The sequence below is a fragment of the Thermococcus atlanticus genome (genome assembly GCF_054657855.1).
This window is the reverse complement of the sequence record NZ_BAAHXX010000001.1, coordinates 2,116,348-2,223,452: the sequence shown is the minus strand read 5'-3', so window position 1 is coordinate 2,223,452 and position 107,105 is coordinate 2,116,348. Positions and strand designations below refer to the sequence as shown.

Below are 107,105 nucleotides of genomic sequence, written 5' to 3'. Positions count from 1 at the left end.
ACATTCCCCTGGGAATCACAACCACCACAGTTGGGGCGATGATAATTGGAATGGGAATAGATTACGGAGTCCACCTGACAAACAGATACTACGAGGAGCGGAGGAAAGGTATGAGCATAGAGGACTCCGCTGAGGAGGCAATAGCCGAGACAGGAAAAGCCCTTCTCGGTGCGGCGCTAACAACGATAGCCGGCTTCGCTGCCCTGAGCTTCTCCGTCCTGCCGGCCCTCCAGAGGCTCGGCCTTGTCCTGGTGATGGGGCTCACGCTCGCCGCTCTAAACGCAGTGATTGTCACACCCGCGGTTATAATGCTTGAGGAGGACCTCATGAGGCTCCTGCGGGGACACTACGAAGTGCCTGAAATAAGGGCACATTCCGGGGTTCTTGCTGCGATATTCAGCACCCTCGGGAGGTCAATCAAACGCCATCCCAGGACATACCTGCTTCTTGTTGTGCTTTTAACCCTGATCTTCACCTATGGAGTCACGCAGGTCACGACCGAGGTCAGAATGGATAAGATGCTGCCCCAGGGGATACCCGAGATTCAGGCCATAAATGACGTGAACAACGAATTCGGGGGAATGGATGAGGTTGATGTGATAATTCAGGCGGATGATGTGAGGAATCCTCTCCTCGTGAGGGACATCTACCGCTTTGAGAAGTCTGTTCTGGCGGATTCCTACTACAACAACGTCTTTGAAGGGCAGAGCATTGCGGATACCGTTGTCAGGGAATATGGATACATACCTGACGACAGGGAAAGGATAAGCCAGGCATTGGAAAATTCAAGCCTCGTGACCGATGATTACTCAATGACCCTCCTGAAGTTCAAGGGCAACTTTATGGGCACAACCCAGGGCGATTTCAACAGAATAATGCGTTACTTCGAGCAGGAGGTCAGAAATGCGGATTTTCCGCCGGGTGTGAGCGTCAGGGTAACGGGGGACAGCTACATCAACTATATCCTCAATGAGCTCACCAACAGGGATATACCGAGAATATCAACTTACGGCACGTTTTTTGTGGTTTTAATCGTCCTGCTCCTCTTCAGAAGTCCGAAAACCTCACTCGCGATGATACTGCCGATGTTTCTGGGCGCCCTCTGGACTGTCGGGTTTATGGGGCTCGTGAAGATACCCTTTGACCAGACACTGGCCGGTGTCATCTCAATGATTGTGGGTCTGGGTGTTGACTATGGCATGCACCTGACCCACAGGTTCAGGGAGGAACTCGATAACGGCAATCCCCATCCCATAGTAACCGCCGTTGAGAATGTCGGGCCCGGGATTTTAATCGGAGCCCTCACAACGGCGGGGGGATTTCTGGCCCTGCTGTTCGGAGCCCTTACGCCGATTCACAACTTCGGCAAGGCCCTGGCTTTTGGAATATTCGCATCAATGACCGCCGCATACCTCGTGACGCCCTCACTGTTACAGTTATTTTATGGAAAGGAGATAGGAGGTGGTGAGGAATGAAAAAGCTCACGGGAATTTTTATCGGATTGCTGCTCCTCTTAAGTTTGGTGAGCCATGCAAACGCTGCTGATAACGTCCTCCTTTTTGAGGGCTACATTGACAGGGGCGACGCCATCCTCGTGGGGCCCCTCGTGATTTCCCTGGTGGACACCCAGAGGGACTACCTTCACGATGAGTACTACGCCTTCATTGCCATCGTTAAGGACGGAAAGGTTCTCAACGCTGAATACAAAACGATATATGTGCCCAATCCGGATAAAATGCAGCAGCTTCTCTCGGATCCAGTATTCCTGATGGCGATGGCGGATACACTGGGCTACAATCTAAGCAGATGCACCCAGTATGAGAACAACACCCTTGAATTCCTGAACTGCGTGTCATCAACGCAGGCCGCTTTTTACCAGTGGCTCCAGAACGCACCCCCCGAGGAGCTCGGGGAGGCTGTCATGAAGACGATAGAGGAGCATCCGAGGCTCGGCATCAGCAAGCAGGATGTGTTGATGCCCATCACGTATCCGAATCTAACCCCCGTAAGGGAAAACGAGACAATAAGGGTAAATGTGGATGACCAGATTGTTGAGCTGACGGTGCTTCAGGTTTATCCAAACGGGGCAAAAATCAGCATAAGCGGGCCTGTGGCATGGAGGGCTTCGACGGCTCCGGCACTGATAACGAGCAACGTTACCGTCCCGGAAACTGTGAACCCTGGGGATACGGTCACGATAAAGGTGCATCTTAAAAATGAGGGGGCATTAAAAGCACGCTACATAAACGTCTTTGTATCTCCGGCGCCCCTAACCGTTAATCAGAGCAGCTCAGTAGGAACTGCGCTCTCCCAGCTTCTGAGCCAGAGCGGAATTTCGCAGGGTGTGTGGTATCCTGAGGGCAGTGCGATTCAGTACGTGGAGTATCTCGATGGAAAGGAAGGGAAGACCCTCGAATTCAAAATCAGGGTGAATGAAAACGCCCAGCCCGGGATTTACCCGCTCTACGTTAGCATTGTGTATTTTGCCCCTGTGGGCATCTCAGGGGAGATAAGGATGATTCAGAGCTTCAACTACGTCGGGATAACCGTCGCCCGGGAGAACGATGCAACCTTCGTTGTGAAGGATGTGGAGAAGCCGGGGGTTGTGCACCCCGGAGACGACTTCAATCTTTCGCTAACCCTGGAGAATTCCGGGGGAGAGGTTGCGAAGGACGTTCTGGTTCAGATTCAGCCATCTCTGGAAGCTCCGAACGACCTCAGCGCCGAAGAGCTGAAGAACCTCGGGGGGACCGTTAAATCCCCGATACTTGTGGAGAGCGGCTCCAGCGAAGTGTATTTTCCGTTAGTAAATCCGCATACCTCTGAAAAGGTCACATTCAGCCTCCATGTGAGTGAGGACGCAAAAACGGGGAGCTATCCCGTGAAGGTGAAGGTGACATATTACAGCGGGGATGCAAAGAAAGGGAAGGAGCAGACTTTTGTGCTTTCCATTAAGGTTGTGGAGAGAAGGGAGGGCTTCATAGAGGTCGAAAAGGTGGAGATAATTCCGAAGAAGATAAGCCCCGGAGACAGCTTTACTGCAAAATTTGTGATAAGGAATGCGGGGGAGGAGCCCGTAAAAGCACTCAGCTTCAAGATACTCTCCTACAAGGTTCCGGTTCAGGGGGAGGTCAAGAAGGTTGACCTGTCTGCCCTCTCGCAGCTTCCGATACAGGGGAGCAGTCAGCTTGCCCAGAATCTCCAGACCGCCCTCAATCAGATCATGCAGGAGCTGGCAAGGCAGAATGTGGATGCATTTCTTCCCGTCGGGGAGGACAACGTCAGGTATCTGGGAGAACTGGAGCCCGGACAGAACGCCACCCTTGAATTCCGCATCAGGGCAAACAGCCAGCTTGAAACAGGGATATACCCCCTGAGGATTGAAATCAGCTATCTCACCTCACCGGATGACCGTCAGGTTAATGACGAAAGGCTCGTGGGGATAGACGTTACGGGAAAGGAAAAGCTCATAATTTCCAAGATTTCAACGTCTCCTGAGAGGGTTCTCCCGGGAACGAGCAACGTTGAGGTGAGCCTTGAGGTTGAAAACATAGGGACGGGCGTTGCTCAGATGGTGCTGCTCAAGCCCCTGCCGGAGTATCCCTTCAAGCTCAGCGGAACCAGCGAGCAGATAATCAACCTCGGCAGTCTGGGGAAGGGGGAGTCTGCAAGGGCCAGCTTCAGGGTGGACGTTGCTGACAATGCGACGAGCGGGAGATATGAGCTCCCTGTGGAGCTAACCTATACCGATGGCGTTGGAAATGAGATGAGGACAAACCTGAGCGTTCCGATAATAGTCTCCTCCAAGCCGGATATCCGGATAGTGCGCGTCAGTTTTTCCCCCGAGCCCCTTCAGGGGCAGGATATAAAGGTCTACCTAACCCTCAAGAACACCGGCGGCGAGAAAGCGGAGAGCGTCATAGTTGAGGGTGTCATAAAGGCAAGCCAGCCCTTCACACTGACGAAGAGAACTGACTATGTTGGAACCCTTGAGCCCGGGAAGGAGGGACAGGGTGTTATAGAGATGAGCATAGACAGCGATGCCATACCCAAGGACTACAGGGTTATTGTGCGCATAAGGGCGGTAGGCGATAAAGCCCAGGGGGATGACAACGTCTATGTTTTCGAGCGCACCATTGACATACCCGTGAAGGAGAACACAAGAACTAAGACCAACCTGAAGCTGCTCGGGGTCATCGTGGGCATTATAACGGTTATTGCGGTGCTCTACACCTACAGAAAGAGGACATGAGTTTCGAAATCTTTAAACACATCAAAGACCAAATTAAAGACAGAGGTGGTAACATGGCTCTGAAATACGTGGCAGCTTTCATAGTGATTGTCCTCCTGGCTTACTTCGGATACGTGGGCTACACCGTCATGACGCTCCAGCCTCAGGGGCGGGCGGAGTGGGGGTATGTGGATGAGAACACCACCGAGGTGTGGATTACGGTCGACCTCGGGAAGCCCCTTCTGGTTCCCCTCAGCGTGGAAAAGCTGGATGCGAGCCTTGAGGGCATAAAGTTCATCCGGGTTGAGCGCTTTGACTACAGCGCCACGGGAAAAACCGCGAAGATGGCTGTTGCCATAGACAACAAAAAGCTGATTAAAGCCCTTGTGGAGTATCTGAACCGCGGAAGCAGGGGCGATATAACACTCGATTTCAGGGGAAAGGTTCTGGGGTTCATCCCGCTCAGCTATTCACTGAAAAAACCTGTTGATGTCGACCCCCTGAGCTATATAAACCTGACAGCAAAGAGCGAGGATATCGGCCCGCTCAAGACCCCGGAGGTTCTTGGAAGCAGAAATGAATGGGGTGGTGTCGAGGGGAACACCGCGATTATCTACACCTACCTGAAGCTCTACAACCCCAACCCGATTCCGCTTCCCGTGACAGGCCTCTCCGCCAGGATTTACATGGACGGAATAACCCTCGGGGAGGGAAAAATAGCGAAGACAGTTGTCATCCCCGCCAAGGGCTACGGAACGGCGAAAATCAGGCTCACCGTAAATCTGGACTCCCTGCCGGAGGTCTGGGTGAGGCATATAAAGCAGGGCGAGGTTAGCACGCTCAGGGCAGACCTCTACCTCGACATAAGCGTCGGCGGCTTCAGATACACCCACGAGGTGAAGGCCATAGAAAAGCAGATCAGGACGAACATAATGGGAGACCTTAATGATATCCTTTCCTCCCTTAGACCTTAGACCTGAATTAGATGAACCTTTTTATACCCTTTTTGTTTTTCCATTTCTGGTGAGGCGAATGAACATCCGGGAGATGCACGATTTTCTGAACTATCTGTGGGAAGGCACATTCATGCTCAACGGTGAGCTCAGGGGCGTGCTGAAGGAGAGGGGTTTTACCGTGGAGCCGGTGGAGGAGGCATTCAACGGGTACATATACATCGACGGTGAATGGAGGCTGATGAAGTATCCCTATCCGGTATTTGAGGTGAAGCCCCACGGGGAGATTGGGGCCACACTTCAGGGCTTCTACTTTGTCTTTGCCGTTCCGAGGGAAAAACTGACCCCTGAATTTGTCCGGGAGTTCACGGAGAGCTTCGAGGAGGCCTTCATCTACGGAGGCAGGGACTTCCTCAGGGACTTCTACAACCCCGATACCGGGGGAGGGGCTGAGGAAATCCTTGAGAGAATAAACTCAAGCTCTGAGGAGATAGTCCAGTTTGAGGTGGAGGCGAAGACTCCGGAGGAGCTGAAGGACGCACTCTTCAGGTTCATTGAAATAGGAGCAAAGCACGGCATTCTGGAGGATTAATATGTGTATGTATCTTGAGGCATTTCCGGAGGAGCTTCGGGAATATTACAGAAGGCTCTTCGGGAGCGAAGCCGGGCTGTTGATGGAAAAACTGAGGGAGCCCGTGGAGAAGTACTACATCAGGGTTAACACGCTCAAAACGAGCCGCTCGAAGCTCATGCAGATTCTGAGGAGGGAGGGACTCAGACCGAAAAGAAGCCCCCACCTGAAGGAGGGGATATACTTCGAGAGGGAGGGGCCGAACTTCCCCGATGACTTTGAGCCCAACCTGCCCGTTGTGAGGGCAAACAAATTTGCGGCTGAGAGCGTATATCAGGGAGCCATGCTCTACGCCCCGGGTGTCCTTCAGGCCGATAGGAGGATAAAGCCGGGCGACGAGGTTGAGATAAGGGATCCAAAAGGCCTCCTCGTGGGAATCGGAAGGGCGAGGATGAGCGCGAAGGAGATGATACTCTCAAAGAGGGGCATTGCTGTCGAGGTCACACTGCCAAAATTCAGGCTTCCCAGTTTAAGCGAGCTTGAGAGCTTTAGAGAGGGGCTTTTCTACGCCCAAAGCCTGCCGTCCATGGTGGTCGCTCATGTTTTGGAGCCTGAGGAGGGGGAGCTAATAATCGATATGGCGGCAGCTCCGGGAGGCAAAACATCCCATCTGGCCCAGATCATGCAGAACCGGGGGGAGATAATGGCCCTTGACAAGTCGAAAAACCGGCTCAGGAAGATGGAGGGGGAGCTGAAGAGGCTCGGCGTGAAGAACGTCAGGCTGATGCACATGGATTCACGGAAGCTGCCGGAGCTCGGAGTTGAGGCTGACAAGATACTTCTGGATGCCCCGTGCACCGCCCTCGGAATAAGGCCCAGGCTATGGGAAAGCAGGACTCCAAAGGATATTGAAGCAACCGCGAGATATCAGAGGCACTTCATAAACGCCGCCATAAAATCCCTGAGAAAGGACGGCATCCTCGTTTATTCAACATGCACCCTGAGCTATGAGGAGAATGAGGGAAACGTTAAATACATGCTCAAAAAAGGTTTAAAGCTGGAGGAGCAGGAAATCTTCATAGGCTCGGGCGGCATCGGGATTGAGGGGGTTCAGAGGTTTTATCCGCACAGGCACCTCACCCAGGGATTCTTCATAGCAAAGCTCAGGAAGGTGTGAACATGGCCGGGAAGGTGAAAAAAGCCGGTGCAGCCGGCCTGACGGCGCTTCTGATTCTGGCCCTCATATGGGTGGCTGGGGTGAGGGAGACGGTTGAAATCCTGAAGAGGGCTAATCCCTCCCTCTTCCTGCTCGCCATCATCGTATTCATCGCCACCATTATCCTGTGGGCGCTGAGGTGGGACGTATTCCTCAAAGGGGTGGGGGTGAATGCCCGCTTCAGGGATGTTCTGAGGGGGATACTCATAGGAATGTTCGTGAACAACGTCACTCCGGGTGCGAGGGGTGGAGGGGAGCCAGTTAGGATGTATTTTATTGCAAAGCGTTCTGAAGGTGACTACGGGCCGATATTTGCAACGATAATGGCCGACAGGCTGCTTGATTTGATTCCCGTCTTCACGATGCTGATTCTCTCCAGCTGGTATGCCTTCTCCATTGGGGCGAGGAAAATGACGTGGATTCTCCTGATTCTGACGTTTTTCCTCTTCCTGCTCCTCACGATAGGGGCGCTTATAATGCTCAGCAGGAAAAGGATGGAAAGGCTGATCAGCAGGGCCCTTGCGTTTGCCGTTAGGCTCTCCCCCGGGCGGGTGAAGAGATGGGAGGGGAAGGTTAGCGACATGATAGAAAACGGCATTCCCCAGTTCCAGATAACTGTGAGGATGATTTTGAGGAGAAAGAAGGATTTCGCAATAGCCCTCCTGCTCTCCTACATCTTCTGGGCACTTGTGATACTGCGCTCCTACCTCGTTTTCCTCAGCATAAACTATTCCATAGATATTGAGAAGGTGATGGTTGTTCAGATGGCGGCGATAGTCATAGGTCTCGTTAGCATAATCCCGGGAGGTGCCGGCATAACCGAGACCATAAACTCCGGCCTCTACCTCGCCCTGGGGATTGACAAGAGCATCGCCATTACGGCGACCCTTCTGGAGAGGCTGATATCATACTGGGGCCCGACGGTGGTCGGGGGTGTTCTAACAACGCATTTTGGCATTGGAATAAAGTCAGGAAGATAGAAGAGAGGGGCATTCAGACGAAGTCAATAGCAGTCGTTGGATGGGTTTTAACAACGCATTCTGGAATGGGCCGGGTATGGTGGTGGTTGGGCCTTAACATGGCGCAAACCCTGAAGGTGTTCAGGACACCAGAGCCTTCGCAGAACACCCAGAAAGACTTAAAATGTCCTGCGCAAAAAGGAGCCATAATGAAGATGAAGGGAAAAAAGAGCCTGACAGTAGTCGCGGGACTTCTCCTGGTTGTGCTCCTGATAGCATGGAGCGGCGTCAGTGAGACGGTAAAGCTGCTGAGCCAGACGAGGCTGAGGTATCTCGCCCTTGCCTGCCTGTTCTCCGCTCTTGAAACGTTTCTGTGGTCTCTCAGGTGGCAGATTCTGCTGAATCAGAGCGATATCCGCATTCCCTTCAAACGGGTTCTTGAGGCCACCCTCATAGGGATATTCGTGAACAACGTCACTCCGGGTGCGAGGGGTGGAGGGGAGCCCGTGAGGATGTATCTGATAAAAAAACGCTCCGAGAGCAGTTACGGCAAAATCTTCGCCACAATAGCCACGGACAGGATGCTGGATGCAATTCCCATAGTGATTTTTACCATAATCGCCTTCTGGTATGCCCTTGATCTCGGAACCCACCTCGTGCTGGTGGTTCTCCTCGTGTCCGTCATCATAGTCGTCTCGGTCATCCTGCTCAGCATCCTCTTCTCGCTGAATGAGAGACTTGCGATGGGGCTTCTGATGAGGATATTCCGGCTTATCAGGAGGATATTCCCGAGGAAGTTTGAGGACAAGGAGGAGAAGGCCGAGGAAATCATCAAAACCCACGTCATGGACTTCAAAAAAACCTTTGTCATGCTCTCAAAAAACAAACTCGCCCTCTTCGGCAGCACAACAATCTCTTTCATGATATGGATTTCCGCCCTCCTGAGAACATATCTCGTTTTTCTCAGCCTCAACTATCCCCTTGCACTCCACAAGGTTCTCATGGTTCAGATGGCCGGGATGGCCGTGGGCCTGATAAGCATAATTCCCGGCGGGATAGGGATTACCGAGGCCATTTTTTCCGCCCTCTATCTGAGCCTCGCCATAGATAAAACCCTCGCTGTCACCGCAACGATGGTCGATAGAACGCTCTCCTTCTGGATTCCGACGCTGGTGGGGGCGCTCATAGCCACTCACCTCGGCGTCAGGCTCACGGAGGAAGGTTAGAAAAGTATTTAATCACGGAAAGGCTATTATATATGCTCGCAGGTGAACGCAATGAAATTTGGAATCGTTGCCAGGAGGGACAGGGAGGCCGCTTTGAAGCTGGCCTACAGGGTTTACGACTTCCTCAAGGTCAGCGGATACGAGGTCTTTGTCGACAGGGAGACCCAGAGACACCTCCCTGAATTCGGCGAGGAGGATGTTGTGCCTCTTGAGGAGATGGATGTGGATTTCATAATCGCCATCGGCGGTGATGGCACCATTCTGAGGGTCGAGCACAGGACAAAGAGGGACATCCCGATACTCGGCATAAACATGGGGACTTTGGGATTCCTCACCGAAGTCGAGCCAAATGAGGCATTTTTTGCAATTAACAAGCTCATCGAGGGGGACTATCATATCGATGAGAGGATGAAGCTCAGGACGCGCCTCAAAGGGGACGTATCCATACCCGATGCCCTCAACGAGGTTGCAATCCTGACGGGAATTCCCGGCAAGATCATCCACCTAAAATACTACGTGGATAACGGTCTGGCGGATGAGCTGAGGAGCGACGGCCTCATAGTCTCAACACCGACCGGCTCAACGGGATACTCCCTCTCCGCGGGAGGCCCCTTTGTCGACCCGAGGCTGGACGTTGTCGTCATAACCCCCATAACCCCCATAGCGCTCAGCTCAAGGCCGATGATAGTGCCGGCGAGCTCAAGGATAGATGTCAGGATACTGACGGTGCACCGTGAGGCCATCCTCTCCGTGGACGGGCAGTACTACACTTACATCTCCCCTGATACCGAAATCTCGATCAAAAAGTCGCCGAGGAGAACCCGCTTTGTGCGCTTCTCCAGCAGCATATACCCGAAATACACCCTGAAAATTAAAAAGAAGTTCTGAGCTTATCTGACTTCCTCTCCTCCCTGAAGGGCGAGGCTTTCAAAATTTGAGCTTACTCCTGACTCGACTCAGGCTCCAGCCGCCTTACCTTCTCAAGAACCTCAGCGGGGTCTCTGCCCAGAATCAGGAGTGAGGATTTTCCGCATATTAAATCCGGTGTTTTTTCCTCCCGCAAGTCATGCTCCAGAACGGTGAAACCCATATTCCGTGCTCTCTCTATGAGCTCCTCACTGTACTCAAGCTCGGCGGCACTCCTGAGCTCGGGATAGGTCTTCATTACCTCCAGGAGGGCTGCCGCACTTTCCGGGGCTCCAAACTCAACGGTTCCCCTGCCGGTCAACACGGCAACGTCATCCCTGCTCCTCGCGTAGAGTGCGGGCAGGGCATAGAGGAATACTCTAGGCCTTACTCCATCCAGCCCCGCCGCCACATTCCTGAGCTCGCTGAGCACCCTCCACCTCTCGGCGGGAATCTCAATCCAGGCGTTCTGGTTGACCGGACAGTGTCCCCTGCCAATCCTTGCCCCGTACTTTATGCCCGTCGTTATGAACTCCTTGGCGATCCCTACGGCCTCCTCAAGGGAATATCCCTTTGCGAGGTTGGCTGTTATTGCCGCCGAGAAGGAACAGCCGGTTCCGTGCGTGCAGCCTTCAACGAACGGCGCCCTGTACTCCCTGAACCTGCCGTCGTGGTAGAGGACATCAACGGCCTCGCTGAGCCCCATATGACCTCCCTTCACGATTGCAGCCTCGGCTCCAAGCTCCTCAGCTATCAGCCTCGCCGCCCTTCTGGCATCCTCAAGGCTTTCTATCCCTATGCCGCTGAGCTTTTCCGCCTCATACCTGTTGGGTGTCACGAGCTTTGCAAGTGGGATTATATGCTTGATCAGCGCATCGACAGCCTCTTCCCTCAAAAGCTGGGCGCCGCTCTTTGCTATCATCACCGGGTCGACAACGAGGGGAAAACCGTGCTTCTTCACGGCCTTCGAAACCGCCCTTATTATTCTGGAATTGCTCAGCATCCCTGTTTTGGCAGCATCGACCCCGATATCGCAGGCAACGGCTTCAATCTGCTCCCTGACGACCTCCGGAGGAATGTCGTGAATCGCACTTACCCCCATGGTGTTCTGGGCTGTAACGCTCGTTATCGCCACCAGCCCGTGGACGCCGAAGGCCGAGAACGTCTTTAAATCGGCCTCTATTCCAGCCCCACCCCCGCTGTCGCTTCCGGCTATTGTCAGGGCAGTCCTCAGCTCAATCACCCCCTCCCGAAGAACCCATCGATTATGGCCTTCAGCTCTCCGGTGGCCCTTCTTACATCGGGAGCCCCCACCACGGCGGATATAACGGCTATGCCGTCCACACCGGTCTCAAGGACATCCCTGACGTTTTCTCTGGTTATGCCCCCTATCGCCACCACCGGTATATCCACAGCTCTCACCACCCTTCTGAGGCCCTCCAGTCCGAGAACCCTCGCTTCCCGTTTCGTGGCCGTGGGAAAAACAGCCCCTGCTCCGAGATAGTGAGCTCCCTCCTTTTCAGCCCTCAGAGCCTCCTCAAGGCTGTAGACCGAGGCACCTATGATCAGGCCGGGTGCGAGCTCCCTCGCCCTTGAAACCGGCATATCCTCCGGCCCGAGCTGAACACCATCCGCATCAACGGCAAGGGCAACGTCGAGCCTGTCATCGACGAAGAGGAGGGCTCCATATTCATCCGTCAGCCTTCTGAGCTTATCTCCAACCATGAGCATCTCCCGTGTTGGTGCATTCTTCAGCCTGAGCTGTATCGCCGTGGCGCCTCCTTCAAGGGCGGCCTCGGCGGTCTCCAGCTCATCCCTAAGCCTTCTGTCGGTTATGACGTAAAGCCTGAGCCGTTTTCTAAGGTTCAACCTTCCTCACCCTCGCCATTTTTCTGATGAGCTCTCCATCTATCCTGTAGAGCCAGTCGTAGAGCCTGACGTGGAAGCTCCCGGGATACTCTGCATCTTCGTGCGCTTTCTCTGCGGCTATCCCAAAGACCGCGAGGGCAGATACGGCCGCATTCAGCGGTTCTTCAACCGCCGCAAACGCTCCAGTCACTGCCGTAACCATGCAGCCCGTTCCGGTGACCCTGCCGAGCATTGGGGTACCGTTTTCAACCGCGTAGATTCTTTTCCCATCGCTCACATAGTCTGTTGCACCCGTAACGGCTGCCACAAGCCCGAACTCCTCCGCAGCCCTGAGAGCAAGCCTTTTTGCAGCGTCCCGTTCATAGACCATCGAATCAACCCCCCTCGTCCTTCCGTGCTCGCCGAGCAGTGCGGATATCTCGCCGAAGTTGCCCCGCAGAACTGAAACATTTCCGCTTTCAAGGAGTTTCAGTGCGATCCCTGTTCTGAGGGATGTTGCCCCTGCACCGACGGGATCAAGAACCAGCGGTTTTCCGAGCTCACCGGCGATTCCAGCGGCCTTTTCCATCGAGGATATCCAGTGCCTGTCGAGGGTGCCTATGTTTATAACAACGGCATCCGCTATTTTTATCATCTCCTCCAGCTCCTCCTCCGCATGTGCCATGACTGGAGATGCCCCGATTGCGAGCAGGGCATTGGCCGTGGTGTTCATCACGACGAAGTTTGTTATGCTGTGCACCAGCGGCCTTCTCCTTCTGAGCTTTTCAAGGGCCTCGGCTACGGTTAGGGCATCAATTTTCATCATATCACCTCCCCAGCAGCCAGTAAAGAATGCTCACAAGGACAAATGTCGGGATGCTGGAGCCGAGCCTGGCTCCGAGAGCGCTCAAAAGCGGAATGTGAATTCCAAACAGCCCTTCAACGGCCAGAAGCATGTAGAACAGGAAGCCCGCCAGCCATATGATCAGGGCTCTGATATTGTAGCCCGCAAATCTGCCCTCCTCATCCAGCAGCTCATCGGGATCATAGCCCTTCTTTACGATGAAGTAGTCCGTGAGCATTATTGCAGCGAGCGAGACAAAAGCTCCCCCTATCAGCAGGAGGAAGCCTTCATACCTGTCGACCGGGAACACGAGGGCAAGGGCGGTTCCGAGCATCCCTATGAGGAGAACCTGCTTTCTGGCATCGGCTTCCGGTAAAATGTTCTTGTATGTTATTGCGGCTGAATAAACATCGAGAAATGTTGTCGTTACCGTTGAGAAGATTATTACCAGCATTGCAGGTATTCCAAGGCCATAGGCGGCTATTATCTTAATCGGGTCGCTCTCACCGACGGCCATGTTTGTCAGCGCCCCGACGAAGTAGAACAGGGATGAGGAGATGAAATAGCCGAGGTATGTTCCCCAGAACGCTCCCTCCCTACCCCTGACAAATCTTGAGTAGTCCGCTATGAGCGGGGCCCACGAGAGCGGCATGGCTATTACAAGGTCGAGTGCGAGCATTGTGCCCATTCCTCCCGTCCCATGCTTCGACAGCAGGGCGGTGAGGGAGAACTGCTCCAGCGTCGTGTATGTGAGCCAGACTGCCAGAAGCAGGAGAAGGGCTGCGGCGGCTTTCTCAATCTTTTCCCAGTTCCTCGGGCCGATGTATGTCCATGCTGTAACCAGAATTCCGAGGACGAGCACCCACACGCTGTAACCCTTTCCGAAAACCGCATTCATGGCGTTTGCCCCGACTATGAGCATTATGGCGGTCCATCCTATGAGCTGAAGGTAGTTAAGGGCCGAGGGAAGAAGCGACCCCCTGATTCCGAGGGCGGCTCTTGAGAGAACCATGGTGGGGAGACCTGTTTCCTCTCCTTCCACGGCTATTAGGCCCATGACGGTGTTTCCAATCAGATGTCCGAGCAGTATAACCCCGAGGGCAGCCCATAGCGAAAGAGCGGGGGTGAGCAAAGCCCCTGCCCAGAACTCGGCGATGCTTATCCCTGCACCGAACCAGATCGCTGAGAGCGTTAAAAGCGTGTATTGCCTTTTTGATTTTGGAATGGGTTTTATGTCGTAGCCTGCCTCCATACTCCCACCCGGCTAAAGCTCTCCGGCATCTTTTATAACTTTTTTGTGAAAATTTATAATCTGGTTATATAATCACAAATACCGCAGAATCTTTAAGCTTGGGCTTCCCTGAGCACCTCATCCCTCAATTGTTAGCTCCTTAATCAGCCGGAATTCCCTCTCAAGAATCGTCAGCTCACGCTCCGATAGCGTGCCTCTTTTAACAGCCACGACGAGGGTGGAGTCCATAACCATCACATAATCCTTCAGGGAGGTCAGGAACTTGAAGACAGTCTCGAAATCGTTGTATAGAATCAGATACTCCACGCAGTCGATGATGACTATGCCCCTGCCGGCATCCTTCAGAAACCTTATCACTGCATCCTGCATCACGTGAAGCTTTGTCGGCGGCACGGCGGTTTCGACGGCCATGCTAACCCATATCTTTTTCACCCTGTCTCCAAACTCGGTGTATAATCCGGGATTTCTGGTAACAGCAAGTATTGCGGCTTCAGTGCCCTTCAGGAGACTTAGAATCTCCTCCTGTGTTCCAAAAGGGAATAAATATGCCCCAGTGCTAACCCGGAGTTCACGCAGCTTCTCTGAAGCAGCGATTGGGATATAATACCTCTCAAGGGTCAGAATCATGGATATAAACACCCACACGAGTCCTCCAATTGAAACCACATGGACCACCGCATGAATCTGTGAATGATGAGGTATCCGTTTGAAGAGTGCAATAATATCCACAAATCTCCCCAAGCTTCCAATGGCTGCGAATACTGTCGCCATGGTCATGAGCTTCCGGAGGTTTTTCGGGTATCTGCGTATCCTAACAGCCAGAAAAACAGTAAATGAGAGTATTAACCCGAAAAGAATTATGCAGTAAATGAGGGGTTCGATGCTCACCATACTACCTCCACCTCATCGGTTCTGAACTTCTGCTTAACCACGGTATCCTCTATATCAAATCTGACGCCTCCGCGGTACATCCTCAGCCCTGTGTATGCTATCATCGCCCCGTTGTCCCTGCAGAGGTCGTAGGGCGGAACGAAGAACTCAACACCCCTGTCCTCGGTCATTATTTTGAGCATCTCCCTGAGCCGGTTGTTCGCTGCAACACCCCCGACGAGGACAACCTCCTCCTTGCCCGTGTGGGCCAGAGCCCTTTCCGTAACCTCAACCAGGGCTGAAAAGGCCGTCTCCTGGAAGGAATAGGCAAGGTCTTCAATCCGGTACTTTCCGGTGCGGTACTTCCTTACAGCCTCGGTCAGAATTCCGGAAAAGCTCAAATCCATGCCCTTGACCGCGTAGGGGAGCTCAATGTATCTCGCACCATTTCGGGCGAGCCTCTCTATCTTCGGTCCGCCGGGGAAGCCTATCCCGATTTCCCTCGCAAACGTATCTATGGCGTTTCCTATGCCTATGTCAAGGGTCTCGCCGAAAACCCTGTATCTGCCTCCCTCAAGGGCAAGAACCTGAGTGTTGCCGCCGCTCACATATAAACCCACGGGGTCTTTAACGCCGAACAGCTTGGTAATCTCAACGTGGGCGATGCAGTGGTTGACGCCGATTATGGGTTTGCTGTGCTTTATGGCAATGGCCCTTGCGGCAGTGGCGACGACCCTCAGGCATGGCCCAAGACCTGGCCCCTGGGAGAACGCAACGGCGTCAATCTCCTCTATGCCTACATGCGCATCTTCAAGGGCTTTCTTCAGAAGCACCTTCAGGAGCTTTGCGTGGTGCTCAGCGGCTTCCTTCGGATGAATGCCCCCTTTCTCTGTGGTAAGTGTGTGAAATACGTTGGCAAGAACTTCCTTCTCGGTCACAATCCCCACACCGAGCGTATGCGCGGTTCCCTCTATACCCAGAACAATCATGAATAAAAGGTTGAATAAAAAGTTTAAAAATCTATTCCCTCCGGTTTATACCATTTTCATTCCGATTTGTGCACTCTTTTCTCAAAGGTTACGAACTCTGTCCACGCGGAATGGGCAAGGAAGTTTGCTTTTCTGACATCCGGAATGCCGCCGGGAAATGCCTCCTCCCTGTACGATGCTCCAACCACCTCACCCACGAACCACGTGTGGTCGCCGTAGTCCCTCGCATCCACGACCCTGCACTCTATGTTTGCAAGTGCCTCCTTTATGCTCGGGGTTTTTATTTTCGTCGATGGAATGAGGGTTATGCCAGTCTCTTCGAGTTTGGCCGGCCCGCTCTTCGTCCCCGCAATCCACACATCGGGGAGCATTTCAAGGCTCGGAACGCTTATTACGAACTCACCGTATCTGCTTATGAGCCTGTGGGTGTATCTCCTTGGAGAGACTGCAACCCCTACCATGGTGGGCCTGTGGGAGAGCACCGTCACCCAGTCAGCTGCCATGACATCGGCCTCCTCTCCATGGCCTGAAACAATCAGGTATGTCCTCAGGGGATAGAGAAGGTGATACATCGCCACCACCGGGAAAGGGTTGGGACGGGATGTTAAAAGATTTATTCATACAATCAGTGAACCCGGATGAACAAACTGAAAAGCGAAAAAACAAACATATAAATACCTCTGCTGATTATTTATATTGGTGATAGCATGGATCCGCTGAGCGGCTTCTTCGGCTCGCTGATCTGGTGGCTTTTCTTCATGTACATCCTGCTGTGGCCCCAGATGCAGTACCGCAGTTTGCAGGTGGCGAGGGCCAGGCTGCTGAAGGGTCTATCCGAGAAAAGGGGCTCGACAGTGATAACGATGATTCACAGGCAGGAGAGCATAGGGCTCTTCGGCATACCCTTCTACAAGTTCATCAGTGTCGAGGACAGCGAGGAGGTGCTCAGGGCGATAAGGGCAGCACCCAAGGACAGGCCGATAGACCTCATAATCCACACGCCCGGCGGCCTCGTTCTGGCGGCAGCACAGATAGCCAAAGCCCTCCACGACCACCCGGCCGAGACAAGGGTGATAGTCCCGCACTATGCCATGAGCGGCGGGACGCTGATCGCTTTGGCCGCTGACAGGATCATCATGGATCCTCACGCAGTTCTCGGACCGGTCGACCCCCAGCTCGGCCAGTACCCGGGCCCGAGCATAGTGAGGGCCGTGGAGAGAAAGGGAGTTGACAAAGTTGATGACCAGACCCTCATCCTGGCAGACGTGGCTGAAAAGGCAATCAAACAGGTAAGGGACTTCCTCTACGGGATGCTCAGGGACAGGTACGGGGAGGAGAAGGCTAAAGAGCTGGCAAGGGTTCTCACGGAGGGCAGATGGACGCATGACTACCCGATTACATATGAACATGCGAGGGATCTGGGTCTTCACGTTGAAACAGGGGTTCCTGAGGAAGTTTATACACTCATGCAGCTCTACAAGCAGCCGATGAAGCAGAGGGGAACCGTTGAATTCATACCCTACCCTGTAAAGCAGGAGAAGGCATGATTGGTGTGTATCCCTTTTACTTTTTTCATTCTTTGGCCAAAAAGTTTTTATTTAGTTTTAACTTTCACATAGCTGAGGCTTTAATCTGATTGGGAACTATTCTAAAATGAGGGAAGGGGAAGAGACCATGCAAGTGAAAGTGGATCCAGAAGAAATTAAGAGGATAAAGGCAGAGATTGAGACGCTTGAAAAAGAAAAGAAGGAGATTCAGGCGAAGCTGGATGAACTCCAGAAGGAACTGAATATATGGATACAGAAAAGGGATGAGAAGAACAACGAGGTAAAGCAGCTCCGCCAGAAGGCCAGGGAGTTCAAGGCAAAACGGGATGAAATTAACGAGCAGATTCAGGAGCTCAAAAAGAACAGGGAGGAGATAAATGCCAAGCTGGACCTTCTCTATCAGGAAATCCTTGAGTACAGAACCAAGAGGGACGAGTACAACCAGCTCCGCCGTCTGAAAATGCCGGGCGAAAAAATACAGGAGAGAATAGAGAAGCTCGAATGGGAGCTGCAGACGAATCCAACAATAACCCCCGAGAGAGAGAAGCAGATAGTTGATCAAATCCAGGTTCTGGCGACCGAGCTTGAAATAATACAGCAGGCTGAGAGGTTCCACCAGAAACTTCAGGAAGCGAGGAAGAAGGTTGAAAGTCTGAAGAAGGCCAGAAGGGCTATAAGCATGGAGATACAGAAGCTGGCAAACCAGAGCCAGCAGTTCCACGAGCAGATGATTAAGGCCTTCAACCAGGCTGACGAGATAAAGAAGGAAGCCGACGAGTATCACGCCAAGGTCATCGAGCTCAGGGACAAGATGAAGGAGGTCAGGAGAAAGCTCAGGGAAGTCGAGAAGAAGATCATGGAGTTTGACGAGAAGCACAAGGAGCTGATAGCATACAAGATGGTCGCGAGGATGAGGGCGAGAAAGGACAGCAGCTTCGAGAAGGCTGTTGAGGCACTGGAGAAGTTCAAACGCGGAGAAAAGCTAACTCTGGATGAGCTGCTCCTGCTGCAGAGATACAATCTGGTGTAAATCCCATGGAAATCCTCAGACATGAAGGTCCCGGAAGGCTTGGGTTAGTTCGGTTAGAAGAGAAATCATTCAGAACTCCTGCTCTGGCAGGGTTAGATTTTACCCTATCCCCCTTTAACTCCTACTTCCATCCGAAGGATTTTTCGGGTTATGACTTTAATCTTGCCCCTTCAATTCCCATAAGCTTCTACACCCCTCCGGAGGTCATTGAAAAAGCCTTCGGGAGGCTTTACGGGGCTGATTACTCTGGATTCAACACACTCTACGTGCCGATGCTGAGGCATGTTGAATACCTGAAGGAGTTCATTGAAAACGTTCTGGAGACGAATAAGTTTGATGCGGTTTATCTGGGCAACTCCAAGGTTGCGGTCAAAGATTACAGGAGGTTTCTGCAGAACCTCCGCCTGATACGTGAGGTCAACCCCAACATCATGATAATAACCGATCTCGAACCATTTTTTTACCCGCTGGCAGTTTACCTTGGCGTAGATGCATTCGACACCCGCTCCCTGAAGCTCTACGATTTTCATAAAAAGGGCTTCACCCCCTACTCCCCTCTTCTGTGGGAGGAAAAAGCCAATTCCATTGAATATGCTCAAAAAACCATCGCTCTCGTGAGAAAAGCCCTTGAGACGGGAAAACTCCGCTATCTTGTGGAGAACTTTTTCCACACCCAGAGCCATGCGGGAATTCTCAGGATAGCCGACAGGGAGCACTGGGATTACCTCGAAAAATACACCCCCATCCAGAAGGAGACGGTGTATTTCATAAGCGATGCCTCGATTAACAGGCCGGAGGTGCGGAGATGGCATTCCCGTGTTGGGGAACGTTTCATTCCCCCCGGGAACACGGAACTCCTTCTCCTCCTCCCCTGCTCTGCCAAAAAGCCCTACTCATTCTCTCGCTCCCACATCCTCTACAGAAAAGCTGCGAAGGAGGCGCTGGGCTCCGGAATTTACAGGGTTCATGAGCTGATTCTGACCTCTCCCTTCGGCGTGGTTCCGAGGGAGTGGGAATGGCTGGCGAAGTACGATATAGTTGTAACGGGCCACTGGAGCGAGGAGGAGATAAATTCCGCGGCGGAGCTTCTTGCCAAGAGCCTTGAGAAGTATCCTCCGGACACTCCGATAATAGCCCACCTCGACGAGGCATACGTTGAAATTGCGGAGAGGGCGGCTGAGATGAGCGGAAGGGAGATAGTTTTCACCCGTGTTGAGAACGGAACCACGAGCAGAGAAAGCCTGAAATCGCTCACGGAGATGCTGAGGGAGTTCGAGCTTGAGGGAAGTAAGGAGGACAGAACCTACCGCTTCATGGAGAACATCAGGAAGGTCTTTGACTTCTATTTTGGGGCAGGTGCCGGAGAGGCGGTTCTGCCCGGGGACGGCCAGGTGAGGGGAAGCAGGATGCTCAGAATTTTCGTGAATGGCAGGCAGACCGGAACATTCAGGGAGGGCGTGATAAGCGTGACCCCCTTCGGGATGCAGAGGATTTACGAAGCGACCGGAGCTTACTGGGTGAAGGTGGACTTCGAGCTCCGCGGTGATGTTTTTGCTGTCGGTGTTGACGAGGCCGACGAAAGGATAAGGCCGGGCGATATCGTTGGAATTGTGCGTGATGGTGAGGTTGTGGGTGTTGGAAGGGCCCTCCTGAGCGGTGAGGAGATGGTCAGGGCGAGAAGGGGCGTTGCCGTCAAGGTGAGGAAGCGGGCTTAACCGGTACATTTTCAGGGTTTTAAATGGTTATGCTAGAGCATGATTAATCCGAAACCTTTTTACATTCATGTCCAGTAAATTCTACGGTGGTTGGATGAGAAAGTTTTTCCCTGCAATCATGATGCTCATCCTCACGGCGGCGCCGGTCTCGGCCGATGGCTTCGGCTACACCTATTCCTCCATAACCGGCAGCGGGAATGATGTCGTAATACTCATTGACTGGACGCCAACGATGATAGACCCCCTGTGCGCACCCCGGCCGTGCTGCTACAATGAGATTCCAGCTGACTGCTGCCATTACGTTGTTTTCTATGCCAATTCCAGCGGCGTCTATTACCTTGGCTATGTCTATTCTCCGGCGGCGTTTTCATCGGAGAACGGCACGTACCTTTTAATCGGAAACGCTGTCTATAGGGCCCATAACGGATGCTTTCAAAGGCTGGGAGGGGTGACAGGAAAGGCAAAGCTCGTTTTCCCATACCTCGTCGCCAGAACGGCTGATAAGCTCAGCATTTACCACCTTGGCAGCAACATGAGCAGAATAGGCTCGATAAAGATGGCTCAGGAATGCACATTTGACCTGGGCTCCAGAAACCTTATTGTGAGCTGTCCGAACGGCACGAGGAGGTTCAACCTGACCCCATCAGGGCTCTTTGAAGTTTCCTCTATAGACAGATGGGAATTTATGGAGAGCAAACGCCCTTCAATGGCTGAGGGGAAACTGGAAAACGGCACCCTCATCTTTTCAAACGGCAGCAGGACCTACAGGATTTCCGCGAATGAGTTCCTTCCCTATCTCTACGACAGGAGGGAGCTGAAGCTGCTGGTGGGTGTTTTCATGAAGGACTACCTCCTCATCCTGCCGCCGGTGATGGACTATGCATACTGCGTTGAGAACGGGACATTTGGGAGCAGTTTGGGCATTTCCTCGTTCATATCCGGGTCGGGATTTGTTCTGTACGATATAAAACCCGAGGAGTTCAGGCCGGTGTATGCGTTCATATATGGCGGAACACTTAAGCCCGTTCCCCTCTTCCTTCCGACGGGCAGCTACTTCAGACCGCTTGCGATGAATGTAACCATCAGGAAAAGCTGCCCCCTGCCGGCGGAGGTTGAGAAACCCTCACATACGGAAACCTCCCCGGCCGGTGCAGAGACGGAGAATAGAATCTGCGGCCCGGGCATGGTGGTTCTCCTGAGTCTATCTGTTCTGTTTATAAGGGGGGTCTGTCCGTTGTGAGTTTTTTGGGAGGGTTTGTGAGTGAAAACTCTCCCGTTCAAGTCTACACTCACGACGGACTTGGGTTTCATCAGCTTCAACTCCCCTCCGGGTTCATTGGGAAGCAAATCATCAGCCTCACCCCCGCTCAGGGCGACCCCGAGTCCCCGCATCCAGATGTTGAAAGCCCCAACAAACTGCCTATCAGCCTTAAACCTACAGTTAGGACACTCCACCAGCCCGTTTCGGGACTCTAACTTACTCCCACACTTTGGGCAGGTGGTTGAAGTGAAGGCAGGATTAACTAACCCAATTGGAGCACGATAAGAAAGTTTTTGAACGATTTTACCCCAAGTCGAGCGGGAAAGTTTGCGGTTGAACTTTCTCGAACCGTTCTTCATCAATATTGAACTTATTCAAATCCTCGAAGACGAAGACTGTATTTGGGAATTCCCTCGACAACTGGACTGCGAGTTTGTTCAAAAAGTCTTCAATCCTATTTCTCCTCCTTGTCCAATACTTTTTCAACAACTTCCCAAATCTCTTTGGAGCCTTCCGCTGGATGCTCTTGAGTTTGTCAATAATCCTGTCGTAGGTTTCTGCAATTCTGTGGAGTTCGCTCAAATCAACCTTAATCCAACCCCACTCTGGATGATAAACATCAAGGCTCATCAAATTGCAGTCAATCCCAATTTTAATCCTCCCAGAAAACTCGACTTCTTTTGAGAAGGTTAAAAGAACATCGTTCTCCCTGATTATCAGTTCTCCAACCTTCCAACCCTTAATCCTCTCGTAAAACCACTCGTTAGAATAGTCGAGTTTAAGGTATTCTTCACGCGGTTTGACGGTTATTCTGATTTTAGAGCCTTCAACCTTCATCAGGGTTGTTTTCACTCGAACGAACTTTCTCTTCACGACTGGTTTCTTTCTCTTCCGCCTTCCCTTTAGATAATTCTGACGCCAGCTCTCAAGGATTGAGTAGGCTGTCTTTATGGCCGAATCAACGTAGTGTTTTGCGAAAGGCCAGTTTTCGAGGAGCTGGTTCCTCAACGCCCTCTTAAACTCGCTGGATTTGGGAAAGTATGGGATTAGTCGGATTGTTTCGTAATACTTGTATCTTCCTTTTCCGAGGGAGTAGCGGTGTTTTACTTTCTTCTCCTTCCAAGTCGTATTTTCCCAAATCTCGTCAATAGTCTGCTGGAGGAGTTTTTGATAGGCCGTGAGAAGTTCCTGAACGTCCCAATCGTGATTCGTCTTGTAGGTGAGGACGACCTTCAATCCTCAACCTCCTCTATTAGTTTTTTAACTCCCTCCTTGAGTTTTTTGTATTTGTGGGAACGCATTCCATAAAGCTTCCCTGCAAAGTGGCTGATTATGGTTATCAAGTCCTTGATTAGCTCTTCTCTTGGCGATTTTTCTTTCTCATTAAGGATTATTATCTCTGTACCGTGCTGTTGAAAGAAGAATTCGAGGGTTTTGAAGCCGAAACGAGTGAGTCTGTCGGGATAAGTGATGATGACCTTTGAGACTTCACCTTTTACAACTAGTTCAAGCAATTTACGGTAGTTCTTGCGGTTCTCGTTTAATCCAGAGCCAATGTCTTTGAGAATTTTGACTTCCCAACCCTTCTCTCTTGCGTATTCTATTATCGCTTCAATTTGGGTTTGCAAGTCGTCTTTTTGAGCCTGATTGGAGACCCTTGCGTAACCGATGATTAAACCGTTTTCAGTTGTTTCTCCGAGCAATCTTCTGATTTCGCTCTCCGGTATTCTTCTCCTCCCACCGGGAGTTCTAACTACTCTGATTTTTCCTTCTCTGTCCCATTTCTGGATTGTTTTTGGGTGCACTCCGAGAATTTCACTCGCCTGCTTAACTGTGTAAAGTCTCTCTTTCACTACCATACACTCACAATTAATCATAAAAATATTTAAAGATTTCGATTAAAAAGAACAGTTAGTGAAGGCGTTTTCTCATGAACAGTGCATGTCTAAAGTGAGTGTCATGCTTAAGGTTTTTTGCATCGTTGGAGTGCATTTTCCGAAGACTTTACTCTTTCACCATACAAACATCAACAATCCTAAACACGCTAAAAAGCCGGCGGTGAAATTCCTCACATGCCCAGGCATTTCAGGAAAGGACTCAAGAGGGAGCACCACTTCCTCAAGGGGCTGGAGAGGCCGCTTGAGATGATAGCCGCAATTCCGGGCGTGAAAAAGGTCATTCCCGGGAGAATCTATGCCAGCGACTCAAGAGGCTTTGAGATAAAGGTCTCAAGGGAAACGCTAACCGGTCTGAAGCTTATAGCCAAGAGCGATGGCAGTGTTCAGGATGTTTTTCTGGTGGTGGACAGGGCGGAGAGGGAGAGGGTCAGGGAGGCTATACTGAAGCTGGTGAGGGAGTGGGAGAAGGGTTGACCTTTCCCGCTATCGGCTCAAAATTTACGGTTATCCAGTGCTACCATCGAAGCCGGGCGAAATTTTTATATATGCGTCGCTTTCTAACCTATGGTGGTGATATCCATGAACGGGAAGCTTAAGAGGATTCTACGCGGCACCGTGAGGATTCATGCGGGCTTTGCAGTCGTGAGAATCCGCTCCCTCGGCAGGGTCTGGCCAAAAAAGATGGATGTCGACCTCCTCGACTCCGCTGAAAAGCGCCTGAGGAGGTGAATCCGATACGCTCCGGCTTGCGGATGCTCAAAACTCATCAGGTTCCCCGTCGCTGATATCTTCCTCATAGCCAAGCTCCCTTTTCTGGAGCTCTATCAGCCCAGGTGTGAGCAAAAGCCTCCCGTTCAGCTTTGGGACGGCATAGTGCAGCGTTATCTCGCTGAACTCGTCGAGTTTGATCGTGGGATTCTCCTCATACTCGATCTCCGCCAGCCTCCTTCCCTCACTTATCAGCTTTGCCACTATTGCGGCGCCGTCGATGGAGTACTGCGGCCTTCCGATGTGCCTCACCTTCACCCCCTCCATCTTCGAGGTGATGAACTCCCTTGTTCTGCCCCTCGGCACGGCATCCCCCAGGATTCCGCCGACAACTATAACCGTGTCCTCCCCTATCTCCTCTGGCCTGAGCTCCTCCTCAGCCTGTAAATCGAGGACGATTATTTTTGACCTGTCGAAGGGAAACTCTGTAACGCTTTCCGTTAGAACGCTTCCCAGCTCCGCGAGCCTTTCCCTCTCCTCAGGCAGGACATTGGTGAATATCAGCTTATCTTTCCACCACTCGCTCACATGCCTGTATTCAAGCCAGAGCCACTCGCTTATATCCTCAAGGTGTTCTATAACCAGATACGCCACTGTTCCACCCCCTACATAACGCAGCACTCATAGATTATCTCAACGTCCCTCACGGTTTTTGCCCATTCGATAATTTTCCTCGGTGGATTTGTGAGCCTGTCAATTCCGGCCATAACGGCCCCCCTGTCGAACTCCAGCCGCCATTTCCCGAGGGGCCTCATGCACCCTATGCTCAGCTCCCCGTTGAATTTTTCCCTCGCATACCTTACGACTTCAAGGCTTTCCTCAACACCCGGCCTTTCAACATTCTCCATCTCGGTTCCCTTCGTTGGAATCAGGACGTCGAGAACGAGGACATCTATGGGATATTCAACGAGCATGTCTATTGCTCTGTACTCCCACCATATCTTCCCGAAGTCGAGGCCTATGGTTATGTGGGGTGCGATTTTAACCCCCGCCTCCGTCAGGATGTCGAGGATTTTGAGGTAGTCCTCAACGGTTCTGTTTATTTTATAAACACGCCTGATTACTTCATCATCACCCACAAAGTCGAGGGAAACCGCATCAACGTATTTAACCCATTCAATGTCGCTCTCGTCAATAAAACCCACATGGGCGTTGAGCTTGAGGCGGGTGTTTTCCTTTATGGCTTTGATTTCACCGGCAAACCTGTCGAGAGGAACCTTCAGCCGGCTGTCGAGACCTCCACTCAGGAGGCAGCCGCTGTAGCCTTCCTTTTCGAGGCTTTTGCAGTACTCAATCAGGGATGAGCGGGTTAATTTGAGCATGCCTTCGAGATAGTGCCTCCCGCAGTGGGCGCAGTTCAGGGAGCAGTAGCTGCCTGTCAGGGAGATTGAGGGGAATTTGATGCCGGGAATGTAGATTTTGAGCTTTTTAGTCATTTAATTCCCTCCATGGGGGGGTTGTAGGGGGCTTTGTCCCCTCCGGTGTTTAAAGGAGAAGGAAGGGTCTGGGAAACGTAGTTTCCCGGTTTATGTGGAGCGAAGCCCCACCTTCGGGGGGAGGAAGCTGGCAAGGACGTGGGGGGTGAAACCCCCCGGTCCCGCGAGGGGAATTTGATGCCGGGAATGTAGATTTTGAGCTTTTTAGTCATTTAATTTCCTCCATGGGGGGTTGTAGGGTGCAGAGTCCCTATGTGTTCGGAGAAAATGAAAAGAGGGCGGTTCGGTTTAGGGGTCAGAGGAAGGGGTTGTGGAACTTCCTTCCGGGGTAGTGCGCGACTCCCTCAAGCTCTTCCTCTATCCTTATGAGCTGGTTGTACTTGGCGTTTCTGTCCATTCTGGCCGGGGCACCCGTCTTTATCTGGCCGGCGTTGATGGCGACGGAGAGGTCTGCTATAAACGGATCATCTGTTTCTCCCGAGCGGTGCGAGACGACAACGCCCCATCCCGCCCTGTAGGCGGTGTAGGCTGCGTCAATGGCTTCGCTGAGGCTTCCAATCTGGTTGACCTTGAGGAGGAGTGCGTTCGCCGCACCCATCTCAATGGCCTTTCTTATCCTCTTGGGGTTCGTGACGAATATATCATCGCCGACTATCTGTATCTTGCCTCCGAGTTCCTTCGTTATCATTGCAAAGCCTTCCCAGTCCTCCTCGTGGAACGGGTCTTCGAGTGAGACAACCGGATATGTGCTTATGAGCTCCCTGTAGAGCTCCATGAGCTCACCGTTTGTGTACTCCTTCCCGTTGACGACGTACTTGCCTATGTCGGGGTGGTAGAACTCGCTTGAGGCGGGATCCATCGCGAAGGCTATCTCATCTCCCGACTTGTAGCCTGCCTCCTCTATGGCCTGTATGAGGAGCTCAAGCGGCTCATGGGGCTCCTTCAGCGGTGGGGCAAAGCCGCCTTCGTCACCGACGTTGACGGCATCTTTGCCGTATTTGTTTGCTATGACGCTCTTCAGCACGTGGTAGGTCTCGCTCACCCATCTTATGCCCTCTCTAAAGCTCTCCGCTCCCACGGGCATGATCATGAACTCCTGGAAATCGAGCTCGTTGCCCGCATGAACACCTCCGTTGATGACGTTGCTCATAGGAACGGGCATGATGTATGCGTTGGTTCCGCCGATGTACTGGTAGAGCGGCAGGCCGAGTGTGTTGGCGGCTGCCTTTGCAACGGCCAGAGAAACTCCCAGAATTGCGTTTGCGCCGAGGTTGCTCTTGTTCTCAGTGCCGTCGAGTTCGAGCATCAGCATGTCGATGTCCCTCTGAAGTGTAACATCCATCCCGATTATCTCGGGTGCGATTATCTTGTTGACGTTTTCAACGGCCCTTCTCACGCCCTTTCCGTGGTATCTCCTGCCGCCGTCCCTGAGCTCCAGTGCTTCGTGGGTTCCTGTTGATGCACCGCTCGGAACCGCAGCCCTGCCCATTGCCACGGGGGTGTAAACTTCGACCTCAATCGTTGGGTTTCCCCTGGAGTCCAGAATCTCCCTTGCAAGTACAGCGGTAATTTCAAACGGGTCTTCCATATTATTCACCTCGACTGGTGTTGGTTTTTATCTCTTAAAGCTTTTCATCCGCGTGTCTGGTCTGCAGAATGTTGTTTGGATGCTGGCCTCGCAGATCACTTTGCCGGTTTGCATGCTCCAGTGGAAATGAAGCCCTACCCGGGGCTCTCATTCGGCCATGGAGGTGTCACAGGCATAATAAAAAATTCCCCATAACTGAGGGCACAGCTTGGATTAGTTCCCATATCCTCAAATTTTCCTGAAAGCTGCACATTTTTGAGGGAAAAGGCCTAAATATTTCCCATGCATAATAGAGTCTGGTGGTTGGGATGAAAAGGAATATTGCCGGATACATAGATCACACGAACCTGAAGGCATACGCCACTGGGGAGGATATAATCAAACTCTGCAGGGAGGCCATGGAGTACGGCTTCTATGCAGTATGCGTTAATCCCTACCGGGTGAAGCTTGCGAAGGAAACGCTGAAGGGCAGCGGTGTTAAGGTCGCCACCGTCATCGGCTTTCCCCTCGGGGCTACGCCGACTGAGGTGAAGGTCTTTGAGGCGAAGAAGGCACTGGAGGGCGGAGCTGATGAGCTGGACATGGTCATCAACATCGGGGCGCTCAAGGATAAAGACTACGACTACGTTAGGAATGACATAGCCGAGGTTGTAAAGGTCGCCCACGAGAAAAACGCTAAGGTCAAGGTCATCATCGAGACATGCTACCTCACAGAGGAGGAGAAGGTAAAGGCATGCGAGCTGGCGAAGGAAGCCGGAGCGGACTTCGTGAAGACCTCAACGGGCTTCGGAACCGGAGGGGCAACTGTTGAGGACGTCAGGCTTATGAGGAAGGTCGTCGGTGAGGGGATGGGCGTTAAGGCGGCAGGAGGAATCAGGACATACGAGCAGGCATTGGCCATGATTGAGGCCGGTGCGACCAGACTCGGAACATCGAGCGGCGTAAAAATAGTGGAGGGTGCGGGGGATGGATGAGGGCCTGGGCATGAGGGAGGAAGTCGAGGAGCTGCTCAGATCCGCCATAAACGAGCTAACTAAGGAGGGCCTGAATCCCGACATAATGCTCGCAGGCCCGAAGTTTATTTCATACGCGGGGGACTTTCTGTCGGAATATGCCCTCTCCGTCTATAAGGTCGATGAGCTTGAATACGATGCGGTTATAGCTGACTCCCAGTATCTCGGACAGATGAGGAAGGCATCGAGGAGGGTTTCCATAGAGCCTCTCCTAAAAGAGAAAGCAATGTGGGAGGAGTTCCGGAGCATAGATGTTTAAACGAGGTCTTCGACCTCGGGGTATATTCTTTTTATCATATATGCCAGACCGCCGCCCACGATGACACCCGTCACGGCCTGCGTTATGTTGACCGGAACCTCCACCTTTGCATTTCCCAGCCCAACGAGGTATATCTCCGCCACGAAGTAGCCGAGTATCATGACGGTTCCGCCTATTATTGTCGCCAGCATTGTCATCGAGAAGTCATTCCTGCCTTTTGATGCAATGTATCCGACGAGGAGGCCCTCAAGCCCCTTGACCACGAGGGTTATCGGTGCCCATCCAGCATAGCCGCCGACGATATCACCGAGGGCAGAGCCCACACCGCCTGCAAATGCCCCTACGGCCGGGCCGAAGAGAACAGCGGCAAACATGACCATGGTGTCCCCGAAGTTGAGGTAGCCTCCGGTCTGGGCTACGTTGATTTTTATCAGGTTTGTTGCAACCGTGACGAGGGCCGCCATAATGCCGGATATGGCCACCGTGTTTGCCTGTTTGAATTTGTTCTTATTTGCATAGACATAGGTAAGGTAGAGGAGAGTAATCCCCATGAGAATCCATTTTGCATACGGGACGAGGGCTTCGGTGGGATCGCCCATGCTATCACCTCCATTTTCAAGTTTTAGCTTGAGTTTTTTTATTTAAAAGTCTTTGCATATCTGAATGTGCAAGAAAAGCCAAAAATTGCCAAAAATATAGGGGAAGGAGAATCAGCCGAGGGCAGCCTTGAGGCTCTCCTCGAATATCTCCATCGCTACATCTATTTCCTCTTTCTGGACAATGAGCGGCGGGATGAAGCGTATGCTGTTGTCGCCGCAGCCGAGGAGTATGAGGCCCCTCTTGACGGCTTCCTTCACAATCCTGTTCCTGAGCTCCGGAGCTTTCTCCCTGGTGTCCTTGCTCTTGACGATCTCGACGGCCTGAGCCAATCCGAGACCTCTGGCGTCTCCTATGACCTCGTACTTCTCCATTAGCTCTTCGAGGCGTTTGTGGAGGTAGTCTCCGACCTCCTGGACGTGCGGGAGGAGCTCCCTGGCTATCTCGACGACCTCAAGGCCGGCGGCTATGGCAACGGGGTTGCCGCCGAAGGTCGAGGCGTGCCTGCCCGGCTTGTCGAAGGCTATCTCAGCCCTGTGGACGACACCAGCTAGGGGTATTCCTCCACCTATGGCCTTGCCGAACTGGATGGTGTCTGGGGCTATGCCAAAGTGCTCGATGGCCCAGAACCTTCCTGTCCTGCCGACGCCCATCTGAACCTCGTCGTCAGCCAGGAGTATGCCGTAGCTGTCCGCCAGCTTCTTGAGCTCCTTGAAGAAGTTCTTCGGCGGGACGACGTAGCCGCCCTCACCCTGTATCGGCTCGAAGACTATCGCTCCAACCTCCTCGGGCGGGACGTGTCTAAACACGTACTCCTCGATGAACTCTATGACCCTGTTGACGAGCTCGTCCGGTTCGGCGTAGCCGTCTATGTGCCAGGGGTTCCTGTATGGGTTCGGGTAGGGTATGTGCTCGACGCCCGGCATTGTCGGGAAGAACCTGTCCTGCTGAACCCACTTGCTTGCCGTCAGGCTGAGAACGGCCTGACTTCTCCCGTGGAATGCGTGATAAAACGCGATGAACCTCTTCCTGCCGGTGCCGTACTTGACGAGCTTCATCATGGCCTCGTTTGCCTCTGCCCCGCTGTTCTGGTAGACGACCTTCTTCGGGAAGTCGCCCGGTGAAAGCTCCGCCAGCTTCTGGGCGAGTGTTATTGCGTTCTCGTAGAAGAAGTCGTTCAGGGCGAAGTGGGTAAATCTTTCAGCCTGCTTCTTTATTGCCTCGACGACCCTCGGGTGGACGTGGCCGACGTTCAAAACTCCAACGCCGCTTCCGAAGTCGTAGAATGCGTTTCCATCGATATCATAAACGAATATACCTTCTCCGTGGTCTATGACTATCGGAAGGGTTTCCGGATCCTGCGTTGTCGTTGCAAGGAGTTCAAAATTCTTCTCTATAACCTCCCTGGCCTTCGGCCCCGGGAGTTTCTTAACCTCGGGTCTCTTCACCATGACAATCACCGGAGAAACTACACGTGAAACTATATAACTCTATGTTCATCAATGCACATGTTTGACCGAAGAATTTTCGATAAACGTCCGATAAGAGTGAGTTTGCAAAAGATAGCTGTTCATGAGGGCGCAAAGTTAATAAACTTTCAATGGTGTTGTTTTTCGGTGGTTAGGTAGTGAATATGGGTAAGCTCGATGGGATTGAACTTGAAAAGGCTTCACCGTTTGAGGAGCCCCGCGGAAATCGGGTTTATCGTTCTCTGATGGCCATGATGGTCGCTCTTATTTTTGGCGTTGTGTTTTCATATCTCTTTGACGAAAAAATTGGGGTATTCATCTTCATTCAGGCTCTTTTTACTGGGATGGTTTCATTTACGAAGCAGGAAACTCCCAGGAGTGAGCCGTACATAATAGGCAACTCCAGTGGAATAGTGTATTTGACAAAAGAGGAGCTTAGAGAAAGGCTTAAAAAGAAGGAAACCTCACTCAACAACCTTTGAGTTCCACTCCTCCAGCAGTTCCTTCGCTGAGTTTGCAGCGATAGCTCCCTGACCCACCGCCACAGCAATCTGCTTGAAGACGTTGGTTATGTCGCCGGCAGCGAAGATGCCCTTTACTTTGGTGCGCATGTACATATCCACCGGGATGTAGCCGTACTCATCGGTTATGCCGAGGTGCCTGACGAAATCGGTCTTCGGCTCGTAGCCGATGAAGATGAAGACCCCATCAACGGCCATCTCGCTCTCCTCGCCTGTAACGCGGTTCCTCAGCTTAACGGCCTCGACCCTGTTTTTGCCGATTATCTCCGTGACAACCGTGTTCAGTATCGCCGGAATTCCTGCCTCCTTAAACCTGTCCTGAAGTATCTTGTCCGCTCTGAACTTATCCCGCCTGTGGACGAGCGTCACATTAACCCCTATACTCTTGAGGTAGAGGGCTTCCTGTAAGGCCGTGTTGCCGCCGCCAACCACTATTACCTTCTTCCCCTTGAAGAGCGGGCCGTCACAGGTGGCGCAGTAGGAAACACCCCTTCCGGTCAGCTCCTCCTCTCCCGGGATGTTGAGCTTTCTCGGGGAGGCACCGACCGCTATTATTATGGTCTTGGTCTTATACTCCCTGCCGTTCTTCGTCTTCACCACGAACTTGCACGGCCCCTCGTAGTACGCGCACTCGGTCGGGTCTATTCTCTCCACATCGTCGAAGACCACATCAACGCCGAGCTTCTTGGCCTGCTCGTGCATCCTCGCGGTGAGCTCAGAACCGCTTATGCCATCGGGAAATCCCGGATAGTTCTCTATGATGTCGGTCAGCGCCATGTTTCCTCCCAGATCCCTGCTCACTATCCTCGTCTCAAGGCCGAAGCGGGCGGCGTATATGGCTGCCGTGAATCCCGCGGGCCCGGCCCCTATGATAAGGACATCCCAGACTTTACCTTCGTCCTCTTTAGAGCGTGAAAATCCTGTCAAACTGAACATTTTCTCACCTCCAGATTCAGCTGATTTGAGTCATTTAAAAGCATTATGGAACATTTATGGTTAATGAATGGGAGCTCATACAATGGCCACGTCCCTGTCGAGGATTAGATGAAGGGTGTAGCCGCTGAATGCAGCGAAGCCAACCATGAGGGCCTCCCCGTAGCTGATTCCAATTCCAAAATGGGCGAGGGCAAACGCCGTCCCCCCGTATATCAGGGCAAAAAGGAGGGAATGGACTATGCCCCGGTGCTTCGGCATAACCGCTGTGAATGCATACCATGAAGCGAAGGCTGCCGCTGCCGCTATCAGCCAGCTGATTGTCAGGTTCACCCAGCTCCAGGAGGAGACGCTGATATATGGATAACTCCTGATGAAAACCGCACTCCCGACCGCGACGGCAACCAGAGGCTTCGTTCCGCGGTGTATCAGTGCATCTGGATGATCCATGTCCGGCAAATCGCTCCCGAGAACGTAGAATGCATAGCCCAGGATGAGGGCAATTGAAGTGAGCCTGAAGGGGACTCCTGCAGCCGACAGAACGCCGGCAACAGCCACGGCTGCAGGGTAACTGATTATGCCGCTGAGCACGTGGACGTCGTAGTTCGGCATGTGCATCACACTTCTTCCGTCCCTGTCTCCTCCCTTTCGAGGAACTTTCTGACGTACTCCGGAACCTTGTAGTTGCCCTTCGGATCGCCGACGAGGAAGCCGAGCCTTATTAACTCCTCAAGCTGGTCATAGACCTGTATCCCCGGCTTCTTTGCCTCCTTTGCAACCTGAATGTAGCTGACCGGCCCCCCTCTGAACTTGTGCACTATGATCTCCACGAGATCCTTGTACTCCTTCGGAATCCTCGTCAGATACTCCTCAAGGCTCTTGGGCTCCTCAAGGATCGTCGTAACAACGTAGTCGTCTATCGGGTCGAACTTGTGCTTTGCAGATTCGCTGAGCACGTAGTGGAGAAGCCTTAAAATCTGCCTCGGGTTCCCGTGTCCGAGCTCGTGGATGAGCTTTATCGCCTCCTCTGTGAATGGATAGAGCGGGTCGGCAGTGTCCCGGATTCTGACCCTGTTGAGCCTTTTCTTCACGAGCTCATATGCCTCATCAATGCTCATCGGCCTTAACCTGAACTCGTAGTGGAGGCGCATGAAGAATGCGGGGAATATCTTCGAGTATTCCTCGTAGGCCTCGGGGATGCAGGCAAATGCCACGATGCACCCCTGCGGCATGTTGCTTATGAAGTGCCTGAGCATCTCAAAAAACTGGATTTTATCCTGCTCCCTCGCCGTCTGCATGTTCTCCAGCTCATCGAGGAGGAGGGCACAGTAGGGGTATTTTCCCATCTGCTCCGTCAGGAGTTCTGCTATGTCCCTCGATTTGTACTCCTGGGTCGAGCTCAGCATCTTCTCAAGCCTGTCTATGAAGCCCAGCTTTCTGCTGAGGTTCTCAAGGAATATGTTCGTCCTGCTCCTCGGCGGCTTTAGTGCGTAGAAGATGTCCCTCGTGAGTTTGAGTATGTCGTTCGTGTCGACCTTCACGTATATGGCCTTTCCCCTGCTGTCGCTTATGGCCTTTGCGATGCTCTTGAGCCTCTGGGTCTTCCCCATCCCGAGGGGACCGATTATGGACAGTGCGATTGAGCTTCTGTTCCCTATGACCTCCGAAATTATCATGGAGAGGCGCATGTCAATTTCCTGATAAACATGAATGCTCTCAACGTCGCTTATTCCCTCACTCGCGAGCTGCTCGAAGGGATTCCTTGATAACCCATAGATTTCATAACCTTCAATGGGATAAAGTTTAAGGCCTCTTGGCTCCATTTTACCCACCAAGTTTAAATTTAAAGCCACAGACATATAAAAGCTTGTCCATTGGAGGTGTTCTGATGACACTTCTGCTCGTTACTGTTCCGACAGGGAGGGAGGGGGATGCATCCCTTGAGCTTGAGTGGGCTCTGGGTGAAGTCCTGATCAGAAGGACGGAGTGGAAGGGGGTTCTGATAGTCGAAACCCCCCTTTTGAGGGAGGAGGCATTGAGGAGGATTGAGGAATTTGAAACCCAGTCGATTTTCAGGGTCATCCCCATAGATGAGTTCGTGAGGAGCGAGGAAAATGAGATCATTGAAAGGGCTTTTGAGATAGCGGTGGCCAGAATAAAACCGGGCGAGAGCTTCGCGGTAAGGTGCAGGAGGCGGGGGAGCAGAATAAAATCCTGCAGGCGGGTCGAGGTCGAGCTGGGGGCGAGGATAAAGGCCGAGACAGGAGCGGTCGTCGACCTGGGCTCGCCCGTGTGGTACGTTCTCGTGGAGGTTCTGGGCAGGAAGGCAGGGATAGGTGTCGTCAGGGCCGAGGAGCTGGTAAAGAAGGCGGTTGAAGAGTAGGTATGTGCTGGGCCGTTTTCGGGGCATTGCCCGGCTTAACGGCGCACAGCCCTAAAGGCAAATCTAAAATAGGTGAAGGCCGATATATAAATTATGAACTACAGACAGCTTTCCTATGCGGTCGTCCTTCTGGTGTTTGCTTCCTCCCTTCTGATAGTCATCAAGCCGTATCTTGAGATTGAAAGCGGGGGTGGTATCATTTCAGGTGAGGTCATAAAACTCCCGGAGCCCAGACTCCAGGGGAGTATGAGCCTTGAGGAGGCCATAGCGAGGAGGAAGAGCATACGCTCATACAGGAATGAACCCCTGACGCTGGAACAGCTTTCCCAGCTGCTCTGGGCCGCCCAGGGGGTAACGCATGAGAAAAAACGGAGCGCGCCGAGTGCGGGGGCAACGTATCCCTTTGAGATTTACGTCGTGGTCGGAAATGTGAGGGGGCTGAAGCCGGGTATCTATCGCTACGACCCATTTGAACACGCCATAGCTCTGGTCAGGGAGGGGGACTACAGGAAGGCCCTTCAGAAGGCTGCCCTTGATCAGGCATGGGTTGGAAATGCCGCCATAGACATAGTTCTCGTGGCATTTTACGAAAGGACCACCGGCTACTACGGTGACAGGGGAATCAGATACGTGCATATGGAGGCGGGGCACATAGGGGAGAACATATACCTGCAGGCAACTGCGCTCGGCCTCGGAACCGTGGCCGTGGGGGCTTTTCACGATGACAGGGTCGCGGAGGTAATAGGGACGGACGGAGACCCGATATACATCTTCCCGGTGGGGGTGCCGAGATGATAGACCACCACACGCTGGGCTACGCCGTCTTCGTGCTTATGAGCATCACAATGCTCAGCGGGGCCCTTATATTCATTGAGAAGAGGATGAACCGGCTGTGGATTGCACTTCACGTCATCCTGGGTGTTGTGACCTACATCCTGATGGTTCTCCTGATATGGCTGGTCAGGTAGGGGGGTTATTTATGGGAATTGACATGACTGCAATTGTGGAGAAACTCGCTGGTCTCAGCGAAAAAGAGGCATTATCCTACTGGATAAAAGGAGAATACGAAGAGGCCCATCTTTACTGGGGGCTAGCTGAGAGAGCAAAAGAGCTTGGATTGGATGATGAATTAGTAGAAACTTTTGCTATTCTGGCGAAAGAGTCCAAAGGGCATGGAGACAGACTTTTTGAGATATACAGACGGCGTTATGGGGAGCAGCTTGAGAAGGTTGATATTCCCCCGGTTGAGGTGCTTCCTTTGATTGAAAAGTTCAAAAAAGCATCGGATGTGATATCCGTCCTCTATGAAGCCATGAAGAGCGAGCTTTTGGCTAAGGCTATCTATGAGGAGCTGATGAAAAAAGAGGAAAATGGGGACGTTGGAAAGGTGTATGAATACCTCGCACTGATGGAGCAGGATCATTATAACCAGCTCAAGAAGGAATATGAGATTTGCTTGAGGAAATATTCCAGTGGGATTGAGATATCTTCCCAAACATCAATGGAAGAGGAAATTATGATTCATAGATAACTCTGTTTTTGAAAACTCCTTTTACGTACCTGTTCATCCATTAAAAATCTTTCTTAGACGTTTATACCACAAAAAAGATAAAAAGAAAGCCCTATGCTTCACCGGTGGTTGAAATGGAGGATTTTGACGGACTGCTGCTCCAGCTGAAAGAGCTGGATTTGAGGGAGCTCCTGAGCTACTGGATTTTAAATGAGAGAAAGAAGGCCGAGCTATATGAGATGCTCGCCCGGAAGGCCAGGGAGCTCGGGCTCGACGATTCCGCATACGACATCTTCAAGCTGCTTTCACTGGAGGCCATCCGGCATGATAGAAAGCTCATGTCGGTCTATGAGCGGACATTCAATACAAAAGAACTCCTTCCTGTAACGCTGCCTTCCGTGTCGCTGGCTGAGAAGCTTGAGGAGAGCGGCGATGTTTTCAGGGTTCTTGAGGCCGCTCTCCGGCTTGAAGCACTGGCCGAGGAGGTTTATAAAATACTCGCTGGAACGGCAACCGATGAGTACATGAAAGCGGTTTTCAGCTACCTTGGTTCGACGGAGAGGCTTCACAGGAGAACGATTGAGAGCCTGATCAAGGAATACAGGTACGGCCATGCATAGCACTGGCACGCAAAGGCCAGAACAGAATAAAATTAGATGGAATGGGCTGTTTCATAGGTGATAATTTTCGTGACTTTTGTAAGGTTTTTGTTTTGCGTAATTTTTAAATAGTTCTGGAGTTTATTTTTGAATGGTGTGGCGGTCTCCGATATGTGGGGTGCTTAAGCCCGAATGGGGACTGTCAAAGCTTCCGGAGATGTGGGGAGTAACCGTTCCCCCCGAAAGCCCTCCCATGAAGATGGGAGGAGGGAAGGTTAGCCGTAACGACGTTTACAAACCTTACACAAGTTACGGCTAACCAGAACGGCTAAACTCCCCCTTCCTTTGCCTCGGGCGGCTCCTCTATGAGGTTGTCGCTGTACTTGTCGTAGTCAGCCAGCAGGAAGTCCTCGCTCATCCTGAGGGCTTTGACGTTTTTCTTTTCCCCCGGGAACTTCTTGCCCGGGCAGATGTCGACGCAGAGGGCGCAGAACATGCATCTTGAGACGTAGTGCCTTATCTTCCTCAGCTCTGGAATCCACTCCATCGCATCGGCGGGGCACACCTTTATGCACAGCTGGCAGCCTATGCACCTCTCAGGGTCGTAGACCAGCTTCCCCCTGAAGCCCTCCGGAACCGGGACCGGCGGGTTTATCTTCACCTCTCCCCTCTGAACCTTCTCTATAAGCTCGGTTACGTTTTTTGGTGCATGCTTGACCGGGAACGGGTTTGTGGCGGGCTTTTTGACGAGCTGCTTCAGCAGTACGAACATCATCTTGTTGACCATGCTTCACACCCCCATCCACACGAGAGCCAGCCCGACGAGCGCTATGATGTTCACGTAGACCCAGAACACCCTTGATGCCTGCTCTATTCTGAACCTTGCGAATGACGTCCTGACAAGCGTTATTGCCAGCAGGTAGACCACGAGCACCTTGAAGAGGAACCAGAGTCCTTCCACGATGTAGAGGGCCGGGCCGGTAAGGCTCAGGTTGAATATAGAGCTCAGCGTGAAAGGTATGAAGAGCACAACCTCTATTGCCGCCATTGCGAAGCCCCTGACCGCATCCGAGAGGTAGAACAGGGCCAGGTTCCTTCCGCTGTATTCTGCCAGCATACCTTCGGCTATTTCCGTTTCAGCCTCAGCTATGTCGAAGGGGAGCTTTGCGAGCTCTGCAGGTGTTACTATCAGGAGCGCCACGAGGAGGAGCAGAATTCCTATGCCGGCTAAAGGCCCGACCATGTTCCAGACGGGCGTCGTGGCGATGGTCGTCAGCGAAAAGCTCCTGTATACAAGGGCGAAGCCCACTATGACCGTTGCAAGGGGCATCTCGTAGCTCATCATGAGAACCATTTCTCTCTGGGCCCCAACCGATGAGAACGGACTTCCCGAGGCAAAGCCGCCTATGGCCATTGCGAGGGACTGGAGCGTCAGCAGGTAGAGTATGACGACCAGGTCACCGTATCCCTCAAGGGGGGCCTTCAGAATGCCGAAGGGTATGTAGAGCAGCAGCGTCATCGAGGAGGCGAATGCCACAAGGGGCATGGCGTTGAAGAGCCACGCCACAGCATTCTCCGGGACTATCGTTTCCTTGAGGAGGAGCTTTCCTACGTCCCAGAAGGGCTGCCTTATGGGCGGCCCTATCCTCGACGTTAGCCTCGCGGATACACGCCTGTCGATACCCTTGTACACAAGTCCGAGGAAGACCCCGAGGATGGGGAAGGCAAATGCATAGGTTATGAACTCAGGGGTCATTCTCTCACCCCCTCAGCCCCTGCCGCCGGAATTCTGTCTTCAAGACTGGTCTTTCCGGTAGTGGGTGCCTGCTTATTATTGTAATTCCTCATTCTCTCACCCCCAGCTCCCTCTTGAGCCTCATTGTTTTTTCGACCGCCTTCCTGTGTATGAGCGAGTAGTCCATGATCCTGCCATCCCTGTCCCTCACGACAGCGACCCTGTCGTTGCAGCACATGCACGGGTCAATGTATGCCACGACTATCGGGATATCCGCAACCTCCGCCCCGAGGAGCAGGGGCGCCCAGCTGTTGATGTTGTTGTAGCTCGGGGCAACGACCTTCCACACGGCCGGACCGTCCCGGGTTCCGTCGTATTTGAAGTAGTGCACGACCTCCCCTCTCGGTGCCTCGTGCATCCCGATGGCCTCCCCCTTCGTCTTCTTTATTTTGCTCAGCAGGACGACGTAGTTCGGAATCGCCATTATCTTTCCTTCAGGCATGTTCTCGATGCAGAACTCGATTATGTCAAGGCTCTGCTCTATCTCGTAGAGCCTCACGAGGGTTATGTCGTATGCGTCTCCCCTTGCCTCTCCAACTATATCCTGGGGAACTATCGCCCTGACCTCTATGTCGGCATATGCATCGTAGGGGTTGTCCTGTCTGACGTCCATTCTCAGCCCTGCAGCCCTCGCCACCGGGCCGCACACGTTCAGCTTGAGCGCCATCTCCCTTGACAGCTGTGCGACCCCCCTTGTTCTGGCCTTGTAGACCGGGTCGGAGAGGAACACGTTCTTCATTTCCTCTGTGAATATCCTGTAGAAGTCAATCGCCTCCTTTATCGCCTTTATCTGCGACTCCTTGATGTCCCTCCTCACACCGCCTATCATGAAGACCGAGTAGTTGATTCTGTTGCCCGTGAGCAGCTCCAGCAGGTCGAGAACCTTCTCCCTTCCCTTCCATGTCCAGAAGAGGAGGGAGTCAAAGCCCATCTCGTGGGCAACGACGCCGAGCCACAGGATGTGGCTGTGAATTCTCTCAAGCTCCGCTATTATGGGCCTTATGTACTGCGCCCTCGGCGGGGCCTCAATTCCAAGCGCCTTCTCGCTGCCTATGACGAATGCATATGGATGGGAGATGGAGCAGATGCCGCAGATTCTCTCGGACAGGTAGAGCGTCTGTATGGCGTTCCTTTTCATGCCCATGTATTCTATTCCCCTGTGGGCGAATCCCCTCTTGACATCCACCCTGACTATCCTCTCTCCCTCCACCTCGGCCTCGACCCTTATGGGCTCCTTCAGTGCGGGATGAATCGGGCCGACCGGAACATAGTACTGGGTTTTCGCCATCATTCACCCCTCCCCTTCCTTATCTCTTTGACGCTCTTGTGGGTGTGCTTCACCATGTCCTCAACTCCGTACTCATCCCTTCTCCACGGATACTTGCCCTCAGGCCAGTCGTCCGGAAGGAACAGGTGTCTCTTGTTCTTCAGCCCCTCGAACTCAATGCCGAGCATCTCCCTGATTTCCCTCTCGTTGGTCTCAGCTCCGGGCATTAAATCGGTGATTGTCGGCAGAACGAGCTCGCTTTTCGGCAGGTTAAACTTCAGCACGATGCTAACCTGCTCCCACGGGAGGCCGTGGTAAAGCGCAAATCCGTATATCATCTTTATCGTATCTCCGCCGCTGTCCTCCCCCATTATGAAGTGCAGGTGGGGATAGTCGAGCCTGAAAATCTCCTCCACCGCCTTTCTGAATGCCTTTCGGTCTATCTCCATCCATATCTCCCTGTAGGACCTCTTTTTTGCAATTCCCACGGTGTATTCCTTCATTCCATGTGAGAGGATAGCCTCTCCAAGGGCCTCCTGCAGCTTTTCAATGACCTTTTCAGGTGTTAGCGGTTTTCCTCTCATTCCTTACCCTCCAGCTGTTTTTCTAGCTTCTCTATCTTGAGCCACGCCTTGACGACTCCGTCTATGATGGCCTCAGGTCTCGGAGGACAGCCGGGAATGTAAACGTCAACGGGGATTATCTCGTCTATCGGCCCGGCTATGTTGTAGGAGTCGTAGAAGACCCCTCCGCTCGTTCCGCAGCATCCTATGACCACCACTGCCTTGGGATCGGGCATCTGCTCGTATATCCTCTTCAGCTTGTCGGCGAAGTCCCTCGGGATTGCTCCCGTGACGAGGAGGACATCCGCATGCCTCGGGCTGCCGACGAGCCTGATTCCAAAGCGTTCAGCATCATAGCGCGGTGTCAGTGCTGCGATGATTTCGATATCGCAGGCGTTACAGCTTCCTCCTGAGGCATGGAAAACCCAGAGGGAGCGCTTAAAGCTGTAAAGCTTTCCCATCTTACACACCTCCCACGAGGATAAAGAGTATCACGGCCCCTATCCCAAGGTACCAGAGTATGTAGTCCCTCAGGTCTCCCGTGTGCATTCTTCTGAGCACATCATAGTACTCCTTCATGGCCTCTATGAATCCCCAGTAGATGTCCCCTGCCCTGACCATTATCTTCTCCTTTGAGGGCTCCGCATTTCCGCTGAGGTAGGGCTTTACCTGCTCGGTGTTTGGCTTGTAGCCCGGGTTGCCCCTTGAGTAGATGATGTATCCTATGATTCCGAAGAGGATCAGGAATATCAGCCAGAGCACGGGATCCCAGAATCCCGAAGGTGAAAGCAGAGTGAAGTTCATGCCAGACCACCCCATGACTGGTATTGTGCCAGCTTGAGCAGAGCATCAACGGCCGGATAAATCAGATTCTTGAGCACCACATTCGGGAACAGACCGAAGAGTATGCACAGCACTGCGAGGATTATCATTGCTGCCACCATCGGTTTCGGAACCTCCCTGACCTCGTTATACTTCTCAAGCGGCGGGCCTAGGAATGCCGATGCAAATACCTTGACGAACGATGCAAGCGTTAAAACGCTCGTTACCATTGCTATAACCGCAAGGAGCGGATTGAGCTGGTAGGAGGTCTCGTAGATGAGGAACTTGCTGGCGAATCCGTTGAATGGCGGGATTCCGGATATTGCAGCGGCTCCAACTATGAAGGCTATCGTGGTGTAGGGCATCCTTCTCGCCAGTCCGCCCATCTCGTTTAGGTTCCTCGTGCCTGTCACGTAGAACAGAGCTCCCGCGGTCATTAGGAGGAGGCTCTTGTAGATTATGTGGTTTATGATGTGGAATATTCCTCCCGCCATTGCGGTTCTTCCAAATGCAGAAAGCTTGGCCGGGTCGTTGAGAACCGTTAAACCGACGCCAACACCGAGGAGCATGTAGCCCGTCTGCGAGATGGCGTGGTAGCTCATGAGCCTCTTGACATCCTTCTGAACTAATGCCATGGTAACTCCTATGAACATCGTAAGCACTCCGAGGATGCTCATTATCCAGCCCACTCTTGCCATGTTCCATGTGATTGCCCCGAAGAGGCTGAAGCTAACCCTGAACAGGGCGTAGAGGCTTGCATACGTGGCCACCAGCAGCGTCGGGTTTATGCCCGCCGGAACCTCCGTGTATGCATCCGGCACCCAGTAGTGCATCGGAACCGAACCGCACTTCATAGCGAACGAGACGAAGAGCAGTCCGAGGGCTATCATATCGACGGTATCAAAGTGTATCTGCGTGCTCAGGTATGCTATGTTGAGGTTGCCGTACTGGCCGTAGAGGAGGCCTATCGAGAACAGCACCATGAGCGAAGCGACCGCGCTCACGATGAGGTACTTTATTCCCGCTTCGCTTGCCTCCCCCCTGTAGTTCCTGAAGCCCACTAAGGCGGAACCTGCTATTCCCGCTATCTCAAGGAACACGAAGAGGTTGAACAGGTCTCCTGTCAGAACCATGCCGAGGATTCCCACCTCGAGCAGGAGGAGCAGCGCGTAGTACTTCTCAAGGCCGCTCTCCATTCTAACGTGGCTGTATGAATACAGCGCCCCGATGAAGCTCATGAGTGTTGCCGAAAGTGCCATGAACGCCCCTATGGCGTCAATTTCAAATATGATTCTAACGGGAACCCTGTATCCTGAGGGAAGCACCAGCGAGGGGTTCTTTGCACCGAAGACATAGACGATGATTCCCTTGCTGAGAACCTCCTGAACGAGGAGGAGCGACAGACCAAGGGTTGCGGCCGTGATTATTATCGCCCACATTGATGCCAGGCTGTAGCGCTTCTTGAGCAGGGGTGTTGTGAATGCTCCGAAGAGAGGAACGGCTATCATCAAAGCCGGTAGGTGCTCCATCATCCCCTCAGCCTCCTAATCTTTGTAACATCAAGGGTTCCGTAATGCCTGTATATGTTGACGGCAAAGGCCAGCATGAGCGCTGAGACCGCGACACCGATAACGATGCTCGTGAGGGTGAGCGCTTGGGGTGTCGGCAGAACCATGTTCCCAACGGCCTTTTTCGGTGCCAGTGTGTATATAGGCGCATAGCCGCCTTTGACGTATCCCAGTGCAATCAGGAAGAGGTTTACGGCCCCTTCGAGGATTTCAACTCCGATGACGACCTTTATCAGGTTTCGCTTGAAGCCTATCGTGTAAAAGCCCAGTGCAAGCAGGAGAGCCACCACGATGAAGGGGAAGTTTATTGCTATTATATCACCATTCATCTTTTTTCCCTCCCAAGAGCAGGAAGAATATCAGCACTATGCTTGTGAGGCCTGCCAGTACCTTCATTCCGACGAATATGTTCATGTATGCCAGTGTTCCACCCGTGTTCAGGAAGCCCGGGTTTATCCCTATGGGTGTCCTTCCTCCAAATATGAACCCGCTGTTTGCTATGACGTTCCTGAAGAAGGTGTAACCCATCAGGCCGAGAAGCGCCATTCCGAGGAAGCCGAGGGCACCTATGCTCTCAAGCGGGCTTAAGGGAACTTTATCAAACCTCTTTTTGACGACATCGGTTTCGCACGCCACTATCAGCAGGGCCAGTCCGCTTGCAAAGACCGCGCCTCCCTGAAAGCCACCGCCGGGTGTCAGATGCCCGTGGAGGATGATGTATGCACCGAAGACGAGTATCAGCGGTGCCAGTATCCTCGTCGTTGTTTTGATGATTGTGGTTGTCATGAGCTCACCCCCCTCTTGCGGAGGGCCATGAGGACACCCGCAACCGCCGTGAAGAGAACCGTGGCCTCACCGAGGGTATCGAAACCTCTGTAATCGAAGACTATGCTCGTCACAACGTTGTTTGCCGATGCCTGCTCCTGTGCATGGGTTATGAAGTAGTGATCCATCTCGGCGTGAGGAGGAGCACCAAATGGCCTCAGGCTCATTGATGCGGCCAGCAGGAACAGCGTGAATCCAAGGAAAGCAAACAATCCCAGAGCTTTTCTCATTCTATCACCTCCTCATCTGTGGTGTTCTTTATTGCGAGCAGATACATCGCTGTCGTCAGACATGCCCCAACTCCTGCCTCTGCTATCGCAACATCCGGCGCCTGGAGGACGTAGAATTCCAGCGAGAGAATCAGGCTGAAGACCGCCATTGCGATGACCGCGGATATCAGGTTCTTGAACCTCACGGCCGCTATTGCGCTTATGAGGAGCCCCAGCCCGACCAGCACCTGCAGTACCCAGAACAGCTCACCGAAGTTCATAGCCTCCCCTCCAGTTCGTCTATTACCGCTCCATAAGGTCTTATTCCGGATTTTCTTGCCGCCCTTCCCAGGGCATGAGCTCCCACCGGATTCGTCAGGACGAGGAATATAACCACCAGCGCTGAATGTATGCCTATCGTTATCCATGCGGGATCCCTTGCGACCCAGTAGTAGGAGTAGATGGAATAGGTAACCGTGGCGAGCACGATGAATATCGTTCCGAATGTGGTGCACTTCGTTGCGGCGTGGATTCTCGTATACACGTCAGGGAATCTGAGGATTCCTATGCTTGCAAGGAAGTTGAATGCAACTCCTATCCCCAGGAAAAGTCCTATGATGGCCTCTATCATGAGCCTTCCCTCCCGTAGATGACCCCCACTCTTTTCTTCACGAGATACCTCGCTATGTAGAGCGTGGCTATGTAGCTCAGAACCGCATAGACAAGGGCAACATCAATGAAAACCGCCTGCTTTGTTATTACTCCGTAGAGAACCATTGCGCCTGCAGTTGTGGTGGTCATTGAGTCGAGGGCTACAGCCCTGTCGGGAATCGTTGGGCCGAGCAGCAGCCTGATGAGGGTTAGCATGGCCGAAAACATCAGGAGTATCAGCGCCCACATGAATATGCCTATAACCGTCATTCCGCAATCCTCCTTGCCCATTTTGGAAGGTAGCCGCAGAGCTCCTCAGGAGTGGGTTTCTCCTTTCCGGGCGGGACGTTTATCCAGTGAACGTAGAAGTTACCCTCATCGTCAATCTCAAGTGTAAACGTCCCCGGTGTCAGGGTTATTGAGTTGGCGAGCAGTGTTTTGCTCTCATCCCTCGTGAGTCCCGGGGAGATTTTGACTATTCCCGGTCTGATCTTGCCTGTGATGACCCTGTAGGCGACGTCGAGGTTTGCCTTTGCCATTGCAAAGAAGAACGGACCGAGTGCATACACTATGAACAGTATCCACCTCTTGGGATTGAAGAAGTAATCGAGCTTTTCGCTCATGATGTTCCTTGTTGCATAGCCTATGATCGCTGCTATCACCACTCCGGCTATCAGCTCTGCCGGGCTCCATGCTATTATGCTTCCTGAGCCTGCTGTTAGTATTAGGTAGACGATCAGAGACCATATGAACGATGTGGCAAATCCCATTTTCCCACCTCAACTTTAAGTTTTAAACCGATAGAGGGCGTATTTTCCCCAAATCTCACTCATAGGTTGTCAGAGACTTTATAAATACGTTTCTAAAACAAAAGGTTGAAAACCTGAAATTTGACAAATATAAAGAGTTCTGAGCTTTACATACCTCCAAAAAAGGGTTCTCCAATGCATAAATCGGAATCTGAATGTACAGAAACGTTCTTCAATGATTCGGGGCGCGTCGGGGGTGAAAAACAGTGGGGGAAGAGGGACAAAATGGAAGAAAGGAAATCACTTCTTCTGAGCTTTCTTCTTCTCCTCGATCATCTTCTCAATCTCCTCTTCCCTGAACCATCTGAGGTTGTCGTCGTACTTGTCATACGTTGCAAGGAGGAACTCATCGCTCATCTCAAGGGCACTGACGGGGCACACATCCACGCACTGCTTGCAGAAGACACACCTGCCAAGCCACAGCGTGACCTTCCTGACCTCTGGTATGTACTCAAAGACACCTGCCGGACAGACGGTAACGCAGAGCCTGCACCCAACGCATTTGTCCACGTGGTAGACGAGCTTTCCCCTGAAGCCCTCAGGAACAGGAACGGGCTCGCTCTCCGGGAACGGGTTCGTCGCTGGTTTCCTGAAGAGGTTTCCGAGGACGGCTGACAGGGTAGGCGGAACCCTCATGCTATCACCTCCATGAGGTCTATCACTATAAGCAGCACCCCTATGACAGCCGCTGGCAGCATTCTGAACCAGAACACCTGAACCGCCTGTGTGATCCTCAGCCTCCCGGTTATGGCCCTGAAGACGCTCATGCTCACGAAGAGCACCGCATAGACCTTGAGCGTGTGGAAGAGCAAGTCCGCCACTACCGCCCCGGCCCCCGTAAGTCCGAGCACACCGCTTATGCCCCACGGGAAGAATATTGCCACGACGAGGCTTGCGCTTATGAACTCCTTCAAAGCGTTGCTGAGCTTGAACAGGGCCAGATGCCTCCCGCTGTACTCCGCCATCGGGCCTTCGGCTATCTCCTCCTCCGCTTCCGGAATGTTGAAGTAGCCGACCTCAATCTCGCTCGCAAGCCATGCGAGGAAGACGAACAGGAGTATTACAGCACCCATGAAGGTCAGGGGAGTTCCAATTTCCCATATGTTGTGCTCGTAAAATGTCCCAAGGCTGAAGGGCTTGCTGACGCCGAGCTTGCTCAGGCGCCAGAGTATTGCGAAGAGGGCAAGCATCATGGGCACTTCCCTTGAGACGAGGATTATGATCTCCCTCTGGGCACCTATCTGGGCGTAGGGTGAGCCCGAATTTACCGCCCCGAGCACCCTGATGAAGGCTATCAGGGTGAGAAGGTAGATGAAGGCTATGACATCGCCCCTGGTGTTGAAGAGGGGCGCAAATCCGAAGGGCGTGTATGCCAGGAGGGCTATTGAGACCGCCAGGGCAAAGACGGGTGCGAGCTCAAACATCCTGCCCGCGTGCCTCGGGATTATTGACTCCTTGCTCACAAGCTTCAGGAAGTCATAGAAGGGCTGCAGGAGCGGTGGACCAATGCGGCGCTGCATTCTCGCCACGAGCTTTCTGTCAAGGCCCTCCCACAGGAGGGAGGCCAATGAGACGTAGATGTAAAGCCCGATTAAGCCGAGTGTGGCGTAAATGAGGTTCATAGCAGATCACCCCTTGGGCAGCTAACCCCAACCACCTCCGGCCTTGCACTAACCTTTGGGTTGATCTCCCTCGTCTTCTCGATTGAAGCCCTGAGGAGGTCTTTCTCGGTCAAAATCTTCCTCTTTCCGGTTCTTGCATCCACAACCGCCACCCTGTCCGTACAGCTCAAACACGGGTCAATTGAGGCTATTGCAACCGGCACATCGGCTAATTGTTCGCCGACCAGAGCCCTTGCAACCGCGAAGAGGTTTGGAAACGTCGGCTCCCTCGCCTTCCACTTTGAGGGTATGTCCTTCCCCGGGTTTGCCCTCACGTAGTGTATGACCTCACCCCTCGGGGCCTCATAACGCCCTATTCCCTCTCCATCCGCCTTCTTCAGCTTGAGGAGAATCAGGTTGTCCTTGGCAAAGGTCTTTATCTTGCCCCCGGGCATCTGGTCAAAGGCCCTCTCTATGAGCTCCATGCTCTGCCAGAGCTCGCCAACCCTGACGACCATCCTGTCGAAAACGTCCCCCTTTATGACGCCCGTGAATTCTTTGGGGGTTACCGGCTTGACGCCGAGGTCGGGATAAACGCCGAGCCTCTCGTTGTAGCGCACGTCCTTTTTGACGCCGCTTCCCCTTGCCGTGGGCCCCTGGGCGCTGTACTCAATCGCTATCCTCTTCGGGATAACACCCGCATCCCTCAAACGGGCCTCGACCGTTGGATCGTACAGGAATATCTCCTCGATCTTCGGCATAATCTCGTTTTTATAATAGGCTATCATGTCGAGGATGGCCCTCTTGTGCTTCTCCTCGATCTCCCTCCTGACACCTCCAATCGTGTTCATGGCATAGTTGACCCTGTTCCCGCCTATGGCCTCAAGGATGTCCATGACCCTCTCCCTCGCAAGCCAGCTCAGGTGGAGAACCGTATCGTAACCTATGGCGTGGCCGATGACCCCAAGGTTGAGCAGGTGGGAGTGAATCCTCTCAAGCTCACCCACGATTACCCTTATGTATTCCGCCCTCTCCGGCACCTCTATGCCGGCCATCTCCTCAACGGCCCTCGTGTAGGTGTGGTTGTGTGAGAAGCTGCATATCCCACATATCCTCTCCGCCAGATACATGAGCTGTATGTAGTTCCTCCTCATCGCAATCCATTCAAGGCCCCTCAGGTTGTATCCGAGCTTCACGTCAACGTTGATTATACGCTCTCCATCGAGGGTTATTATGAACTTCTCGGGCTCCTCAAGTGCTGGGTGAATGGGGCCTATGGGTATTTTAACCCAGTACTCAATCCTGCTGTTCATTTTGAGCCCTCCCTTTTCATTTTGTACGGATGACCCGCGTTCTTCACCATCTCTGGCTTGATGCCTGTATCGTCAAGCCTGAGCGGATAGACTCCCTCCGGGAAGTCGTCCGGGAGGAAGAGCCTTCTCGGGTCGGGGATTCCTTCAAACTCGATTCCAAGGAATTCCCTGTTTTCACGCTCGTAGGGCACTGAGCTCGGGAATACATCACCCAGGCTCGGTATTTTTGGGTCGTCTTTGGGGCATGAAGTCGCGACTATCACGGACAGGCTTGGCTCCTCCTCATAGAACAGCTCCAGGTGGTATTCCGCGCTTAGATACTCTCCCCGGTCCTCGCCTATTATGATTGAGAACTGTGCGTGAGGGTCAACCTCCTTTATGAACCTCATAAGGTCTTTGAACTTTCTCCTGTCCACGTTTATCCAGGCCCTCTTCCTCGGGTGGGGCTGTTTGTTCTCGGAAATGTGAGCGTCAACCTCAAACTTCTCCTTTATTCTCTCAATGAATTCCTCGGGAGTCATTCCTTCTCACCTTCACCGTTTATCTTTTTTATAAGCTTCTCCAGAGCCAGAACAACCCCATGCAGGATCGCCTCCGGTCTTGGAGGACACCCGGGGATGAAGACATCCACGGGGATGTGCCTGTCCAGGGGTGCGTTGGTGAAGGGGCTCTCAAAGAAGACACTGCCGCCTGTGGGACAGGCCCCAATTGCCATCACGACCTTTGGCTCCGGTGTCTGCTCGTAAACCAGCTTAACCCTCTCCAGACTCTGATTGGTGATCGGCCCTGTCACCAGCAGGATATCCGCGTGCCTTGGGGTTCCAACCAGCTTCACACCAAAGCGCTCGGCGTCATACCTTGGAGTCAGCGCCGCGATAATCTCGATATCACATCCGTTGCATGACCCGCTGTTAACGTGAAACACCCAGGGTGATCTCCCTATGTATTTGCACAGCTTTGCAATTCTCTTTTCCAGTTCTCTCCTCTCTTCACTCATCCGCTCACCCCCATATTACCAGAGCGCCCAGCACCAAGGCCGTTGTTATCATCAAATATGCCACATAGTCGGTCAGCAATCCCGTGTGCTCTCTCCTGAATATGAGGAACATCCTGTGTATTCCCCTGATCAGGCCCCACATTGTGTGTCTTCCCGTGTAATAACCGCGAAAGTGCTCGAACTGCGGTATGACCTTCTCCTCGTCCTCACCGCTGATGAAAATCTTTGTGCCGTCGCCCGTTCTCCTCGTCCCCATACTGGACTTTTCGGCCCACCTGAGGAGCATGTAAGCAATGATCATGCCTATCGCCAAAACATAGATGAAGTAAAGGGCATCCCAGTATCCAAACATCTCATGCACCCCCTATAACCGCCACGACGTAGTTGAGCTGGTCCTTCAGCATATCAACGGCTGGAAGCATTATCCTGTCGTTTATCTGCCACGGGAAGAGCCCCATTATGATTATTGCCAGTATTAATATCAGCATCGGGAGTATCATGGCCTTTCCTGGCTCCTTTGCATTCGCAACGACTTCGCTTGGCCTTCCAAAGAACGTGAAGAGGATCCTGATGTAAGCTGCAGTACAGAACGCAGTTCCTATTACTGCCACGGCAGCAAGGAACGGGTTGTACAGAGCAGAGCTCTCGTAGATGAGCCATTTGCTCGCAAAGCCGTTCATGGGCGGGAGGCCAATTATTGCAGCGGCTCCAATCAGGAAGGCAAAGCCTGTGAGGGGCATTTTCTTGGCAAGCCCGCTGAGCTCGTTGAGGTTCTTTGTGCCGAGCTGGTGGAGCACCGCACCGGCGACGAGGAAGAGGAGGGCCTTAATCAGGGCGTGGTTTACTATGTGGTATACCGCACCCGCCATTGCTATGTCTCCAACCTTCGTGCCATATGCGGCGAGTCCGATGCCTATCCCTAGGAGGATGTAGCCTATCTGGCCCACACTTGAGAATGCAAAGAGCCTTTTCATATCCGTCTGAATGACCGCCATGGCGTTTCCAACTACGAGCGTCGCGCATCCGAAGAGGATTATTATCCACCCGACAGTCTTTATGCTCACGCTGGTCGCATAGATGCTGAAGGCAATCCTGGCCAAAGCGTAAACTCCACCCACCTTTATGACCAGACCGGAGAGCATGGCGCTGATTGAGCTCGGTGCTGCGGGGTGGGCATCTGCCAGCCACATGTGAACCGGGACAGCACCGCTCTTAAAGAGGAGCCCTCCTATGAAGAACCCCAACGCCACCCTGCTCACGAGGGTTGGGTTCTGGGCTATCTTCACCGCGAGGTAGCTCATTGTCAGTGTCCCGTACTGGCCGTAGAGGAGGGCTATCGCGAGGAGTATGAAGGAGCTCGCCAGGGAACCGACGAACATGTACTTAATGCCCGCTTCAATGCCCTCCCATGTGTCGTTCCTGAAGGCAACGAGGGCGTAGCTCGCTATGCTCATTATCTCAAGGAACACGTAGAAGTTGAACATGTCCCCCGTGATCACTATACCGAGCATTCCGAGCTCAAGGACGAGGATCAGCGTGTAGTACTTCTCAAGCCCGGTGTCGTGCCTCATGTACTCAACGGAGTAGATTATGGCCATGAAAGCTATGAAGGCCACTATAAGTGCCAGCAGCGCTCCGAACAGGTCAACCTCCCAGAGGATTCTTATCGGGAAGTTCACGCCTTTCCCCAGCGGCGTCTTATCGCCGAGTGTGTAGACAATGAGCTGCCGGGTACTCCACACGTCATAGAACACCTTGGAGGCAACGCCTAGGGTTAATGCACTCACCAGCAGGGCCCATGCATTTCTCGCCTTCTCCCCCAGCAGGCTGATGAGGGGCATTGAGAACGCTCCCAGGAGAGGGATGATAATCAAGAACGGAAGCATCATCCTCTCAACCTCCTTAACTTGTTGATGTCAAGGCTTCCATAGTGCCTGTAAGCGTTAATCGTCAGTGCCATGGCCAGAGCGAGGATGCACACTCCAATGACAATTGACGTGAGCACCAGAGCCTGGGGAATCGGGCCCACCATGGGCGTCCCCTTCAGCGTCTCATAGCCCGTGTATATGGGCGCTGTGGGAAGTGTTCCATCCTCAAGGCGGTAGCCAAAGCTTATTAAAAGCAGGTGTATTCCCGCGTCGATGATGTTCAGGGCCAAGATGAGCTTAATCAGATTGCGCTTGTAGAGGAAAGCGTAGAGCCCCATGAATATTAAGAGGAACGCGGTGATGAACTGAAATGGAATCATTCTTTCCACCTCCTGTACGTTGCAACGGCCATCATGGCGCTTATTAGGCCGGCAAAGACCTTCAGCCCGACGGCGAGGTTCATAATCGGCAGATATCCCGCTGAGAGCAGGGTTCCGGGTTTGCCGTTGAGAAACGGTCCGCTGTGCCACAGCATGTTGTAGAAGAACGCCACGCTGAAGCCGAGCATAGCGATGCCAAGAAATACCAGACCTCCGAGGCTCTCTAAGGCGGAGTAAACGTGATGATCATAGCGCTTCCTGGCCTCGCTCAACCCGAAGGCGATTAAAAAGAGCACGCCCGCTCCCGCTATTGTTGCGCCTCCCTGGAAGCCTCCTCCCGGTGTCAGGTGTCCGTGGGATACCACGTATGCCCCAAAAATCCCTATGAGGGGAATCGTGGCTCTCGCGGTGGTTTTGACTATCAATCCCATGTCCTCACTCATCCTCATCCCTCCTCCAGGGTCTGAGAAGAGCAACGGCTCCTGCTATCGCCGTAAAGAGAACAGTGGCCTCTCCGATGGTATCGTATCCCCTGTAGTCGAAGACTATATCCGTAACAATATTGGTTCCTCCCACTTCCTCAACTCCGTGCTCGATGTAGTACTGGTCTGTGTAGCGGTGGGCCTGCCAGTCCTTTCCGCCGAGGCCGAACTTTAAGCCGTAATTCGGACTGGCAACTATTAGCAGGACTCCAAGTATGAACAGGAGTGACAGGGCTCCGAGGGTTCTCTTCATGGTGCCTCACGCTCCCATCTCTCTGTTTTGGCAATACCGTACACCACTATGGCGGTAACGACGCCGGCACCAACAGCGGCTTCGGCTATTGCAACGTCCGGAGCATGGAGCAAATAGAACTCCAGGCTCAGGAGAAGGCTCATTGCCGCCGAGGCCAGAGCAGCACTTAATAGGTCCCTGAAGGTTATTGTGAGGTAAGCTGAAAGTAGCACTCCGAGCAGAACGCCGAACTGGATGATGGCATCAACGCTCAGAACGTTCATCGGGCTTCACCCCTTTTTATGAGCTTTTCTTCATATGCGTCGATAACCGCTTTGGCCGGCTTTACACCGCTCAAATGAGCCGCTTTTGCTATCGCATGAGCTCCCGTCGGGTTTGTAAGGAGCAAAGCGACCAGAGCAACCACGCTGTGAAGGGCCATCTGGAGGTATTTCGGGTCGCCGGTAATCCTGAGCTGGTTGATCGCGTGAACGACAACCGCCAGAACCGCAAATATTGTCCCGAACGTGGTGCACTTCGTCGCGCCGTGAAGCCTTGTATAGACGTCCGGGAAGCGGTGAAGGGAAAAGCTCCCCAGAAGGTTGAAGATTATGTTAATCGCCAGGAAAGCATAGATTATGTACTCTATCACTCCAATCCCCCCTGCAGGTATCTCGCTATTGCCAGGGTGCCTATGTAGCTGAGCAGAGCGTAAACTATGGCAATGTCAATGTAAATCGTCCTGTCATATGCTGCTCCAAGAAGCACCATTCCCGCAACGATGAGGGTGTTAAGCGTGTCAACACCAACCACCCTGTCGGGCACCGTGGGGCCAAAGAGCACCCTGAGCACGGACAAAAATGCTCCAATCATGACTATCAGCGCTGAATAGAAGAACACGGGTGCGATCATTTTCCTAACCTCCTTGCCCACTTTTCAAATGAGCCCGAAATTGGTTCTGAGCTCTTCGGGTGTTCGTCCCGCACATAAATCCAGTGCACGTAGAGGGCTTTCTCCTCGGGGCACGCGTCGATGGTGAGGGTTCCGGGTGTCAGGGTAATTGAGTTGCTCAAAATGGTGTACTGGGCGTCGTTCTCAAGATCCACCGGAACTCTAACAATTCCGGGCTTTATCTTGCCCGTTATGACCCTGTAGGCGACGTCAAGGTTTGCTTTCACCATGCCCCAGAAGAGGGGACCCAGTGAATAGACTATGAAGCCCACCCATTTTGAAGGACTGAGAAATCGCCCCGCTTTCTCCCCTATGACATTCCTTGTGGCGTATCCCACAATCAGGGAGAACACAACGCCCGCGGCTAACTCTTCCGCGCTCCACACCATTCCCTTGGTGCCCGCGGTGAGGGCTAACCAGAGCACGAATGACCACATGAATACAACGATGAAACTCATTGTTCCTCCCTCCGATGTCCATTTTAAGGGTAATTTAATCTTTTTTCATTAATTGTCGGTGTAAATTTCGTCTGTTATTTATAAAAGGGTTTTGTAAAGCTTAGAATTAGAAACGGAAGTTTTTAACCATGGGTTGTGGATTTTAAAGCTCTCTAACAGCTTTTCTTTTACATCAATGAACCCCATGCATGTACGATGTATGTTAATATACATTGAACCGGAGAATGCAAAGCTTTATAAAGGCCATGAACAAGTAAGAACAGCGCTCTTTTAAGAGTGCTTAAAGTTTGGAAAGTTGGTGTTGGATATGTATGGAGATAGATATGGATTTGGTGAAAGGAGCTATGAGGCTCCGGTTAAGGTTGGAGAAAGATACACGGTTAAGATCGAGAGCATTGGTAAAGGCGGAGATGGCATTGCCAGGGTAAAGGGGTTTGTTATTTTCGTCCCGAACACCCAGGTTGGCCAGGAAGTTGAAATCGTTATCAACTCGGTCAAGAGAAAGTTTGCCTTCGCTGAAGTTATCTGATTTCCCATTTCCTCTTATTCTTCTCTTAGAATGTTTTTAAGTGGTGCCTTATGAACGAATATTCCGCTATGATAGAGCTGCTGCAGGTTCTCCTCATGCTCTACTGGACGATTAGCTTCTTCTTGTGCATCCATAAATTTCGATGTGTATCCTCGTCACAGGTCGCTTTGATGAGGCATTTAAAAAGTTAATTGGACTAAAATTCATGCATCAGATTTTTCTCCGGCTGTCCATCACAAGCAGGAAAAGCCCAAAAAGCACAAGCACACCAAAGGCTATCAATGCGCCGGACATTGGATTTCCTGTTCTCACATAAAACGTCACTATAATGAATTTAATTATCAATGCAACGAGGAATATACCGAGTATTAAAAACAGAATGCTGAACTCCTCTGGGATTAATCCCAACTTTTTCATGAATGAAAATTCTCATGTAGGTTTAATCAATTTATCTTCACAAAAGAAAAGGATTGAAGCCCCTAAGGGCAATGAATGCATGAGTTGAAGCTTCGTGCTGTCCGCGATAATTCCAATCTACGTTCTTACAATTTGGTCGAGGCACTACATCAGGCTACCAGTGGATAAAGAAATGGCTAACTTGTTTTTAATAGATATATTAGAATTATCATGGTCATCAAATAATCTTTATTTATCGAAATCTTTTTATATCATTTGTTTATAATCATTTTGAGGTGAGATTATGCGACCAAGTTGGAGTTATCTGCTCGGAGTTTTTTTTTTGTTAGCCTTTTGGTTAGTAGCTTCGTGGTAGCTTCTGAAAGCAGTGTGAGCAGGGCCGCAGTTCCTCCTGTTAAACATCCCGGTTTGGAGCCAATGTCTTCAACACCTGTCGTATGGGATGCACTGGTAAAAATTTATGTCAAGGGAATATTCCATAAAACCGTGTACTTTACAGCTCATTCCCGCTCAAGAACAAAAGATGGGGATCCCTTTAATATTGACCACATAGGTTTTGAAAGCACCATCAAAGCTTACGACAACCTCGGGTGGCATGTCATACATAGAGGACGCTCTGAGCAGTGGAATGGATGGTATGTAACGGAGAGCTGGAGTGATGGGGCTCACTATGAGAGATATATCGCTACTACCAACCACTGGTTTGAAGATGCTAGGTTCCAAAACTGGTATCCAACCCTAACAGCGAGTGCTGAACGGTGAGGAGGATGCATAACCGACGGTATCTTTTAGCATCTGTTTCTATTTTTTTGATAGTTTTATTGATTGGCGTATTGGAACTTAAACATCAGGATGTGGATAGAGATATCTCAAACTTGGATACTGGATCGGAGATGAAATCTTACAAGTCTCTTCAAGTTAGCACTTCCTTTGGAGCGAGCGTTACGGTTTCTGATAATGTTAGCTTGGAGGATGTTATGCGTTCAAGGCCGAACTATTTTGGGTTCGGTCTTTATTCAAAGCCGGTTTATCCAGCTGGAATTTTTAAGAGCGCTGTTCATTATGTTAATGGATCTTTCTCTGGATATCTTCTTCTTGCAAATGCAAACGGAAATGATTATATCCTCCTTGTTCTCCTCGACTATCGAGAGGTTCCTTTTTACCTCAACGGAACATTAAACCTAACCCACCATATAGCTCTTGGGAACATGAAGTATGAGTTTCTCAGATTCGTAATTCCCAACATCTCTGAGGGGCGGCATGACGTTTTCATAGGGGTTTTTCCCGGCCCTTACTCCACGGAGGAACAGGATCCGCACGTTCTTTATGGCATTCGACTTCAGATTATCTCCGGAAGTCCCTTATTAAGGCTCCCCACCTTTGAACACCCTCAGGTATGTACCAGAAACAATACTGAGCTGGATGCATATGTTCTTCTGACAGATACCCCATGTGATAATACGCTCTGGTATATGGCATCTCTGAAAGCCAATTCAACTCTCCGTCACTTTGCCATATTGGGTAACACCCGAGATAATGTTCAAACCTTTGCCCTTGTCCGGCTCTTAGATTACAGACAGGTTCCTATTGGAAACAGAAGTGTTTACTTTGGTTATCTATATAAAAACGAGATTGTCTCAATCCCACTGAGCATGAATATACCTAAGAGGGGCACGCATCGGCTGATTCTCCTTTACTTCTCTTATCCCTATGAAAATCTTGAGTATCCTCTAGGAATTGAAAATGTGAACCTCCGCTTCATTAACGAGCAGAGCAACGTTTTAATTCTTCATGTTGGCTAATTCCAAATCTTTTTTAAACTCTCTCTCTTAGCCAAGGCTGATGGTTAAGGTTCACATCGAAACTTATGGATGCACAAGGAACAGGGCGGATGCCGAGATTATGGAGGCCCTTCTGGTCAGGGCTGGGTATGAAATCAGCGAGCTGGATAGTGCTGATTGTGTCATTGTAAATACCTGCGCCGTCAAAGACCCCACCGAAAAGCACATGCGCCTCAGGATTAAAGAGCTCATAGATTCCGGAAGGAGGGTCATTGTCACCGGCTGTTTGCCCCACGTCAACCCGGACGCCATTGATCAGCGAGTCTCCGCGGTTTTGGGGGTTAAGAGTATAGACAGGATAGTTGAGGCTGTAAAAGCTGCTGAGACCGGGAAAAAGTTAATCAGCGTCGAGGGCTGGCGCGAGAGGAGCATTGACAAGCTTGAGCTCCCGAGGGTCTGGAAGAGGGGGGTTGCGTTTGTCGTCCCGATAGGCGAGGGGTGCCTGAACGGATGCACCTACTGTGCAACCCGCTTCGCTCGCGGAGTTCTGAAGAGCTACAGGCCGGAGTTGGTGGTCAAGTGGGTTAAAGAAGCCCTGTCAAGGGGTTACAGGGAGATACAGCTTTCAAGCGAGGACACCGGCTGCTACGGCTTCGACATCGGGACAAACCTCGCCAGCCTTCTGGAGGAGATAACCGCCATAGAAGGTGATTTCAGGGTCAGGGTTGGCATGATGAACCCCAACCACGTGATAAAGTTCCTAGACGAGCTGGTTGAGGTCTATCGGGATGAGAAAATCTACAGGTTCCTGCACCTTCCCGTGCAGAGCGGCGACGATGAGATTCTGAGGAGGATGGGAAGGGCATACAGTGTGGAGGAGTTTGAGGAGATAGTTGAGGCTTTCAGGAGGAGGATTCCGGAGCTTAACCTCAACACGGACATAATAGTGGGCTTTCCGGGCGAGAGTGAGGAGGCCTTTCAGAACACGGTGGAGCTTGTTAAGAGGGTCAGGCCGGATAAGATAAACGTCTCCCGCTATTCGCCGAGGCCGGGCACTATAGCTGCCAGATGGAAGGGGCTCCCCGGATGGAAGGTTAAGGAGCGCTCAAGGTACCTCCACAGGCTCAGGCTTCAGATAGCCCACGAAATCAACAGCCGCTATCTTGGCAGGGAGGTTGAGGTTTTAACTCACGGAGCCGGGAAGAAGGGCGGGATCGAGGGGAGAACCATGAACTACAAGGAGATAATACTCCCTGATGGGCCAACCGGCGAGTTCCTGAGGGTGAGGGTTGAAAAGACGAGCGCCACATATCTGCTTGGCAGAATGGTGGAGTGAAAGAATGGAAGGGAACTCTGAAACCGCGCAAAACGGCCTGATCATTCGCCCCATTCTGCCTTGGGTATCGCTTCCCTCTTCGCCGGAATTAGGCACAGGAACTCGAAGGTGTCGCTCAGCGCCTTATAGCTGTGCGGCTCGTTCGGGGGCACGTAGAGGAAGTCGCCCTCCTTTACGTGGAACTCCTCCTCCCCGTTGCCGATTACTCCCTCTCCCTTCAGTATGAATATCTCGTGCTCCCAGTCGTGCTGGTGCAGTGAAATCTCGGCACCCTTTTTGAGCACGAAATAGCGCATTGAGAATGTTTTTGCCCCGAGTCTGGGGGTTATCAGCCACCTGATCGTTACGCCCTCAAAACCAGTATCCTTCTCGGGAACATCCCTGTAGTGTCCGACAAACATGGTATCACCGTAGGAATTTCCATGTCCTGATATTTAAACACTACTAATCAAAAGGGATTTAAGGAAAAAGCTCGATGTGTTCTGGGTGAGCATATGAAAAGGGTGCTGGTTCTGTTTTTAATCGGAATAATGGTTTTCTCAGCGGGGTGTATCGGCAGTGAAAAGGCCTCAACCACCCCCTCCACGACTTCAACCACCACAGGTTCCGCGACATCTTCAACCCTGACTTCGAGTTCAACTTCCACGGCAACGGCCACGGAGTCTGCAACATCCACTTCAAAGACCACCACAACCGCCCGTGAGATAGATTTCAAAGCATACAGACGCGGGGAGCTCCTTCAGAAATGGAGCGAGCTATTTGATTCGAAGGTCATCTATGTGAGCAGGGGCTATGAAGACCTTGCGAGGCACTACTTTCCGAACGCAGAGATAAAACCCGCGGATAAATTCATAGATGGAATTGCGGTGCTTTCTCCCGCCGATGCCCGGCGACTGCTCAGCGGCAAGCCTATAGTTATAACATTCAACGATTACTTCGGCTATGTTGCGTACAAGGTTGGTCTGCGCTTTGTGGGCGGCGATCAGGGAGTGATGGTGATATACAAGGAGATGGGCAGGGACAGGCTGATATTCACGGGAACGGGTAAAGCGGGTGTTGGTGCTGCACTGGAGTATGCCATGGAGGTCAGAAATGGGAGGAGAAAGGTGAATCCCGTCTATGCGCTGAGGAGGGGTGAGTTTGAGGGAATCATAGTGAAGGAGATAGGGGACAACAACTGGAACGGAATCGAGGATAAGGGCGAGCACTGGCTTCTCAGTGAAATTTACTCGAAGGAGCCCTTCCTCTACTACTGGCGGGTTGTGGATGGGGAGAACGTGACGGTTAAAGGCGGATTTATACGGCTTGTGAACGGCTCAACTGTCTACATATACGCCAAGAGCTTCAACATAAGCGTCAGTGTCGGGAACTACAGCGGGGCGAAGATAACCTACGTTATCGAAAATGTTAATCCCTCGGTCATGAACATTCCCCCCGGTGCGGAGGTGGGGAAGACATGGATTAAACTGCGGACAGCGGAGCGGAGCTTTGTGGTGGATGCAAAGCCCGTGGGCAACTTCACATTTCTTGCCGTCGGAGACCACAGGCCCGGGAGCGGCACAAAGCCTCCTGAAGTCTTTCTGAAGATAATGAATTTGATCAACGGGGATAAGGGCGTCTTTGTGATTGACGGCGGTGATCTTGTCTATTCCGGCAGGGCCGATGAATGGGGGGAGCTCTTTAAGGTCTGGAAGTGGGATAAACCGGTATTTGTTGCCCCCGGAAACCACGAATATCAGATGGACGGGAAGAACATCTACCACCGCTATTTCGGGCCGACGGACTACGCCTTCAGCTTCGGTGGCTACAGGTTCATCTTCATGGACAACACGGAGAACGACTATTCCCTCAGCTCCTCCCAGTGGAAGTGGCTTGAGGGGGAGCTTGAGGATGCAAGAAAAGCCGGTGAGAGGCCTGTCATAATCATGCACGCGCCTCCCATCGACCCGAGGCCTCACGGAGACCACTCCATGAGGAGGGATCAGGGGCAGAAACTGCTACAGCTGATGAAGGAATACAACGCCTTTGGAATCTTCAGCCACGTGCACATCTACTGGTACGGTGAAAAGGACGGGGTGCAGTTCCTCGTTACAGGCGGCGGGGGAGCGCCTCTTTACGCCTCACCCTCCTCCGGAGGCTTCTACCACTACGTCAAGCTTGCTGCTGCAAACGGCACGATTTCGGTTGAGCCTGTGAAGGTTCAGCCATGACCTCTGTTTCTTTTTTATTCTCCTATCTCCTATATAGTCTATATAGACTCCTTAGATAAATATATTCTACTTCGGCAAGGTATTTATACCGGGTAATTTAGTTTTCGCCGGTGGTGCAATCGTGAACGGATGGCTTATAATAACTCTCCTCCTTGGTTTCTGGATGGCATGGAATATAGGAGCGAATGATGTGGCAAACTCCATGGGAACTGCGGTTGGAGCAAGGGCAATAACTCCAAGACAGGCTGCGGTTATAGCAGGACTTATGAACTTTACAGGAGCATATTTTTTTGGAAAGGGTGTTACTGAAACTATTAGGAAGGGAATATTAAATACTGGCATGATACATAATCCGTGGGTTATTGTTTATGGTTCTGTGGCGGCCCTGCTTGCGGCGACCACGTGGTTGATTTTTGCAACTTACAATGGTCTCCCCGTTTCTACAACTCACTCGATAATTGGCGGGATAGTCGGTTATGGTTTGGCATATGCTGGAACGAGTATTGTTGATTGGGGAAAACTGGCACAGGTTATTTCAAGTTGGATTCTTTCACCAATTTTTGGTGCCATTGTTGCATATTTTGTATTTAAAGCTCTTCGGGGAAGTATTTTAACGCGTAGTGATCCCGTGAGAAGTGCCCGTATATGGTCCCCATTTTGGATTGGTCTCGCGTTTGTTGTTATAGGGACGATGTTTTATATTAAGGTAATGCATGGAGATTCCCTCCTCTATGGGGTTATATTTTACGGGATTCCAGTGGGTATTGTGATATTTATCTTGAGCTATATTTTAATCAGACTTCACTTTGAACCTGCTGATCCATATCTTGGTGTTGAAAGCATTTTCAGGAAAGTGCAGGTTGTCACTTCAGCCTATGTTGCCTTGGCACATGGTTCAAATGATGTTGCTAATGCTGTTGGACCTATAGCAGCAGTTTACGCAATAGCCACGATGGGCATGGCAGGAATTAAGGTTCCTGTGCCGAGATGGATTTTAGCCCTTGGTGGTGTGGGAATAGCCGTTGGTATTTTTATGTATGGTTACAAAGTGATGGAGACTGTGGGGAGGAGAATAACTGAACTGACGAATACCAGGGGATTTTCAATAGATTTTTCTGCTGCGACGGTGATATTGATGGCAAGCTGGCTTGGTCTTCCTATTTCGACGACCCACACTGTCGTTGGTGCGGTTGTGGGTGTTGGTCTGGCCAGGGGGGTAAAGGCAATAAACAAGGACATCCTTAAGGATATTGTAATCTCGTGGTTCGTCACGGTGCCCGTGGCGGCGATAATTTCGGGGATTATATTCAAGGTTTTGATGTTTGCGGGGTGATAACATGCAGATTTGGACAAAGCTCTTTGCAAAGAGTCCGTTTAAGCCACTCATAAAGCATGCTGAGGTTGTTATTCAGACTGTTGAGACCCTTGAGACCGCCATAGACTACTGGGAAGCGGGGGATTATGAAGCGGCGAGAAAATATGCCGTTGAGGTCGACAGGCTGGAGGACATAGCCGACAGGATAAAGGAGGAGATAAGGGACAGCCTGAGCTCCAAGCTCTTCATGCCTGTTAATCGGGAGGACATCCTGATATACCTCCACATGCAGGACAAGGTGGCGGATGCGGCGGAGGATACGGCCAAGTGGCTTCTCGTCATGGAGCCGAACACGGTTTCGGCCGAGATAAAGGCCACCCTGAAGGAAATGGCGGAGGAGAGCATAAGGGTCGCAAAGCTGGTCTATAAGGCGATTGTTCAGATGGACACGGTTATAGAGAGCGGCTTCAGCGACAGGGAAATCGAGAACGAATACCGGCTGATAAAGGAAATAGAGAGCGTTGAGAACAGGATCGACGAGCTCGATACCCGGCTGATGCGCCTGGTTTTCCAGAACGCTAGGGAGATGAACTGGGGGGTAGGGATATACATCCTCAACATCGCAAGAACCCTCAGCAACATCTCGGACAAAGCCAAGGATGCAGCGGAGAGAATAAGGCTCATGATGAACAAATGAAGCGAAGAATACGAAGAAATGAATGAAAGCCTCAGATGGCTATCATCGTCGAGGTCATCTGTATCTCTGTCATCTTTCTTATCTTCTCTGTGATGAACTGATCAAGCTCCTTGAGCGTCTCGGTTTCAACCTTGACTATGAGATCATATTCTCCATAGACCACGTAGGCCTCCTTAACCTCCGGCATGGCAAGAAGTTTCTCCATAACCTCTCTTTCCTTCCCAGCGGCTGTAACCATCAAAATAAAAGCTGTCACCATTTCCGACCACCAAAAATATTTTATCCCTTTGGGTATTTAAGCTTATCGAAAGGCCATGTTCGAGCATTTATTTCCAAAAGAAAGGCTTGAGAGGTTTTACGTATTTCTGGGGGAGAAGGGGCTTGAAGCTCTGGCTCCATTCTCAAAGGGGACTGCTGGCCTGATCTTCAGGGGAAAAATGCATGAAAGGGACGTCATAATAAAGCTAGCCCGCCCGGATTCTCCAAGACGAAACCTCTTCAGAGAGGCCGAAATTATAAGGGTGCTGGAAGGCAGGGGGATAACCCCGGCTCTAATTGAGTACGGTGTTTTTGAAGGGCTGGAGTACATGATAAGGGAGTTTGCCCCCGGCGAGCCGGTGCTGTATGCTGATATGGAAAAGAGGCACCTCATCGAGATTGTGAAGAAAACAGCCCTGCTCGATGCCCTCGGCATTGACCATGGCCAGATTCAGGGGGGAAAGCACGTGATAATCGGGGAGGAGGTGTGGATAATAGATTTTGAAAAGGCGGGGTTCAGGAAGCCCAAAAATCTGACATCTGCCCTGGCGATGCTGTTCCTGAACGAAAACTCCATCTCCCGCAGGATAAGGACAAAATTCGGTATTGAGGAGGAGTTCCTTGAACTGCTCAGAGGGGCCGCGGCGGAGTATAAAAGGACTGGGGATGTCGGGGGGATAATCTCACTTCTTTCCCGTCTTTAGGTGGTCCATAACATAGAAGATGACGGGTATTAAAACAGCCAGCAGGATTATACCCACCCTCGGATCAGAGAAGAGGCTGAAAACAAGGATTATGATTATCATAATGCCTATCATCATGAAGAGGTCTTTATCAAAGAGCCTTGAGCTCGCCATTATGTTCTGTTCCCTTGAGACGTATGCGAGATAAAGGGGTATCCCGATGGCTGCGATTGCAATTCCGAGATATGTTTTCGCCGCCAGAGAAACAACGAGACTCAGGATGAGTATCAGGCCTATCACGTGCTCTTCCTTCATGTTTTCACCTATCCATGTGGTTTTACATGCGGGATTAAAAACTTTTGCCGCCTGCAGGGGCGTGTCTGAAATTATTTGCGGTTAGTCCTTCATGTGGTTTTTCTCTGAGAGTGCAAAAACTTCAGTAAAGCATCAAACGAAACACTCCCTTTTAGACACGCCCGCCGCCTGCAAAAGCGTTAAATAGTAAAGCACAATTATAACGTTATGAAAATCATCGAATGGGGGGACTTTTTATGAGGGACATAAAAACGGAGGAAATCTTGGAAAGGGCCCGGGCCCTTGAGGACTACGTGGTTGAGATGAGGAGGGGTTTTCATGCGCGTCCTGAGTTGAAGTATGAGGAGGTGTGGACTTCGGGGGTTGTGGTGGGGGAGCTTGAGCGTCTTGGTTATGAGGTTGTTAGGACGGCAGGGACGGGTGTTGTTGGGGTTTTAAGGGGTAAGAAACCCGGGAGGATTGTGGCTTTAAGGGCTGATATGGATGCTTTACCAATTCAGGAGGAGAATGATGTTCCTTACAAGTCGAAAATTCCCGGGAAAATGCATGCTTGCGGGCATGATGCCCACACCGCAATGCTCTTAGGAGCAGCAAGAATACTCGCCGAATTAAAGGACGAGTTAAATGGCACGGTAAAACTCATTTTCCAGCCGGCTGAAGAGGGAGGTTTAGGAGCCAAAAAAATCGTTGAGGACGGGCATCTGAATGACGTTGACGCCATCTTCGGAATACACGTGTGGGCCCAACTGCCGGCAGGAGTCATAGGCGTGAAAACAGGCCCCCTCCTCGCATCAGCAGACGCCTTCAAAACAACCATCAAAGGCAAAGGCGGACACGGCGCTTCCCCCCAGTTTGCCAATGACCCGATTCCCGTCGCCATTGACATAGCGCAGGCTTTTTACAAGGTGCTCGCGAGGGAGATTAACCCGCTTGACCCGGTGGCGCTGAGCGTTACGTCAATACAGGCCGGCAATACCTTCAACGTGATTCCGGAGAACGCTGAGCTCCTCGGGACCTTCAGGACTTTCAGCGAGGATGTGAGGGAGTATCTGGTGAGGAGGATGGGAGAGATTGTGGAGGCCTATGCGAGGGCACATAACGTTGAGGCTAACTTTGATCTGACGATAGAGCCCATCCCTCCCACCATCAATGATGAAAAACTCGCGGAGTTTGCGAGGGAGGCTTTAAAGCCCCTCGGGAGTATAGTGGAGCCGCGGCCGACGATGGGAGCTGAGGACTTCTCGCTTTACCTTGAGAAGGCACCGGGCCTCTTCGTCCTCCTCGGAATCAGGAATGAGGAGAAGGGGATAATTTATCCGCACCACCATCCGAAGTTCGATGTTGATGAGTCCGTCCTGTGGAAGGGAAGTGCAATCTATGCCCTGTTAGCCTACAGATACCTGGAGGGTTCGAAATGAAGCTTGAATGGGATGAAAAGACCTTCGCCAGGTTCTCCTACCTGGGTGATGTAAGGATTTCAGGGGATGGGAAGAGGATTGCCTACGTTCTGACCAAGGCAAACCTCAAAGACAACAGATACGAGAACACGATTGTGGTTGAGGAGCTTGAGAGCGGGGAGAGGAAATACGTGGAGAACGCTTCAATGCCCCGCTTTTCTCCGGGAGGGACAAAGCTAACCTTTGTAAGGGGAAACGAGGAGAAGAAGACGAGCGAGCTTTGGCTTGTTGACCTGAGGAGCATGAGCGCCAAAAAGCTCATGGAGGTCAGGAACATCCTCGACGTGAGCTGGAACGAAGACGACAGGCGCCTGTTAATCACGGGCTTCAGGAGGCGCGATGACGAGGACTTCATCTTTGAGGACGACGTCCCGGTGTGGTTCGACGCAAAGGGCTTCTTTGATGGAGAAAAGACAACGTTCTGGATTTACGACAGCGAAGGTGAGGAAATTCTGGAGGAGTTCACGGCTGAAAAGTTTGCCTCCGGCATCTGGCACGGCGGCGAGGTGCTCTATGCACAGCACCACAGGGAAGAGGGAAAGCCCGCGATGTTCAGGTTCTACGACATCTTCAGGTACAGGGACGGGGAGAGCGAGAGGATATTTGAGAAGGTCTCCTACGTCCCCATGGACTCAAACGGGAAGCTCGTCCTCCTCCGCGGAAAGCCAGAGAAGGAGAAGCTCAGCGAGCACGATTACCTCTACATCTGGGACGGCGGGGAGGTTGAGCCCCTCACGGAGCGCTTTGCATACAACAGCGGCATGGGGAGGCTCGATGCTAAAGGGAACCTGTACTTCACGATGGCAAAAGAGGGGAGGGTTTCACTGTACCGGCTGAGCGACGGGGAACTGACCCCAATAGTCGAAGAAAAGGCGTGGGTCGTGGGCTTTGATGTGAGCGATGATGGAAAGGTTGCCCTTCTAAAGCAGACGGACACCATGCCGGGCGAGGTCTTCCTATGGGACGGGGAGCTCAAGCAACTCACCGACTACAACGGGCCCGTTTTGAGCAGGCTCAGGAGGAGGCCGATAAAACACTTCCGCTTTAAGAGCCTCGATCTGGAGCTTGACGGGTGGTATATAAGGCCGGAGGTAAAGGAAGGCGAGAAAGCCCCCGTTGTGGTGTTCGTCCACGGCGGCCCCAAGGGCATGTACGGCTATTACTTCAAGTACGAGATGCAGCTCCTCGCGGATAAGGGCTTTTACATCGTCTTTGTCAACCCGAGGGGGAGCAACGGCTACGATGAGGACTTCGCCCTTCGCGTTTTGGAAAGAACGGGTCTGGAGGACTTTCAGGACATACTCAACGGCGTCGAGGAGTTCTTTAAACTTGAGCCCCAGGCGGATAGGGAGCGTGTTGGAATAACGGGCATAAGCTATGGAGGCTTTATGACGAACTGGGCGCTAACGCAGAGCGACCTCTTCAAGGCCGGCGTCAGCGAGAACGGCATAAGCTACTGGCTGACGAGCTACGCCTTCTCCGATATAGGCCTGTGGTTCGATAAAGAGGTCATCGGCGAAAATCCGCTCGAAAACGAGAACTACCGCAGATTAAGCCCTCTTTTCCATGCGAAGAACGTTAAAGCGCCCCTGCTTATAATCCACTCCCTCGAAGACTACCGCTGCCCCCTCGACCAGAGCGTGATGTTCTATCACGTGCTCAAGGACATGGGGAAGGAGGCATACATTGCAATCTTCAAAAGGGGAGCTCACGGACACAGCCTCCGCGGGAGCCCGAGGCACAGGGCAAAGCGCTATAAACTCTTTGTGGAGTTCTTCGAACGGAAGCTCAAGAAGTACGAGGAGGGCTTTGATGTGGAGGGGATTTTGAAGGAGAATTCTTAACCCACACTGACGTTTTCCACCGTCAGGGCTGCGGTAACCGTTTTCCTCCCGTTTATTTCTTCAACCTTCCCTCCCAGCCCGAGCGTGAGCGTCAGGTTGTTTTGATGTCCCTCCGGTCTGAGCTCAATGCAGACGCTCCATGTTCCGGGATTTGTGAGAGGCGGCCTGTCTTTTCCTATCTGCTCCGCAATCGGCCCGACGAATATCCTGTATCTGTATCTTGAGGCTGTATCCCCTGTTTGGAGGATATAGACCTGCCTTCCTCCTCCGGTTTTCACCGCGGAATAGCTCTCAAGTTTCCATCCCCGGGGAAGAAGAATGTCCAGTCCTGCAAAGTCCTCTTTCGTGGTGTTCAGAATTCCGATGAGGAGAACTCTCTCTTCAAGGAACCTTTTCTGGAGTATCAGTTCGCCGGTAAAGCTTGAGCCTGTGGTGCTGTCCTTCAGATGAACCGTCCTCGACGAGAGGGTCTCCCATTGCGCGTGTTGAATGGTGTGGTAGAACACTCCCCCAGTGATGATGATACCCAACCCGATGCCGATGAGAATATAATAAAGGGGTCGTTTCGTCCTGACCACCACAGGTTTTAATCTTCGTCTTCTTTAAAAGTTTAACGGGATGCGGATTTCAGCGGCTTCCTCGCCACAACACCCAGCGCCTCCTCAACCCGCTTAATTCCGGCGAAGCCCGCCCTTCTCAGGCGCTCCATAACCCCCCTCTGCAGGTCTTTTCTCCTGTACCTCTTCCCCGGGTTTCCGACGTAGTGGAAGAGCCTTCCCCCATTCTTCAGCACCCTGAAAAGCTCCCTGTAAAACTCCTCGCTGTACAGATGCCCCGCTAAGGAAAAGCGCGGCGGGTCGTGGATTATAACGTCAAACGTCCCATCCCTAAAGCGCTTTACGACATCAAAGGCATCCCCCCGAATTACCTGGATGTTCTGAGAGTGGAAGAGCTCCCGGCTCCAGGGGTTTAGTTTCGCCAGCTCCAGAATGTTTGGGTCCTTTTCAACCGTCATCACGTATGCCCCTCTCTTCGCGGCCTCTATGGCCGTATAGCCGAGCCCCATGCACGTGTCCAGAACAATCTCGCCCTCCCCCGGCTTCACGGCGTTGATTTTGTTTATGGTGTCCTCAAGCGGGGTTACTCCCTTTGTGCGGTGCATCCTGATGCCGTTTATCTCTATAGTGGGCGGGACTGTCGGAACGAGCTTGTAGAAGTGCTCTCCGGCTATCGCCGCTTTAAAAACCCTTCCCCCGGCGATGAAGTAGAGGTTTCCCTCGTCCTTCGCAATCCTTTCAACGATTTCCCTGTCGACCTCGCTCCCGTCCGGAAAAATGAACCTTTCGCCCCTGATTTCTATGAGCCATGTCCTGCCCGTCTTCCGGAGGTCAAGGTTTACTCTTGCTCCACCTCTTGCAAACAGCAGCCTCCTCGCATCCTGTGCCCTCAGGAAATATACATTCATGTGAATCACTTCACTTATAAACTCTTTTTTGCAATAGGTGGTTATATGGTCAACCCATTCGATATTTAAAGATTCAGCCAAACAAAAACATTTTAAAATTATGGTGATTAACCATGTTATATGAAAATGTTAATTCTTGATGTCTGGCAGCCGGATTGCCCGATAGTTAGTCTTTCAGAAAAAATTGAGGAGTCCAAAATTTACATAATAATGCCTCATGTCAGGGGAGATACCACAAGGGTGTTTTTTACGGTGGAGGATGGGGATATCAAGGAGGTTCTGGAGACACTCAGGACCCACAGGGAGGTTAAGCAGGTTAAAGTTCTGTGGAAGGATAACCATAGGGTAGGTATGGAAGTTCTGTGCAACACAACGGATGTAATGGATAATCTCCTGCGTTCCCATGTGGTTTTTCAGCGTTCTTTCTATGCCAGTGCGGGTTTTGAAAGGTGGGTTGTGGTCGTTGAGGACAAGAACTCAGAAAACGAGATTTTAAGCAGGTTGAAGGAGAGAAATGAGATAAAAATCAGGGAACGACAGAAGATACGTGAATTCGGGTCTCCAATGGGCATGTGGCTCATGATGAATCCTGCGAGTTATTTCAGAATAGCGACCCTTCTCGATAATATAGAGCTTTCCAACACTCAAAAAAACATCCTTAAAACGGCGTTAGAGAGTGGCTATTATCAGTATCCCCGTCGTATAAACCTTGAGGGAATTGCAAAAAAGAGTGGGGTTTCCAAAACGACTGTTCTGAAGAACCTCCGGGAGATTGAATCACTAAGTTTGAGAATCCTGTTCAGCCTGATGGAAATAACAGACGTGTGATTGAATATTGTCTACCCTCAATATATATTCTGCATGTTTTACATATCAAACAAAACATCTAAAGCCTTTAAGGAATTATAAAGTATTGGGTGATTTTTATGAGTGGCGAGGAGGTCAGGTTGATTGCGGAGCAGTATGATGTTGACCTGTCGGAGGTTAAGGGTTCAGGGCCTGGTGGTGAGGTTACGCTTGGGGATTTGGAGGCATACATTAGGGAGCATTTCTACCCTAGGGTTAGGGAGGAGAGGAGGGTTTTTGGTATCAGGAGGGTCATTGCGGAGAGGCTTTCGAGGAGTTACAGGGAGGCTGTTCATGTAACTTTGAACATGGAGGTTGGGATGGATAATTTGATGAGAATGAGGGAGAGGCTGGCGGAAAGGCTTGGGGTGAAGCCTTCTTTCACGGTTTTAATGCTGAAGTGCATTGCAAAAGCCATTAGAGACTTCATTGAAGTCAATGCGGCGATGGAGGAGGGGAGGATAGTTATCTATGAGGATGTGAATATAAACGTGGCCGTTGACAGTCCGGTGGGTTTGATAACTCCCGTAATCAGGAATGTTGATAAAAAGAGCCTTCATGAGCTTCTTGAGGATTACATGGACATTGTGGATAGGGCTAAAAAGGGTAGGTTGAAGGAGAAGGACTTTGTGGGCGGTACTTTTACGGTGACTAACCTCGGAATGTTCGGCGTTGATTCATTCACGCCCATAATAAATCCTCCTCAGGTTGCGATACTTGGGGTGAACAGGATTGTGGAGAAGCCTGTGGTGAGGGATGGGAGGATTGAGGTGGCTCACGTCATGACGCTTTCCCTCACCTTTGACCACAGGGCCATTGACGGTGCTCCAGCGGCAAAATTCCTGCAACGCTTAAAACACCACATAGAAAATCCTGTAGATGTTTTGAGGCTATGATATTCTACACTCGTACCCCCTTTGTGATTTCTTAAACTATTTTGAGGGGAGAATAAAGAGTGGGACATCCAGTGTATTTGTGGACGTTGTATTCTAAATTGGGACATGGATGTATTATGATGCCCATGAAGTCATTAAGGTACGTTGAAGTACTTATATGGTTAGGTGCTTATCATGCTGATTGAGCATTTAAAGATATATGTAACATTGTGGGATAAGTTCAACTATATGATTTGCATATATGAAATTTTTTGGCTTAAAGACTTTATAAATATCCTGTTTAACATGTTTCACCAAAACCTAATAAAAATCCTGAGAAATAACTTTAATGAAAATAGGTGGGGGTATGGGTATGCAGGTTGAGGTTGTAATGCCCAAGTTTGGATTGACAATGGAATCAGGTGTTATAATTGAGTGGAAGAAGCATGAGGGAGATCCTGTTAGAAAGGGTGAAGTAATCGCTGAGGTGGAAAGTGAAAAAATCGCTGGGGAAGTTGAAGCTCCTGCTGATGGTGTGCTCTCCAAAATACTCCATGAAGAGGGGGATGTTGTTCCTGTTGGAGAGCCAATAGCCATAATTGAAACGGAGGAGTGAATATGAGACGGGCAGTTTGGGGAATATTTCTGGTGGGGATTTTAGTTTTTGGTGTGTTTGCTGCAGGTTGTATAAGTGGTGGAGGAACCTCAACATCTACGACATCGACCTCCAAGAGTTCAACCCAGACATCGGGCAAGGTCTATAAAATGAGCGTTGTCGTTGGCCCAAATTCCCCATGGGGGCAGGCTGCACAGATGTGGGCAGATGAGATCGAGAAGAGGACAAATGGAAAGGTGAAGATAAAGATATACTTCTCGGGACAGCTGTTTGCAGGAAAGCAAACAAATGAATTCCTTCTTTTAAGTCAGGGTGTTGCGGATTTTGCAGTTGGTTCAACCATAAACTGGGCACCTCAGGTTCCGGAGCTTAATCTGTTTATACTGCCATTCTTTTTCCCGGAGGGCAAGAATAAGGGAGACATATACAAGGCAGTTGATGCTGTTGAAAACGGGAATGCAGGAAAGAAGATATTCAGTATTCTTGAAAAGAAAGGTGTAGTTGGACTGGCATGGGGTGAGAATGGATTCAGGCAGATAACTAACTGGAAGCATCCAATAAAAACACCGGATGATCTTAAGGATCTGAAGATTAGGGTCGTTGGTTCTCCAATATTCATAGATACATTCAAAGCTCTCGGCGCTGACCCGACAATGATGAACTGGGGTGACGCGATAACAGCTTTCCAGCAGAAGGTTGTTGATGGCCAAGAGAATCCGATTAATATAGTCATTATCCCCTATAAAATCTATGAATTCCACAAATACATAACCCTCTGGGACTATGCAATTGATCCGCTGATATTTGCGGTGAATAAGAAAACATGGGAATCCTTTGATCCGCAGACCCAGAAGATCATAAAGGAGGCTGCTATAAAAGCCGCAAAGTGGGAGAAGGCAATGGCAAGGGTTGGCCTTGATGATGGCACCTCACTCAAGATTCTAAAGGACGAATATAACTACACCCCCAAGATACAGGATCCCATAAGATTCCTTGAGGACAAGGGTATGGAGGTAACATTTCTGACACCGGATGAGAGGGCCGAGTTTAAAGCTAGGGTAGGGGGCGTCTACAAGACCTGGGTTCCGAAAATTGGCAGGGATCTCGTTAATGCAGCGGTCTCGGATATTGAAAATGCCCTTGGGATAAAAGTTGAGATTCCTTCATGACGCTTTTTATTTATTTTTTGTTAATGCGAATGGAGGGTGTTAAAATTGAGTGAGAGTATAGAACCGGAGGGATATGCGGCCGCAATCCTCCTGCTGATTATGATAATAGTGGCATTTGTGAATGTTGTTACCAGATATCTTTTTTACATGTCCCTTGCGTTCACCGAGGAGATAGAGGTTGCGTTCTTTGTGTGGATGACATTCCTTGGAATAGCTCTTGCCTTCAAAAGAGGTTCTCACCTTGCCATGGTATTTCTCAGGGACAGACTTCCTGTCAAGAAACACTTGGTGCTCCTTGGACAGGTGCTCAGCATGATACTTTTTGTTGTCGTCATGTACCTCACTGCCAAGTATGTCTACCTTGATATGACAATCTATCACTCAACAACAATGTCTCTCGGGATACCAATGTGGATATACACCATAGGAATGCCCATCATATCCGTTGTTATCATTCTAAGAATACTACAAGTCACTAAAAGGGAGGTCGTCAAAAATGTTTGATCCTGCATTGAGCGTTCTTCTCATCTTTGGCCTCCTCCTCCTTTTGGGAGTTCCTATAGGGACATCCCTTGGGATAGCGTCTATATTTGCGATATGGCATTATCATTATGGCATTGAAATCGTGGGTCCTAATGTATATTCCGCGATAGCCAAGTTTCCCTTGCTGGCCATACCCTTCTTTGTAACGGCAGGAATAACGATGCAGGAATCAGGGATAGCAGAGAAGATAATAAACTTTGCAAAGCTCCTCATAGGGGATATATACGGTGGTCTGGCCATTGTGGGTGTTGTTGTTGCCACGTTCTGGGGAGCGGTTTCAGGTTCAGGTCCAGCAACAACAGCAGCACTTGGTGTCATCCTGATTCCAGCATTGATTTCAAGCGGCTATTCCAAGGGATTTTCTGCTGGGGTAATCTCAACAGCCTCAGGCCTTGCGATTATAATACCCCCAAGTATAGCATTTATAATCTATGGGGTTATTACGAGCGTTTCAATAGGAGCGCTTTTTATAGGGGGAATACTACCCGGACTGCTTATAAGCTTCCTTCTGGTCATGACCACGTACCGGGTTTCAAAAAAGAACAACTGGAGGGGTGGTATAAAGGAAAGAACAGCGGGGGATATATTCAGGGCGTTTAAGGACTCATTACTTGGCCTCATGGCACCCCTTATAATCCTCGGGGGTATATATGGAGGGGTATTCACGCCAACAGAGGCTGCAGTTGTTGCGGTTGTGTATTCTTGGTTTATAGGAGCTGTGGTGTATAGAACCATAACTTTCAGGAAGTTCATAAAGATACTGAGGGATTCGGCCGAGACGTCATCTGTTGTAATGTTCGTGGTAACCTTTGCGACACTGTTTTCTTGGGTTGAACAGACTGCGGGTCTCATAGATAAGGCTGTGACCGCAATTACCGGCTTTTCGACTAATCCACTTGTCGTGCTGTTGCTGATAAATATAATGCTCCTTATTGCCGGAATGTTTCTCGATGCCATTTCCATTTATTATGTGTTTCTACCCATCTTCATGCCGATAATGTTGCACTTCCACTGGGATCCGCTGTGGTTCGGCGTCATGATGACCATAAATCTCGCTATAGGACAGGTAACACCCCCTGTTGCTGTCAATGCTTATGTGGCAGCAAACATAGCCAAAGTTTCCCTCGAGGATATAGCAAGGGAGACATTACCACTTATAATAGCAGCAATAATAGGTCTTATAATAGTCATGATGTTTCCACAGATTGTGTTGTGGCTGCCAAAGCATTCTCACCTTTACTGAGGAGGTGTTGGAATGAGATTTGGATGGGAGGGTATTCCCAAGGAAACCCTGGTCTGGATGTATGAGACCATGGTTAAGATTAGAAAGTTTGATTTAGCGGCGGAACAGCATTTCCTGAGGGGGGAAATTCCCGGTTTTATACATGCATACATCGGGGAAGAGGCGATAGCCACAGGAGTCATGGCCAATCTCAGAGAAGATGACTATATAACCAGCACTCACAGGGGACACGGGCACATGATTGCTAAGGGTGCTGATGTAAAGCGCATGATGGCGGAGCTTTATGGGAAAAAAACCGGATACTGCAGGGGAAAAGGAGGGTCGATGCATATAGCAGACATTTCACGGGGGGTGCTGGGTGCTAACGGTGAGGTTGCGGGAGGTATTCCAATAGCAGTTGGTGCAGGACTGGCAGTAAAATTCAGGAAAAGTGAGCAGGTGGTAGTGTCTTTCTTTGGCGATGGTGCTACAAACAGAGGGGCATTCCATGAGGGCCTTAACTTTGCAGCCGTTTATAACCTTCCGGTGATATTTGTGGTGGAGTTCAATGAATATGCCTCCACAGCACCGGCGAGAGAGATGATACCTGTCAAGAATGTTGCAGTCAGGGCCGCAGGATACGGGATTCCGGGGATAACCATAGACGGCAATAATGTCTTGGAAGTGTATGAAACCGCACGGATGGCCATCGAACGGGCACGGTGTGGTGGCGGTCCTTTCCTGATTGAGGCAAAGACTTATCGGCTTAAGGGACATTTTGTCGGAGATCCTGAACTTTACAGGGACAAGAGAGAGGTTCAGGAATTCTGGAAGAAGGAACCAATAGGCAGATATGAAGCATTTCTCCTTAAGAATGGGATACTAACAAAGGAGGATATTGAGGAGATAAACGAGCGGGTTGATAAGATGATTGAGGAAGCCGTTAGATTTGCAAGGGAAAGCCCATATCCGGAGCCGGAAGATGCTCTTAGAGATCTCTTCGTTGATGATACCGGGTATGATTACTGAGGTGATCCATATGGGTGAAAGGATAATAACATTTTCCCAGGCTCTCTGTGAGGGAGTGCTTGAAGAAATGCTCAGGGATGAAAGGGTAATAACCTACGGTGAGGATATAGCAAAGCAGGGTGGAATATTTGGTGCATACAAATGTTTGCTTGGGAAGGTTGGTGACAGAATCTTTGATACCCCCATCTCGGAGGAAGTGATCTACGGCTCGGCTCTGGGTGCTGCGATGGCAGGTATGATTCCTGTTGTTGAATTCCATTTTGCCGACTTTCTTTTCACAGGAATAACTGCGATAACGAATCAGATAATGAAGATGAGGTATATGACGGGTGGTCAGGTTAGTCTGCCGATAGTTCTCAGGGGCCCAGATGGTGTTGCAAAATCTGCGGCAGCCCAGCATTCCCAGAGCATAGAGACGATATTCATGCACGTTCCTGGCATAAAGGTTGTTGTTCCCTCCACACCCTATGATGCAAAGGGACTTATAAAATCCTCGATACGAGACCCCGATCCGGTAATATTCTTTGAACATAAAGCACTCTACAAGATCAGGGGGCCTGTTCCTGAGGAAGAATATCTTATACCCCTCGGAAAAGCACACATAAAACGTGAAGGAGCTGATGTTACAGTCATAGCTACCTCGCGGATGGTACATGAAGCTGTGAAGGCCGCGGAGCAGCTTTCCAAGGAGGGCATAGAGGTCGAGGTCGTTGACCTGAGAACGCTGGTTCCGTGGGATAGGGACACCGTTATTAAATCGGTTAAAAAGACCGGAAGAGCCGTTGTGGCACATGAGACCTGGAGACGGGCAGGATGGGGTGCAGAGATAGCATCAACAATCTACGAAGAGCTCTTTGACAGGCTTGAAGCACCAATACAGAGGGTGGGGGCCAGAAATGTCCCCCATCCTTTTAGCCCACCTCTCGAACAGTTCATGATACCTAAGGTAGAGGATATCGTAGATGCTGTGAAACGCACTCTCTAATTTCTATTCCCATTTTATCATATAATCTTCCTGAACACCCGCTCGAAGTTTCTGAATGTTATCGCCTCAACCTCCTTCTTTGAAAACCTCTCCCCGAGGAGCTCCAGCAGGGCCGGGATTTTTTCTTCATTCTCAAAGCCCCGGATGCTCTTTCCGCTCCATCCTTCGAGGTAATAGACGAAGTCGAAGCCGAGGCCGACGTGCCTGTGGCCCGCCAGCTCCACCATGTACTCGATGTGCTCAACGTATTTCTCAAGGGTGGGTTCATTCTTATGGACGAAGCTCGGAATCGCGACCGCTCCAACGACGCCGTCCCTCTCCGCTATGGCTTTAATCTGCTCGTCGCTCAGGTTTCTGGGGTTGCTGCACAGTCTTTTCGCGTTGGAGTGCGAGGCTATGACAGGGAAGGATGTCGTCTCCATGGCGTCCCAGAAGCCGGCTTCGTTTATGTGGCTCAGGTCTATTACTATGCCCAGCTCCTCAGCCTTTCCGAGGACTTCAATTCCGAAGTTTGTCAGGCCTCCCTTCGTCCTCTCGAAGACGCCGTCGCCTATGGCGTTTCTCAGGCTCCATGTTAATGTTAGAACCCGGAGGCCGAGTCTGTAAAAAACCTCAAGGAGGTCTGTGCTGTCTTCGATGGGCTCCCCTCCTTCAAGGCCGAGCCAGAGGGCGACTCTCCCGCTTCCGATGGCCTTCCTCATTTCCTCAACGCTTGTTACGAGCTCAAAGTTTTCGCCCTCTGCTATGTCCTTCTTCAGGGAATTCACAACCTCAAGGCCGTATCTGAGGGCCTGATTCCTCCTATCTTCCCTCGTCCATATCGCCATGACCCTGGCCGTTACCGTGTTCCCGAAGAAGCGCTCAAAATTTTCCTCAAGAACCCTGCGTTTTCCTTTTTTCCTCTCGTCGTAGACGAAGGTGGGTAAATCCGAATGGGCATCAAAAATCATAGCACCACCGGGGGAGAATAGGGAAAGAGGGTATATAACCTTCATGCCTCTTCCATCATGCCTCTTCCATGGTGGCTATCTCATCCATGATTCTTTGCCTGAGCTCCTCATCGGGTATCTCCCCGGCAACCCTGTGCGCCGCATTGAACCTTCCTCCTCTTGCCAGTGCAACAGCCAGCGCTCCGAGCGCCTCGCTTCTTTCCCTGACATCCTCTATCATTCCGGCAAATGCAAGGGCCTTTTCAAGGCTTCCAAGTTCTGTGAGCAGCTTTGCTATGTAGTGGATGTGGGCTTCCGAGAGCCGCACGTTGCCTCCCTCGCCGAGGGCCTTTTCAATGACCTCGTGATATTCCTTGCCTTCCATCTTCTTAATCCAGAGCGCTACCTCCAGCAGCCCTATGACCCTTGAGGGGCCGGAGTACATCATTGAGGCCATGCTCACTGCCCTGAGGTCATTCCCTTCAAAGAGTGCGCGCCGGATTTCTGGGGAGCCTGCATGAACCAGCATCGAGGCGAGTTTTGCTTTCTTCTCAAGCAGTATAGCCTTCTGCCCCACGTGGAGCTTCTCAAATATGTCGTATGCCCTCCTGTAGAAGGGGAGTGCCTCCTTTGAATTCAGACGGTCGCCCGCTTTTTCAAGAAGCTCTGCGATTTCGATGAGGTAGTCCACCTTCAGGGTGTATTCTGCCTCTGCCCTGACTATGCCGTCAAATGCAATCTCAAATACATCGAGGGCGCTGGTTACGAAGCCGGCTATGGCGAGGTAATATGCGAGGTTTGCCAGTGCCCTGCTCCTCAGAATCGGGTTCCCTATTTCACCCGCCATATCAATGCCTTCCTCAAAGAGCTCAAGGGCTTCTGCCTCCCTTCCAACCGCCCCATATGTCGAGGCTATAAGGCCATGTGCGGCAACCGCATCCCCGGGGTTCCTTATCCTGCTGGCCAGATACCTTGCATCTTCGAGCAGGGTTTCTATCCACTCCTCATCGCCGTTTTCGTGATGGAGCGCGAGGGCTATTGAGGTCAGGACGCGCACTTTATCAAGGGGATCCTTTAACTCATGCACCTTTCCGAGTGCATCTTCATAGAGACCCCTTGCCACAAGAACTTCAATTTCCTTAAGCTCAGTCATGCCACCTATAAAATTCGTCCAAATCCTTATAAATATTCTTGGCATTCCTAAAACCGGTGCGGCTGAATGCTCACACTTGCACTGTACAACTCCTACGACCCCAAAAGGCTTCACGAGGCACACCTGAGGGCGATTGCGAGAGCCGCTCCCGTGTGCAGGGCATTCAACTTCCATCTTGCCCTGATAGGTTTTCCCATTGAAGGAAGTCCCCGGGAGGTTGCGGAGGGGATAGCGGGAGGCACCACAATCGGTGAGGGCGGCAGATACCTGCTGGAGCTTGCGGAGGGTGGCAGGCTTCATCTTCTGGATTTTCCAAGGAGGGGTTATCCTGCCCAGTTCGGGCATGTGGTCGCCACGACGAGAAAGCCCCTTGAGGAAAAGGAGATAAGTCCCGCGGAGGTTGCGCGGAGAGCCCTGAGAGGAGAGAGCTTTTTCCTCGTGGTGGGGCTCGGGAGGCACGGTCTTCCAAAGGAAACATTTAAGTTGGCGGAGTATCATCTGGATATAACCGATGGGAAAAGGATCAGCCTTGAGACATGCACCGCCATCGGGGTGATCCCGGCAAAAATCAGCACGTTAATGGAGGCGTTAAAATGGAGCTTGAGCTTGAAGGCTGGAAAGGAGATGTGGCGTGGATTCTGATAACGATAGTGGTTGTTCTGGCGCTTAATACAGGGCTCAAGCTGGCCCTTCACACAGACTCCCCGCTGGTCATAGTCGTGAGCGGCTCGATGGAGCCCGTCTTCTACAGGGGGGATGTCGTCCTTCTTGAGGGAGTTTCCCCGCAGAATATTAAGGTGGGGGATGTTGTTGTGTATAAGCGGCCCTACACCAGATATCCAATCATACACCGTGTCAGGGCCATAGAGAGGATTGAGATAAACGGCCAGCAGAGGCTGTGCTTTGTCATTCAGGGGGACAACAATCCTGTTCCGGATCCGGGGCTTGTGGGCTCCCCGTACCTCGACTGCATACCGGGCGACGTTATAGAGGCCAAGGCCCTGCTGGTGTTCCCCAAGATAGGCCTGATACCTCTGGAGATAAGGGAGAAGCTCGGACTGGGATGATGTCGCCGGCATCAACCGCTGGGCTTAAAAACTTCCCCTCCCTTTTAACATCGGTGGTGCTATGAGGTTTATTCCGCTGATATCCGCAGGGCCCGAGGTTCAGATGGCCATCGATGAGGCGATAATGCGGGCGAGGATTGAGGGCAAAGTCCCGGACACCGTTCGTTTATACGTTTTCAGGCCCAGCTCAATAACCATCGGAAGGTTTCAGAGCGTGAGGCATGATGTTAATCTTGAGAGGTGCAGGGAGCTTGGAATTCCCGTCGTCAGGAGGATAACCGGCGGCGGCTCGGTTTTCCACGATGAGTTCGGGGAGATAACCTATTCCGTAATTGCGGGTGAGGAACTTCATCCGGCTTTGAAGAACGTTGAGGAGAGCTACCGCCATCTTGCGGGGCCGCTGGTGGATGCACTCAGGGAGCTCGGCCTTGATGCTGGCTTCTCCGGGCTGAACGACATCGTCGCCAACGGCAAGAAGATCAGCGGCTCGGCCCAGACGAGAAGGAGGGGGGTAATCCTGCAGCACGGCACATTCATGTACTCCACCCGGCTTGATATCCTGGTCTCCGTCCTCAGGGCCAGCAGGGTAAAGCTGAAGGATAAGGGCGTGAGGAGCATATGGGCGAGGGTTACGACAGTTGAGAGGGAAGGAATCAGGCTGAGCAGGGATGAGGCTTATGGACTTCTGATGAGGAAGTTTTTCGAGGCATTTCCGCTTGAGGAGGGAAGGCTGACGGATTACGAGCTGGAGCTCGCGGAAAAGCTGATAGAGGAGCGCTACGGGAACCCGGAGTGGAACGAGATGCGCTGATCATCTGCCCTGAATTCCTCCTTTATTTCATGGAAAAGCTCATCCTCGCCCAGCTCCTCCCTGAGCTTCATGAAGTTCCTCTCAAGCCTTGGAAGCCTGCCCTTTGAGCGCTTCAGCATGCCGTTTCCTATCTCCACGGCGAAGCGGAGGTATTCATCGCTCACGAGGACATTCCCATTCTTTCCGAGCGGAACGGTGAGGTATTCGGTGGCGTTTATCTCGACGAGGTATCTCCTGCCTATCGCCTTGAACGTCGTGTATTTGAAGCCGCTTGCAAGGCCGAGCTCATGAAGCCTCTTTGCCCTCTCAAGGTCTTCCGCAACGACGTGGAAGATGGGTGGCTGGCTTTTGAGGAAGATAATGCCCCTGCTGGCTTTTTTCAGGCTCTCTTTTGCCTCCCAGAACTCAATCGGTCGGTGCACCTTTATCAGCCATCTCGCCAGAGGTTTGGCACCGGGAGCGGGTTCTTCGATGATTCCTATCCTTCCCGAGCAGGAGGATGTGGTGTAAATCCCTCTGATGGAGTTTATGAGCATGAGGAGGGCTGTTATGTCCCCGTCGACTTTTCTCTCCTTTACAGCTGTGAAGAGGCTTTTGAGGGCCTCTCGCTTGGCTTTCATTTTTTAAACCTCCGTTCCGGACTGATTTATTAGAATAAAAGGTCTCAACGCTCTCTCTTTCCGGATTCTGACGAAAACTTTATAAAGCTAACCCAAAAAGTTAAGCTGGACATGGCCGGGGTGGTGTAGCCTGGTTAGCACAGGGGACTGTGGATCCCCTAGCCCGGGTTCAAATCCCGGCCCCGGCCCCAGAAACGAAAGACAAGGGGGCTCCGCCCCCTTATCTCTCTGTACTCTCAAACCCCCGGTAGTGGGGCTTCGCCCCACGACCCCGCTCTTTCTCTAAAAACCTGGGAAACTACGTTTCCCCACCTTCCTTATTCCCTAATCCTCCGGGGGGCTAACGCCCCCACACCCCCAGAACTTTGCCTGCGCAAAGTTTCATCAAAGCTCGTGGCTCTTGAAGCTCGCTTCTAAAGTGTGATTGCTGTTAGATTTGGCCTCTGGAGTCTTGGAATCCATTAGAATCTGCCCTTCTACGAGAAGCTCACTTTTAAACCAACAGGGAGGAACTATTTCTAAATTGCAAAGCGAGAGGGATTCCAAGTCAAAAACGCCCTAACTAGAATAATCACACCCAAATAAGCTGCTTTCCAAGAGCCACTAACTTTTTGTGAAGCAAGATTGAGATTTTTTGAGATCTCTATGGAATCGGGTTTGTCATATTGCATTAGTGAGATAAAATCTTTTCCCTTGGTAAATCCGTGATTTAACTTCTATGCAGATCACTTCGTTGAATTGAGTCTCCAATACCCATTTATTGTTTTTAATAAAGTCCTCAAACGCTTCTTCTTCATTGGATCCTTCACCAAATCCAAGCACTTGGAGGTTTTCCACGTCGGGATACATCTCATCAGGAGACGAGTAAGTTACTCCCTCTGGCGTTATAAACATGAACAGTCTCTTTTTCATTCTATAACCTCCAATGCCAACATTTTTAGGAGTTCTTCATAGCTGTATTCCTCGGAGGGATCTATATCCTTAAAATAATATTTGACAGCTAATATTTTGGGATTATCGAGGATTGATTTTGAGAAGTCCTTGGCAATCAATATCCCTCCAACGGTCTCGTTACTGAATTCATTTATGTACCTCCTTAATTGATCCAAATCTTTACGTTGTGCTTTCCCGGTTTTGACTTCCACAGGCAGGTATTTGTTTGTTCCTTTAGGATGTCTCAGTTTGATAAATATATCAACGTATCCTTCTGGGAGAGCCTTTTCACCCAGCACTTCAAATTCTTCGGGAGCGTTATCAAGACCGAAAAATTCCAAAGCATCCTTGAGAATTGAATATTGAATTTTCCTCCTTACGAGAGATTGAAGTATAAGCTCTCTGAAATAGAACTTTTCAGGGATTTTTTGATTTTCTCTTCTGAAGACAATTTTAGGCTCAAACGTTTTGGCGTTTAACTCTAAATGCTTAGTTTTGCCATTAACTACGGTTCCCATTTCAGAAACGTTATAAAATGTTACTGTATCGGCTTGGAAATGTGTCTTCCTATATCCTCCTCTCAAGAGCAGATTCTCAGCTACGTAAGAAAATTCAGGTCTGACCATTGGTTCGTTAAATTCCCTTTCCTGTTTCAGGAACAGTCTGAATGGAAAATAATACGTTCTTTTTGATCTGAATGTTATTGGCGGCCAAGGGGGCAGACCCTCCGCGTTTTTGTAGGCAACTTTTCCAACAACCTTGTAGAGATTTCTGACTCGTGCTCCGTACAGAAAAGAGACATAGTCTCCAACATTTATGTCGAAAAATGTCCAGAGGCCGTTTATACTATTTGTGAACCCAGCGAGGCCATACTCTATGCAGAGTTCCAAATTCTCCCTGTTTGAGAGTGATATCAAAAAGTAATCCACCATCTGGTTTCACCATCTTGGGATTTGCACCGGCGAGAATTTAATCATTTCCCTATTCCATCCAACACCCTTTAAAACCCCTGGCAATTATATCCATCCGGTGAAGTTAATGTCCTGGAAGGAAAAGCTTGGCTTGGTCCACATCTACACAGGCAACGGGAAGGGAAAGACGACGGCAGCCTTTGGCTTAGCCGTCAGGATGCTCGGCTCCGGCGGAAAGGTCATAATCCTCCAGTTCATGAAGGCAGGGAACGTCTACGGCGAGCAGAAGAAGATAGCGGAGTGCGGTGCGGTCATAGAGTCCTTAGGTCTGCCGAAGTTCGTCCACGGGAAACCCGAACCGGACGACATAGAGGCCGCCAAAAAAGCCCTGAAGCGCGCTAAAGAGCTCGTCTCAAGCGGCGAATGGGATCTGGTAATCCTCGACGAGCTCTGCGTCGCCCTCGGCTTCGGAATGCTCGACATTGAGGAAGTTAAAGAACTCATCAGAAGCAAAGCCCCCCACACCGAACTCGTCCTGACCGGCCGCTACTGCCCCGAGGAGCTCTTTGAGCTGGCCGACTACGTGACGGAGATGAGGGAGGTGAAGCACCCATACATGAAAGGAGTTCTTGCCAGGAGAGGGGTTGAATTCTGAGGCGCTCACAGCTGTTTTCCCTTTAGGCATTTTTTTAACACCATCCGGGCACTCTCCTAACGGCACAAGGACGGAGGCTCCAAATTTACAGCAATTGGACACGGCATCTGAGCCCAACCGAAAAGCTTTTTAGACAGAAAAGTTTAAAATAACACGGGAGGATTTTAGTAACAATTCTTTAGTAAAGGAGGTGATAAAATGTTCAGCACGGAGGAGCGGATTGCCCAGATTGTTCAGGTTCTTAAGGAACAGGTCGTCCAGGACACGGTCGTTCCGAGGAACATAAGGCGTGCTGCCGAGCAGGCCATCGAGGCTCTTCTCGACAGGAGTAAGGAGCCCGCCGTGAGGGCTGCCGATGCGATCGTGATCCTTGAGGAAATAAGCGAGGATCCTAACATGCCTATGCACACCCGGACAATCATCTGGGAAGTTCTCGGCGCTTTGGAGCAGGTTCAGTGAGCTTTTCTTTTGGTTCATTTGTATATTTTAATGCGGGCATGCGTCCTGCTAGCTCCTGCTCAGATACCACAGCTTCGCGCTCTCCTCCACAAGCTCGGCCCTGTAGAAGGCTTCTCTCAGGCTTCTGCCGGCGGTAACTATCCCATGCTTTTCCATTATAACTGCGTCTGAATGGAGCATCGCTTCGGCCACGACATCGGCCAGCTCCTGCGTTCCGGCAGGTTTAAACGGAGCTATCGGGATTCTCCTGAGGTATATCTCGGCTTCCGGCGTTATTACGGGCAGCTCGCCCCTTAGGAGGGTCGAGATAGCTATCGAGTACGGCGGGTGGAGGTGTGCTATCGCCTTAACATCGGGTCTTTCCCTGTAAATGGCGAGATGAAGCCTGTATTCCGAGGAGGGCCTTATACCTGACAGCTGCTTCCCGTTCATGTCAATTACCGCCACCTGCTGCTCGCTTAAGTCGTCCATCACGGCCCCTGTAGCCTTTATGAAAATCCTGTTTCCAAATCTGATGCTCAGGTTCCCTCCGAATGCCGCGGTAAGGCCGCGCTCGTGGGCGAGCCGGGAGTATTTAACGAGCTGCGCTTTGATGATCCTGCTCATCCTCCCACCACCTCGACCCCATAACCGCAGTCCCGGCAGTATGCCCTCTCCCCCTTCCAGCTTAAGCTGCCGCCGCAGATCGGGCAGGTTCCGGTATCCCCCTCTTCCTCCCACCTTTCGTAGGTCTCTCTGTCTATGACAAGAAAGATGCCGCCACCATCCTCCTCAAAGTGCCCCAGCACGGGATTGCTTTTAAGTTCGAAGGTTCTGTCGTCGATTATAACCGGCTCAATCCCTATGTTTCCTTCAAACTCAAGCTCATTGGCGGGCAGAATCTCGACGATATATGCCTCAAGCTTCCTGTCGTGATATGCCATCACCTCAAGGGCATCGCTCAGCTCCCCCGTTGATGAGAGGATGTCTGTTATAAGGTGCTCCCTTCCGGAAAAGGTCAGGGCTATTATGAATCTCCCCCTGTGTATGGCCAGACCTCTGTCGAGGCATATCTCCTCAAGCCCGAACTTCCTGAGCTCCTCTATGACCTCCTCTCCATCAGGGAGTCGTTTACCAGCGGTTATGAGCTCTCCCAGCTTCCTTGCAAGGGGCATGGCGAGCATGACGGGTTCATACAGCTTCATGTTCCCACCAGAGATGGTTGGGAGAAAAATTTATAAACCTACCCTAAACATTAACTACCGAGGTCCCGCGGTAGCCTAGCCTGGGAGCGGCGGCGGACTGTAGATCCGCAGGTCCCCGGTTCAAATCCGGGCCGCGGGACCACCAGAACATGCTTTTTCTGAACCCAGCTGCGAAACCTTCTTATATCCGAAAGTTGAATTTATTAGGGTCGCTCCGGGGGTGGTGGTATGGCGGATGAGAAGAAGCTAACATTTGGAGACGGGTTCAAGTTTGGACTCGGCTTTTTCACGGCAGGGCTGGTGTTCTACATCGTCATAATGATTATAACGCTTCTGATCTTCGGCGGCATGATAGGCTCGATGATGCGTCACTGGTGATCTTTCCATCTTCCAGCAAATATTCCCCCCACAATCAGGAACAGCCCGAATATGGTTGATAACAGTATCCTCTCCCCAACGATGAAGTGTATCAGCACGAGGGACAGGAAGGGCGTAAGGTATATCAGATTTGCAACTTTTGCCGTTGTTTCGGCCGTTTCAAGGGCTTTAAGCCACACCAGAAATGTTATCCCCATCTCGAAGAGCCCCACATAGATCGCCCCGAAGAGAGCTGCTGCATCGGGGATTATTAAACGATGGATTGAGACTGCCAGTACCGCAGTATAAAGAAAGCCAAAGGCAAAGTTCCAGAACATCTTCACCGTGCTCTCCCTCTTATCCCTCAGGTTGAGTATCCAGTATGAGGCCCATATCACGGCACTCCCCAGCCCCAAAGCGGTCCCCAGCGGGTCTCTGAAGCTGAGCGATAGCGGATTGCCCCTTGTTGCCACAATCAGAACCCCCACAAAGCTTATCAGAATCCCTGAAATCTGCCCCGCTGTGATTCTCTGTTTCAGAAAGGGGATTGAGAGCAGAGCGAGCATTATGGGCCATGTGTAGTTGAGGGCCTGCGCCTCCTGTGCCGGGAGAAGGGAGTATGCTTTAAAGAGCACCATGTAGTAGAGGAACGGATTTATCGCTCCGAGGAAGGCCGAACTAAGGTTCTCCCTTTTCCACACGCTCCACAGTCTTCCCTCCATGAGGAGAACAACTGTGAAAACTGTAAGTGAGGTCAGCGAGGCGTAGAAGAGCAGCTGAATGTAGTCCAGACTACGGAGCGAGAGCTTGAATGCCGAGGCTACCGTCGACCAGAGCAAAACTGCCAGCATGGCATAGAGAACGGATTTGCCCGGGCGCATGCTTGAGGAAACGGCAACCAGCTTAAAAATCTTCAGCTCAGACAAAACAATCTGATGAAACCTCCTTGGAATCCCGGGGGAGGAAATATTCATTTCCCATGGAGTGTGAGGAGAAAGAACGGTATCTCGTCTTTCTCCAGCACCTTAACGTTTTTCGGGTATCTTCTATGGGCCTTCCCGGCTTTGACTTCTATTCTCATTTTGCCCGCTATCGCACCCACCTCGTAGCCGTTGCGGTAATAGTAAACCTCCCCGAACCTCCGGTATAAATGCTCCTGCACTATCCACTCATAGAGTGCATCCCCCCTCAGCTCCGCCCCGCTCCAGAGCGAGAAAAGCCTCGCAAGAAGGGGATCTCTGAAGAAAAACTTCTTTTCCCTTCTGTACAGCACCGGTTTTCCCTGCTTCAGGTGAGCGATGCCCAGGATATAGAGCCCGGTAAAAAACTCTATGTAGTCCTGAACAACTTTGTAGGAGTAGCCAGATGTCATCTGGGCCAGCGCTCGAAAGCTCGTGGCAGAGGGGGCGCTTCTGATGATTGCGGAGAACGTTTCCCTGGCTATCTCAAGGCTCTTCCCAAAGCGAACCAGCTCCCCGATGTATGCCCCGAGGAGATCATCCATAGGCAGGCCGTTTATTGATGCCGGAAAGCCCCCGGTCTTGAGGTATTCATCAAAGAGTTCAAGGGTTTTCTCCCTCCGGACTTCTGGATTTTTGAGACCCATTATATGGGCATATTCGGGAAACGAGAGCGGCATTATTTCAAGCGTCTTCCCATTTCCCTTTCTCCTGGGAAAGAGTTCGATGTCCCTTTTAACCTTAAGTGAGCTCGACCCTGTAATTGTGATAACATCGTTTTCCAGAACTCCTGCATCTATGAGGGGTTTTATCCCTCTCCACCAGCCCTCAAGCGAAGATGCCCCATCCAAGAAGATGTAGCCGTTTTTTATGTCCCCCTTCTCTTTCAGCCGCTCAAACTCTCTCAACAGATTTGAGAGCTCACGATAGTCGGGAAGTATCTCGACGTTTATGTAGAGCACGGAGTCGGGTTCCTTTTCCTTAAGGAGCTCATGGATGAGGAGCTTTATCCCCGTGGTTTTTCCCACCTGCCTTGGTCCGAGAACGAAGTTAAGGGAGAAGGGCTCAAGGGAAAGCTCTTTTATCCACTCCGGCATCCAGTGAATGCTCTGCTCCCTCCAGCGCTTCACGTGGTAGTCCTCCCTGCCCTCCCACCATGGGTTCATATAGGCGAGGTCGCGAGCTTCATTCAACCACCTGAGAATTGTTAGTTCTCAACGATTTATAAATGTTGAGAATTATGGATTCTCAGAGTTTATAAAGACAAAGACCCGAATCCTGATCAGGCGTCATGCTTGTGTGGTTAGTATAGTTAGTGAAGTAATTGTTGGGATACAACATCTCCGGAATATTTGGCAAAAAATATATAAAGGTTTGTCAAGACTACGCCCAACTCATAAAAATGATTTGGCCGGGAGGAAATAATGACATGGAGGTTATAATTCTCGGCTCCGGCACATACAGCGGCACCCCAAAGCCCCTCTGTGATTGTGAGAACTGTTCGAGGGCGAGGAAGTTTCCCTCATATAGGAGAACACGCTTTTCGGTCTACATCCCCAAAATCAAAGCCCTGATAGACCCTTCACCTGACCTGCACTACCACTTGGAACGTTTGAACGAAAAAATCGAGCACGTCTTTATTACCCATGCGCACTTTGACCACATAGGCGGTCTCCCCGAACTCCAGATTTTCAGGAATCTCAGACTCTACGGGCACGCCAAGACACTTGAGGTGGCGAAGGAAATGCAGCAGCGCTTTGTGGGGGAGAGCAGGTGGAAGTGGGAGTACCTTCCGCTGGGGTTCAACAGGTGGTATGACTTTGGCTTTAAGGTCTACCACTTTGAAGTTGCCCATCAGCCAATAGAAGCTGCCGGAGGTTTTATACTCGAAATTGACGGGAGAAAAATCGTTGTTACGGGCGACACCGGGCCCGAGATTCTCGACGATAAAAGGGTAGTGGAGGAGATGAAGAATGCCGACCTGCTGATTGCCGATATGACGCACAAACACTCAATCCCAAAGACGCATCTCGGAATTGAGGACGCAGTAAAGCTCGCTCAAAAAGTTAGGGCAAAGAAAACCGTCTTTGCCCATATAAGCCACGCCAGCCACCCGCAGGAAGTGCTTGAGGAGATGGTGAGGCCATACATTGTGGCGAGGGATTTCATGCACATGAGAGTTTAGCTGACCGGGGCCTTAACCGGTCACTGAGAACGAAAATCCGCTGAGAGGCTTTCAAAAAAACATGGGGAAGGAAGCTCATTCCTTCTTGAGCTTCTCGCACTTCTTGACCCAGTCGGCGAGGATGTCCCTGAGCTTCGGCTGGCCGATCTCCTCAAGCTCGTACTTAACGCGGACGGCCGGTTTGTTGAGCTTCATGAATCTGCGGAGGTCGACCGGGGTTCCTATGACCACGACATCAGCGTCTGCCCTGTTGATGGTCTCCTCAAGCTCCTCCATCTGCTTCTTGCCGTATCCCATTGCAGGGAGGATTCTGTCGAGGTGGCTGTATTTCTTGTAGGTGTCTATGATTGAGCCTACCGCATACGGTCTCGGGTCGATTATCTCCTTCGCTCCAAACTTCTTGGCCGCAACGTAGCCTGCCCCGTACTTCATTCCGCCGTGCGTTAAAGTCGGGCCATCCTCAACGACGAGAACGCGCTTGCCCTTGATGAGCTCCGGCTTGTCGAGGTAGAGCGGTGAGGCACCGTCAATGACGATGGCGTTCGGGTTGATCTTCTCAATGCTCTCCCTGACGGTCTGGATGTCGTCCCTGTTGGCGGTGTCTATCTTGTTGATGATTATGACATCTGCCGCTCTGAAGTTGGTCTCACCGGGGTGGTACTTGAGCTCGTGGCCCGGCCTGTGCGGGTCCGTGACGACTATCCAGAGATCCGGAACGTAGAACGGGAAGTCGTTGTTTCCGCCGTCCCAGAGGATTATGTCTGCCTCCTTCTCGGCCTCGCGGAGAATCTTCTCATAGTCAACGCCTGCATAGACAACCATGCCCCTCTCGATGTAAGGCTCGTATTCCTCCCTCTCCTCGATTGTGCACTCATACCTGTCCATGTCCTCATACGTGGCGAATCTCTGGACGATCTGCTTCCTCAAATCGCCGTAGGGCATCGGGTGCCTTATCGCAACCACCCTGTAGCCCATCTCCTGGAGGAGCTGGGCAACCTTTCTGCTGGTCTGGCTCTTTCCGCAGCCCGTTCTTACAGCCGTAACCGCCACAACGGGCTTGTTGCTCTTGAGCATGGTGCTCTTCGGACCGAGGAGCCAGAAGTCAGCCCCGGCAGAGTGAGCCCTGCTCGCGAGGTGCATGACGTGCTCATGTGCGACGTCGGAGTAGGCGAAGACAACGATGTCAATGTCGTGCTCTTTTATGATCTTCTCAAGGTCATCCTCGCTCCATATAGGAATTCCGTTCGGGTAAAGCTCGCCTGCAAGCTCGGGCGGATAAATCCTCCCCTCTATGTCCGGAATCTGCGTTGCCGTGAATGCTACGACCTCATAATCCGGGTTGTCCCTGAAGAATGTGTTGAAGTTGTGGAAGTCCCTTCCGGCAGCCCCAAGAATCACAACCCTTTTTCTCTTCTTTTCAGCCATTTAAATCACCTCAAAAGTTTTTGGTCGGGCACTGGTGTATCGTTTTTGGCATTTATAACGGTTTTTGTTTAATGGTGCAAAGCTCTGGCGGGAATTATTCGGTACAGGCATCAGAGAACTGAAAAACCTTCAAGCAAGGCTGGATAATCCCCGTTTGAATTTACCCGGGGGGTTGATAACCGCGGGCGCAACGGTTAATAAGTTCCTCGCAAATGTGATATGATGCCTATGCCATCGGTGGAGGTTAGGACTCATACGGCTCTGCACGTGGTTAAGGGTGCGGTTGTCAAGGTGTTGGGAGAAAAAGCAAAGTGGACTGCCTCAACGTACGTGGACGGAAACCACGGAAGGTTAACCGTCAAGTTCGACAGGAAGCCAACGCCGGAGGAGGTTGCCGAGATTGAAAGGCTTGCCAACGGGAAGATCAGGGAGAACGTCCCGGTTCGGGTTTACGAGCTTCCCAGAGATGATGCGGAGAGGCGCTTCGGCGAGGACATGTACGACCTCTTCCCGATTCCGCCGGAGATAAGAACCCTGAAGGTCGTCGTCATTGATTACTGGAACGTCAACGCGTGCAACAAAGCCCACACCGCAACGACGGGCGAGATAGGGGAGATAAAAATCGGGAAGGTTAGGTTCAGAAGGAGCAAGGGGCTTTTGGAGCTCAGCTTTGATGTCCTCTGAGCAGAAACTTCCAGAGCGGGAGAACTTCCACGGTGAGGCTTCCCTCGGTAATTGTAGTCTCATCCTCCAGCGTGACCACGGTGAGCTTTTTCACTCCGAGCTTTTTAGCGGTTTTAATGAGTCCCCCGACCTCTCTCCCGTAGTTGGTGGCATTCAGCTTATATGTTACCTGAATCAGCTCATTTATCAGGGGGCCTTCCCGCACCACGAAGTCGACCTCGTTCTTTCCGTCTGAATAGTACGAAACTTCGAGCGACGGATTCCAGTAGCTTTTTTCTCTCAGCAGCTCTATAAAAACAAGATTCTCCAGTTTTCTCCCTTCGGCGTGGCCTTTGAAGAACAAAGAGGTAAATGCTGTATCGACGAGATAGAGCTTCCGGGGTTTTACCATTCTTTCCCTTGTTGAGGGGGAGAAAATTGGAAGCTGGAAGATGAGGAAGGATTCCTCCATTGCCCTGAGGTAGTTCATGATTGTCTTCAGATTTGCATCGACGCCGAGGCCTTTCAGGGCCCTCTGGAGGGAGCGGTAAGTGAAGTAACCACCATAAAGGGATAGAATATGGTAGAACGCTTCTTGGAACTCTTTAATGTCTCTGAAAGAAAAGCGTTCAATCATGTCTCGATAGAACATTGTTTCGAGGATTGAAATTATCTTCTCCCTTGACTTGGTTATCCACACCTCAGGAAAGCCGCCCCACTTTATGTAGTCCTTCAGAATGGCCTGAAGTTTGCCCCTTTCTCTGAATGTCTTTCCGGTTTCTCCTGCAATTTCTCTGAATGAGAGGGGGAGAATTAGCCGTGAGATGTGCCGGCCCCTCAGGCGTGAGGGTATCTCGGAGGACATGAGGGTGGAGGACGAGCCCGAAACATATATGTCAAAATCACCAACATCATGGAGCCACCGAAGTTTGACGTCCCAGTTTTCCCACTCCTGAATCTCATCGAGGAAAAGGATTACCTTGCCCTCTGGAAACTCCCCCCTGATTTTTTCTGCAAGCTCCCGGGCGGTTAACCTCTTCAATTCCGGCTCGTCAAAGGGCAGGTATAGAACATTTTGATTGTTTTTAAGCGATTCTCAGATTAAATTCTGCCATCGCTCCGGGGACAATCAGAGGGTGATTTGAATGGCAGACTCAGGAATACTGCATCCCCGCCCTAAAGGGCGAGGCTTTCAAAAGGTAAAGTTTCATCCTCCCGTGGTTTTGAGGCAGTCTTCAAGCTCCTCAAGCCTGCACCCCCTCACCTTTCCCGGCCCGGTGGCTGGGAGGGCCTTCAAACCGGAACCCGTGAGGATTGAGACGACTTTTGCTCCCTCCTCAATTCTCCCCTCCCCCGCGAGCCGTTTTACCGCGGCTATTCCCGTAGCGCTCGCCGGCTGGACGAAAAGACCTTCACGGGCGAGCTCTTCCCGGGCCTTCAGTATTTCCCTGTCATTCACAGCGGCCGTGAACCCTCCTGTTTCCCTCAGGAGCTTCAGAACAGCGTTCCCGCTCGGGGGATAGGGATTTTCAATGGCATGCGCTACGGTATGCGGGTTCTTAAAGCGCTCCACTCTGCTTTTTCCTTCGATGAAAGCCCTGTGCACAGGGGAGCAGCCTTCCGCCTGAACCGCGATGAATGTCGGGAGCTCCCCGACAAGCCCGCTGTCCCTGAGCTCAAGAAAGCCCTTGATGATTCCTCGGATCAGCCCTCCAGAGCTCGTTGGAACAATAACGTAATCCGGGCTCATTTCCTCCGCTATCTCAAAGCTTATCGTTTTGTAGCCCTCTATCCTGAAGGGGTTGTCGGAGTTTATGAAATATATCCCCTCCTTTTCTCCAGCTTCGAGGCTTTTATAGTAGAGCTCCCCGTAGGGCCCCTCCACCTTTATTATTTCGGAGCCGTATGCAGCTATCTGGGTGATTTTTTCCGGGGCAATGCTTGATGAAACCAGGATATATGCCTTCAATCCGGCCCTCGCTGCATATGCGGCGACGCTAGCCGCCATGTTGCCGGTTGAGACGGTTCCGACCCTCCTGTAACCGAACTTCATGGCCGCCAGAATCCCGAGAAAAGTTCCTCTGTCTTTAAAGCTCCATGTGGGGTTGACCGTCTCGTTTTTGAGGTGGAGCCTTACACCAAGTTCTTTCCCAAGCCTGGACTTCACCAGCGGTGTATCACCCTCTCCGAGGCTCAGGTTCAAATCCGGCTCGACTGGAAGGAATTCCCGGAATCTCTCCCATACGCTCTTTCCTGTGTGAGTCCTCCCCCTGAAGGGCTCGAACTCAAGAGGCTCACCGCAGTCGCACCTCATCTTCCCGTGGTCTTCATATTCCCTCCCGCAGATCGGGCATCTAAGCATTTTCAATCCTCCTCACAGCTTTCAGGAAAACGTAATCACCCCTGAGGGATACGCTTATCTCAGCATACCTGTTATCCCTTGAAAGCCTCAGCAGGAGCTCATAAAACTTCCCGGCGGCGTTTTTATCCGAGAAGAGAACTTTCCAGAGGAGGAGCTCATGGGTGGAGTTTCTGGCAAGGATCAGCCTGTCCCCCCTCCATGCGGAGGAAATCTCCATGGCGGTTCTGTTGTCGTATCCATGGCTCCAGAAGAGCAGGTAAACATAAAACGCCCCCATCCTGTCCTCATGAATGAGGGTGAAGCCTTCCGGGAGTTTTAGGGTGATGTTTGCGGGTCTGAAGTCCTGAAGGTATAGCTCGGGCTCCATAATCTCAATAGCCGAGTCAGGAAGGTTCCTGTAGGCTCTGTTGACAAGGCCCCATCCTCCCCTCTCATACAGGTATCTGACGAAGGGGTCGCCGAAGACGTAGGGGAATATCCCCATATCTATCACGGGATCCCTCGTGTACAGGCTCCTTATCTTGTATATTGGAATCCCCCTTCTTTCGCAGAAGAGGTCTGCCACGAGGTCAGCATCCCCCTCGACCAGGGCCCTTATTGCGAGGGTCTGGTCAAGAGTCTGGCCATTGTAAGGTGCGTGGAACCACTGCCTCTGGAGTACATGGACGAGCTCATGGGAGATGGTTCTCTCCGCAACGGCGGGGCTTCCCAGAAAGTTCTCCCTTATGATGTATATTCTGTCCCCCATCGTTGCCGCTATCCAGCCTGCTGCCTGCTCCTCCTTGGTCTTTATCAGGCTGTAGTTCTCGGGTACCAGGAGGGTCATCTTGTAGATTGCCTCCTTCATCCTTATGGCATTCAGATCAGGATTTGATGCCTTCCACATCTGGACTGCCTGGGCCTTTGTTATCACGATGATCCGCGGCTCCTGTTTAAAGCTCAGGTTTCTGATGGCCTGGTCGGCTTTGATTATGCCCTGAACCTCTTTCAGAACGATGTCGCCCTGGGTAACCTGGGAAGGGCTGTAAAAATAGAGGAGCATGAGGAGAACCACAGCGAGTGCCAGGGACTTTTTAACGCCGCTCATGGAAAAATGTTGTGTAAAGAGTTATAAAGAAATTGTGGTTCACCCGTTAAATGTTAAATAAAAATTAACTCAAAACTCAACGAACTCCTCCTTCATGCCCTCTTTTGTTATGGTCATTACCTGAATCTTTCTGTCTCCTGTGTAGACGTCCCTCTTCCCTGCCGTTCTGACGGCGCGGACGGCGAGCTCCCTAGCTTCCTCTATGTCCATGTCATCCCTGTAACCGTCCTCAAGGATGGCTATTGCAAAAGGTGAGCCGGAGCCTGTGGCAGTGTATTTATCGAAAACGAGGCCGCCCAGAGGGTCGAGGTTGGCCAAAGTCGGCTCGTCAACATAACCCCCTATTATTATCTGAACCAGATAGGGGAACCATTTGTTCTCATTAAGGATGTTGCTGAGCAGGTTTGCCATGGCCTTCGTTGTTAGAGACTTCCCCCAGCTGAACTGGTAATAGCGCGCCTCGGCCTCAAGGAGCCTCGCCAGCATCTGCACATCCCCAACGCTTCCTGCTGTCGTTATCGCTATCCTGTCCGTTATAGGGAGGATTTTCTTTATGTTGAGCGTCTCAACCATGTGATCAAGTGAAGCCTGAGTATCGGCGGCCAAAACGACCCCATCTTTAACCTTTATTCCCACGGTTGTTGTTCCGGTCTTCTTCTCCATATTCATATCTCTCACCCCTGAAGCTATTTTTTTCTCTCCCATGTTTTAAACCTTTGCCAGATTCCTTAGTCCGAGCGATGCTATTAACGTTAGCTCCCCACTGACATTCAGAATCTTCGCTTTGACACCGTAGACCTCCTCCAGAACCGCAGGATTCAGGTCTTCGGGTGTTCCCTCCCACACCTTTTCCCCTCTGTGGAGCAGAACCATCCTGTCCGCATACCGGAGGGCGAGATTCAGGTCATGGAGAACCGCTATAACAATCTTGCTCTCCCTCAGCTCCTTCAGGAGCTCCATTATCCTGAGAACATGGTTGATGTCGAGGTGGCTCGTGGGTTCATCGAGCAGGATAACATCGCTCCCCTGGGCCAGGGCCCTCGCTATTAAGGCCAGCTGATATTCGCCGCCGCTCAGGTTTGTTACCGGCTCTTTCCTTCTCTCCCACAAACCGACACGCTTCAGGGCATTTTCCACGTTGCCCCTCGTTTTATATGTCCCCATCTCGACGAACTCCTCTATTGTGAAGGCGAATTCTGGCAGGGAGCTCTGAGGCACGTAGGTTATCATCTTCGCTCTCTCGCCGGGCTTCATCCTCAGGATGTCCTTTCCGTCGAGCTTAACATATCCGGAGGGCTTCAGAATCCCTGCCATGCACTTGAGCAGCGTCGATTTTCCTGCCCCGTTCGGCCCTATAACCGCCAGCAGCTCTCCTCTCTCCGCTTCAATCTCCACACCCCTGAGAACCTCCTGCCTGCCGTACGAGAAGGAAATCTTCGATTCAAGCCTCATAGTGCGGGCTCCCTCCTGCCGTGCTTTACGGGAAGGGGAGGAAAGCTGTGAGCTCTCAACATCAACGTCATGAGGAAAGCTCCCCCCTCTTGTGCTTCATGAGGAGATAGAGGAAGAACGGGGCCCCTATGAGGGCGGTTATTATTCCAACGGGTATGTCCTGCGGCCTGTTTATTGTTCTCGCTATGAGATCAGCTGAAACGGTTAGAAAGCCTCCGAAGAGCGCAGCTGCCGGCAGGAGCCTCCTGTGATTTGGCCCGACAAGCATCCTCACGATGTGCGGGCTCACGAGCCCTATAAACCCTATTATCCCCGATGCCGATACCGCTATGGCGGTCATCAGGGCTATAACGAAAATGATGAGCTTTCTGTAGAGGTCGACATCGAGCCCGAGGGCTATGCTCTCCTCGCCGAGAAGGAGGAGATTCAGCTCCCTCCACCTCCACAGGAGGAATGAAAACCCGAGAATGGATGATATGAAAACCTTTCCCACTTTCGCCCATGTTGCACCGTTGAAGCTCCCCATAAGCCAGAGCCATGTGGCGTGGGTGTTTTCGGGGTTTATGTATATCAGGTAGGAAGTTGCGGCAGTCGCCAAAAATCCAAAGGCTATTCCCGCGAGGAGAAGCGTATCAACCGGAATATGCCCGTCGACTTTTGAGACGTTGTAGACCAGAAATACGGCGAAAATGGAAAAGAGGAGGGCCGAGCTTTCCACGTACTGCGGGAAGTAGAGGGCCGCGAGGGCCACCCCAACGGCGGCACCCCCGCTTATTCCGAGGATGTAGGGGTCTGCGAGGGGGTTTTTGAAGAGGGCCTGAGAGGCGACTCCTGCGGAGGCCAGGCTGAGACCGACGAGATATGCCAGAAGGACTCTGGGGAGTCTTATATCCCATATTATCGTGAAGTAAACATTTGATGGCTTTTTCACGATTCCCAGGGAGGATTTAATGCCGAGGGCTATGCTCTCCGTTATCCTGCCGAATGAAAGGCTAACCGAGCCGATGTAGACTCCAAGGAGGATGCTGAGGACCGAAAGCACCACTATAACCGGCAGTACCCGTTTCATGGTTTTGGATTATTTGTCCATCGTTTAAAGTTTTCCCTCACTCCGGACGTGTCTAAAAGTTAAAGCTGGGGTGTTTCGTTTGATGCGTTACCTTGCACTCTCAGGGAAAATCACCTGAAGGGCTAACTACATAACCTGACATGCCACCCTCACTCCAGGGGAGACCTCCCGTACTTCAGGAACACCCTCAGATCAGGGTTCTTCCTCTTCAGGTGGTTCAAAAGCGCCTCAAGCTCGGCTTTGAACAGCTTCTGCTCTATCTTCACGCCCTCATGCGCCTTCTGGAGAGGCCTTATGTAGCCGTTGCTTTCGTGCCACAGCAGCCTCGCCAGCAGCTCATCGTCAATCTTTCTGTTTGACTGGAGGAGATATATCACGCCGCCCTTCATGGTTCTTATGTATGCCATCGGGACGCCCTCGGCTATGTATCTATCAACGAGCCTGAAGTGCTTCCTGAGCGCCCTGGGTATTCTGTGGCTTATGGCTCTGCCGCCCTGAGTTATGATGTAGTAACCCGGCTTCTCCTCCCCGAAGGTTTTCCTCAGGTATGCGTCGAGGAAAGGAACATCGACTGCTTTTATGCCCAGCCTCTCGGTTATCTTCCTGTTGTAGAAGCTCTTGGCTATGTATATCAGGTCTTTCTGCAGGAGTCTTTCGAGGGAGTAGAGGTATTCTATGTAACCGAGGACGACATGAATCGAGTTCCTCGCATCCTCGACGGAGAGCTTCTTCTCCTCCCCGTACTCTTCGATCCTTTCGGCTATCTCCATGAGTGTCCCGGCTTTTATGGCCTCTCTGAGCATTTTGAATACTCCATCGTAGTTGGTTACGGGCTTTCCCTCCATGGCCCTGTAGTACTCGGCATAATCATCGAGGGCTTCGTCTGCCAGAAGTACCCTCTCCCTCAGCTCCCTTTTCTCTTCAAGCTGCAGGGACAGCTCCTCATAGTGTCTGTCCAGCCTTTCAACAAAGTCATCGACGAGCTCCTCAAGCTTCTCATCACCGAGGGTCTCGCTTATGGTGGTTATCCCCCTGACGCTTTCGGGGTAGACCGGGGGTCTCGTAAGGGAGCCCGTGAGTGTTCCGTCCATCAGAATCATGTGCTCGTCGCCGGCCAGCGCCCCTATCTTGTTTTCAAGGGTCTCCATCTGAAGCCTTATAATCTGGTCTGAGATGCCCTGATTGTAGAGCATGGCGTTTGTGTGTATCATCCTTACACTCGGCCCGTTCCCGAAGGCGAAGGATGAGACGGTGTAGATTATCGTCCCGCTGAGCCTCTGCTTGCCCTGACTTCCGTCGACTGCATACACCCTGCTCGGCTTTCTCTCCGGAAGCTCCCGCCACTCTATTCTGCCCTTGAGGGCCCTCTCAGCCTCTTCAAGTTCCGCCTCCAGCAGTTCTCCGATTCTATCGGCCTGTGCCCTTGAGATCAACCTGTACATGTTTCCTCCCCCTAAGAGACCTCAACCTCTTCAATCTTTGAAACGCCGTTTTCGAGTCTTACGCGTATGGCTCTGTCCGCAGCATCCTTGAGCTCCTCATCGTGTGAAACTATGATGACCTGGGGTATTCTCCTGAGGTAGCGCTCCATTATGTCGACGAGCCTCCTCCTCCTTTCCTCATCGAGGTACGGCGTTGGTTCGTCCATTATAAGCAGGGGTATCTCCCCGGCGAGATACAGGGACAAGGCGAGCCTGAACGCCAGCCCGAGGGCTATCCTCTCGCCCCCGCTGAGGAAGGATAAATCCCTCTCCTCCCCGTTGTAGATGACGCCGAGGACAACCTTGTTCTCCAGGGCCTTTACGGTTATTCCGGAATATTTCTCCTCGCTGAGCTCCTCAAAAATCTCGCTCGCATATTCCCCGACTCTGGCGAGGGAATCCTCCTTGAGGATGTTTTTGTACTGCCTGACCTTCTCCCTGAGCTCCTGAACCCTTTCCCTTGCTTTTCTGAGGTTCTCAAGCTCTCCCTTTTTGAGCTCTATGTTATCCTTTTCTGCCCTGAGCTCCTCAATGCGCCTCATGAGCTGTTCCTTTTTCTCCATCAGGTGCTTCTGCTCCTCCTCCATCCTCGCAAGCTCCTCCCTCTTTTCGATGTGCTCCTTCCTCAGCGATTCGTGCCTCTCCCTGCTGTATCTCTCCCTGGTCTGCTCAAGCTTCCCCCTTATTTCCCTGAGCTCCCGTGAGATATGTTTTTCCCGCTCCTTCAGGCTCCTGAGTCTCCTCTCCTCATCCCTCATTTTCCTCCTCTCTTCAGGCAGCCTCTCCACAGCGGGCTGGAGCTTGAGGTACTGTTCGTAAATCGGCTTGAGTTCCTCAACCCTTGCCCTGAGCTCATCCATGCTCCCGAATCCCAGCTCCCCGAGCTTTTCCTCATAGCTCCTGAGTTCATCATTCAGCCCTTCGATTTTCCTTTTCAGGTATTCCCTCTTCTTCTCGAATGCGGCCTTCCTCTCAACCTCCTCCCTGAGCTTTCCGAGCTCGCCTAAAAGCCTTCCCCTCTCCTGAGAGAGCTCCTCGTACCTCCGGGCTTTTTTCTCAAGTTCCTCAATGTCCAGCCCCTTCAGCTTTTCTCTGAGCTCCTTTTTCTGCTTCAGCAGCTCCTTCTCCTTCACCAGCTCTCTTTCCCTCTTCAGGGTTTTTTCGACTTCAAAAAGCTCCTGTCTAAGCTTCTTCTCTTTCTCATCGAGGTTTTTGAGCTCTTCCTCGTATTTCTTCAGCTCGACGCTGTACTCCCCGAGCAGCTTCTTCTTGTGGTTCTCCGTGAGCTTTGCACCGCACACGGGACACTTTCCTCTCGCCTTTTTGAGCTCAAGGGTTGCCCTGCTTTTTTCCCTGATGGCGTTCCTGAGCTCCCCCCGTCTCTCGTTTATCTCGTCTATCTCCCTGAGTATCCTCTCCCTCCACTCCTTTGCCCTTTCAATTTTCTTCTCCAGCTTCTCAATCTCCTCCTCACTCAGCCGGCTCCTTTCTTCCAGTGATTTCAGGCTGTTCTGAATTCTCATGGCTTCGTTGTACTCTTCAGCAGCTGTTTTCAGCTCTTCAAGCTCCCCTTCAATCCTCCTGATTTTCCCATCCAGCTTAACTATTTCCTTCTCTTTCTTCTCCAGTTCCTTTATGCGCTCTTCAATTCCCTGTATCTGCCCCTCATATCCCCGGATAACCTTTTCGGATTCCTCCTTCTTTTTCCTGAACTCTTCGTAGAATTCCGATAGCGTGATGTATTCCCTCGCCTGTGGTTCTATTCCCCTGAGTTCCTTCTCCCTGCGCTCAAGCTCCTCAAGTCTCTTCCTCCTCTCCTCCAGCGAGGATATCAGCCCCTCAATCTTCGCCTTAATTTCCTTCAGCGTGCCTTCCTTCTCCTTTTCCAGGGAGGTGAGTCCGTTTATTTCCCCGGCGAGGGAATCTAGCTCCTTCAGCTCCTCCTCAATTCCCCTCACCTCTTTTTTCAGCAGGGGAATTTTCGGCGAGATGTCGTTGAGGGCCTTGAGCGTCGCTCTCAGCTCCTCCTCAGCCTCCTTTATCATGCTGTCTATGTTCTTCATGGACTCCAAGTATGCTTCGATTCCCCTTATCCGGCTCTCAATGGTCTTCCGGACTTCAAGGAGGTTTTTGTATGCATTCTCGTATCTGTCCAACCCCAGAACCTTCCTCACTATCTTCTCCCTGCTCTCATCGCTCTCAAGGATGGCGTCTATCTCTCCCTGCCTGATGTAGATGGCATTGACGAATACATCGTAGGGTATCAACCTCTCCATCCAGTCCCTTACCCTTTTCTGGTTGACCTCAAGCGTGCTCCATTTTCCGTTTTCGAGGTATTTTACATGCGCCAGACCCCGGGTTATGTTGCGGTGTATCTGGTACTTCACACCATCCTTCTCGAAGAAAATGGTGAGCTCGCTGCTCTTCCCGCCGACACGCAGGAAGCTGTCTTTTTTAAGGTCTTTGGGTCTTGTGGGCCAGTACAGGCCTACGAGAATTGCGTCGAGGAGGGAACTCTTGCCGCTTCCGTTCTGACCTATTATGAGGTTTATCCCCTCTGTAAAGCTCACCCTCGTGTATTCATGGGAGCGAAAATCCCTGATGAGAATCTTCTCAATCTTCATAATCTCACCTCTTGGAGAGCCAGAGCGTTAGGTCTGCTTTCTTTGGCTTTTCTCTTTTCTTTTCCTTCTCTATCTCTGTTTTTTCTCTGCCTGTTTTTTCTCTGGTCTCATGACTCTTCTCTGACTTTTCCCCTGCTTTACCGCCTGTCTCTGTCCTGCTCTCCCCCGCCGCCTTTTCCCCCTGGAGAATCAGCCTGATGACCTCATCGAAATCCTCAAAATCCTTCTCCCCGACGAGGCCTATTATTCTCCTCTCAAGAGGTGTGAAGAAGTCTTCAGCTCTTGTCCCCTTCCCCTTTTCGAGCTTCCTTCTACCGAATCTGGTTCTTATGTGAAGGTATCTGACGTTGAATATCTCATGGAGAAATGCCACATCAAAGGGCCTCTCCCATTCGAGACTGATTCTGAGAAATGCCTCCTGCGGTATCTCCCGGGAGAGTCTCCTGAGCTCCTTCCTAACCGTCGCCTCATCACCCTTTATCCTTATGTCATAGAATGGTCTGACATCGAGTTTGATGAACCTCGGCTTGAAGTCCTCGACGATCAGGAATCCCTTATCCTCACCCGCCGTGTGTCTGAACCTGAGCCCGTCCCACCTGTATCTCATCTCATAGTCCCCGAAATCCCATCTCTGGAGCGAGCCGGGGTAGGCCACTATGCCCTGACCCCTGTTTGTTGTCCAGCGTTTGTGTATGTGGCCCATGGCGTAGTACAGAAATCCCTCCGGAAGGTCGTTGAGGCTGATTTCGAAATAGTCCCTCTGGCTCTCAAGGTGAAGCTTTTCCATCATCTCCCTTATGCCCTGATGGAGCATCAGAATGGCATCTCCCTGCGGCCTGAAGTAATTGCCCAGCCTGTTTCTCTCGAACCACGCGGCGCTCATGTATTTGGTTCCATATATCTCGATGGATTTTCCGCCTTTTTCAAAAATGCCCTTAACGAGCAATCTGTTGCCGACCTTTTCCGTCGTCTGATACCTGTTTTCCTTCCTCTCCTCGCTGAATCCGATGAGATGTATCAGGCCGAGGGACTCAAGGAGGTGGTAGGCTGAAATCCTCCTCTGTGTTCTGTCGTGGTTCCCCTCAATGGCAAAAACCGGTATTTTTTCTTTTCTCGGGAGCTCAAGGATGTCAATTGCCTCCTTGATCGTCTGAGGGGAGGGGTTGCTCCTGTGGAACAGGTCTCCCGCTATGAGGATGAAGTCCACCCCCTCCTCAATTGCCCTCCTTATGGCCTCCTCAAAGGCCTGCCTGAACTCCTCCGCCCTGTAGGGAAGGCGGTACTGCTCATAGCCCAGATGGGCATCGGCAAGATGGGCAAATTTAATAGTCAAAGTCTATCCCCTCTTCCTCGTATTCCTCCCTTATCCTTCTCTCCCTCTCTTCATCCTCCGCCCTCTTTCTCCACCTGCTCACAACCCCGATGTCCTCGCCGCCGTAGTCCCCGCCTCTGGCCTTAAAGTTGTGTATCTTTACGAGTGCGGGCAGGCTTATGGCCTGGCCAACTATAACGGCCTCTCCCTTTCCGAGGGAGGTTATATCCCTCAGCAAATCCTCGCTCAGCTGCTCGCTGGCCTTGAGCACGTAGTCCTGATCCTTCGGATTGACGATTCTGAGGATTATCTTCGTGTTGGTCTGGCTCAGAATATCCTCATTGAGCTTGTTCGGTCTCTGGGATACGACACCGAGTCCCACGCCGAATTTCCTTCCTTCCCTTGCTATCCTGCCCAGAATTCTTACAGCGTCGTTTTTCTCCCCCTGCGGGGCGAATATGTGGGCCTCCTCAACGATCAGGAGGATTGGCTCTGCCAGAGCCCTGCTCTTGGTCTCTATCTCCTTCATGATCCTTTCAAGCTCCTCCACTTCACCCTCAACTGCGGATGTCTTCACAGCCCTTCCGGCTCTCAGCTCGTCCCTTATCCTCTCCAGCTTTTTACGGGCCTTTTCATAGTCGACTCTGGCCTCAAAGACCTTCTGAATCAGCTTTCCAACAACCACCTTCATCTGGCCCTCGTCGAGGGGCCCGAGGTCAATGACGTTGACCTTTCCGGGCTCTATCTGGGCCACTATGTCCTCGCTGGTTAGAACATGGCCGTAGTTCCGGAGAAAGCGGGATATGCGCATTGTGAGGCGTGTTATCGTGCCGACTGTGTTTGAGTCTATCTTCTCCAGCTCCCTGTATCCCTGCAGGTATTCGTCCCAGTAGCTCCCCTCCCTGTCCCTCGCCCATTTTTCAAGCTTCAGCCTGAGCTCCTCAATCAGTTCCCTGCCGCCAAGCTGGGGGTTTTCGTGCTTCACGGTCTCCCATGCCTTGAGGAGGAAGTTTCTCTGTATCGCCGCATTCCTCTGAACCTCCATGAGGTCTGCCAGCTCCTCTCCATCCATCTCCTCAGGCTTGATTTTGGATTCTATGATTTTCACATACTCCCTCCCGGTCTCAGGCAGACTCAGCTTTACGTAATCCCCGTGGGGATCGAGGACAACCACCGTGCCCCTCAGCTTTTCAATGATTTCCCCGAGCATTACCGCGACTGCATTCGATTTGCCCGCTCCTGTAACGGCCAAAACGGCGAAGTGCCTTGAGACCAGCTCATTCACGTCGAGGTATATGGGGACAGTTTCCCTCAGCAGGAGGGTCCCGATTTCAATGTAGCCCGGCCCTCCGTTATATATGGCCTTCAAAAGTTCATCATTTACCCTGTAAACAGCTCTTCCGTTTGGTATCGGAACCCTGTTGGGGGCAACCTCGACCCTGCTTCCGTTGCTCACTATCCTTCCCAGAACCCTGACCGTGGCTATCAGAGCTTCATTCGCCTCTATGCTCTCACCGTATTCGTTCAGGTCAAGCTCCAGAGAATAGTAGGTGCTCTTCCCCTCGCTGAGAAGCCAGTTTATGTTCTCCAGCCTCCTTATGTTCCCGATAACCCACTCCCCTTCGCGGTTTCTGGCGGCGACGAACTCACCAAATTTCAGCTTTGAATCGGGATGAGCCGAGAACTGATAGCTTGAAACGCTGGCTTCTCCCCTGACTATACCGACCTGTTCATCCGTGACCCGCATAATCTCACCTTCCATAACTCTGTCCGGGGGAGGATTTAAGTTTTACTATCAAATATAAGAAGGAAAATCACCGGGCTGTGGCCGTTTTTCAGGACAGCGGCGGGGGTCTGCGGGGGTGCCTAAAACTATAAAACTATTGATGTTTGCATGATGGAAGGGTAAAGCCTTCCGGGGCATCTCGGACAGGCAAAAAACTTCAAGCACTCACGAAACAACCCCCAACTTTTAGACACGCCCGGAGTCTGCTTAAACCTTAAAAACTTTCATGAGAAGTAGCTAATATGAGCGTATCTTCCAAGGAACTCGCTGCCCATAAGAGGATTCCTCTGGGCATGGTCATCATAAGACCTGCCAAGCTCTTTGACCTCCCTGAGATAAGCAGGATAGAGGTCAAATCCTTCAGGGAGAAATATCCGCGCGGCATTTTCATGGTCTTCCTTGAGAACAACCCTGACACGTTTCTCGTCGCTGAATACAACGGCAGGGTTGTGGGATACGTGATGGCCTATCTGAGGCCCGACCTTGAGGGTCACATAATGAGCATAGCCGTCGACCCCGAATACAGGGGAAACGGCATAGGAAAGGCTCTGATGCTGGAGGTTATGGAGAGGCTCGTTAAGAAGGGGGCCCAGTATATAGGGCTTGAGGTCAGGGTGAGCAACGAGAGGGCTATAAAGCTCTATGAGGGGCTTGGCTTCAGAAAGGTGAAGAGGATAATAGGCTACTACGCCGACGGGGAGGATGCATACTATATGATGGTACCGGCCAGAGAATGGGGAGGGATCTCATGAAGGAGCCGCTGATATTTTACCTGAGCGGGGACAGGGTTTTCAGCGAAAGGGAGAAGGCCATAAACCGCTTCTACAACAAGCGCTACTTCGGTGAGATAGTGAACGGGAAGCTCTTCCTTTCGCTGATAGAAGCTGCCTATCTGATGGAAAAGGGGAAGATAAGGGTTTTCGACGGTGAAGAAGAGCTGTCCTTCCATGATCTGGTGGAGCTCGGCAGGAGAAGGGATGATCAGTTTGATATAAAGCTCCTCGTTTACACCGATTTGAGGGACAGGGGCTACACCGTCAAGTCCGCCCTGAAGTTCGGCTCGCACTTCCGCGTTTACCGCAGAGGGATGGACGAGCACTCCCAGTGGCTTGTCTGGGTCGTCCCGGAGAACCTCCGCTTTTCCCCCAATGATATAACGGCCCGCGTTAGAGTGGCGCACGGCGTGAGGAAGAACATGGTGATGGCGGTAGTTGATGAGGACAACGATGTTGTTTATTATAAAATAGAATGGGTGAAGTTCTGAGTAATATCATCTTCACTTTTGTTTATGTTCTCTTGAGTGAAATTTAATGAATGTTGTTCTGATAATTGCATCGTCATGCAATTCCGTTACTTGGATTTCTTTTGGTCCCTTCACTTCATAAAACCTAACTCTGAATAAATTTATACTCGAAAAAAAAAGGAAGAATTTTTATTTAAAGTAAAAGGAAAAGTTTATAAACATTAATTTACTATCATATATTGCAAAACTACCCCGGAGGTGAAACCCTGTGAAGTGGAAGGGACTGTTTGCAGTACTTTTGGGACTGCTGATTGTTGGGGTAACTGCCGGAAGTGTTGCAGCAGCACCAATTCACAACCAGCCAAAACCTCAATATGTAATTTATGGTAAAGAATGGAAAATAGATGGGGTTTATTATTACACTACTGAATACACCCCCGAACAACTTGAAACTATTGAAGAATGTGATGCCAGTACTGGATGCTCATTATCAATAACAATAACAAAATGTATCTCTGTAACTGTATCGGGGGATCTTGAAGTTAGTGCAGTAGCTCTTAAAGAAAAATTAGGGGTTTCAGTTGGAGAGCAGATCTGTAAGTCTATAACCTGTACAGGGTCGTGCAAGTATGGAGAAGAAATATGGTTCTGGACCCAAAAGGTAATACCTATCAAGAAAATAGTTCAGAGAGAATACTTAATAACAAATCATGGGGAAATAGCAACATCTAACGTTGCATATGCTTACATTAAAATGAATGTAATACCAAAATGTAGACCGGAGAGTCATCCTCAAGGCTGATGGAGGGTATCAAATGAAGAAGATTTTTTCTATCTTTTTAGTAGTGTTGTTTTTAATGGGAATAATCTTTGTGTGGATGAATTTCCCAGAAAATCCAGAAAAGCTATTCCACTCCTCCAAAAGCCATCTCACAAGCACTTCTATCAGTAACACAGAAAGCCATCCCCCATACACCTCTTCCATCAGTAGCACTACAGGCACTTCTACTAGCAACGCCGGCTTAGAGCAGCCCCCACTTCTTTGTCCACGCTCGATTTGGGGATACGGCTACGTTTATCCAAATGAGACCTTAACCCTGCTTGTATATTCATCTATTGATTACATCAAAAACACCACATTTGTCGACCTTTACCTCGGCAACATTAGTATCTCATACACCACCTCCGATGTTCTCTCAATGGCCAACTCCTCTGGAATAGCAGGTTATGTCCCCCTACCATTGTACCTCAAGTTCCAAACCCCTGAGAGGCAGTTTAGCATCCTTGGTAATGATGCCCTTTCTCTACAGATTTGGAACAAGAGAAAAATCTTGAATGAGACAGGAATAAATATCTGGCTCCATTTCCAAGTTGCCGCCTTAAAGCCCACTGAAGTTCATCTGAAGTTTAAGAGCTATTCCTCTCTTTACATCTCGTACAGAAAGGGAGAAGACACTTTCGAATACACAACACGGCTTACGAACTTATATAATACCTCAATTCTTCTTGAAAATGTTTCCTTTCCCCTCGCCTTAATACAGAAATATCCAAAACCACCGGATATTGAGGTGGTGAACTTTAATCTGATGAACATGACCTCAAACAGAACCCTCGAACAGCTCCCTCCGAACTCAACAGCTCTGCTGAAGGTGCTTGTGAAAGTTCCATCCAACGTTGATGGCCTCTATTTCAAGCCAAAGCTCATGTTTAAAATAGGCAACGAAAGCCTTGCCGTTCCGGGCCCACCGATGGAGTATGTTAGGGCTGAGGATTGTGCATGAAGTTTTAGTCCAGCCTCTCAAACTCCCTGTGCATCAGATGGAGCATCCGCTCCTCAAAGCTCTCATCCTTCACCGGCACGATAACCACGGTGTTGTGGATTATGGCGTGGTCTTTCAGGGCTGTCAGGAACTTGAAAATCGGAACAAAACCATTCTCCAGAATCAGGTATTCAACACCGTCCAGAAGGATCATCTTGGGGCTGTCGGTGCTCCTCATGAAGTCCACTATGGTCTGAAGGAGGAACTCAAGGCGGGTGGGGAAGACCGTATTCTCCTCCCGGGCTTTGCTGATCCGGAGAACGGGGGTTTTCTCGATCCTGAGAGCTTTCCTTATCTCTTCAGGATGCTGGCGGGAAATTATTAATCCAGCCCTTCCCCTGAGGAGCCGGGGGATCATGGAGTAGCACTCTGGGACGCGGCACAGATAGAGGCCGGGCTTCAGGTGCTCGTATTCCTCCCTGAACTCCACAACGGGTATGAGCCTGTATCCCGTCCCGAGGACTTTCAGGAGGTTGAACCATCCCAGCAAAAGTAGGAGAACCGTAAGAAGAAAGAGGAGGTTCCCCGCATAGCTCACGGCTGGCACCCATCTCTCTGGGAGGAGAAAGATACCGTGATCCCTGAAGTCCAGGAAAAGAAAGACCAGCTTGGCCAGGACAGCCATCAGAAATCCCAGAAAGCTGAGGTCGTAGAATCTCTTAAGCTCCGGATAACGGGAGATGAACATCCTCCTGCGGCGAATCATAATGGCGACCATTGTTATGAGCACTGCCTCGACCATCAGCGCCAGTACTGGTGTCACGCTGCATCCCCCATATGATGCTATGTCACTGTGGGTTTATTTTTTTTTGCTGAAGAACTGAACATGCCTCTGGGACAGGGGGCAGAATACTTAAAAGAAACCGAAGCCGCGTGAGAAAAGAGAAAGGGAAGTCACTTCAAAAAGCCCGTCTTCTTTCCGAGGTCTTCAAAGGCATCGATGACATACTGCAAATCCTCTTTGCTGTGGGCGGCGGAAGGCTCAAGCCTCAGCCTCGCGGTTCCGAGCGGAACGGTCGGATAAACAATAGCCTGTGCAAAGATGTTGTACTCGTCGTATAAGCGCTTGCTGAACTCCTGCGCGAGCTTCTCGTCGTAGAGCATGACCGGCGTAATCGGGTGCTTGGTGTTGCCGAGGTCGTAGCCTAACTCGCGGAGTTCATTCTGGAGGAAGTGGGTGTTGTCCCAGAGCTTTCTGACCAGTTCATCGCTGTGCTGGAGTATCTCGACCGCTGCAATGGCGGCGGCAACGTCAGGCGGGTTCGGGGCACTTGAGAAGAGGAACGGCCTTCCCCTCTGCCTGAGATAGTCGATGGCCTCCTCCGGGCCTGCTACATAACCGCCGATGACACCGAAGGCCTTGCTCAGCGTTCCCATCTCGAAGTCGATTCTCTCGTGGAGCTTGTAGTGGTCGACTATACCCCTTCCGCTGTCTCCCAGAACACCTTCACCGTGGGCGTCATCAACGTAGACCATGGCATCGTACTGCTCCGCCAGCTCGGCTATCTCCGGGAGCGGGGCCAAATCCCCGTCCATTGAGAAGACACCGTCTGTAACGATGAGCTTCTTCTTTCTGTCCTTAACCTCCTCAAGCTTCCTCTTGAGGTCCTCCATGTCGAGGTGCTTGTAGATGACCTTGGGCGCGCCGCTGAGGCGCATACCGTCAATAATGCTCGCGTGGTTTAGCTCTTCGCTCACAAAGACAGCGTCCTCGTTCTTCTTTATGAGGGCGCTGATTGCACCGAGGTTTGCGTTGTAGCCGCTCTGGAAGAGTATGGCAGCT

126 protein-coding genes, 2 tRNA genes and 2 pseudogenes (2 of these 130 only partly in view) are annotated in these 107,105 nt (G+C 51.4%); 56 read left to right on the top strand and 74 right to left on the bottom strand.

Features of this window, described 5'->3' with window-relative positions; genetic code table 11:
- From ACYQ27_RS12190 to ACYQ27_RS12155, 8 genes are all read left to right on the top strand, one after another.
- Positions 1-1,475, top strand: partial view of a hydrophobe/amphiphile efflux-3 (HAE3) family transporter gene (locus tag ACYQ27_RS12190; protein ID WP_456453110.1) — the 3' portion only. 769 nt of this gene lie to the left of the window's left edge; the window shows 1,475 of its 2,244 coding nt (coding positions 770-2,244); the start codon falls outside the window, past its left edge; its stop codon occupies positions 1,473-1,475.
- The gene (locus ACYQ27_RS12185) at positions 1,472-4,252 is read left to right on the top strand and encodes a COG1361 S-layer family protein (protein WP_460041709.1); all 2,781 of its coding nucleotides are present in this window, start codon (positions 1,472-1,474) and stop codon (positions 4,250-4,252) included. The genes ACYQ27_RS12190 and ACYQ27_RS12185 overlap by 4 nt, the downstream gene beginning before the upstream one ends.
- Positions 4,253-4,305: 53 nt before the next feature.
- Positions 4,306-5,205 (top strand): LEA/WHy family protein, encoded by a 900-nt coding sequence (locus ACYQ27_RS12180; RefSeq protein ID WP_456394299.1) that lies wholly within the window; start codon positions 4,306-4,308, stop codon positions 5,203-5,205.
- 58 nt (positions 5,206-5,263) lie between these two features.
- Positions 5,264-5,776, top strand: coding sequence for a DUF3201 domain-containing protein (locus ACYQ27_RS12175; protein ID WP_456453112.1), 513 nt, complete (start codon positions 5,264-5,266; stop codon positions 5,774-5,776).
- A 7-nt stretch (positions 5,777-5,783) separates the two neighbouring features.
- On the top strand, positions 5,784-6,932 hold the full coding sequence (locus ACYQ27_RS12170) for a PUA domain-containing protein (protein ID WP_460041883.1): 1,149 nt from the start codon (positions 5,784-5,786) through the stop codon (positions 6,930-6,932).
- Positions 6,933-6,934: 2 nt separating this feature from the next.
- On the top strand, positions 6,935-7,951 hold the full coding sequence (locus ACYQ27_RS12165; RefSeq protein ID WP_456394300.1) for a lysylphosphatidylglycerol synthase transmembrane domain-containing protein: 1,017 nt from the start codon (positions 6,935-6,937) through the stop codon (positions 7,949-7,951).
- Between the two features lie 188 nt (positions 7,952-8,139).
- On the top strand, positions 8,140-9,156 hold the full coding sequence (locus ACYQ27_RS12160) for a lysylphosphatidylglycerol synthase transmembrane domain-containing protein (RefSeq protein WP_456453082.1): 1,017 nt from the start codon (positions 8,140-8,142) through the stop codon (positions 9,154-9,156).
- A gap of 51 nt (positions 9,157-9,207) precedes the next feature.
- The gene (locus tag ACYQ27_RS12155; RefSeq protein WP_456453084.1) at positions 9,208-10,044 is read left to right on the top strand and encodes an NAD(+) kinase; all 837 of its coding nucleotides are present in this window, start codon (positions 9,208-9,210) and stop codon (positions 10,042-10,044) included.
- Positions 10,045-10,096: 52 nt separating this feature from the next.
- On the opposite strand, the gene ACYQ27_RS12150 is transcribed toward ACYQ27_RS12155, so the two are convergent.
- The 7 genes from ACYQ27_RS12150 to ACYQ27_RS12120 form a co-directional block, all read right to left on the bottom strand.
- Positions 10,097-11,305 (bottom strand): bifunctional hydroxymethylpyrimidine kinase/phosphomethylpyrimidine kinase, encoded by a 1,209-nt coding sequence (locus ACYQ27_RS12150; protein WP_456453086.1) that lies wholly within the window; start codon positions 11,303-11,305, stop codon positions 10,097-10,099.
- Complete coding sequence (gene thiE / locus ACYQ27_RS12145) at positions 11,302-11,931, bottom strand: thiamine phosphate synthase (protein ID WP_460041708.1); 630 nt, start codon at positions 11,929-11,931, stop codon at positions 11,302-11,304. The genes ACYQ27_RS12150 and thiE overlap by 4 nt, the downstream gene beginning before the upstream one ends.
- Positions 11,921-12,733, bottom strand: a complete 813-nt coding sequence (gene thiM, locus ACYQ27_RS12140) for a hydroxyethylthiazole kinase (protein WP_460041707.1) — start codon at positions 12,731-12,733, stop codon at positions 11,921-11,923. The genes thiE and thiM overlap by 11 nt, the downstream gene beginning before the upstream one ends.
- 4 nt (positions 12,734-12,737) lie before the next feature.
- On the bottom strand, positions 12,738-14,006 hold the full coding sequence (cytX, locus tag ACYQ27_RS12135; RefSeq protein WP_460041706.1) for a putative hydroxymethylpyrimidine transporter CytX: 1,269 nt from the start codon (positions 14,004-14,006) through the stop codon (positions 12,738-12,740).
- Between the two features lie 117 nt (positions 14,007-14,123).
- The gene (locus ACYQ27_RS12130; protein ID WP_460041705.1) at positions 14,124-14,897 is read right to left on the bottom strand and encodes a DUF835 domain-containing protein; all 774 of its coding nucleotides are present in this window, start codon (positions 14,895-14,897) and stop codon (positions 14,124-14,126) included.
- A complete protein-coding gene (locus ACYQ27_RS12125) occupies positions 14,891-15,865 on the bottom strand; it encodes a bifunctional N(6)-L-threonylcarbamoyladenine synthase/serine/threonine protein kinase (protein ID WP_456394306.1) in 975 nt (324 codons plus the stop codon). The genes ACYQ27_RS12130 and ACYQ27_RS12125 overlap by 7 nt, the downstream gene beginning before the upstream one ends.
- A 56-nt stretch (positions 15,866-15,921) precedes the next feature.
- A complete protein-coding gene (locus ACYQ27_RS12120) occupies positions 15,922-16,443 on the bottom strand; it encodes a flavin reductase family protein (RefSeq protein ID WP_456453116.1) in 522 nt (173 codons plus the stop codon).
- A gap of 129 nt (positions 16,444-16,572) precedes the next feature.
- Between ACYQ27_RS12120 and ACYQ27_RS12115 the strand changes: the two genes are divergently transcribed.
- The 4 genes from ACYQ27_RS12115 (at position 16,573) to ACYQ27_RS12100 (ending at position 21,397) form a co-directional block, all read left to right on the top strand.
- Positions 16,573-17,412, top strand: coding sequence for an SDH family Clp fold serine proteinase (locus tag ACYQ27_RS12115; RefSeq protein WP_456394307.1), 840 nt, complete (start codon positions 16,573-16,575; stop codon positions 17,410-17,412).
- A gap of 127 nt (positions 17,413-17,539) precedes the next feature.
- Positions 17,540-18,442, top strand: a complete 903-nt coding sequence (locus ACYQ27_RS12110; RefSeq protein WP_456394308.1) for a coiled-coil protein — start codon at positions 17,540-17,542, stop codon at positions 18,440-18,442.
- 5 nt (positions 18,443-18,447) lie between these two features.
- Complete coding sequence (arcS, locus tag ACYQ27_RS12105; protein ID WP_460041704.1) at positions 18,448-20,157, top strand: archaeosine synthase subunit alpha; 1,710 nt, start codon at positions 18,448-18,450, stop codon at positions 20,155-20,157.
- Positions 20,158-20,251: 94 nt separating this feature from the next.
- The gene (locus ACYQ27_RS12100; protein WP_460041703.1) at positions 20,252-21,397 is read left to right on the top strand and encodes a hypothetical protein; all 1,146 of its coding nucleotides are present in this window, start codon (positions 20,252-20,254) and stop codon (positions 21,395-21,397) included.
- Positions 21,398-21,612: 215 nt separating this feature from the next.
- Here ACYQ27_RS12100 and ACYQ27_RS12095 read toward each other — a convergent pair.
- From ACYQ27_RS12095 to ACYQ27_RS12085, 3 genes and pseudogenes are all read right to left on the bottom strand, one after another.
- Positions 21,613-21,777 (bottom strand): annotated as a pseudogene (locus ACYQ27_RS12095) (RNA-guided endonuclease TnpB family protein); the annotation flags it as partial.
- Complete coding sequence (locus ACYQ27_RS12090; protein WP_460041702.1) at positions 21,722-22,654, bottom strand: nuclease/transposase family protein; 933 nt, start codon at positions 22,652-22,654, stop codon at positions 21,722-21,724. The pseudogene ACYQ27_RS12095 and the gene ACYQ27_RS12090, both read right to left, overlap by 56 nt.
- The gene (locus ACYQ27_RS12085; RefSeq protein WP_456453100.1) at positions 22,651-23,277 is read right to left on the bottom strand and encodes an IS607 family transposase; all 627 of its coding nucleotides are present in this window, start codon (positions 23,275-23,277) and stop codon (positions 22,651-22,653) included. The genes ACYQ27_RS12090 and ACYQ27_RS12085 overlap by 4 nt, the downstream gene beginning before the upstream one ends.
- 213 nt (positions 23,278-23,490) lie before the next feature.
- Between ACYQ27_RS12085 and ACYQ27_RS12080 the strand changes: the two genes are divergently transcribed.
- The gene (locus ACYQ27_RS12080; RefSeq protein WP_456394311.1) at positions 23,491-23,790 is read left to right on the top strand and encodes a DUF2103 domain-containing protein; all 300 of its coding nucleotides are present in this window, start codon (positions 23,491-23,493) and stop codon (positions 23,788-23,790) included.
- A 90-nt stretch (positions 23,791-23,880) separates the two neighbouring features.
- Entirely contained in the window at positions 23,881-24,045 is a 165-nt protein-coding gene (locus ACYQ27_RS12075; protein ID WP_460041701.1) for a hypothetical protein, read from the top strand.
- 27 nt (positions 24,046-24,072) lie between these two features.
- Here ACYQ27_RS12075 and ACYQ27_RS12070 read toward each other — a convergent pair whose 3' ends face one another.
- The 3 genes from ACYQ27_RS12070 to eno all read right to left on the bottom strand — a co-directional run bounded on the left by ACYQ27_RS12070 (position 24,073) and on the right by eno (position 27,108).
- A complete protein-coding gene (locus ACYQ27_RS12070) occupies positions 24,073-24,678 on the bottom strand; it encodes a hypothetical protein (RefSeq protein ID WP_456453102.1) in 606 nt (201 codons plus the stop codon).
- A gap of 11 nt (positions 24,679-24,689) precedes the next feature.
- On the bottom strand, positions 24,690-25,520 hold the full coding sequence (gene lipS1 / locus ACYQ27_RS12065) for a LipS1 family lipoyl synthase (protein WP_456453104.1): 831 nt from the start codon (positions 25,518-25,520) through the stop codon (positions 24,690-24,692).
- Positions 25,521-25,815: 295 nt separating this feature from the next.
- Positions 25,816-27,108, bottom strand: a complete 1,293-nt coding sequence (gene eno / locus ACYQ27_RS12060) for a phosphopyruvate hydratase (RefSeq protein ID WP_460041882.1) — start codon at positions 27,106-27,108, stop codon at positions 25,816-25,818.
- 308 nt (positions 27,109-27,416) lie between these two features.
- On the opposite strand from eno, the gene deoC reads away from it, so the two are divergent.
- Together deoC and ACYQ27_RS12050 are read left to right on the top strand one after the other, a co-directional pair.
- Positions 27,417-28,082: a deoxyribose-phosphate aldolase gene (gene deoC / locus ACYQ27_RS12055; RefSeq protein WP_456453120.1), complete on the top strand. Its 666-nt coding sequence runs from the start codon at positions 27,417-27,419 to the stop codon at positions 28,080-28,082.
- The gene (locus ACYQ27_RS12050) at positions 28,075-28,380 is read left to right on the top strand and encodes a family 4B encapsulin nanocompartment shell protein (RefSeq protein ID WP_456453106.1); all 306 of its coding nucleotides are present in this window, start codon (positions 28,075-28,077) and stop codon (positions 28,378-28,380) included. Before deoC ends, ACYQ27_RS12050 begins: the two co-directional genes overlap by 8 nt.
- Here ACYQ27_RS12050 and ACYQ27_RS12045 read toward each other — a convergent pair.
- Complete coding sequence (locus ACYQ27_RS12045; protein ID WP_456453108.1) at positions 28,377-28,979, bottom strand: ECF transporter S component; 603 nt, start codon at positions 28,977-28,979, stop codon at positions 28,377-28,379. The two genes, ACYQ27_RS12050 and ACYQ27_RS12045, sit on opposite strands and share 4 nt — an antisense overlap.
- A gap of 111 nt (positions 28,980-29,090) precedes the next feature.
- A complete protein-coding gene (locus tag ACYQ27_RS12040) occupies positions 29,091-30,428 on the bottom strand; it encodes an ornithine aminotransferase (protein ID WP_460041881.1) in 1,338 nt (445 codons plus the stop codon).
- 182 nt (positions 30,429-30,610) lie between these two features.
- On the opposite strand from ACYQ27_RS12040, the gene ACYQ27_RS12035 reads away from it, so the two are divergent.
- Positions 30,611-30,928, top strand: coding sequence for a hypothetical protein (locus ACYQ27_RS12035; RefSeq protein ID WP_456452158.1), 318 nt, complete (start codon positions 30,611-30,613; stop codon positions 30,926-30,928).
- On the opposite strand, the gene trxB is transcribed toward ACYQ27_RS12035, so the two are convergent.
- From trxB to ACYQ27_RS12020, 3 genes are all read right to left on the bottom strand, one after another.
- Positions 30,911-31,903, bottom strand: coding sequence for a thioredoxin-disulfide reductase (gene trxB / locus ACYQ27_RS12030; protein WP_456452160.1), 993 nt, complete (start codon positions 31,901-31,903; stop codon positions 30,911-30,913). The genes ACYQ27_RS12035 and trxB overlap by 18 nt on opposite strands.
- A 75-nt stretch (positions 31,904-31,978) precedes the next feature.
- The gene (locus ACYQ27_RS12025; protein WP_460041880.1) at positions 31,979-32,512 is read right to left on the bottom strand and encodes a metal-dependent hydrolase; all 534 of its coding nucleotides are present in this window, start codon (positions 32,510-32,512) and stop codon (positions 31,979-31,981) included.
- A 5-nt stretch (positions 32,513-32,517) separates the two neighbouring features.
- Positions 32,518-33,723 carry an AAA family ATPase gene (locus ACYQ27_RS12020; RefSeq protein WP_456452193.1) on the bottom strand — a complete coding sequence of 402 codons (1,206 nt, stop codon included), beginning with the start codon at positions 33,721-33,723 and terminating at the stop codon, positions 32,518-32,520.
- Positions 33,724-33,788: 65 nt separating this feature from the next.
- Between ACYQ27_RS12020 and ACYQ27_RS12015 the strand changes: the two genes are divergently transcribed.
- The 6 genes from ACYQ27_RS12015 (at position 33,789) to ACYQ27_RS11990 (ending at position 36,711) form a co-directional block, all read left to right on the top strand.
- The gene (locus ACYQ27_RS12015; protein ID WP_456394320.1) at positions 33,789-34,283 is read left to right on the top strand and encodes a THUMP domain-containing protein; all 495 of its coding nucleotides are present in this window, start codon (positions 33,789-33,791) and stop codon (positions 34,281-34,283) included.
- A gap of 93 nt (positions 34,284-34,376) precedes the next feature.
- Positions 34,377-35,078 (top strand): SagB/ThcOx family dehydrogenase, encoded by a 702-nt coding sequence (locus tag ACYQ27_RS12010; protein ID WP_456452162.1) that lies wholly within the window; start codon positions 34,377-34,379, stop codon positions 35,076-35,078.
- The gene (locus ACYQ27_RS12005) at positions 35,075-35,251 is read left to right on the top strand and encodes a hypothetical protein (RefSeq protein ID WP_456394322.1); all 177 of its coding nucleotides are present in this window, start codon (positions 35,075-35,077) and stop codon (positions 35,249-35,251) included. The genes ACYQ27_RS12010 and ACYQ27_RS12005 overlap by 4 nt, the downstream gene beginning before the upstream one ends.
- Positions 35,252-35,262: 11 nt before the next feature.
- Positions 35,263-35,814 carry a ferritin-like domain-containing protein gene (locus ACYQ27_RS12000; RefSeq protein ID WP_456452164.1) on the top strand — a complete coding sequence of 184 codons (552 nt, stop codon included), beginning with the start codon at positions 35,263-35,265 and terminating at the stop codon, positions 35,812-35,814.
- Between the two features lie 104 nt (positions 35,815-35,918).
- Complete coding sequence (locus ACYQ27_RS11995) at positions 35,919-36,413, top strand: ferritin family protein (RefSeq protein WP_456452166.1); 495 nt, start codon at positions 35,919-35,921, stop codon at positions 36,411-36,413.
- 130 nt (positions 36,414-36,543) lie between these two features.
- Positions 36,544-36,711: a hypothetical protein gene (locus tag ACYQ27_RS11990; RefSeq protein WP_460041700.1), complete on the top strand. Its 168-nt coding sequence runs from the start codon at positions 36,544-36,546 to the stop codon at positions 36,709-36,711.
- 9 nt (positions 36,712-36,720) lie between these two features.
- Here the strand turns inward: ACYQ27_RS11990 and ACYQ27_RS11985 are convergent, their stop codons facing one another.
- From ACYQ27_RS11985 to ACYQ27_RS11850, 28 genes are all read right to left on the bottom strand, one after another.
- Positions 36,721-37,179, bottom strand: coding sequence for a 4Fe-4S dicluster domain-containing protein (locus ACYQ27_RS11985; RefSeq protein ID WP_456394325.1), 459 nt, complete (start codon positions 37,177-37,179; stop codon positions 36,721-36,723).
- Between the two features lie 3 nt (positions 37,180-37,182).
- Positions 37,183-38,148 carry a respiratory chain complex I subunit 1 family protein gene (locus ACYQ27_RS11980; protein ID WP_456394326.1) on the bottom strand — a complete coding sequence of 322 codons (966 nt, stop codon included), beginning with the start codon at positions 38,146-38,148 and terminating at the stop codon, positions 37,183-37,185.
- 88 nt (positions 38,149-38,236) lie between these two features.
- On the bottom strand, positions 38,237-39,478 hold the full coding sequence (locus ACYQ27_RS11975) for a hydrogenase large subunit (RefSeq protein ID WP_456452168.1): 1,242 nt from the start codon (positions 39,476-39,478) through the stop codon (positions 38,237-38,239).
- On the bottom strand, positions 39,475-40,038 hold the full coding sequence (locus tag ACYQ27_RS11970) for an NADH-quinone oxidoreductase subunit C (RefSeq protein ID WP_456452170.1): 564 nt from the start codon (positions 40,036-40,038) through the stop codon (positions 39,475-39,477). Before ACYQ27_RS11970 ends, ACYQ27_RS11975 begins: the two co-directional genes overlap by 4 nt.
- On the bottom strand, positions 40,035-40,478 hold the full coding sequence (locus ACYQ27_RS11965) for an NADH-quinone oxidoreductase subunit B family protein (RefSeq protein WP_456394329.1): 444 nt from the start codon (positions 40,476-40,478) through the stop codon (positions 40,035-40,037). Before ACYQ27_RS11965 ends, ACYQ27_RS11970 begins: the two co-directional genes overlap by 4 nt.
- 1 nt (position 40,479) lies before the next feature.
- Positions 40,480-40,821, bottom strand: a complete 342-nt coding sequence (gene mbhI / locus ACYQ27_RS11960; protein ID WP_456394330.1) for a membrane-bound hydrogenase complex subunit MbhI — start codon at positions 40,819-40,821, stop codon at positions 40,480-40,482.
- On the bottom strand, positions 40,818-42,371 hold the full coding sequence (locus tag ACYQ27_RS11955) for a proton-conducting transporter transmembrane domain-containing protein (RefSeq protein ID WP_456394331.1): 1,554 nt from the start codon (positions 42,369-42,371) through the stop codon (positions 40,818-40,820). The genes mbhI (ACYQ27_RS11960) and ACYQ27_RS11955 overlap by 4 nt, the downstream gene beginning before the upstream one ends.
- Positions 42,368-42,736, bottom strand: a complete 369-nt coding sequence (locus tag ACYQ27_RS11950) for a sodium:proton antiporter (protein WP_456394332.1) — start codon at positions 42,734-42,736, stop codon at positions 42,368-42,370. Before ACYQ27_RS11950 ends, ACYQ27_RS11955 begins: the two co-directional genes overlap by 4 nt.
- Positions 42,726-43,193, bottom strand: a complete 468-nt coding sequence (locus ACYQ27_RS11945; RefSeq protein WP_456394333.1) for an MnhB domain-containing protein — start codon at positions 43,191-43,193, stop codon at positions 42,726-42,728. Before ACYQ27_RS11945 ends, ACYQ27_RS11950 begins: the two co-directional genes overlap by 11 nt.
- Positions 43,190-43,462, bottom strand: a complete 273-nt coding sequence (gene mbhE, locus ACYQ27_RS11940) for a hydrogen gas-evolving membrane-bound hydrogenase subunit E (RefSeq protein WP_456394334.1) — start codon at positions 43,460-43,462, stop codon at positions 43,190-43,192. The genes ACYQ27_RS11945 and mbhE (ACYQ27_RS11940) overlap by 4 nt, the downstream gene beginning before the upstream one ends.
- Complete coding sequence (locus ACYQ27_RS11935; RefSeq protein WP_456394335.1) at positions 43,459-43,722, bottom strand: hydrogenase subunit MbhD domain-containing protein; 264 nt, start codon at positions 43,720-43,722, stop codon at positions 43,459-43,461. Before ACYQ27_RS11935 ends, mbhE (ACYQ27_RS11940) begins: the two co-directional genes overlap by 4 nt.
- Complete coding sequence (mnhG, locus tag ACYQ27_RS11930) at positions 43,719-44,072, bottom strand: monovalent cation/H(+) antiporter subunit G (protein ID WP_460041699.1); 354 nt, start codon at positions 44,070-44,072, stop codon at positions 43,719-43,721. The genes ACYQ27_RS11935 and mnhG (ACYQ27_RS11930) overlap by 4 nt, the downstream gene beginning before the upstream one ends.
- A complete protein-coding gene (locus tag ACYQ27_RS11925; protein ID WP_456394337.1) occupies positions 44,069-44,362 on the bottom strand; it encodes a cation:proton antiporter in 294 nt (97 codons plus the stop codon). Before ACYQ27_RS11925 ends, mnhG (ACYQ27_RS11930) begins: the two co-directional genes overlap by 4 nt.
- Positions 44,359-44,862, bottom strand: coding sequence for a Na+/H+ antiporter subunit E (locus tag ACYQ27_RS11920; protein WP_456452172.1), 504 nt, complete (start codon positions 44,860-44,862; stop codon positions 44,359-44,361). The genes ACYQ27_RS11925 and ACYQ27_RS11920 overlap by 4 nt, the downstream gene beginning before the upstream one ends.
- 279 nt (positions 44,863-45,141) lie before the next feature.
- A complete protein-coding gene (locus ACYQ27_RS11915) occupies positions 45,142-45,537 on the bottom strand; it encodes a 4Fe-4S dicluster domain-containing protein (RefSeq protein WP_456452174.1) in 396 nt (131 codons plus the stop codon).
- The gene (locus ACYQ27_RS11910) at positions 45,534-46,523 is read right to left on the bottom strand and encodes a respiratory chain complex I subunit 1 family protein (RefSeq protein ID WP_456452176.1); all 990 of its coding nucleotides are present in this window, start codon (positions 46,521-46,523) and stop codon (positions 45,534-45,536) included. The genes ACYQ27_RS11915 and ACYQ27_RS11910 overlap by 4 nt, the downstream gene beginning before the upstream one ends.
- Positions 46,520-47,815, bottom strand: coding sequence for a hydrogenase large subunit (locus ACYQ27_RS11905; RefSeq protein ID WP_456452179.1), 1,296 nt, complete (start codon positions 47,813-47,815; stop codon positions 46,520-46,522). Before ACYQ27_RS11905 ends, ACYQ27_RS11910 begins: the two co-directional genes overlap by 4 nt.
- Positions 47,812-48,336: an NADH-quinone oxidoreductase subunit C gene (locus ACYQ27_RS11900; RefSeq protein ID WP_460041698.1), complete on the bottom strand. Its 525-nt coding sequence runs from the start codon at positions 48,334-48,336 to the stop codon at positions 47,812-47,814. The genes ACYQ27_RS11905 and ACYQ27_RS11900 overlap by 4 nt, the downstream gene beginning before the upstream one ends.
- A complete protein-coding gene (locus ACYQ27_RS11895) occupies positions 48,333-48,812 on the bottom strand; it encodes an NADH-quinone oxidoreductase subunit B family protein (protein ID WP_456452183.1) in 480 nt (159 codons plus the stop codon). The genes ACYQ27_RS11900 and ACYQ27_RS11895 overlap by 4 nt, the downstream gene beginning before the upstream one ends.
- Before the next feature lie 4 nt (positions 48,813-48,816).
- The gene (gene mbhI, locus ACYQ27_RS11890; protein WP_456452185.1) at positions 48,817-49,164 is read right to left on the bottom strand and encodes a membrane-bound hydrogenase complex subunit MbhI; all 348 of its coding nucleotides are present in this window, start codon (positions 49,162-49,164) and stop codon (positions 48,817-48,819) included.
- A 1-nt stretch (position 49,165) separates the two neighbouring features.
- The gene (locus ACYQ27_RS11885; RefSeq protein WP_460041697.1) at positions 49,166-50,701 is read right to left on the bottom strand and encodes a proton-conducting transporter transmembrane domain-containing protein; all 1,536 of its coding nucleotides are present in this window, start codon (positions 50,699-50,701) and stop codon (positions 49,166-49,168) included.
- Positions 50,698-51,060 carry an NADH-quinone oxidoreductase subunit K gene (locus ACYQ27_RS11880; protein ID WP_456394346.1) on the bottom strand — a complete coding sequence of 121 codons (363 nt, stop codon included), beginning with the start codon at positions 51,058-51,060 and terminating at the stop codon, positions 50,698-50,700. The genes ACYQ27_RS11885 and ACYQ27_RS11880 overlap by 4 nt, the downstream gene beginning before the upstream one ends.
- The gene (locus tag ACYQ27_RS11875) at positions 51,057-51,503 is read right to left on the bottom strand and encodes a Na(+)/H(+) antiporter subunit B (protein ID WP_460041879.1); all 447 of its coding nucleotides are present in this window, start codon (positions 51,501-51,503) and stop codon (positions 51,057-51,059) included. The genes ACYQ27_RS11880 and ACYQ27_RS11875 overlap by 4 nt, the downstream gene beginning before the upstream one ends.
- The gene (mbhE, locus tag ACYQ27_RS11870) at positions 51,496-51,795 is read right to left on the bottom strand and encodes a hydrogen gas-evolving membrane-bound hydrogenase subunit E (RefSeq protein WP_456452189.1); all 300 of its coding nucleotides are present in this window, start codon (positions 51,793-51,795) and stop codon (positions 51,496-51,498) included. The genes ACYQ27_RS11875 and mbhE (ACYQ27_RS11870) overlap by 8 nt, the downstream gene beginning before the upstream one ends.
- On the bottom strand, positions 51,792-52,058 hold the full coding sequence (locus tag ACYQ27_RS11865; protein ID WP_456394348.1) for a DUF4040 domain-containing protein: 267 nt from the start codon (positions 52,056-52,058) through the stop codon (positions 51,792-51,794). Before ACYQ27_RS11865 ends, mbhE (ACYQ27_RS11870) begins: the two co-directional genes overlap by 4 nt.
- The gene (gene mnhG, locus ACYQ27_RS11860) at positions 52,055-52,426 is read right to left on the bottom strand and encodes a monovalent cation/H(+) antiporter subunit G (protein ID WP_460041696.1); all 372 of its coding nucleotides are present in this window, start codon (positions 52,424-52,426) and stop codon (positions 52,055-52,057) included. The genes ACYQ27_RS11865 and mnhG (ACYQ27_RS11860) overlap by 4 nt, the downstream gene beginning before the upstream one ends.
- Complete coding sequence (locus ACYQ27_RS11855) at positions 52,423-52,686, bottom strand: cation:proton antiporter (protein ID WP_456394350.1); 264 nt, start codon at positions 52,684-52,686, stop codon at positions 52,423-52,425. The genes mnhG (ACYQ27_RS11860) and ACYQ27_RS11855 overlap by 4 nt, the downstream gene beginning before the upstream one ends.
- A complete protein-coding gene (locus ACYQ27_RS11850; RefSeq protein WP_460041695.1) occupies positions 52,683-53,183 on the bottom strand; it encodes a monovalent cation/H+ antiporter subunit E in 501 nt (166 codons plus the stop codon). Before ACYQ27_RS11850 ends, ACYQ27_RS11855 begins: the two co-directional genes overlap by 4 nt.
- Before the next feature lie 307 nt (positions 53,184-53,490).
- Between ACYQ27_RS11850 and ACYQ27_RS11845 the strand changes: the two genes are divergently transcribed.
- The gene (locus tag ACYQ27_RS11845; RefSeq protein WP_456394371.1) at positions 53,491-53,712 is read left to right on the top strand and encodes a TRAM domain-containing RNA chaperone; all 222 of its coding nucleotides are present in this window, start codon (positions 53,491-53,493) and stop codon (positions 53,710-53,712) included.
- Positions 53,713-53,922: 210 nt separating this feature from the next.
- On the opposite strand, the gene ACYQ27_RS11840 is transcribed toward ACYQ27_RS11845, so the two are convergent.
- Complete coding sequence (locus ACYQ27_RS11840) at positions 53,923-54,129, bottom strand: hypothetical protein (protein ID WP_456452191.1); 207 nt, start codon at positions 54,127-54,129, stop codon at positions 53,923-53,925.
- 348 nt (positions 54,130-54,477) lie between these two features.
- Here ACYQ27_RS11840 and ACYQ27_RS11835 point away from each other — a divergent pair, with 348 nt between their 5' ends.
- Genes ACYQ27_RS11835 through ACYQ27_RS11825 form a run of 3 tightly spaced genes read left to right on the top strand, consistent with a single transcriptional unit; the run spans position 54,478 to position 57,246 of the window.
- Positions 54,478-54,891 carry a hypothetical protein gene (locus ACYQ27_RS11835; protein WP_460041694.1) on the top strand — a complete coding sequence of 138 codons (414 nt, stop codon included), beginning with the start codon at positions 54,478-54,480 and terminating at the stop codon, positions 54,889-54,891.
- Entirely contained in the window at positions 54,888-55,931 is a 1,044-nt protein-coding gene (locus ACYQ27_RS11830; protein ID WP_460041693.1) for a hypothetical protein, read from the top strand. Before ACYQ27_RS11835 ends, ACYQ27_RS11830 begins: the two co-directional genes overlap by 4 nt.
- A 40-nt stretch (positions 55,932-55,971) precedes the next feature.
- Positions 55,972-57,246: a tRNA (N(6)-L-threonylcarbamoyladenosine(37)-C(2))-methylthiotransferase gene (locus ACYQ27_RS11825; protein WP_460041692.1), complete on the top strand. Its 1,275-nt coding sequence runs from the start codon at positions 55,972-55,974 to the stop codon at positions 57,244-57,246.
- A gap of 41 nt (positions 57,247-57,287) precedes the next feature.
- On the opposite strand, the gene ACYQ27_RS11820 is transcribed toward ACYQ27_RS11825, so the two are convergent.
- Complete coding sequence (locus ACYQ27_RS11820; RefSeq protein WP_456394353.1) at positions 57,288-57,647, bottom strand: cupin domain-containing protein; 360 nt, start codon at positions 57,645-57,647, stop codon at positions 57,288-57,290.
- 93 nt (positions 57,648-57,740) lie between these two features.
- On the opposite strand from ACYQ27_RS11820, the gene ACYQ27_RS11815 reads away from it, so the two are divergent.
- The 3 genes from ACYQ27_RS11815 (at position 57,741) to ACYQ27_RS11805 (ending at position 61,468) form a co-directional block, all read left to right on the top strand.
- Positions 57,741-59,456 (top strand): metallophosphoesterase family protein, encoded by a 1,716-nt coding sequence (locus ACYQ27_RS11815; RefSeq protein WP_460041691.1) that lies wholly within the window; start codon positions 57,741-57,743, stop codon positions 59,454-59,456.
- 163 nt (positions 59,457-59,619) lie between these two features.
- Positions 59,620-60,789 carry an inorganic phosphate transporter gene (locus ACYQ27_RS11810; protein ID WP_456453010.1) on the top strand — a complete coding sequence of 390 codons (1,170 nt, stop codon included), beginning with the start codon at positions 59,620-59,622 and terminating at the stop codon, positions 60,787-60,789.
- A gap of 4 nt (positions 60,790-60,793) precedes the next feature.
- Positions 60,794-61,468 carry a TIGR00153 family protein gene (locus ACYQ27_RS11805; RefSeq protein ID WP_456394355.1) on the top strand — a complete coding sequence of 225 codons (675 nt, stop codon included), beginning with the start codon at positions 60,794-60,796 and terminating at the stop codon, positions 61,466-61,468.
- A gap of 31 nt (positions 61,469-61,499) precedes the next feature.
- Here ACYQ27_RS11805 and ACYQ27_RS11800 read toward each other — a convergent pair whose 3' ends face one another.
- A complete protein-coding gene (locus tag ACYQ27_RS11800) occupies positions 61,500-61,727 on the bottom strand; it encodes an Lrp/AsnC family transcriptional regulator (protein WP_456394356.1) in 228 nt (75 codons plus the stop codon).
- A 55-nt stretch (positions 61,728-61,782) separates the two neighbouring features.
- Between ACYQ27_RS11800 and ACYQ27_RS11795 the strand changes: the two genes are divergently transcribed.
- Complete coding sequence (locus ACYQ27_RS11795; RefSeq protein WP_456453002.1) at positions 61,783-62,430, top strand: serine/threonine protein kinase; 648 nt, start codon at positions 61,783-61,785, stop codon at positions 62,428-62,430.
- Here the strand turns inward: ACYQ27_RS11795 and ACYQ27_RS11790 are convergent.
- The gene (locus ACYQ27_RS11790; RefSeq protein ID WP_456394358.1) at positions 62,410-62,724 is read right to left on the bottom strand and encodes a hypothetical protein; all 315 of its coding nucleotides are present in this window, start codon (positions 62,722-62,724) and stop codon (positions 62,410-62,412) included. The two genes, ACYQ27_RS11795 and ACYQ27_RS11790, sit on opposite strands and share 21 nt — an antisense overlap.
- Positions 62,725-62,960: 236 nt before the next feature.
- Here ACYQ27_RS11790 and cpsA point away from each other — a divergent pair, with 236 nt between their 5' ends.
- Both cpsA and ACYQ27_RS11780 read left to right on the top strand, forming a co-directional pair.
- Positions 62,961-64,142: a carboxypeptidase CpsA gene (gene cpsA / locus ACYQ27_RS11785; RefSeq protein ID WP_460041690.1), complete on the top strand. Its 1,182-nt coding sequence runs from the start codon at positions 62,961-62,963 to the stop codon at positions 64,140-64,142.
- Complete coding sequence (locus ACYQ27_RS11780; protein WP_456453319.1) at positions 64,139-66,025, top strand: prolyl oligopeptidase family serine peptidase; 1,887 nt, start codon at positions 64,139-64,141, stop codon at positions 66,023-66,025. Before cpsA ends, ACYQ27_RS11780 begins: the two co-directional genes overlap by 4 nt.
- Here ACYQ27_RS11780 and ACYQ27_RS11775 read toward each other — a convergent pair.
- Both ACYQ27_RS11775 and ACYQ27_RS11770 read right to left on the bottom strand, forming a co-directional pair.
- The gene (locus ACYQ27_RS11775; protein ID WP_456396000.1) at positions 66,022-66,603 is read right to left on the bottom strand and encodes a hypothetical protein; all 582 of its coding nucleotides are present in this window, start codon (positions 66,601-66,603) and stop codon (positions 66,022-66,024) included. The two genes, ACYQ27_RS11780 and ACYQ27_RS11775, sit on opposite strands and share 4 nt — an antisense overlap.
- Before the next feature lie 32 nt (positions 66,604-66,635).
- Positions 66,636-67,490, bottom strand: coding sequence for a class I SAM-dependent methyltransferase (locus tag ACYQ27_RS11770; RefSeq protein ID WP_460041689.1), 855 nt, complete (start codon positions 67,488-67,490; stop codon positions 66,636-66,638).
- 120 nt (positions 67,491-67,610) lie between these two features.
- Between ACYQ27_RS11770 and ACYQ27_RS11765 the strand changes: the two genes are divergently transcribed.
- The 9 genes from ACYQ27_RS11765 to ACYQ27_RS11725 all read left to right on the top strand — a co-directional run bounded on the left by ACYQ27_RS11765 (position 67,611) and on the right by ACYQ27_RS11725 (position 74,775).
- A complete protein-coding gene (locus ACYQ27_RS11765; RefSeq protein WP_460041688.1) occupies positions 67,611-68,318 on the top strand; it encodes a helix-turn-helix domain-containing protein in 708 nt (235 codons plus the stop codon).
- Positions 68,319-68,416: 98 nt separating this feature from the next.
- Positions 68,417-69,232, top strand: a complete 816-nt coding sequence (locus ACYQ27_RS11760; RefSeq protein WP_460041687.1) for a dihydrolipoamide acetyltransferase family protein — start codon at positions 68,417-68,419, stop codon at positions 69,230-69,232.
- A 174-nt stretch (positions 69,233-69,406) separates the two neighbouring features.
- The gene (locus ACYQ27_RS11755; RefSeq protein WP_460041686.1) at positions 69,407-69,595 is read left to right on the top strand and encodes a hypothetical protein; all 189 of its coding nucleotides are present in this window, start codon (positions 69,407-69,409) and stop codon (positions 69,593-69,595) included.
- On the top strand, positions 69,585-69,827 hold the full coding sequence (locus ACYQ27_RS11750; RefSeq protein WP_456396396.1) for a biotin/lipoyl-containing protein: 243 nt from the start codon (positions 69,585-69,587) through the stop codon (positions 69,825-69,827). The genes ACYQ27_RS11755 and ACYQ27_RS11750 overlap by 11 nt, the downstream gene beginning before the upstream one ends.
- A gap of 2 nt (positions 69,828-69,829) precedes the next feature.
- Positions 69,830-70,996 carry a DctP family TRAP transporter solute-binding subunit gene (locus ACYQ27_RS11745; RefSeq protein WP_460041685.1) on the top strand — a complete coding sequence of 389 codons (1,167 nt, stop codon included), beginning with the start codon at positions 69,830-69,832 and terminating at the stop codon, positions 70,994-70,996.
- 45 nt (positions 70,997-71,041) lie between these two features.
- Positions 71,042-71,500 carry a TRAP transporter small permease gene (locus ACYQ27_RS11740; RefSeq protein WP_460041684.1) on the top strand — a complete coding sequence of 153 codons (459 nt, stop codon included), beginning with the start codon at positions 71,042-71,044 and terminating at the stop codon, positions 71,498-71,500.
- A complete protein-coding gene (locus ACYQ27_RS11735) occupies positions 71,493-72,782 on the top strand; it encodes a TRAP transporter large permease (RefSeq protein ID WP_456396390.1) in 1,290 nt (429 codons plus the stop codon). The genes ACYQ27_RS11740 and ACYQ27_RS11735 overlap by 8 nt, the downstream gene beginning before the upstream one ends.
- Before the next feature lie 12 nt (positions 72,783-72,794).
- On the top strand, positions 72,795-73,790 hold the full coding sequence (locus ACYQ27_RS11730) for a thiamine pyrophosphate-dependent dehydrogenase E1 component subunit alpha (protein WP_460041683.1): 996 nt from the start codon (positions 72,795-72,797) through the stop codon (positions 73,788-73,790).
- Positions 73,791-73,800: 10 nt separating this feature from the next.
- Entirely contained in the window at positions 73,801-74,775 is a 975-nt protein-coding gene (locus ACYQ27_RS11725; RefSeq protein WP_460041682.1) for an alpha-ketoacid dehydrogenase subunit beta, read from the top strand.
- Between the two features lie 17 nt (positions 74,776-74,792).
- Here ACYQ27_RS11725 and ACYQ27_RS11720 read toward each other — a convergent pair whose 3' ends face one another.
- Positions 74,793-75,725, bottom strand: coding sequence for a dipeptidase (locus ACYQ27_RS11720; protein WP_460041681.1), 933 nt, complete (start codon positions 75,723-75,725; stop codon positions 74,793-74,795).
- A gap of 55 nt (positions 75,726-75,780) precedes the next feature.
- The gene (locus ACYQ27_RS11715) at positions 75,781-76,857 is read right to left on the bottom strand and encodes a hypothetical protein (protein ID WP_460041680.1); all 1,077 of its coding nucleotides are present in this window, start codon (positions 76,855-76,857) and stop codon (positions 75,781-75,783) included.
- 66 nt (positions 76,858-76,923) lie between these two features.
- Between ACYQ27_RS11715 and ACYQ27_RS11710 the strand changes: the two genes are divergently transcribed.
- From ACYQ27_RS11710 to lplA, 3 genes are all read left to right on the top strand, one after another.
- A complete protein-coding gene (locus ACYQ27_RS11710; RefSeq protein ID WP_456396380.1) occupies positions 76,924-77,499 on the top strand; it encodes a DUF531 domain-containing protein in 576 nt (191 codons plus the stop codon).
- Positions 77,451-77,924, top strand: a complete 474-nt coding sequence (locus ACYQ27_RS11705) for a signal peptidase I (protein WP_456396378.1) — start codon at positions 77,451-77,453, stop codon at positions 77,922-77,924. Before ACYQ27_RS11710 ends, ACYQ27_RS11705 begins: the two co-directional genes overlap by 49 nt.
- 61 nt (positions 77,925-77,985) lie before the next feature.
- Positions 77,986-78,735, top strand: coding sequence for a lipoate-protein ligase large subunit (lplA, locus tag ACYQ27_RS11700; RefSeq protein WP_460041679.1), 750 nt, complete (start codon positions 77,986-77,988; stop codon positions 78,733-78,735).
- Here the strand turns inward: lplA and taw3 are convergent.
- Positions 78,702-79,355 (bottom strand): tRNA(Phe) 7-((3-amino-3-carboxypropyl)-4-demethylwyosine(37)-N(4))-methyltransferase Taw3, encoded by a 654-nt coding sequence (taw3, locus tag ACYQ27_RS11695; RefSeq protein WP_460041678.1) that lies wholly within the window; start codon positions 79,353-79,355, stop codon positions 78,702-78,704. The two genes, lplA and taw3, sit on opposite strands and share 34 nt — an antisense overlap.
- Positions 79,356-79,469: 114 nt before the next feature.
- Here taw3 and ACYQ27_RS11690 point away from each other — a divergent pair.
- Positions 79,470-79,546 (top strand) — tRNA-His (locus tag ACYQ27_RS11690).
- A gap of 469 nt (positions 79,547-80,015) precedes the next feature.
- On the opposite strand, the gene ACYQ27_RS11685 is transcribed toward ACYQ27_RS11690, so the two are convergent.
- Both ACYQ27_RS11685 and ACYQ27_RS11680 read right to left on the bottom strand, forming a co-directional pair.
- Positions 80,016-80,267: a hypothetical protein gene (locus ACYQ27_RS11685; RefSeq protein ID WP_460041677.1), complete on the bottom strand. Its 252-nt coding sequence runs from the start codon at positions 80,265-80,267 to the stop codon at positions 80,016-80,018.
- Complete coding sequence (locus tag ACYQ27_RS11680; RefSeq protein WP_460041676.1) at positions 80,264-81,220, bottom strand: endonuclease NucS domain-containing protein; 957 nt, start codon at positions 81,218-81,220, stop codon at positions 80,264-80,266. The genes ACYQ27_RS11685 and ACYQ27_RS11680 overlap by 4 nt, the downstream gene beginning before the upstream one ends.
- Positions 81,221-81,326: 106 nt before the next feature.
- Here ACYQ27_RS11680 and cobO point away from each other — a divergent pair, with 106 nt between their 5' ends.
- Both cobO and ACYQ27_RS11670 read left to right on the top strand, forming a co-directional pair.
- Positions 81,327-81,854: a cob(I)yrinic acid a,c-diamide adenosyltransferase gene (cobO, locus tag ACYQ27_RS11675; protein WP_456396404.1), complete on the top strand. Its 528-nt coding sequence runs from the start codon at positions 81,327-81,329 to the stop codon at positions 81,852-81,854.
- Between the two features lie 198 nt (positions 81,855-82,052).
- On the top strand, positions 82,053-82,313 hold the full coding sequence (locus tag ACYQ27_RS11670; RefSeq protein ID WP_456396346.1) for a stationary phase-response protein: 261 nt from the start codon (positions 82,053-82,055) through the stop codon (positions 82,311-82,313).
- A 48-nt stretch (positions 82,314-82,361) separates the two neighbouring features.
- Here the strand turns inward: ACYQ27_RS11670 and ACYQ27_RS11665 are convergent, their stop codons facing one another.
- Positions 82,362-82,919 carry an aldolase gene (locus ACYQ27_RS11665; RefSeq protein WP_460041675.1) on the bottom strand — a complete coding sequence of 186 codons (558 nt, stop codon included), beginning with the start codon at positions 82,917-82,919 and terminating at the stop codon, positions 82,362-82,364.
- Positions 82,916-83,497 (bottom strand): hypothetical protein, encoded by a 582-nt coding sequence (locus tag ACYQ27_RS11660; protein WP_460041674.1) that lies wholly within the window; start codon positions 83,495-83,497, stop codon positions 82,916-82,918. Before ACYQ27_RS11660 ends, ACYQ27_RS11665 begins: the two co-directional genes overlap by 4 nt.
- Before the next feature lie 64 nt (positions 83,498-83,561).
- Between ACYQ27_RS11660 and ACYQ27_RS11655 the strand changes: the two genes are divergently transcribed.
- A tRNA-Tyr gene (locus ACYQ27_RS11655) sits at positions 83,562-83,639 on the top strand.
- A gap of 86 nt (positions 83,640-83,725) precedes the next feature.
- Complete coding sequence (locus ACYQ27_RS11650; protein WP_456396332.1) at positions 83,726-83,875, top strand: hypothetical protein; 150 nt, start codon at positions 83,726-83,728, stop codon at positions 83,873-83,875.
- Here ACYQ27_RS11650 and ACYQ27_RS11645 read toward each other — a convergent pair.
- Together ACYQ27_RS11645 and ACYQ27_RS11640 are read right to left on the bottom strand one after the other, a co-directional pair.
- Positions 83,866-84,735, bottom strand: a complete 870-nt coding sequence (locus ACYQ27_RS11645; RefSeq protein ID WP_460041673.1) for a DMT family transporter — start codon at positions 84,733-84,735, stop codon at positions 83,866-83,868. The genes ACYQ27_RS11650 and ACYQ27_RS11645 overlap by 10 nt on opposite strands.
- A gap of 89 nt (positions 84,736-84,824) precedes the next feature.
- Positions 84,825-85,979 (bottom strand): ATP-binding protein, encoded by a 1,155-nt coding sequence (locus ACYQ27_RS11640; protein ID WP_460041878.1) that lies wholly within the window; start codon positions 85,977-85,979, stop codon positions 84,825-84,827.
- A gap of 263 nt (positions 85,980-86,242) precedes the next feature.
- Between ACYQ27_RS11640 and ACYQ27_RS11635 the strand changes: the two genes are divergently transcribed.
- Positions 86,243-86,998 (top strand): MBL fold metallo-hydrolase, encoded by a 756-nt coding sequence (locus ACYQ27_RS11635; protein WP_460041672.1) that lies wholly within the window; start codon positions 86,243-86,245, stop codon positions 86,996-86,998.
- 75 nt (positions 86,999-87,073) lie between these two features.
- Here the strand turns inward: ACYQ27_RS11635 and ACYQ27_RS11630 are convergent, their stop codons facing one another.
- Positions 87,074-88,423: a cyclic 2,3-diphosphoglycerate synthase gene (locus tag ACYQ27_RS11630; RefSeq protein WP_456452268.1), complete on the bottom strand. Its 1,350-nt coding sequence runs from the start codon at positions 88,421-88,423 to the stop codon at positions 87,074-87,076.
- A 228-nt stretch (positions 88,424-88,651) separates the two neighbouring features.
- On the opposite strand from ACYQ27_RS11630, the gene ACYQ27_RS11625 reads away from it, so the two are divergent.
- Entirely contained in the window at positions 88,652-89,107 is a 456-nt protein-coding gene (locus ACYQ27_RS11625; protein ID WP_456452274.1) for an alanyl-tRNA editing protein, read from the top strand.
- Here the strand turns inward: ACYQ27_RS11625 and ACYQ27_RS11620 are convergent.
- From ACYQ27_RS11620 to herA, 10 genes and pseudogenes are all read right to left on the bottom strand, one after another.
- Positions 89,088-90,158: pseudogene (locus ACYQ27_RS11620) on the bottom strand (ATP-binding protein); the annotation flags it as partial. The gene ACYQ27_RS11625 and the pseudogene ACYQ27_RS11620 sit on opposite strands and share 20 nt — an antisense overlap.
- 135 nt (positions 90,159-90,293) lie before the next feature.
- Positions 90,294-91,448 (bottom strand): threonine synthase, encoded by a 1,155-nt coding sequence (gene thrC, locus ACYQ27_RS11610; RefSeq protein ID WP_456452266.1) that lies wholly within the window; start codon positions 91,446-91,448, stop codon positions 90,294-90,296.
- Positions 91,441-92,535, bottom strand: coding sequence for a hypothetical protein (locus tag ACYQ27_RS11605; protein WP_460041671.1), 1,095 nt, complete (start codon positions 92,533-92,535; stop codon positions 91,441-91,443). Before ACYQ27_RS11605 ends, thrC begins: the two co-directional genes overlap by 8 nt.
- A 69-nt stretch (positions 92,536-92,604) precedes the next feature.
- Positions 92,605-93,198 (bottom strand): archaeal proteasome endopeptidase complex subunit beta, encoded by a 594-nt coding sequence (psmB, locus tag ACYQ27_RS11600; RefSeq protein WP_456396400.1) that lies wholly within the window; start codon positions 93,196-93,198, stop codon positions 92,605-92,607.
- Between the two features lie 45 nt (positions 93,199-93,243).
- Entirely contained in the window at positions 93,244-93,987 is a 744-nt protein-coding gene (locus tag ACYQ27_RS11595; RefSeq protein ID WP_460041670.1) for an ABC transporter ATP-binding protein, read from the bottom strand.
- 67 nt (positions 93,988-94,054) lie between these two features.
- The gene (locus ACYQ27_RS11590) at positions 94,055-95,056 is read right to left on the bottom strand and encodes a FecCD family ABC transporter permease (RefSeq protein ID WP_456396316.1); all 1,002 of its coding nucleotides are present in this window, start codon (positions 95,054-95,056) and stop codon (positions 94,055-94,057) included.
- Between the two features lie 149 nt (positions 95,057-95,205).
- The gene (locus ACYQ27_RS11585; RefSeq protein WP_456452260.1) at positions 95,206-96,498 is read right to left on the bottom strand and encodes a DNA double-strand break repair nuclease NurA; all 1,293 of its coding nucleotides are present in this window, start codon (positions 96,496-96,498) and stop codon (positions 95,206-95,208) included.
- Positions 96,499-96,509: 11 nt separating this feature from the next.
- Positions 96,510-99,161 (bottom strand): DNA double-strand break repair ATPase Rad50, encoded by a 2,652-nt coding sequence (gene rad50, locus ACYQ27_RS11580; RefSeq protein ID WP_460041669.1) that lies wholly within the window; start codon positions 99,159-99,161, stop codon positions 96,510-96,512.
- A gap of 4 nt (positions 99,162-99,165) precedes the next feature.
- Positions 99,166-100,494: a DNA double-strand break repair protein Mre11 gene (mre11, locus tag ACYQ27_RS11575; RefSeq protein ID WP_460041668.1), complete on the bottom strand. Its 1,329-nt coding sequence runs from the start codon at positions 100,492-100,494 to the stop codon at positions 99,166-99,168.
- Entirely contained in the window at positions 100,484-102,220 is a 1,737-nt protein-coding gene (herA, locus tag ACYQ27_RS11570) for a DNA double-strand break repair helicase HerA (protein WP_460041667.1), read from the bottom strand. The genes mre11 and herA overlap by 11 nt, the downstream gene beginning before the upstream one ends.
- Before the next feature lie 281 nt (positions 102,221-102,501).
- On the opposite strand from herA, the gene rimI reads away from it, so the two are divergent.
- The 4 genes from rimI to ACYQ27_RS11550 all read left to right on the top strand — a co-directional run bounded on the left by rimI (position 102,502) and on the right by ACYQ27_RS11550 (position 105,283).
- Entirely contained in the window at positions 102,502-103,011 is a 510-nt protein-coding gene (gene rimI, locus ACYQ27_RS11565) for a ribosomal protein S18-alanine N-acetyltransferase (RefSeq protein ID WP_456396306.1), read from the top strand.
- Positions 103,008-103,523: a tRNA-intron lyase gene (gene endA, locus ACYQ27_RS11560; RefSeq protein ID WP_460041666.1), complete on the top strand. Its 516-nt coding sequence runs from the start codon at positions 103,008-103,010 to the stop codon at positions 103,521-103,523. Before rimI ends, endA begins: the two co-directional genes overlap by 4 nt.
- A 247-nt stretch (positions 103,524-103,770) precedes the next feature.
- Entirely contained in the window at positions 103,771-104,304 is a 534-nt protein-coding gene (locus tag ACYQ27_RS11555) for a hypothetical protein (protein ID WP_460041665.1), read from the top strand.
- A gap of 13 nt (positions 104,305-104,317) precedes the next feature.
- Positions 104,318-105,283, top strand: coding sequence for a hypothetical protein (locus tag ACYQ27_RS11550; RefSeq protein ID WP_460041664.1), 966 nt, complete (start codon positions 104,318-104,320; stop codon positions 105,281-105,283).
- 4 nt (positions 105,284-105,287) lie between these two features.
- Here ACYQ27_RS11550 and ACYQ27_RS11545 read toward each other — a convergent pair whose 3' ends face one another.
- Together ACYQ27_RS11545 and ACYQ27_RS11540 are read right to left on the bottom strand one after the other, a co-directional pair.
- Positions 105,288-106,085, bottom strand: coding sequence for a DUF835 domain-containing protein (locus ACYQ27_RS11545; protein ID WP_460041663.1), 798 nt, complete (start codon positions 106,083-106,085; stop codon positions 105,288-105,290).
- Between the two features lie 131 nt (positions 106,086-106,216).
- On the bottom strand, positions 106,217-107,105 hold the 3' portion of the coding sequence (locus ACYQ27_RS11540; RefSeq protein ID WP_456454079.1) for a glycine C-acetyltransferase. 299 nt of this gene lie beyond the right edge of the window; 889 of the gene's 1,188 nt are visible here — the last part of the coding sequence; the start codon falls outside the window, past its right edge — the gene reads right to left on this strand; it ends in the stop codon at positions 106,217-106,219.

What these genes read in the sequence shown, in the direction of transcription:
- ACYQ27_RS12185 (WP_460041709.1), top strand. Translation starts at nt 1,472, where the DNA reads ATGAAAAAGCTCACGGGAATTTTTATCGGATTGCTGCTCCTCTTAAGT.
- ACYQ27_RS12180 (WP_456394299.1), top strand. Translation starts at nt 4,306, where the DNA reads ATGGCTCTGAAATACGTGGCAGCTTTCATAGTGATTGTCCTCCTGGCT.
- ACYQ27_RS12175 (WP_456453112.1), top strand. Translation starts at nt 5,264, where the DNA reads ATGAACATCCGGGAGATGCACGATTTTCTGAACTATCTGTGGGAAGGC.
- ACYQ27_RS12170 (WP_460041883.1), top strand. Translation starts at nt 5,784, where the DNA reads ATGTATCTTGAGGCATTTCCGGAGGAGCTTCGGGAATATTACAGAAGG.
- ACYQ27_RS12165 (WP_456394300.1), top strand. Translation starts at nt 6,935, where the DNA reads ATGGCCGGGAAGGTGAAAAAAGCCGGTGCAGCCGGCCTGACGGCGCTT.
- ACYQ27_RS12160 (WP_456453082.1), top strand. Translation starts at nt 8,140, where the DNA reads ATGAAGATGAAGGGAAAAAAGAGCCTGACAGTAGTCGCGGGACTTCTC.
- ACYQ27_RS12155 (WP_456453084.1), top strand. Translation starts at nt 9,208, where the DNA reads ATGAAATTTGGAATCGTTGCCAGGAGGGACAGGGAGGCCGCTTTGAAG.
- thiM (WP_460041707.1), bottom strand. Translation starts at nt 12,733, where the DNA reads ATGAAAATTGATGCCCTAACCGTAGCCGAGGCCCTTGAAAAGCTCAGA.
- cytX (WP_460041706.1), bottom strand. Translation starts at nt 14,006, where the DNA reads ATGGAGGCAGGCTACGACATAAAACCCATTCCAAAATCAAAAAGGCAA.
- ACYQ27_RS12130 (WP_460041705.1), bottom strand. Translation starts at nt 14,897, where the DNA reads ATGGTGAGCATCGAACCCCTCATTTACTGCATAATTCTTTTCGGGTTA.
- ACYQ27_RS12125 (WP_456394306.1), bottom strand. Translation starts at nt 15,865, where the DNA reads ATGATTGTTCTGGGTATAGAGGGAACCGCGCATACGCTCGGTGTGGGG.
- ACYQ27_RS12115 (WP_456394307.1), top strand. Translation starts at nt 16,573, where the DNA reads ATGGATCCGCTGAGCGGCTTCTTCGGCTCGCTGATCTGGTGGCTTTTC.
- ACYQ27_RS12110 (WP_456394308.1), top strand. Translation starts at nt 17,540, where the DNA reads ATGCAAGTGAAAGTGGATCCAGAAGAAATTAAGAGGATAAAGGCAGAG.
- arcS (WP_460041704.1), top strand. Translation starts at nt 18,448, where the DNA reads ATGGAAATCCTCAGACATGAAGGTCCCGGAAGGCTTGGGTTAGTTCGG.
- ACYQ27_RS12100 (WP_460041703.1), top strand. Translation starts at nt 20,252, where the DNA reads ATGAGAAAGTTTTTCCCTGCAATCATGATGCTCATCCTCACGGCGGCG.
- ACYQ27_RS12085 (WP_456453100.1), bottom strand. Translation starts at nt 23,277, where the DNA reads ATGGTAGTGAAAGAGAGACTTTACACAGTTAAGCAGGCGAGTGAAATT.
- ACYQ27_RS12080 (WP_456394311.1), top strand. Translation starts at nt 23,491, where the DNA reads ATGCCCAGGCATTTCAGGAAAGGACTCAAGAGGGAGCACCACTTCCTC.
- ACYQ27_RS12075 (WP_460041701.1), top strand. Translation starts at nt 23,881, where the DNA reads ATGGTGGTGATATCCATGAACGGGAAGCTTAAGAGGATTCTACGCGGC.
- lipS1 (WP_456453104.1), bottom strand. Translation starts at nt 25,520, where the DNA reads ATGACTAAAAAGCTCAAAATCTACATTCCCGGCATCAAATTCCCCTCA.
- eno (WP_460041882.1), bottom strand. Translation starts at nt 27,108, where the DNA reads ATGGAAGACCCGTTTGAAATTACCGCTGTACTTGCAAGGGAGATTCTG.
- deoC (WP_456453120.1), top strand. Translation starts at nt 27,417, where the DNA reads ATGAAAAGGAATATTGCCGGATACATAGATCACACGAACCTGAAGGCA.
- ACYQ27_RS12050 (WP_456453106.1), top strand. Translation starts at nt 28,075, where the DNA reads ATGGATGAGGGCCTGGGCATGAGGGAGGAAGTCGAGGAGCTGCTCAGA.
- ACYQ27_RS12045 (WP_456453108.1), bottom strand. Translation starts at nt 28,979, where the DNA reads ATGGGCGATCCCACCGAAGCCCTCGTCCCGTATGCAAAATGGATTCTC.
- ACYQ27_RS12040 (WP_460041881.1), bottom strand. Translation starts at nt 30,428, where the DNA reads ATGGTGAAGAGACCCGAGGTTAAGAAACTCCCGGGGCCGAAGGCCAGG.
- ACYQ27_RS12035 (WP_456452158.1), top strand. Translation starts at nt 30,611, where the DNA reads ATGGGTAAGCTCGATGGGATTGAACTTGAAAAGGCTTCACCGTTTGAG.
- trxB (WP_456452160.1), bottom strand. Translation starts at nt 31,903, where the DNA reads ATGTTCAGTTTGACAGGATTTTCACGCTCTAAAGAGGACGAAGGTAAA.
- ACYQ27_RS12025 (WP_460041880.1), bottom strand. Translation starts at nt 32,512, where the DNA reads ATGCCGAACTACGACGTCCACGTGCTCAGCGGCATAATCAGTTACCCT.
- ACYQ27_RS12020 (WP_456452193.1), bottom strand. Translation starts at nt 33,723, where the DNA reads ATGGAGCCAAGAGGCCTTAAACTTTATCCCATTGAAGGTTATGAAATC.
- ACYQ27_RS12015 (WP_456394320.1), top strand. Translation starts at nt 33,789, where the DNA reads ATGACACTTCTGCTCGTTACTGTTCCGACAGGGAGGGAGGGGGATGCA.
- ACYQ27_RS12010 (WP_456452162.1), top strand. Translation starts at nt 34,377, where the DNA reads ATGAACTACAGACAGCTTTCCTATGCGGTCGTCCTTCTGGTGTTTGCT.
- ACYQ27_RS12005 (WP_456394322.1), top strand. Translation starts at nt 35,075, where the DNA reads ATGATAGACCACCACACGCTGGGCTACGCCGTCTTCGTGCTTATGAGC.
- ACYQ27_RS12000 (WP_456452164.1), top strand. Translation starts at nt 35,263, where the DNA reads ATGGGAATTGACATGACTGCAATTGTGGAGAAACTCGCTGGTCTCAGC.
- ACYQ27_RS11990 (WP_460041700.1), top strand. Translation starts at nt 36,544, where the DNA reads ATGGTGTGGCGGTCTCCGATATGTGGGGTGCTTAAGCCCGAATGGGGA.
- ACYQ27_RS11985 (WP_456394325.1), bottom strand. Translation starts at nt 37,179, where the DNA reads ATGGTCAACAAGATGATGTTCGTACTGCTGAAGCAGCTCGTCAAAAAG.
- ACYQ27_RS11980 (WP_456394326.1), bottom strand. Translation starts at nt 38,148, where the DNA reads ATGACCCCTGAGTTCATAACCTATGCATTTGCCTTCCCCATCCTCGGG.
- ACYQ27_RS11975 (WP_456452168.1), bottom strand. Translation starts at nt 39,478, where the DNA reads ATGATGGCGAAAACCCAGTACTATGTTCCGGTCGGCCCGATTCATCCC.
- ACYQ27_RS11970 (WP_456452170.1), bottom strand. Translation starts at nt 40,038, where the DNA reads ATGAGAGGAAAACCGCTAACACCTGAAAAGGTCATTGAAAAGCTGCAG.
- ACYQ27_RS11965 (WP_456394329.1), bottom strand. Translation starts at nt 40,478, where the DNA reads ATGGGAAAGCTTTACAGCTTTAAGCGCTCCCTCTGGGTTTTCCATGCC.
- mbhI (WP_456394330.1), bottom strand. Translation starts at nt 40,821, where the DNA reads ATGAACTTCACTCTGCTTTCACCTTCGGGATTCTGGGATCCCGTGCTC.
- ACYQ27_RS11955 (WP_456394331.1), bottom strand. Translation starts at nt 42,371, where the DNA reads ATGATGGAGCACCTACCGGCTTTGATGATAGCCGTTCCTCTCTTCGGA.
- ACYQ27_RS11950 (WP_456394332.1), bottom strand. Translation starts at nt 42,736, where the DNA reads ATGAATGGTGATATAATAGCAATAAACTTCCCCTTCATCGTGGTGGCT.
- ACYQ27_RS11945 (WP_456394333.1), bottom strand. Translation starts at nt 43,193, where the DNA reads ATGACAACCACAATCATCAAAACAACGACGAGGATACTGGCACCGCTG.
- mbhE (WP_456394334.1), bottom strand. Translation starts at nt 43,462, where the DNA reads ATGAGAAAAGCTCTGGGATTGTTTGCTTTCCTTGGATTCACGCTGTTC.
- ACYQ27_RS11935 (WP_456394335.1), bottom strand. Translation starts at nt 43,722, where the DNA reads ATGAACTTCGGTGAGCTGTTCTGGGTACTGCAGGTGCTGGTCGGGCTG.
- mnhG (WP_460041699.1), bottom strand. Translation starts at nt 44,072, where the DNA reads ATGATAGAGGCCATCATAGGACTTTTCCTGGGGATAGGAGTTGCATTC.
- ACYQ27_RS11925 (WP_456394337.1), bottom strand. Translation starts at nt 44,362, where the DNA reads ATGACGGTTATAGGCATATTCATGTGGGCGCTGATACTCCTGATGTTT.
- ACYQ27_RS11920 (WP_456452172.1), bottom strand. Translation starts at nt 44,862, where the DNA reads ATGGGATTTGCCACATCGTTCATATGGTCTCTGATCGTCTACCTAATA.
- ACYQ27_RS11915 (WP_456452174.1), bottom strand. Translation starts at nt 45,537, where the DNA reads ATGAGGGTTCCGCCTACCCTGTCAGCCGTCCTCGGAAACCTCTTCAGG.
- ACYQ27_RS11910 (WP_456452176.1), bottom strand. Translation starts at nt 46,523, where the DNA reads ATGAACCTCATTTACGCCACACTCGGCTTAATCGGGCTTTACATCTAC.
- ACYQ27_RS11905 (WP_456452179.1), bottom strand. Translation starts at nt 47,815, where the DNA reads ATGAACAGCAGGATTGAGTACTGGGTTAAAATACCCATAGGCCCCATT.
- ACYQ27_RS11900 (WP_460041698.1), bottom strand. Translation starts at nt 48,336, where the DNA reads ATGACTCCCGAGGAATTCATTGAGAGAATAAAGGAGAAGTTTGAGGTT.
- ACYQ27_RS11895 (WP_456452183.1), bottom strand. Translation starts at nt 48,812, where the DNA reads ATGAGTGAAGAGAGGAGAGAACTGGAAAAGAGAATTGCAAAGCTGTGC.
- mbhI (WP_456452185.1), bottom strand. Translation starts at nt 49,164, where the DNA reads ATGTTTGGATACTGGGATGCCCTTTACTTCATCTATGTTTTGGCGATA.
- ACYQ27_RS11885 (WP_460041697.1), bottom strand. Translation starts at nt 50,701, where the DNA reads ATGATGCTTCCGTTCTTGATTATCATCCCTCTCCTGGGAGCGTTCTCA.
- ACYQ27_RS11880 (WP_456394346.1), bottom strand. Translation starts at nt 51,060, where the DNA reads ATGATTCCATTTCAGTTCATCACCGCGTTCCTCTTAATATTCATGGGG.
- ACYQ27_RS11875 (WP_460041879.1), bottom strand. Translation starts at nt 51,503, where the DNA reads ATGAGTGAGGACATGGGATTGATAGTCAAAACCACCGCGAGAGCCACG.
- mbhE (WP_456452189.1), bottom strand. Translation starts at nt 51,795, where the DNA reads ATGAAGAGAACCCTCGGAGCCCTGTCACTCCTGTTCATACTTGGAGTC.
- ACYQ27_RS11865 (WP_456394348.1), bottom strand. Translation starts at nt 52,058, where the DNA reads ATGAACGTTCTGAGCGTTGATGCCATCATCCAGTTCGGCGTTCTGCTC.
- ACYQ27_RS11855 (WP_456394350.1), bottom strand. Translation starts at nt 52,686, where the DNA reads ATGATCGCACCCGTGTTCTTCTATTCAGCGCTGATAGTCATGATTGGA.
- ACYQ27_RS11850 (WP_460041695.1), bottom strand. Translation starts at nt 53,183, where the DNA reads ATGAGTTTCATCGTTGTATTCATGTGGTCATTCGTGCTCTGGTTAGCC.
- ACYQ27_RS11845 (WP_456394371.1), top strand. Translation starts at nt 53,491, where the DNA reads ATGTATGGAGATAGATATGGATTTGGTGAAAGGAGCTATGAGGCTCCG.
- ACYQ27_RS11840 (WP_456452191.1), bottom strand. Translation starts at nt 54,129, where the DNA reads ATGAAAAAGTTGGGATTAATCCCAGAGGAGTTCAGCATTCTGTTTTTA.
- ACYQ27_RS11825 (WP_460041692.1), top strand. Translation starts at nt 55,972, where the DNA reads ATGGTTAAGGTTCACATCGAAACTTATGGATGCACAAGGAACAGGGCG.
- ACYQ27_RS11820 (WP_456394353.1), bottom strand. Translation starts at nt 57,647, where the DNA reads ATGTTTGTCGGACACTACAGGGATGTTCCCGAGAAGGATACTGGTTTT.
- ACYQ27_RS11815 (WP_460041691.1), top strand. Translation starts at nt 57,741, where the DNA reads ATGAAAAGGGTGCTGGTTCTGTTTTTAATCGGAATAATGGTTTTCTCA.
- ACYQ27_RS11810 (WP_456453010.1), top strand. Translation starts at nt 59,620, where the DNA reads ATGGCATGGAATATAGGAGCGAATGATGTGGCAAACTCCATGGGAACT.
- ACYQ27_RS11805 (WP_456394355.1), top strand. Translation starts at nt 60,794, where the DNA reads ATGCAGATTTGGACAAAGCTCTTTGCAAAGAGTCCGTTTAAGCCACTC.
- ACYQ27_RS11800 (WP_456394356.1), bottom strand. Translation starts at nt 61,727, where the DNA reads ATGGTGACAGCTTTTATTTTGATGGTTACAGCCGCTGGGAAGGAAAGA.
- ACYQ27_RS11795 (WP_456453002.1), top strand. Translation starts at nt 61,783, where the DNA reads ATGTTCGAGCATTTATTTCCAAAAGAAAGGCTTGAGAGGTTTTACGTA.
- ACYQ27_RS11790 (WP_456394358.1), bottom strand. Translation starts at nt 62,724, where the DNA reads ATGAAGGAAGAGCACGTGATAGGCCTGATACTCATCCTGAGTCTCGTT.
- cpsA (WP_460041690.1), top strand. Translation starts at nt 62,961, where the DNA reads ATGAGGGACATAAAAACGGAGGAAATCTTGGAAAGGGCCCGGGCCCTT.
- ACYQ27_RS11780 (WP_456453319.1), top strand. Translation starts at nt 64,139, where the DNA reads ATGAAGCTTGAATGGGATGAAAAGACCTTCGCCAGGTTCTCCTACCTG.
- ACYQ27_RS11770 (WP_460041689.1), bottom strand. Translation starts at nt 67,490, where the DNA reads ATGAATGTATATTTCCTGAGGGCACAGGATGCGAGGAGGCTGCTGTTT.
- ACYQ27_RS11765 (WP_460041688.1), top strand. Translation starts at nt 67,611, where the DNA reads ATGAAAATGTTAATTCTTGATGTCTGGCAGCCGGATTGCCCGATAGTT.
- ACYQ27_RS11760 (WP_460041687.1), top strand. Translation starts at nt 68,417, where the DNA reads ATGAGTGGCGAGGAGGTCAGGTTGATTGCGGAGCAGTATGATGTTGAC.
- ACYQ27_RS11755 (WP_460041686.1), top strand. Translation starts at nt 69,407, where the DNA reads ATGCTGATTGAGCATTTAAAGATATATGTAACATTGTGGGATAAGTTC.
- ACYQ27_RS11750 (WP_456396396.1), top strand. Translation starts at nt 69,585, where the DNA reads ATGCAGGTTGAGGTTGTAATGCCCAAGTTTGGATTGACAATGGAATCA.
- ACYQ27_RS11745 (WP_460041685.1), top strand. Translation starts at nt 69,830, where the DNA reads ATGAGACGGGCAGTTTGGGGAATATTTCTGGTGGGGATTTTAGTTTTT.
- ACYQ27_RS11735 (WP_456396390.1), top strand. Translation starts at nt 71,493, where the DNA reads ATGTTTGATCCTGCATTGAGCGTTCTTCTCATCTTTGGCCTCCTCCTC.
- ACYQ27_RS11730 (WP_460041683.1), top strand. Translation starts at nt 72,795, where the DNA reads ATGAGATTTGGATGGGAGGGTATTCCCAAGGAAACCCTGGTCTGGATG.
- ACYQ27_RS11725 (WP_460041682.1), top strand. Translation starts at nt 73,801, where the DNA reads ATGGGTGAAAGGATAATAACATTTTCCCAGGCTCTCTGTGAGGGAGTG.
- ACYQ27_RS11720 (WP_460041681.1), bottom strand. Translation starts at nt 75,725, where the DNA reads ATGATTTTTGATGCCCATTCGGATTTACCCACCTTCGTCTACGACGAG.
- ACYQ27_RS11715 (WP_460041680.1), bottom strand. Translation starts at nt 76,857, where the DNA reads ATGACTGAGCTTAAGGAAATTGAAGTTCTTGTGGCAAGGGGTCTCTAT.
- ACYQ27_RS11710 (WP_456396380.1), top strand. Translation starts at nt 76,924, where the DNA reads ATGCTCACACTTGCACTGTACAACTCCTACGACCCCAAAAGGCTTCAC.
- ACYQ27_RS11705 (WP_456396378.1), top strand. Translation starts at nt 77,451, where the DNA reads ATGGAGCTTGAGCTTGAAGGCTGGAAAGGAGATGTGGCGTGGATTCTG.
- lplA (WP_460041679.1), top strand. Translation starts at nt 77,986, where the DNA reads ATGAGGTTTATTCCGCTGATATCCGCAGGGCCCGAGGTTCAGATGGCC.
- taw3 (WP_460041678.1), bottom strand. Translation starts at nt 79,355, where the DNA reads ATGAAAGCCAAGCGAGAGGCCCTCAAAAGCCTCTTCACAGCTGTAAAG.
- ACYQ27_RS11685 (WP_460041677.1), bottom strand. Translation starts at nt 80,267, where the DNA reads ATGAAAAAGAGACTGTTCATGTTTATAACGCCAGAGGGAGTAACTTAC.
- ACYQ27_RS11680 (WP_460041676.1), bottom strand. Translation starts at nt 81,220, where the DNA reads ATGGTGGATTACTTTTTGATATCACTCTCAAACAGGGAGAATTTGGAA.
- cobO (WP_456396404.1), top strand. Translation starts at nt 81,327, where the DNA reads ATGTCCTGGAAGGAAAAGCTTGGCTTGGTCCACATCTACACAGGCAAC.
- ACYQ27_RS11670 (WP_456396346.1), top strand. Translation starts at nt 82,053, where the DNA reads ATGTTCAGCACGGAGGAGCGGATTGCCCAGATTGTTCAGGTTCTTAAG.
- ACYQ27_RS11665 (WP_460041675.1), bottom strand. Translation starts at nt 82,919, where the DNA reads ATGAGCAGGATCATCAAAGCGCAGCTCGTTAAATACTCCCGGCTCGCC.
- ACYQ27_RS11660 (WP_460041674.1), bottom strand. Translation starts at nt 83,497, where the DNA reads ATGAAGCTGTATGAACCCGTCATGCTCGCCATGCCCCTTGCAAGGAAG.
- ACYQ27_RS11650 (WP_456396332.1), top strand. Translation starts at nt 83,726, where the DNA reads ATGGCGGATGAGAAGAAGCTAACATTTGGAGACGGGTTCAAGTTTGGA.
- ACYQ27_RS11645 (WP_460041673.1), bottom strand. Translation starts at nt 84,735, where the DNA reads ATGCGCCCGGGCAAATCCGTTCTCTATGCCATGCTGGCAGTTTTGCTC.
- ACYQ27_RS11640 (WP_460041878.1), bottom strand. Translation starts at nt 85,979, where the DNA reads ATGAACCCATGGTGGGAGGGCAGGGAGGACTACCACGTGAAGCGCTGG.
- ACYQ27_RS11635 (WP_460041672.1), top strand. Translation starts at nt 86,243, where the DNA reads ATGGAGGTTATAATTCTCGGCTCCGGCACATACAGCGGCACCCCAAAG.
- ACYQ27_RS11630 (WP_456452268.1), bottom strand. Translation starts at nt 88,423, where the DNA reads ATGGCTGAAAAGAAGAGAAAAAGGGTTGTGATTCTTGGGGCTGCCGGA.
- ACYQ27_RS11625 (WP_456452274.1), top strand. Translation starts at nt 88,652, where the DNA reads ATGCCATCGGTGGAGGTTAGGACTCATACGGCTCTGCACGTGGTTAAG.
- thrC (WP_456452266.1), bottom strand. Translation starts at nt 91,448, where the DNA reads ATGCTTAGATGCCCGATCTGCGGGAGGGAATATGAAGACCACGGGAAG.
- ACYQ27_RS11605 (WP_460041671.1), bottom strand. Translation starts at nt 92,535, where the DNA reads ATGAGCGGCGTTAAAAAGTCCCTGGCACTCGCTGTGGTTCTCCTCATG.
- psmB (WP_456396400.1), bottom strand. Translation starts at nt 93,198, where the DNA reads ATGGAGAAGAAGACCGGAACAACAACCGTGGGAATAAAGGTTAAAGAT.
- ACYQ27_RS11595 (WP_460041670.1), bottom strand. Translation starts at nt 93,987, where the DNA reads ATGAGGCTTGAATCGAAGATTTCCTTCTCGTACGGCAGGCAGGAGGTT.
- ACYQ27_RS11590 (WP_456396316.1), bottom strand. Translation starts at nt 95,056, where the DNA reads ATGAAACGGGTACTGCCGGTTATAGTGGTGCTTTCGGTCCTCAGCATC.
- ACYQ27_RS11585 (WP_456452260.1), bottom strand. Translation starts at nt 96,498, where the DNA reads ATGTACAGGTTGATCTCAAGGGCACAGGCCGATAGAATCGGAGAACTG.
- rad50 (WP_460041669.1), bottom strand. Translation starts at nt 99,161, where the DNA reads ATGAAGATTGAGAAGATTCTCATCAGGGATTTTCGCTCCCATGAATAC.
- herA (WP_460041667.1), bottom strand. Translation starts at nt 102,220, where the DNA reads ATGCGGGTCACGGATGAACAGGTCGGTATAGTCAGGGGAGAAGCCAGC.
- rimI (WP_456396306.1), top strand. Translation starts at nt 102,502, where the DNA reads ATGAGCGTATCTTCCAAGGAACTCGCTGCCCATAAGAGGATTCCTCTG.
- endA (WP_460041666.1), top strand. Translation starts at nt 103,008, where the DNA reads ATGAAGGAGCCGCTGATATTTTACCTGAGCGGGGACAGGGTTTTCAGC.
- ACYQ27_RS11550 (WP_460041664.1), top strand. Translation starts at nt 104,318, where the DNA reads ATGAAGAAGATTTTTTCTATCTTTTTAGTAGTGTTGTTTTTAATGGGA.